Raw genomic sequence first — 115343 nt, 5'->3', positions numbered from 1 at the left:
GCGTATTCGAAATACCACTCCAAGGCCGACAGCCTGCTGAACGCGGAATTCGTCAAAGTGATGAAAGGCCAGAAGGACGTTAATACTGCGCTGCGGGATGCGGAGGAGCAAATTCAGCAGTACATCAAATCGGAGAAAGCGAAGTAGATCCGGTAAAACAGGACAGGTTACCCATATTCAAGCCGCTTTGGATGCGGAAGGGAGTGCGAACGATATCATGCCCGATCGAGACGAATCGAAGGAACGCGGTGCCGTCAGCCGAAGAACGGTCTTGTCGGCACTCGGCGCCGCCGGTACGGCGCTGCTCGCCGGAGGCTGGCTTGGTTCCGCCGTTAAACAGGCTCAAGCGGCGCAATCCGTTACCGACGTTGTATACGGGAACGACAATGCCTTGCTGAAAAAGCACAAAGACGACTCGGGAGTAAGCGTATTCAATGTCAAAGACTTCGGAGCGCACGGCAACGGAGCGGCTGACGATGCGCAGGCGATCCAAGCGGCTCTGGATTACGCTTACTCGGCTGGCGGGGGCACGGTTTACGTTCCCGACGGCGTTTACCCGATTCAATCCACGTTGAGCATATTTTCCCATACGCGACTCGTGCTTTCAAGCAAAGCGACGATTCGCCGGGATAGTACGGCCGTGAAGCCCATGCTCATGAACGGGCGACGAGGTCAGGATACGGGAGCCGGATTTACCGGCCACGGAGATATCGAAATTTGCGGGGGCACGTGGGACGGAAATTCGGCGGCCTACCCGACGCAGTTCCCGCATATGTCGTTCGCGCATGCCGAAAGATTGATTATTCGCGATACGCGGATTATCCGCAATGTAAACGATCATCATATCGAGATCAATTCCACGAACGGCTGCCAAATTCGCAACGTCTGGTTCGAAGGGTATTTGCGCACGTCGAGGGAAGCCGAAGCCGTGCAGATCGATTTGGCGACGAAGGAAAGCTTTCCGCATTTCGGCCCTTGGGACAATACGCCGTGCAATAATGTGCTGATCGACGGCTGCACGTTTATGGAATGTTGCCGCGGCGTCGGAAGCCATTCGTCTTTGGAAGGATACAACCACAGCCATATCCGGATTACGAACTGCCATTTCGAGAACATCTCCGACAATGCGATCTTCGCCCGAAACTATGATCAGCTGGTCGTCGCCGGCAATACGTTTTACGAGTGCGTGTCCGGGATCGACGTTTCCTCCAGATCCGGCAAAACGTACAACGTCACGATCGCCGACAATGTGCTGAAAAACATTCGTCCGAAAAGCGATTGGGGGGCCATTCGGGTGTATACCCCTACGGATATGGCAAAAGCCGGCGGCCGCATCTGCAACATCGTCATCAGCGGCAACGTGATCGAGAACGTGTTCGGCCCCGTGGGCATCCATGCGAATCAAATTTCGCGCCTCACGATCGGCGGCAATATAGTCCGCAACGTCGGCGAGGGCGGCACGGGCCGGGGGATTTATGTCGGGTATGGCCAGGAAGGTGTCGTCATACGGGGCAATCAAGTGTCGCTTTGTACGGAACGGGGCATCGCCGTAGCGAACTCGGGGGGGCCTGTCGGCATTGCCGGCAACGTCGTATCGGAAACCGCGTCGCACGGGATTCATATGGACAACTGCCGGAATGTGGCGTGCGACGGCAATACCGTGTCCAATGCCGGACGGGGTGGCATCGGCAATGGCATCTATGTCCTCAGCATCCGCGACTCGCAGGTTACGAACAATATCGTGACGAACTGCGCGGAGAACGGTATCAATGTCAAGAATGGCGCAGATTGCAGCATCAAGCATAACCTTCTGACCGGTGTGCCTCTAAAAATTTCGACGAACAACCAAAGGCACGCCGTCGAAGGCAATACCATCCGAAGAGGCGACCGTTCCATGGCGGAAGGCATCGTTGTGGCGGCTTCGGCGGAGGCGGTTCTGCTCGCCGGCAACGACTTGCGGTTGTCCGGCACTTCCGCCGCAATCGTCGATGACGGCACAGGGACGATCATCTCGGTTCAAGCCGAACGAACCGCCGACAGTACCGAACTATCATGTAACGGCACAGGCTTGATTGTTAATGGAAACGCAAACACTTCCTCCTCGGAGGAACGTGTTTGCGTTTCTCCTCTATTTGTGGGTTTGTATGATGAAACAATCGGATCGGCTGCGAAAACGAGCGCATCCGAATAAGACTGTTGAGCATACGCGGGCCGCGGGCAAATTTTTCGCCGGCCAAACCGGTTGGCGGCGACGTCCCGGTACAACGCGACCATCCGGGAGGAGTTTATCGGGCTACAGTGGCGAAACGTCTTAGTTAAACCGCTTGATCATCATTTTCCTGTAATGGCCGGGGCTAGCGCCGTACAGCGATTTGAAAAAGCGGATAAACGGAAACGGCTGTTCATAGCCGACCCGATTTGCGATTTCATGGATCGTCAAATCGGAAGTAGCCAGCAACGATTGCGCTTTCTTATACCGCTGCGATTGAATATATTGCAACGGAGAAACGCCGAACGCCTCTTGGAACTCTTTATGGAAATGCGAGGTAGAGATGAACATCAGGCCGGCTAACTGGGATATGATAATTTTCTCATTCAGATGGTTTTCGATATAATCGAGTACCGGCTGGAAACGCTGAAGCTTGCTGATTTTCTCAATGCCCCCGGATTTGTAGCGAGAAAATGACATGACTAGCTCCAGCACGACGTACATAAGCTGCTTCACAAGGCTGGCTGCGCGCAGAAGCTCGCCGGGATCAGACTGCTCAGTATGAACAAGCTCGCAAATTTGCGTTTGCAGCCTCCTTACCTCGTTTCCAATGGATACAGGGGATACATAAGGAACATCGAGCAGATCGAGCAGCGGAAAATGTTCAAATACAGTGAAATTGAAATTCAGCCAGTGCGAGACGATATCGCGGTCGACCAGCTGCAACGTGTAAGGCTGATTGGCCGGAATATACAGCGCTTGCCCCGGATTTACGATAAACGTTTCATGCTCCAACGTAATTCGTACAGGCCCGTCGGTAATTTGAGTCAGCAGCGCCCACGGCTGGACGCGAATGGACGTGTAGTAGCTTTTGCCGTGATGCGCGCCTAACGTGGAAGTCCCGCATTCGAATTCGGACAGCCTCAGTGTCGTGAGCAAATGAACGAGGCGGAAAGCATCTGGCGAACCTTGCATACGAGTCCCTTCCTTTACCGATGCTGTACGCGGTGTCATGCTACCATTATAGGGGGTATTGGGTCGCAGTCAATACGCATCTTGCAGACGTTTCGAAAGTGCAGAGGATATGTGTACTCGACTGCACAATCCGTGCTTTTTGTCCGAAGGTCCATGTGTGATAATGGCTTTGCAACGCGATGGGCGATTGAGTGGGCGATAAGGCGATGGGCAAGGAAGGGAGCATACGCATGACAAACATAGTGAAGGCCGGTCATTTTTGGAGGTGGAGAGATTTTGCGGGCGCGTGATTCGGCTTTTGTGCGTTCGAAAGACAACGTCGTACAGAGCCGAATTTGAGCACGCAAGCTGCTTGGCGAAGACGGCGCTATACAGCGAAAATAGTTCAAGGATTTGCTTCTTTTCTTGATGTAAGCGCTGCCAAATTCTGGCGGGAGGAATTGCAGCCCGATTTGACGCTTCTTCCGCTTGCCCCGTTGGATGGAGTCCAGGAAGGTAAGCGAAACGATACGACATTGTTACAAAATTGCAGGACCATGTTTCAAGCAATCCAATTTATTCAATGGGGTGGGTATAAATGAAAAAATGGAACCGTGCAGCGTTAGCTGCTGCGATGGCCATTGTTTTGCTGACGGCCGGATGCGGCGGCGGGAAGGAAAGCGGCGCGAAAACAGAAGGGACGGCCACACCTGGCAGCAATAAGCCTGCGGAACCGGCGAAGCCGGTCAAGCTGCTCGTCGTCACGCCCCAGGGCGGCAACATGGAATGGTTTATGACTCGATACGGCAGTCAGATTCAGAAAAAATATCCCCACTATGAGTTTGAAGTGGTGGAGAGCGTCGGAAACAATGTGCAAAATCTCGTTATCGAGCAGCGCAAAGTCGATCTGATCCTTTCCTCCGTTAACAATTACCGTGCCAGCCTGCTCGATCTGTACGGCGGCGATATCTCGGATCTGATCGCGAAGCAAAAGTACGATCTCGGCCGACTGGAGCCTTCTTATATAGAAGCGGCGAAGGTGGACGGGAAAAACCAGAACGGCTTGCCTTTGTACGATTTGCGGCTGACGCTGTATTACAATAAAGATATTTTCGATAAATTCGGCGTGCCTTATTTGAAAAATCATATGGCTTGGGAAGAAGTGGCGGAGGTCGCGACGAAGCTGACGCGCAACGACGGCGGCGTGCAGTACCGCGGATTTGTCGCTAGCCCTAACCCGTTGCTTGTTGTGAATCCGCTTTCTATACCGTATACCGACGAGAAGGGCGAGAAAGCCGTTTTGCAGACCGACCGGTGGAAATCGTGGATTAACACGCTGCTGCCGTTGTATAAAGCGCCGGGCTATGACGCCAAGCTTCTGAACGATGCGCGGAACGTCTTCGTCAAAGAGAAGACAAGCGCCATGTTCCTGGCGTTCAACTCTGACGCTCCGAAGCCTGAGGAGAATGTGAACTGGGACGCGGTCAGCCTGCCGGAGTTGAAAAGCTTGCCGGGCGTCGGCTCGCAGCCATACCCGGTCATTATTACGGTAGCCCCGACGAGCCAGCATCGGGATGAATCGTTCCAAAGCATCGCCCATCTGTTGACCGATGAAGTGCAAACGTCGATCACCTCCGACTTCGCAGCCATTACGCCGTTGAAGAACCAAGCGGTGAAAGAGGCGTTCGGCCGCAACGTGGCGCAATGGAAAGGGAAAAACGTTAGCGCGATCGCTACTTTGAAGCCCGCTGCGCCAGCCCGCGCCGGCGTGTATGATTCGAATGCGGCAGGCGCGCTGAACAGCGCCGTCATGTCCGTCATCGCCGGAGAAACCGATCTGAACTCGGCTCTGCGGACCGCCGAAGAGCAAGCGACCAAGAAGATCGCCGAAGCGATTCAGATGAAAAAGTAACGAATAGTCCTCGCGAAAGACGTCGCAGAGTCCTATGAAAGAAAGAAGCATGATTCTGCTAATACCGATTTCATCTGTGAAAGCAACTATGTTCCCCAAATCAAATGATTTTGATTTGGGGTTTTGACCTAGGCGTCGTTTTGCAGCTAAAGCCCCATCGCCTTCAGCATGCTCAGCGCTTCACGCATCGCGGAGCTCCCGAGTGGAGGGCAGCTTCTGGCCGGGCGTCAGCTTGCCGTTTACGATCTGCTCTTTGATTTGAGCGGATCGGAAAACGATAGGGGAACGAACGATTGCGGGGTTGTGGAATTTTGACCGATATTTTTCAGGAAGTGGCAAGAATTTTATCCTCTTCTCCTATAACATGGAACTTGCTAAAGTCATGCAAGAAAGTGAAGGGGGATCAACGGATGAGGCTCTGGAAACGGATCATGCCGATCGGAGCGGGAGTCACATTGGCTATCATAGCTGCTTGCGGGGAAGGAACCGGTGCCGGACAAACGCAACAGGAAAAAAGGGAAGCGGGACAGGCACAGACGAAAAAAGAACCGGTAGAAATCGTTTTTTATACCAACGTCGGCGACCCGCAGGAAAGCTTCGAGTACCGGTTCGGGGAACTGCTCCGGGCTAAGTTTCCTACCTATACGATTAAGTACATACAGTCCGGACAAGGGGCTACGTTAAACGATTTGCTCACAAATGGTACAAAATTCGATATTTTTTACGCCACAATCGGTAACTACGAATAGGCGATCATCCAGAACGATTTGCAGGTGGATATGACGGATCTGATCAAAAAGCACGGCATCGATCTGAATCGGATCGAGCCGACCGTCGTTCAGGCACTACAGCAGGTGCAAGGCGGTAAAATATTCGCTCTGCCCGTATCGACGGCCAATCTGATTTTATACTACAACAAAGACATCTTCGATAAATTCGGCGTACCGTACCCGGGTGACGACTTAACGTGGGAGCAAACGCTGGACTTATCCAAAAAAATGACCAGGAATGACGGGGGGGCGCAGTATTTCGGGATGGCCGCCTCTTTCATTCACCTGTTCCGAATGAATCCGCTTTCGATCTCGACGGTCGATATGACTTCGTTCAAGCCTACGATTAACAACGACGAGCGCTGGAAAACCTTTTTCAAAACATTTTTTATCGACTCCTCGCAGGAGCCGGGTTATCAGGACTATATTCAGAAGACGAAATCGTTCCCCGGCCTTAATCAGTTCGTTAAGGATCGCAATGTCGCCATGTTCCCTTACTTATCCAGCTTGATCTACGCTTGGCCGACGGAGATGCAAGCCTTCAATTGGGATTGGGCTGCGCTGCCTCATTTCAGCGGCAGTCCGGGAACCGGATCGCAGTCGTATCCCGCCTTCTTCGGTTTGACGAAGCGAAGCGCCCATCCGGACGAAGCGATGGAAGTGCTGAAATATATGATCACGGATGAATTCCAGCTTTCTCTTTCCCAAAAAGGAATTATGCCCGTTGTCAAATCGAAGAACGTAATTGACAGCTTCGGAAAGCAGTCGCCATTCAGCAACCGGAGGATGCAGGCGGTGTTCCAAAACAAGTTCGCGCCCATTTCACCCAAAGCGGTCTACGATGCAGATATTCTCAACATCTATACGAAGTACGCGAATACGGTCAATCAGAATACGATGGACATGAATACGGCGTTTAGCAAAGCGGAGGAGGAAGCGGTTAAGTTTATCGATAATTTCAGCAAGAAGTAATCGGCGAAGCAGTCGTTCTCGTAGCATGCTTTCGATGTTGACAGATGCTTGCTCGCCCTCTACGATGTGGGGGACATGCTGTCTATTTTGGAGGTTGGGGGCGGAATGACGATGACTTCTAGTCCGTACTATTATGAACATATTATGGGGAAGCCTTCTCGCAAAGACGAGTTCGAATTTTATATCGGCATTCATTCTTTCCCGAAAACCGAACTTCATTTTCATCCGTTCGCCGAGTTAACCTTTGTACTGGATGGATGCGGCTACGAGAAAATTAACGGCATTATGCACCGCATGGAACCGGGTACGGTCTCTTTAGTGCTTCCTAATCATATGCACGAATCGAAAAGCGATACCGATCAGACCATTCGCAAATATTGCTGCATGTTCGATATTAACCTGTTGTTCGGATCGTCTTACGATTCCGATTGGTACAGGTGGCTTTATCGGATCGGCTCGCAAATTCCGTCTTACGCCGCTTTTCAGGAGGAAACGGCCGCCAGAGTCGAAGGCATTTTCGCACAGCTCATGGCAGAATACGTCAAACCCGAGCTCATGGGGCATCATAACATGATTCGGAATCAATTATCCGAAGTGCTCATCCTGCTTTTAAGAGAGATCAATAAGGGACCCGGATCCAATTCAGATTGGAATCGGAAGGATCGCAGTCAGCCGTTTTGGCCCGCCCTGCACTATGTGCATGTTCATTTTGCGGACAAGCTGTCTCTGGAATCGGTGGCTGCGCGCTTTCATACAAACTCTACGTACTTAAGCCGCCTCTTCCGGGAAAATACGGGGCTAAGCTTCCTCGAATATTTGCACCGTCTGCGCATCAATAGTGCCGCGACCATGCTGATCCACACGGATAAATCGGTCGCAGACATTACGTTTGAAACCGGATTCGAATCGATACGCACTTTCTCTCGCGTCTTTCGGGAAATGAAGGGGAAGTCGCCGAGAGAGTTTCGCAAAGCCCACCCTTAACCCGCAAGTAAAAACGGGATCGGTTAGCCCAGGAATGCCCCCTCTTTTAAACAAAATATTTGAGGACTCGCTCCGACAATCCAACGAGAGCGGGGAGGGAAACTTTGACTGGGTTAGCGATCACGGTGTGCACCGGTTCGGGAATCGAGAGGTTCCACATACCCGATTTCTTTATTATCGGCTTTTTAGGAAACGTTTCGGTTTATTGATTTATCCACGTTTCAAATTCGTTGAACTGCGGCATGAAAGGTCGCACATAACCAACATGCAGGAGGGTCTGTGTATGAACAAACAAACACGTGCGCTTGTCATCGCGGTATCGGCGGCTCTGATGATGGGCGGTTGCGCCGCCAAAAATGAAGAAGAAGGGGGCAAGGCGGCACCCGCAGACGGTGGGGTGAAGCAGGAAGCGCCCCTCGAGCCGGTTACGCTGAAATTTCATCAGCTCGGCACATATTTTACGCCGGAGGATTTCAACATGCTGCTGGCCGATCCGGTTCATAAAAAATATCCACACATCACGCTCGAAATGATCAATTCCCAGAACGATATGGCCAAATTGCTCGCTATGGGGGAAACGGTCGACTTTCTGGTGACGTATAACGGGCGGCTCGCCCCGCATAAAGATTTGAACGTTCTCGAAGATATAACCCCGCTCGCCAAAAAACATAATTTCGATCTGACCCGCTTCGACCCGGGCGCGCTGGACGCGCTGAAGTCGGCTTCGGATAAAGGCGAGCTGTATGCCCTCCCCTACGCAGTCAATCTGAACGCGCTCTACTACAATAAGGACATCTTCGACAAGTTCGGCGTCGGGTATCCGTCCGACGGTTTAACCTGGGAAAACGCGATCGAGCTCGGCAAAAAAATCGGCCGCCAGGAAGGGGGCACGCAGTACAGAGGGCTGGAAGTGGACAATTTGGCCCGCCTGCTTTTCCCGCTGTCGCTGAACGTGATCGATCCGAAGACGGATAAGGCTATGGTGAACAGCGACCCGTACAAAACCGCGTTCGAGATCGGCAAATCAATCTATTCGATACCGGGCAACGACTACAAAACGGGGACGGGGGCGATCGACCGCTTCTCCAAAGACCGGAACGTTGCGATGCTAGGAACGGTCAATTTGTTCCTCACCCTGCGGCAAATGCCGGATCTGAACTGGGACCTCGCGCAGTTCCCAAGCTACAAGGAGAAGCCGAATACGTACGGCATGTACGATCTGCACCTGCTTATTCCGATGAAGATGAGCAAATATAAGGACGATCAGATGCGCGTTATGGAAGTGATGTTCTCCGACGAGGTGCAAACCGCGATGGTGCGCAAAACGGCCCGTATCTCTACGCTGAAAGATCCGAAATACAGCCAGCAGTTCGCCCAGGAAATCTCCGAGCTGAAAGGAAAACGGATCGAAGCCGTATTCAAGAGCAAGCCGGCGCCGGCTATGGCTTTCTCGGTGTACTATTCGAACGCGTATGCACTGCTGAACGCCGAATACGAAGCGATGCTGCAAGGGAAGCAGGATACGAACACCGCGCTGCGGACGGCTGAGGAAAAGATCAACCAGCTTATCAAGACGGAAAAAAGCAAATAAGCCAAATTGTAACCGAAAGCGATTTCATTTCGAGCGAGGAGGCTGGCCATGAGTTTAGGTCAAGGGATGAACGTGTTATGGTTTGGAGCGAAGGGTGACGGGGTGTCGGTCGATTCCGACGTCGTCAACGGCTCTTGCAGCAGTTCGCGAACTATCCCATACTTGCTGGGGTTCTTCGATTTTCAAAAATCGGCTTAGATGAGGAGGATAAATAATGACAGGCGCAATTTTAACCGCAATCGGCAAAGCGAAATTAGCCAGTGCAACCTCTGAAAATCAGCTTGAGATTACACATGTCGCCGTTGGTGATGGCAATGGATCATACCCTGTTTTGACTGAAAATAGGGTGGCATTGGCTAACGAAGTTTGGCGTGGTACTGCTTCTACTCCAATTCATGATACGCAGGCACCAAATACATTGATGTTTGAGGCAGCTATTCCACCAGATGTTGGCGGCTTTACTATTCGAGAGATTGCTGTTTTTGACAGATCGGGTGCAATGATTGCAATCGGGCATGTTGACCCTGCGAAGCCGAAACCACTGCCGACGCAGTCAATTGGCATCCATATGACCGTGCGTATCGTTATCGCACTGGCAAATGCTGCTGATACCAATCTTATTTTACAAACAGAAAAGATGGAGCAGCAAGCGGGGAAAGGGTTGGAACAGGAACAGTTGGAGGAGCCCGTCACCCATGTAAGCCGCAGAAAGCTGCTGACTGCCTTCGGCATGGCCGGTGCGGCCTTAGCCGCGGGCAGCATGCTCCCGGGATCGGTAACGGCTTACGGGAAAGAGGGTTTATCGGTTGCCGGTACCGTATACGAAGGGTCTAACGGCAAGGACAAAATTCCCCCGGGAATAGCGGCGAAGCTTGAGCTTGTAACCCATAACGAGCTGGCAGGTCGTGATATGGCTGGAGCACATCCGGCGAGCGCGATTTTGGATTCGAGCGGGTTATCGCAGCAGCAGGTTAACGATTACAATCGCTATGTTGATTCCATCTCCGACATGCTGGCAATCATTTCACCGCAAAATGGTATGCGTGTTGCTGTAAAAGGTTATCATTCACCCGACACTTTTACTGAACTTAATCCATATAAGGGTGGTGGTGACTTTATTTGGGATGCTGCAAGTACATCTACAGCAAATGGCGGTACCGTTTTTCAAGTTTCCGGAATTGCTACTGGTCGATGGATTCGCTTAGATTGCTCTGAAGTTACAGTAGAGATGTTCGGCTCAAAAGGTGATGGTGTCTACGATGATCGACCTTCATTCCAAGCTGCTATTAACTACCTGCACGGGCGTGGCGGCGGTGAGTTAGTTGTTCCAAAGCCTATAGTAGAGTACCGCTGGAAATCCTATGATGCCACAAACTCCGCATGTTTAGTTATTCCTGCGCCAACACGAAGCATTTACCTAGATCCTATCTCTATTCGCGGTACGGCTAACTTAACGTCTATTAAAGTGGATTTAGGCACAGGTGTTACCATTGAAGCCGCAATTCTATTGAAAGGCGGCGGTCTGTATAAGAAATTTGAAAACTTATCGGTATGGGGCGGGGCAACCGCAACAGCTCCAAACTGTAATTATGTTCTTAAAGGTTCAGACGCCTATTACCCGAATATGGCTATTCGCCAATGCCAATTCTATGTTGCAAAGAAAGACTGTGTTCGTCTAGCAACCTTTGTGACATTGCTTGAGCAGCTTCAAACGGCTTATTCTCCGCGTGGAATTGTTATCGCAGGACCCGGGGTTAATGATTCGGGTGTATGTACTTCTGTGACATTAAATAGTTGCTATGCTTTAAACCATACAGAGTTCGGTTACTGGTTCGGCGAGTCCACCTATATGACTTTCAACTCCTGTGCAGCAGATCACATCATTAATAACACCGGTAATGGTGTAGTAGCTTATCCGTACTATATTGATATTGCTCGAGGCGTAGCCCTTAATGGTTGCGGTGCTGAAAGTTCTACTCGCATTATGAAAGTCCGTGTTGCACAAGGGTTGAATATTAATGGATTTATGACATTATCAATCGGCAACGCCACAACTCCGCCAGACCACTTAATACGAATTGACGGCGGTTCTTCTACCACAATCTCGGGGTTATGGAATCATAATAAGAAGGGTGCGACTTATGTATTATCGCTGGGGAATACATTCTCTGCTGAAAGCGTCACCATTCTTGACCAGAGTATTTTTGCTACAGAAGTGACTTATTCATCTAATTGGCGATTTGAAAATCCTATCCGATTCCTATTGAATGACTTTTCCAAAAAGACGCAGGATAACACTTTAACAAACACAGGTAATGCCACAACAAACACGACGAATTTAGCAAATTTAACAAGATTAGCTTACGATACGGAGTTAGTTCATGATGTAATTATTCGATTGCCGTCAGGAGATTACGAAATAAACGGAACCGTTTATTTGTGTAATTCAAAAACCCGTGGCGTTGGTAGAGTTCGCTTAATTGGCCATGCAGATGGAACGAGCAGAATTGTGTTTTCCGGTAATGGGGGGATTTCATTTGGAGTTCCAAGCCAACTATCCAGTGTTGGCTTCACTGTGGAACATGTAGAGCTTTACTTAGGACCTGCGATTCATGTTAGTAATAAAGGCGTATTGTTCTATAAAGCAAATGTAGCATTTACAAATGCAAAAATTACATCAGACGATGGGGCTAAACAATATTATTCTGCCGGTCAAGCGACGTTAACTTTGGATAATAACTCAAGAATAACGACGCCGCTGTTTGGTGCAATCGAGGTTGCTTACAGTTATAAAGCTGCTGCCGCTCCAACGAACAGCACAAAATTGCCAGCAGGAACTATATTCAAAGCGTCTGACCCTAATGCAACTCGCATCGGTTGGATTAATACGGCAGACAATGGTGCAAACTGGCTTCCTATGGCGGTTACTTAAGATGAAGCCCTTCGGGGCTTTTTTATCGATAATAAAAGTTTACCTTCATGAAACAACTACGATTTCTACTACGTCTTTCTCCTTTTACCTTCCTCGGCAATCAGCCGAACCGTACGCATGCTTTCATCGTAAACCCGGCCTTCTCCTGCGTTCAACGGACTTCTCTCCAACGTAGTCCATTTCGGGCCATTCAGTACGCCTTTCCGGAGTGCCGGCAAAGTCCGGTGTATTAGGCGGGATAGACTTTATTGTTGATAGCGGCAAACGGCGAGTTATAATGGATACAAGAATAGCGGTCGTAAAAAGGATGTCTGAGGATGAATTCCAAATTATATAAAGAGCCTATACCGTATCAGGATAATATGCTCAACATTAAAATTATTCAGCAGGTTAAGCCTTTTTTCTCGGCGCCTCCGGGAAGCAAGCAGCACTACCACAAAGAGATTGAAATGTTGTATGTTCAAGAAGGCTGCTTGGAGATGGGCATACAAGACGAACATCACAGACTGGAGCCCGGGGATCTATTGCTGATCGGTTCGTCCCAACCGCATATTACCAAAAGTGCAGTTTCAGAAAGAACGGTTTACTTGATCCTGCATTTCGATCTCCAGCCTTACTACGATCCCAGCATGTTGGTACATTACAGGTATTTCGCCGAAATTGATAGCCCTTTGAGTCACGTTAATGAAATGTTTCGACAAAATGAAAAATTGCGCAACGATATCGGCCGGGCTGTTCTGGACATTCATCGGGAGATGGAGAGCCGCTCAAGAGGCTACAATATGGCCGTCAGCCTCCTTGTGAAACAGATACTTCTGAACATTTTGCGAAGCGATCCGGACGAAGCCGCTCGTAGCTACGAACGTCTCCCCGCTTATCCCCTTCATTTGGTGCTTGAATATGTGGAGAGCCACCTGAAGGATAAAATCGAAATGGAAACAATCAGCAAGATGATGAACTTGAGCTACTCCTATTTTTCCAAATACTTCAAAAGGATTATGGGACTTTCCTTTATCGAATATGTCAATATCCGAAGAATCAAACAGGCCGAGCGCCTCCTTCTGACCATGGACGGCAGTATTGCCGCCATAGCCGAACAAGTCGGAATCACGAATATCGCTCATTTCTATGAATTGTTCAAACGCTACAACCGTTGTTCCCCGAAAGAATACGCCCAGAAGCTGGCAGCGTCGTGCTCTCCGACGAACGATTGAACGGACGGGGAGTTTCCGCAAATTTCATTTACGAAACGAACCTTCATTCCTTCTTTGGCGGAGGAAACGGAGGTTCTTTTGCTTGTTAGAGGCGATCGAATAAAAAAGTTAGTCGATCAAGGCAGCTGCGATTAAAACAAAAATGGATAAAGAGTGGACAAAAGCTGCAATATCCAAAACTAGCAAAAAACTCTATTATGGCTTTAACCGGTATTCGTAAGTGCGAGGGCGCCCTAAAAGTGTAAGCGTTTCAACCATACCTATGGGGGAGAGAAAATGAGATGGTCCAATTACGCATCGTTTCTTTTATGGCTGCCGTTTTAGTAGTGCCAAGCATCCTGATCGCCTGCAGTCAAAACGGGGAAAACGGCAAGGAAAGCCGGAACGGGGACGGCCAACAGACTGTGCAAAAGACGGAATATAAAGGGGGCCCGGCTGAGCTTCTTGTACTCGATGTAAACACCGGTACGACAGACGAACAGTTTAAAAAATTTTTTGTCGATCCGGTTAAAGCCAAATATCCGCAAATCAATCCGGTTCAAACGCGCGACCCGCTAGACAAGCTGCTCGCAGCAGGTACGCCGCCCGATATGGTACTGGTCAGCAACCCGGCCTTGGCGACCATACTCGAGGCCGATATCCCGGAAGATTTAACGGCGATGGTCAAAACCTACGGCATCGATCTCGGCCGGATGGATCAGGCCGTTGTCCAAGAAATGATGAAGCTTGGCGATCAGAAGGCGTTTTACGGGATGCCGTTCGCCATGAACTACGGAGCGACGGTGTATAATAAAGATATTTTCGATAAGTTCGGGGTTTCTTATCCGAAAGACGTCATGACTTACGAAGAGATGCTGGAGATGGGAAAAAAACTGACCCGCACCGACGGGAGTACGAATTATATCGGCGTCATGCCGCCCGACCTGAGACAGATGTACTGGCAATACGGCTTGCCCGTGTTCGATAAAACGAAAGGGAAGGCGTCCTTCACCTCGGAAAAGCACGCTCAAGTGTTTGCGCTGCTCAAGCAGTTTTACTCCATTCCGGGCTATGTACAGGGCGGGAAATACAGACACTCGACCGATCTGTTCTTTAAGGAGGAGCGGATGGCCATGTTCCCGAACTTGATTGCCGCCTTTAACATTTTTTTCACCAACGCGGGAACGAAGGATGCGTTCAAATGGGATTTGGCCGCCTACCCGAGCTACAGCGATCGGCAAGGAGCCGGGCTGGTAGTCGATTTCCATATGGCGGTCGTCAACAAATCGGGCAAAAACAAGGAGGCGGCTTATCAAGTATTGCTCGGCCTGGTGAGCGAGAACGTGCAGACGATGCTCAGTAAAGCCGGACGGTTGTCTGTCCTGAACGACCCGGGCATCCGAAATGTATACGGGGCGGACAACGATTTGTTTAAAGGGAAAAATTTGCAGGCGATCTTTAAAGTAACCCCGTCGCCGCTGCCGGAAGCGTCCAAGTATGATCCAAAAATCAACGGCTTGCTGAACGAGGAGGTCACGAGGAGCGTCGTTATTGACGGAACCGATATCAATACGGCTTTGCGAAACGGCGAAGAGAAAGCAAACAAAGAAGTAGTGAATGTTCTAAAGTAGATCTACCCAATACCCCATACACAATAAATTCAACTGTCCGGCAATGATGTGAACACCATGCTGTGGGAAGCCGCCGAATCAATAATACGTAGACAATACGAGTCTGCGGAACTTGTTTTCCCTATTAAAAACAAGCAGCTGGACGCATATGTTTGTATTCTTTACAGAGAGATCGCGCCTTTCGACCCGCGTAACTTTAAGCTGAACGTTCTGGAGTACAACGGCACAAACAAACGTATAAGCTTGTCAACAAAGGTAATTTTATCATCACGTTACCGGTTGGCACTCGTATCGAAATCGAGCACATCGGGGCTTACGCAAGCGGGTTCCCGATTGCTCCGGTTTATATGCAGTATGACCCGAAGGTCGACAGCCGGAACGCATTCAGTCTGAACGCGAAATATAGCGGCGGCAAGATTGCAGTTGACGACTTCATGTATCCGGTCAATACGACAGACGCAAGTATAACGTGGTGGATGCGTTTTTTGAGGGCGATCTGAAAGGCATACGAATATATGCGAAAGTAACTGCGGCTGACACAATCACCGTTTATCATGAAAACCCGACAACGGCTGCTGTAGATGTGTCCGCAGCGACGTTCTGCGGGAAGCCGCTGAACGGGCAGACAAGCAAATTGCCGCCACGTTAGGCAAATAAACCGCAAGCCGGTCTATGCGAAGTTTTAATCTTTGACCTTCTAACCGATTTTGATCCAACTGCACGAACTATTGGATATTCCAGGAAATCATGAATGGGGAGGTTACTCTGATGTCAGAAAATATGGATGACAAACAGATGCCGAACGAAGAAAGCCCGCTAATCTCGAGAAGAACGATGCTGGCCTCAATCGGATTATCCGGGATGGCTCTGGCGATGGGCAGTACAATCGGAGGAGCCGTTGGGGCTGATTCTCAAACTGTAACCGCTGTTAGTTATGGCGCAGGTAAATATCTTGATTCAGCCATTATAACCGTAGATTCAATTGCCGCTTTGCGTCAATTTGCACCAAAAAGCGGCGATAAAGTAGTGCAAACTGCATCCTACTACGCTGGAATGGGTAAGGGTGGAAACGAGTTCATTTGGGTTGCAGGCTCAACAGAACCCGACAATGGCGGTTCTATTATCGCAGTAGATGGCATTGCAACAGGCCGCTGGAAATCAACGCAGTACAAATTAAATCCATTTCAGTTCGGCGCTTATGGCGATCTGCTCATAGACCAATCCGTAGAAGTGTTTACTAACGCTAATATAATTAGCGGGCATGACGATACGGATGCGTTTCAGCGAATGTTAAATACGGTTCAATATACAGCGTACCGAAACAACATCTCTAAAATGAAGTACGGTGCAACTGTAAATCATGTATTTGAAGTGCATGATGCTACTTATTATGTGCGCGACACCTTGTATGTCCGGTCCGGCACTGACATTGAATTTTTGGGTAATGCCGCGATTTTCTTCGACCCGACGACATCCAAGGATTTATTTAGTCCGAATTATCAAGAAATGGCGGACGCTTTTGCAGTAAAAACCGGATGGAATGCGCAAACCATAGTAGGCGTCCGGTTTAAAGGCGGAGTTTTCGTCGGAAACGTCACCAAAACATCAACGGTTCACGCTAACAGATGCTTCAATGGCGCGAATGCTTACAAATGGGTTATCGATAATGTGCTTGTCGAGCGATTTGCAATCGGCTGTCATCTGTACCCGCTGGATACTTCCCCGTGGACCGGCACCCGTAGGGGCAACTTCTATGAAAATGAATTGCGAAACTGTGCATTCCACGAGTGCTTGCTCGGGTTCTGGAACCAGGCAAACGTAACGCAATGCACCAATTTAACAGTTGGCGGCGGTTATATTGTCGGTCGTGCAGGTGCTACAAACATTGCAGACTACTACGTGCGCAACGAGGGCGGAGGTTTATCCGTAAACGGTTTTAATGTTGCGCCTGCAGGAGCTGCTGTAAAACCTGCCAAGGCGGTTGTTTATGATACGTGTGCCGGCTCGTTCTGGGGAGGAGGTTATACCGAGTATTTCAATTACTTCTTTGAATTAAACCCGGTGCATCGTTGGGGTGGTTTTTCTTTCAAGTCGAATTTGACATATAAAGAAACGAAAGATTGCTATATTAAATTCACGGAAGGTTACTTCGCCAAGTATGACTATGCTGCAAAAACTTGGACGGAGACGGATAACCCGACCGAAGGGCACAACCAATTGTTAATGTCATCCGCTTTCGACTTCGGACGAAACCCGCAGCTAATTGACGATTTTTTTGAGTTCTTGCCTCAGTACGATTTCAAATACGGCATGTATGGCGTTCGCATGAGTGGGAATACCGTCAATAAAAAGCTTGTCTATGATGTAAAGCGTTTTGAATCAACATGGACAGGTTTTACAAGCAGGAACGGTATTCGCTTATGGAATAAAGGAAGCGAGTCTGCAGAACTTGCTTTCCCTATTAAAAACAAGCAACTGGACGCATATGTATGTATTCTTTACAGAGAGATAGCCCCTTTCGACCCGCGTAACTTTAAGCTGAACGTTTTGGAGTACAACGGCACAAACAAACGTATAACCGTCGGCGACGACGTTGTCGATTATGGCAACGGGTGGAAATTAGCGACGGTTCGTAATGTCAACGAGCTTGTAAACAAAGGTAATTTTATCATCACTTTACCGGTTGGCACTCGTATCGAAATCGAGCACATCGGAGCTTACGCAAGCGGATTCCCGATTGCTCCGGTTTATATGCAGTATGAACCGAAGGTTGATAGCCGAAACGCATTCAGTCTGAACACGAATTACAGCGGCGGCAAGTTTGCGGTCGGCGACTTCATGTATCCGGTCAATACGACAAACTCAAGCAATGTCGCACTTAACGAGCAAAACATTAACTTCAGTCTTTGTGTCCAAGAAGGCACATTAAAGCCGTCAACCGATATGGCGCAATACAGCAGCTTGGCAACAGCTGCGACCGTCACAACAGAAGCCCCGAATCTTATCAATCTGGCAACCGGTTCGGTTGTGCTTGATACTTACTATGGTGTTGGAGATTGGATTGCCGTAACACAAAGCGGAACAACACAGCAATGCAAGATTGTCGGGCGTATCTTTGATGCGAACGGTCAACCGACAAGCCAAGTGATCATTGATAAAACCATTAACAACGGGACTGCTGCAGTAGCACTAGGTCAGGCGCCGATTTACAGAAACGTATTCCAAAAAATAGTTAGACGCTCACTGCCTTTCGCCCCGCCTTCCGTAGCTGCAAACACGACCAACACATCTAATGTTGCTCAGTCGTTTGCGTCGGTCGGTAACGTTGTAGATGCTTTTTTTGAAGGCGATCTAAAAGGCACGCGAATGTATGCGAAAGTAACCGCAGCTAACACCATCACGGTTTATCATGAAAACCCGACATCGGCTGCTGTAGATGTGGCCGCTGCGACGTTAACGTTGATCATTTATACAAGCGGCAATGAGATGGCTTAAAAACCGCCGCTCGCCGTCGAACAAGGAGAAGGGGCTGCCCTAAAAGCCATAAAAAATGGTTGGGGCACCCTTCTTCCATTTTGTTCAATACAAAGAAACCGTTCCTTTGTAAAATGGAAGTACCACCAACCATTTACGAAAGGAACGGCTTCTTTGTTCATCGAATATACCATGGGTCAATTGTTTCTGCCAATGGATTTGGAAGAAGATAGTCCCGCCAATCATCTCGTACAAAGTAAGTCCAGCGCGGACAAGATGATCGATGCTACCAACACGGCAAGGAAACTGTCTTCCGGGCCAAACATCGCTTTCGTTAGCGTGTTATGTTAGGAGACAGCTCGACGTCTGATTGCCAACTACATCACCTTTTACGACGAGGAACGGTTCCAGAAAAAACTTAGCGACCGCTCTCCGGTGGAATACCGGAAAACGATCGCCGCATGAGCGCTCTTTTTCTCCTGCTTAACGGGGATACGACCATCGAAACGTTTCCCGCCAGCCTCATTTATTTTTTCATTCCAAAATGACCCTCTCTTCCCCGACATGCAGCAAGTTGTGAAGCTCCGCTTCGTCTTCCGGTTCGAAATCGATGCGCCAAGTGAGGGTCTCTGTTCGAAACGCCAAAGGTTTGAGGACGATTAAGCTTTTATCCATTGGGACTTTTGCGGTTTGAAGCCCTTCATATTGAACGGGCTTCCACCCTTTCGGAAGCTTCAAGAACAAATTCCCCGCTTCCCCTTTTGGCCGGATGCATACGCCGCTCAAATAGCGCTTGTTCGGATTCCACTCGAGCCGTTCGATTTCGACCCCTCCTTGGGTTACGTGCATATCGGTCCCAATCAGCCAAGGATGCGGCCTCGACCTTGCTATTCGAAATACCCGAATATGACGGGGCGGCACCTCGACCTCGAGACGGTCTTTTATTTCGCCCAAATACATCTCGTTCCAAAAATCAAACACGGTGTAGGCAGGGCCGTGTTGCAACTCAAGTTTGTCCAGCGAGAGCTCCATGTTTACGGTCGCAGGTTCGGTGTTCAGGACGCCGACAACGTTCCATTCGTCCCAGTCCTTCTCGACCTTCAAATTGAATATTTTGGGCCAATCCGGATATACGGCGTCAAACAAGTCTGCCGGTTTTGCCATCTTGTTGTATGGCGGCAGCGACTTCTTGATAAGCGCAAGCCGTTCCTCGCCAATGGTCGAAATATCGTCCCCGAGCATCACGGGACCGCCTGACAAAGCAAACATGCTGACTGTGATAATCGCTTCGTTCAAAGGAACGGGCTTATCGATGGTCATCACATTGAAAGCGTCGTTATAATACAATTTCCGATCTGTAAAATAAGTGTTGGCCATTGTGGTCGATACGGTTCGAATCAAATTCCACGTATTGATCGTATACATGGCAGGGTATTCATTCATCCCTTTTATAAGCGGACGTCCTTCGCCGCAATCGGGAGCAACCCTTACAGCATCGACACAACCGATGTTTTGGAATGTTGTTCCGGTCGAAGACAAAATATACGCATCCTCGCCTGCAGCTTCCCGGATCGTTTTCAAAGCTTCTCTGTACACTTCGGGACCTTTCACCTTGGAGCGGTCGAAATATTCGTCATAGAGGAAGTGTCCCGGGGTCGAGCCCGATCCCGCATAAAGAAAATCGATCATATAGTACCTGATCCCCAGCTTCCGATAAAATTCGAAGGTTCGTTTCAAAAAGTCAACCGTATCGGGATGACTTCCATCCAGGCAATAGAAGCCAACCCGTTCGTCAGGCGGCAAATCCCCGGACTTCCCGAACCTCCACCTGGAATCGCATTTGACGAACTCTCCTTGCCTTTTTAACAGATGGTGCTTGTGTTCTTCAAACAGCGGACTCAGCTTGTCCGGTATCCAGAAAGGAGCGACCCAAAAACCAAGACGTTGTCCGTTTTTCGCCAATTTGGAAACAAGCCATTCGATATCGTGGGGGAACGCCGTTTTGTTAAATGCCGTCCAGTTTCCCGGCAGCATATGCTTTAAATTGCCGATGCTTACCCAGAAATTCGTGACATCAAACCCTTCGAGTCTCGTTTGGATGGCGGCGGAATTCTCCAGCACAAGTTCTTCGTACGTTTGCTCCGTAAAACCGTCCCTCCATGTCCATCCTCCGAGCCAGCCGACGGACGGTTTCGGGGCTATCCGGGGCTTGTAATAATGGCTCACCTTCGCCGCCCAATTTTCCAAAGACGCGTAAGGATCGCATGACCAAGCGCACCCGATCGTTTCGGACTCGATTTCCCGATCCGGCTGAAGCTCATAATCATCAAAGTCGCAGTAACCATCAACATGAATCTTGTTGTGGGACGCACTGTATGCAATCTCCGTATTGATTCTGTCAAAGGTCATAAAGCTGCAGTTGAATGCAAGTTTATGGGACCGATTATACAGCAAACCGACAGTTTTGCTCCGGTGACAGTTATTTTCGGAATAAAGCTTTTTCACAACATTATCGGTAACCCAGGCCGTTTGACAAAGCGCCACCGTTTCCTCGGCTCCCTCGCCAAGATCAATAGTGCCGCTCTCGTGCAATAAATGGCATTTCCCGAGCTTAATGGCTGTTTGCCCGACATTTTTGACCCGGGCTTTTAGGGTCAAGAAGCATTCTTCTTCATATAACCGGAACGAAAACGCAAACTTCTTCCCCGTACCCGAGGCGCCGCAATCGGCAACAAGTTCCGAGTATCGTCCATGCAAGTCTTTGCCTTGATTCATTTCGACCGAATTGGTTTGCTCCAGACAGCGGATCCGGGAGCCGTCTACTTCCCATACGAGCGAAAAGGATTCCATGACCAAGCGTTGATCAGCAGTCATTGACCATGTTCCTGCAGCGGAATCCAGTGAAATTGCTCCGAATTTGTTACTTAACGGGTATAACAAGCTATATCCACCCCTATTGAATTTTTATCGTTTTAGGCTGGAAAGGTATTCTCCTGAACCTTATTGCCATACCCCTCCATAAACCACTCCGGATTCGTCGATCCCGGAGTAAGAAGCTTTAATTTAACCGGTTACGGTTTATCCGTCTGCGATGACCGTAAGGCATTTCGGTCGACCTCCTTCTTGTTGGTGCAAGCCGGGCGCCCTCCCTATTTTTTTTATATTATCTCTTGCTGTACGGTGCGGAAACAGCACATATCGTCTGCTTTTATTGTCATATTGGCTTTGCTTCTCAGTGTGTGACTGCGTGCACGTTCTCCTTCATCGACTTTATCGAGCCCCGGTCACAACCCCAGTATCGCTCGGCAAAGCAATGGTAATCGAGATCGCCAGCCAAGTTGGCTTCGACTATAACGGCGAAAGTACTGGCAATTACCGCAAATCGATTTTAACGGTTTGGGCGAGGAGAGCGACGGCGGTGGGACTTCGATGGCGTTTTTGAGCGTTCAGACTGTGTCGGAAAGCATGCTTTTCGGCACGATCAGATAACGAGACGCTATTTGACTCCAGAAAAATTTAATACGATGGGTGACTTGGGGAAACAGCTCGAGGATCCGTTCTTAAGCATGTTGGCATATGTTGCCGAACAGGAGCGCAAAACGGCAATGGAATTGACAGATCAAAAGTTAGTTGGTACACTTCTTAAGTGTAATTATTACAATAAACTAACGTTTTAACCGAGCGATCGCTCGGGCTTTCTATTGTTTATTAATAGTAATTTTTACATTTAAATGCTGCCCCGGATCGAAGGCGATATGCGCGCTTTGCCGGACGATGGCTCGTTTGCGGAACGATTCGACGCGGTCGTCAATCTGTTCACCTCTTTCGGCTATTTTGAAGATGACGGCGAACAACTGAAAGTATTGCGGCAAATCCGCAAAGCGTTGAAGCCGGGAGGCCGGTTCGTTCTCGATGTGATGAACGCGACGTATACGGCCGAACCTTTAGTGCCGTATTCCAAGCGGGTAGAGCAGGGGGCGGCGATCTCGGAAACCCGCCGCATCGAAGGCGGATTCGTTATGAAGCGGATCGTCGTTCGGGAGGCGGGCAGGCCACCGCGCCGTTATGTCGAACGGGTCAAGCTTTATTCGGCCGAAACGTTGACGGCAATGTTGTACGAGGCGGGACTGGCGCTGGATACCGTGTATGGAAGCTATGAGGGAGAAGCGTATGATGCCCGGCGGTCCAGACGAATGATTATGGTTGGCCGCCGGAAGGAACACGAGCTGTAGGTCGGTTGCCCGGACGAGGTCCGGATTTTCATTGATTGTTTAATCGTAATTATTACGATAAAATGGAGGAGAGGAAAGTTGCTTACACGATCATGTGCTAAGTCGGGCGTTTAAGCTGATGATCTTCCGACTTAAACGCTTGCGTCGCAACGATTTCCGGCTCTCCTCCATACTTTTCATCCAGCCGTACAGCGTACTATCTTTGATCTTCAGCTCACGGGCGACTTCCGCTACCGCCTTTCCACTCTCCTTGACGTACTGGACCGTCTTTCGTTTGTACGTCTCATCATACAGGGGCTTTTTCATCTCGACACAGTCCTCCGATTCGGATTCATTTCATCAGTGTAATCTGTGTCTACTATTAAGTCTAGCATCAAGCAGGCAACTTTCCTGCGGAAGTCCGCTGGACGTCGGGGACGTTATCGTCAAGGTGATGACACAGAAACTGTATACGGCGACGATCAGCCGGGCGGAAATGGTAACCATGCTGATCCGGGGCTGGAACATGTCCGCCACCATCACGGCGACATCGTTCGCGGACGATGCGGACATTCCGGAATGGGCGAAAGGTTTCGTCGCGAAAGCAGAGAAGGAAGGGATTGTCGAGGGCCGTTCCAACAACCGTTTTGAGCCGTCCAATACGGCCACGAGGGCGGAAGCTACGGTGGTGCTGGACCGCATGCTGAAAGATAATATGGCTTCATATTGGTTGACATAATGTCCGAACACCTCCGTCCATACATTCGCTCGAATGCGGGACGGAGGCTTTGTCTGTTTAAATGTCCCTTCTGTTAGTTTATGGACCGCGTAGAACGCCTGACAAGCGAATGAAATCGTAAAATATTCATATTCATTTAATCAACTTTGGACATTCCGATAACAATTCTCCCCGATAATAGAGATGAACAACACGAACAACACGGGAGCGAAGCCGCATGCAGCTGCTGCACAAAATTGGGGGCCATCCGATCATCGCCGCTGTTCGCCGGATGGAGGATCTGGAAGACGCGCTTGCCAGCGCGGTGCACAACCTGTTTTTCATGGGCGGCACCGTCAAGGAACTCGTGGACTGCGTCCGGCTGACGAAACAGGCCGGCAAAGGGGCGTTCGTCCATGTCGACCTCATTCGCGGCTTGTCCAGCACCGCCCGGGAGAGTATCGAGTTTATCGCCGAATATGCGGGAGCCGACGGCATCGTCACGCCGAAAATTCATCTGGTCCAGGAAGCGAAGCGCTACGACCTCTACGGCATCCTGCATCTGTTCATCATTGACTCGGGTGCGCTTGAGAATGGCTTGAAGCTGTGCCGCCAGTTGGAACCCGACGGCGTCGAACTGATGCCCGGCGCCATCGACAAAATCATTCGGGCGTTCGCGTCGGAGCTGGAGAAGACGCCGGTTATCGCCAGCGGCTTGATCCAGACTCAGGCCGAAGCGTCTGCCGCCTTGGCGTCGGGAGCAACTTCGTTATCGGTTAGTAACAAAAAGCTGTGGAACCTGTCGTTCGAACAACTGCTCGGTTAAGCTCACCAAGATTCCTAACGACCGGCAGGCACCGAATTTTAACGTTCGGTTGATGTTCGGGTAATATTGCGTTGACAAATCAAAGCTATGATTAAAACAAGTTATTATCAGTAATGAGACAACTTAGTGAGAACCTTAGCGATTTTGTTTAGAGTGGGGTCCTGGAGGAAGCTCTGAACAACAATCATACGGGCGGGTATGCCTTTATGATTGTTGTGATGAGCTTTTTCTTATTTTTATCGGAAAGAGAGGAATTCTTGTGACCAAGCTGACGAACTCTTATCGCCGGAAGATGCTGTTTTTGCCGCTGCTGTTTTTGGCGCCCGCGTTGCTGCTCTATGCCGTCTTTTTTGTCTACCCCTTCCTGTTTACGTTCCTGCTCAGCTTCCAGCAATGGGATATGATTCATCCGGAGCGTTCATTCGTCGGGTGGTCCAACTACGCCTCGCTGCTGCGGGACGAGGTGTTCTGGAAGGCCTTGCGAAATACGTTCTTGTATTTACTCATGACAATACCTATTTCCATCACGCTCGGCCTCGGTTTGGCGTTGCTGATGGAGAGCCTGCTGCGGGGACGGACGATATACCGGTTCATTTTCTACTTGCCCGTCGTCTCCTCGATTGCCGTCATCGCGATCATCTGGAGCCTGATGTACGACGATCAACACGGCATCGTCAATCAGTTGCTCGCTCTCCTTGGCATTGATGGGCCGAACTGGCTGTCGCAAAGCTCCACTTCGCTGTGGGCGGTGGCGATCGTCGGCATCTGGAAAAGCTTCGGCTACGAGATGCTGCTTTTCATATCCGGGTTGAAGTCGATCGACAAGGGGTTGTACGAGGCTGCCGCGATCGACGGCGCGAGCCGGTGGCGTAGGCTGTTTCATCTGACGCTGCCGCTGTTGTCGCCGATCACGATGTTCATCGTCGTCATGAGCATCATCTCTTCGTTCCAAAACTTCGCCTTGATTCAAATCATGACGGACGGCGGTCCAAACAACTCTTCGAACGTGCTGGTGTACCAGCTATATCAGGAAGCGTTCCGGTTTTTCAGCGTCGGCAAGGCGGCGGCTATCTCCGTCATTCTGTTCGCCCTCGTCTTGTTCATAACGGTCGTACAACTGCGAATCTCCCGCAATACGGTTCATTACAACTGACTTAATTCGAAAGGGGCGGTGGAGATGCTTCAATTTCGGCGACTGGTGGAAGAGGCGGGAAAGCATGTGCTGCTAGCCGGGTTCGCGGTTCTCGCGATGATTCCTATCGTTTGGATGGTGTCGATTTCACTTCGATCGGAGGAATACGTCTTCTCGGGGCATCTTGTCTGGACGGGACCGATCAATTGGGACGGTTATGTTAAGGCGTTGACCGAAATACCGTTTTTCCGGTGGCTGGTCAACAGCTTGCGAATTGGCATCCTGCAGACGCTCGGGCAAATGTTCGTCGGCGTGTGCGCGGCGTTCGCCTTCGCTTATTACCGGTTTCCCGGCCGGGATCCGCTGTTTCTGTTCGTGCTGATGACGATGATGATTCCGATGCAGGTAACGCTCGTTCCGACGTACCTCATCGTGAACCAGATGAACGCACTGAACTCGCTGACCGGCGTCGTCGTTCCGCATCTGGCCAGCGGATTCGCGATTTTCCTGCTGCGGCAATCGTTTCTGACGGTACCGAAGGAGCTGGCAGAGGCGGCCACGATCGACGGCTGCGGACCTCTGCGGACGCTCTGGAACGTGTACGTCCGTCTGTCCGGCACGATGCTCTGGACGCTCGGCGTCATTGCGTTTCTTGCGAATTTCAACGAATTTAACTGGCCATTGCTCGTGCTGACCGATCCGGCCAAGATGCCGTTGCCGCTGGCGTTCCAATATTTTCGCAGCGAGACGCGGATGGATTGGGGAGCGACGATGGCGGTCGCCGCCCTGGCCATGGTTCCGGTGTTGCTGCTGTATCTGTTCGCGCAGCGCCATATCGTCGACGGCTTTGCTCAGAGCGGGCTAAAAGGTTAAGCACCCGCTCTGATTGATATAGATACTAATGGAACAGGAGAGGTTTACTGTGAAAAAAAGAAGAGTACGGTTGTTGACCTTGCTGCTGCTGTCCGTCGTGACGGCTGCTTGCGGGTCCGGTACGAACGAGTCGGCTTCCGGTTCCCCTTCCGGTGCGGGGGCGTCCGCTCCAATGCCCGATCCGGTAGAAATTGAATTTTGGAACATTTGGGGCGGCGAGCTGATCGACGCCCTGGTGAAGGAGTACAACAGCTCGCAGAGCAAGGTGAAGGTGAACGCGGTTTACGTTCAGAACGGCTACGAGGGCATCGTGGAAAAGCTTCAGGTGCAGGCGGCCGCCAAAAAACTGCCGGACGTCGTGTCGAACGGCCTTCTGTACACTAGGTTTGCGAACGACGTGATGCGCGCAGTTCCGCTCGATCCGTTCATTAAGCGCGACGGATATGACATCTCGGACTTTTTCCCGACCATGCTGAATCTGGGAAAAAACGAACAGGGACAGCAGATCGGGATGCCGTACGGCATCAGCACGCCGATCTTGTACTATAACGCCGATCAATTCAAGGCGGCCGGGCTCGACCCGGATAAGCCCCCGCAGACGTGGGAGGAGTTCACGCAAGTTGCCAAGCAGCTGACCCGGGACGGACGTTACGGCGCCAGCGTGCCGATCGACTTCGGCTGGCTGTATCAGGCGGTCATGCAGACATATGGAGGCAGTATGATGTCCGCTGACGGCAAAATGGTCGGCCTCGATTCCGAGGCGAGCGTGAACGCCGTCCAAACGATCGTCGATATGGTGAATAAGGACAAATCGATGCCGCTGCTTCAGCAAATCCAGACGTTCGATGCAATGGCGAAAGGCAACGTTTCCATGCTGGTCAATACGACAGCGGGGATCAGCATGATCAAGCCAACGGCGAAGTTCGAGCTGCGGACGGCTCCGTTCCCGACCTACGGCGGCAAGCGCGTCGTGCCGGCCGGCGGGGCGAATCTGATGCTGTTCTCCGCCGACAAGGCGAAGCAGGAGGCGGCATGGGATTTCATCAAGTTTATGATCGATCCCAAGCAGTCCGTTAAAATCTCCACATCCACCGGCTACATGGTATCGCGGAAAAAGGCACTGGACGACCCCGACATGCAGAAATTTTTGACGGACAACCCTGTTTATAAAGCAACTTACGAGCAAGTGGACGTGATGGTTCCCTGGTTCAATTTCCCGGGGACGGGGGGCACTCGCGTGCAGAAGATCATTTCGGACCAAATCCAAGCCGCACTGCAAGGGCAGAAAACGCCCAAGGACGCGATGAAGGAAGCAGCCAAGCAAGCGAATGCGCTTATCCAATCTTAAAATCAGGTTAGGGAGGTTTTCGACATGACGATGCGCAAGATATTCATCGACGAAACGAAGTTTAGCACGGAGAAAGGCCCGTGGTTCGGGGAGCTGCCGGCCCCGCGGGGCGACGATTACGACTTCGCCTTCATTAGCGACCGGACCGGCGGAGCGGTGTACGGGATGTTCGAGAAAGGGCTGGAAGCTGCGAGGAAGCTGAATCCCGACTTCGTCATCTCGATCGGCGACCTGGTGGAAGGGTACTGGACAGACGAGGCGGAAGCGCATGAAGAGTGGGACCGCATCGATCCGATGCTGGCGGGACTCGGTGTTCCCGTGTTCCAGACTGTCGGCAACCACGACTACGGCACGGAGACGATGATCCGGGTATGGCAGGAGCGCAAGGGCGTGGACTACTACGCGTTCCGCTACGGCCGGACGCTGTTCCTTGTTGCCAATACGGAAACGCTGCCGCTGCCGCTGCCCGAGGCGGCATTAGCGTTGATCCAACAGGCGAACCGGGAGCTGATCCGCCGCCCGCAGGAGCTGTATACCGACATTCTCCGAAAATTGGCGGACAACGCTTCGACGGCAGTCTTCGAGATGACCGAGGATAACTTGATTCACCCGCATCTGAGCGGGGAGCAAATCGATTTCTTCGAGCGGGTGCTGGCGGACAACACGGATGTCGACTGGACGTTCGTCTGCCTGCACCAGCCTGCATGGAAAAAGCCGGACCCGATCTTCGAGCGGCTGGAAGGGCTGCTGGCGGACCGGCCGTATACGGTCGTATCCGGTCATGTACACTATTTGGAGGTGACCGGGAAGAGGGGACGTCGGTATATCCAAATGGGCAAAACGGGCGGGCTCCACTGCTTCGACGGTAATGGCGACATTCATCACATCCTGTCGGTTAAAATGCGCGGCGGCGTTCCGCAATTTGAAGTCATCCTGCTCGAAGGTGAAGGCGGTATGGATACGCTGGACCCCTATACGAAAAAGACGGACGAAATCCGGTAGAGCGGAGCTGTTGGAAATGAATCGATGGATGGATGGGATCCGAACTTGTTTTTTCGATCTCGACGGATGTATCTACTTCGGCAGCAAGCTGGCCGATCGTGCCGACGACCTGATCGAGCTGCTCCGCATCCATGGCTACCGGATTGGCTTCATTACGAACAACTCGCGGGAGAACGCTGCGGAAATTCGCGCCAAGCTGACGGAGATGGGGCTTTGTCTCGCGGGCGAGCCAATCGTCACCGCCACGGAGGCGGTTGCCGCTTACTTGAAGGAAGTCTTCGGCTCGGTAGCCGTGAAGGTGGCGGGGAGCGCAAGCCTGCACGGGGCGTTAGCGGATGCCGGTCATCTTGTGCTGGATTGGGCGCAGCCCGAGCCCGCCGATGTCGTTGTTGTCGGTCGGGATATCGAGTTCGATTACCACAGACTGGAGCAGATCGTCAACGAGATCATCCGGGGCGCACGTATCGTCAGCACGAATCCGGATTATTCGCATCCAAGTGAAGACGGGCGGCTCGTTCCGGAGACCGGCTCCCTGATTACCGCCGTCGAATCGATCACGGGCCGTCCGGCTTTAAGCATCGGCAAGCCTCACGCTTGGCTTTACGAACTGGCGATGCGCAAGTACGACGTCGCCGCCGCCGAGTGTGTGATGATCGGCGACAATTTGGCGACCGATATCGCCGGCGCGGCGGAGGCTGGAATGAAGACGGTCTGGGTACGACACTCCTGTTCGCCGGTACGTGACGAACGCGCAGTCGTCCCGACGGTGACGGTAGACACGCTGTCCAAGCTGTACCAGTTGCTGCTGCATGAGCTGCCATCCGGAGCGCGAACTAGAACGAATGAATCGGCCGATGAGCCAAATCCATAATGACAGGCTAGGCCCGGCGCGAGTAGTCCCCGGGTCTGTTTTTTTGATTCTAAATTCGATGCCAAAATACTTTACAGAATGTCCCTTCTGTAAAGTGTTTTGGTTATCTTAGAAATCAGCGGAGGCGGCATCAGTAATGCGGGGGCGGAATGGATGTTCGCACAAGAAGTTATCTTTTTTTCCCGTTTGATGGTCCACTTTTGCCCGAAAGGGTCGATAAAACGAATGAAATGGGCGAATCCGACGTCTTCCGCTTCTTCGATGGAAGAGCCGGCCGCGGTTATCCGTTCGATGAATTTGTCCGTGCGTTACTTCGTTCTATAGACGAAAAGAGCTGCATTTCTGCTCCCCGTATCCTTCGCACCGGCGAGCAGATGCAAATTCGGCCCTTTATACAAGCTTAGCATGTAGCATTCGCGTTCATGCTCCAAAAGCAGCTCAAGCCTCCCGGTTGTTCGCCAACCAACTCCCCATCCAGGAACAGCTTGAATGACAAGTTAATCGAGCATTATCGATCTACTTTTGGTGCGAAGCCGACGATGAATAGGAGTAAAAGGTCGTCAAATTTTTCATCTCACCTTACGTCCCCCCATACTTCCCCGTCATGATTTAAGTGCAGCATTTGACGGCATCGTTCGAGAAAGACCAAGATGGCCGAATCCGGGGGTTCCAGAACTTTGTAGATGATGTTGGTTGTAAAACTGCGGGACCTTTTACCTTATATAACGAGAACGAGAAAACAACAATGATTTAGGGAATGGATCATTTGTTGTTTTTCCTTCCCCTCGTTCCTCCAAAGAATAATGTTAGGGAGGCCATCATTATGCCACATAAACTTTCGTCTACGCATTTGATCAACCAAGCGGATTCTACGATTAAATATCCGAACTCGACGACTTCCGCTTTTACGGACACAAACTTTTACGCAAATTGCGGTAAAACGGCCGCTAGCGGAACCATCAAGCAATATGGATGTGCAATTTGTGCTATGGCCATGTTTTCCTTGTACAAGGGCGGTTTGACCAACAGTAATGACAATACCTACTGGGCCGTTGTGGAAGCAACTGTAGGTGCTACAAATAACGCTGCAGATTTTTTAGGGGCTACTGCTAACTACACAGCAACCATCGACGATAATGATATTTCGGTCAATATCGAAACAACAGCTGACGTATCTACGGAAGCCGAAAACGGGAATATCTGCATGGTGCGGCTGAAGCAAGGTACCAATTCCCACTATGTATTCGTGGATGGATGGAACGCCCCGGCTTCGGGTTTTGACCGTTATCTGGTTGCCGATCCGGACGGGGGCACACTCAAAACGCTTAAAGACACAATGACCAAAAGAGGCTTCTCGGTAGATGCTTCCGTCATCACGGAAAAATATTTGCTTAGCTAATAAAAAAGCCGAGGACTTGATGTCCTCGGTTTATACAAGTTAATCGAGTCGTGATGCCAGCAGCCACTTCCCGTTTACATTTTCAATTTTTACAATCAACTTATCAGCCGGTTCGTCAAGTACTGTGGTATCAAGCTCAATTTCTGCTACTTGATATTTTTGTCCTTTCAGCTTTGCAGTATCAATTAAATATTTTGTGGCCCACCCTTTTCCACCATTATTCGTGTCTACATAAAGCTTCCCATCATAATCCTTATATAAAGGACGATCTTTTTCCGGTGTCAAGCAGCGTGAATAAAAAACCTTTTGAGCAATATCTTTTGTAAAAATGTCCTCGACCGCTTTTTTCAAATCCGCTACGGACTTGTAGTTTGGGTCCAACACTAAGGCGTACCCGGCTTCGTGAGGAATCGTTTTTGTCACATCGACTTTGAACGACCCTGATCCGTTAAATATTCCATACATATCCAATGCCTTCGGAATAAGCCGGTTGAGAATATCTTTTACTTCCTTGTCAGAGATATTTGCTGGAGTGCTTACCGGAGTATCTGTTTTTGTGACCTCAGGCTGACTTCCTCGACTTTCACAACCAACAAGTAAGGCAAAGATCGCCACAAACAAAAAGAATCCGAGTATCCTTTTCATGAAAACCACCTCTTCAGCCATATTTGTTTCGTCCTGCGCAGCCAGATCCAGGGTAGAGTCAAGACCACGTTTTCCTTCTGCAGACAATCAAATTCCCCGGCAGTGAATCGGTCCTTTCGACCCGCTTCGTTTTGCGTTGAAAACACCCTTATATTCCCGTTGAAAATGTATATATGGAAGTAATGATGAGTAATTCCATTTTATTACATTCCCTTATAACCAGCAACATCGAAAGACATCGTGAGAGGTCCAAAAATACAAGGAAATTCAGCGAACCAAGTTATGAATGGTAAAAAAGGTCAAAAATACAATCAAGATCACTTGATATTGAACACAAGAAAGGAGAACGCCAGTACGATACGTTACCTGGTTGTTCTCCTTTTGTAGAAAACCGACTACTTTTCTGCGTCACTTTCATTAAGTTTAAACCCCATTTGTCCAGCGAGATGATATAGAACCTTCGTGTTGCCATCAATTGATTTCCGTAGTTCGTTAAACGACCGGAGTAGCAGTATGCAAAGCGCACCCGGCACACCGATCACGCCAACAAGTTGTGCTAGGTCCATGAAATTTCCCTCCGTTTACTGATTAGTTCGATCAACTCCAATTTCATACTTTGCAGAGCATCTTCTTGTGGCATTCGAATATTACGACTTAGCTCAATCATGTCTTGCTCAAAATACTTTAAAAGCCAGAGGAGTGCTTCTGAATCCTTCTCTCTTGCAGCGTGAATAATCGTTCGCCCTTTGGATGGGGGAAGGGAGAGTATAAGTTCTTTCACAAAAAGACGACTTTCCATTTGACTTGCTGTACAATCATCTGTGCAGAAATCAAATAGAATCGGGACTTCCCGTTTAATCTGTGCTCTTACTTTGTACTGTTTACGCCAGGCAATGCGTCGAAGCTCTTTTCTGTACACCTCCATTATCGTCTCCATAGCCATCACCCCCTCATAGTATCTGTATAAATAAGGTCATGAAGGTATATATTTTACAACCAAAAAGTCAAACAAGTGTTCTTTAATTGTATCATGCAAAGATGAACTTCGAGAAAGACCCTAGAAGAGACGTCTATTCCGCGGCTGGGTCTTGATAAGCGGCCCCCCGCGCACTACTGGAAGTAAAATAGGCATGGTAGGGGAAGCACCGAACGTTTTATAGGCGTGTCAATGAATACGAAAACGATCGTTTTTGTTGAACAAACGGTCAGGTTAACGCAATAAAAAGAGAGTAACAATTTCCAGACTTTCTTACAAAAGGTATCGCCAAGGACGGAGAATAACAGGTATAATAGTCATATACAAATTATGGTAATGGGGTTGTTGATGACTTTAAATACTTCGGCTTTTGAGCTTTTTAACGTAATTGAAGCTGCTGACCGTGTACATATGTCTTTATCGGCCGATCTTAAATGGTTAGCATTTTGTCTAAATGGTGAAAGCAAGGGATATTCCGAGGGAGTTTCAGATACCGTACAGGGAAACAAACAGTGGGTATGTGAATTAGAAACAGGCAAGCTTATACAAGTTGCGCCACAAGCGATGAGCAGTTGGGCAGGCGTTTGGTCGCCCGATGGAAAAGACCTCGCTTTTTTTGCTGATATTGATGGAGTTGCGCGTTTGTGGATATGGTCATCCTCGGATCAAACATTAAAGCTCGCATCAAAGACTAAGGCACGCAATGCCCGACGAAGAAGAAGTCGACGGTCGTTTTTTTTATTCATTTTCCTCAGAGGAAACGGCCGAGGACAAAAAAATGCCTTTATTTTTTTCAACACAAAGTTCCCCTCAAACTACCGATTATACCAATATTCTTTCTTGGGAGAATCGTTACCGCGCCGACATTGTAATCGTTGATCTAATTACGGGCGATTCTAGCCAGCTTTGTAATCACTTTCACCTGATGGCAGGAAGCTGGTATTTGCAAGCTGTGAAGGCCAGGAGATTTTAAACTCCCAGCAAAACTCTCTTCAATTATGGGTTTGTGACGTCAGTGAAAATCCTTCTCCGCAATGTATAGCTCAAGATGTTCGATTTGATTATGGTTTAAGCTTTTCTTGGGCATTGGATAATGAGACTATTTATTACACTACAAGAGGGCCTCTATCCGATGGGGGACTATGGTCCGTCAAGCTATCGAATCCAAATTCTAAAGAGTTGATTGGCAAGCCTCAGGGCATTCATTTAGGCAGAGAATATGATTCTCCAATTCCAAGGGCTAACGGAGAAATCATTACAGTTGCGGAAGGGAAGTTATGGATCTACAACCCCTATAGTAATGATTTTAAAACCATACAGTTTGATCGAAATATTGTAGCAGCTTTCACGCCATCTCCATCAGATGATTTTTTTTTCGTTCGAACACGCGAATCCAACGACGGACTTGATGGGTTCTGGAAAATCGATCTTAATACCTATAAGCCGGAAAAGATCCTGGAAGAATCGCATTGGAATTATCGGACATTCTTTTGGGGGCTATTCAACACTTGCAGCCATGACCAAAATTCCTGAATTTAAAGCGGCAGTCATATCGGCTGGGAGAGAGCGTTATATTCGAAACTCTCCTTTATTTGATTTGGATAAAATTGAAGCTCCCGTCCTTATTATTCAAGGTATTCGCGACCATCTGTGCCGAAACGAAGCTGGCCCCCTATTGATCAAATCATTTCTCATGTTGCATTGTCAAAAGATGATGTGCTGCTACAAGTGACCCCGCCATTGGCGGGTTTTTTATTGATGTCTTTTCATGAGCCGGCGGCTAACGCGAAAGCGCAAGATTTCACCGGTGCAGCCAAATGGCAATAGGGGTACTGCAGTTAGCCAATCTGCCTGCCTTGAATCGGCGCAGTTAGGGGGAGAGCGGAAGCGCTCTCTACGCCTTGCTATCTATCCCCGGCTGCCGTCCTTTATTTCGTATGCGGTTGAACCAAGGATTAGCCAATAATCAGGATTTCCTTCGATATCCTGGTTAAAGCAGCAGATCAGCACGGTGCCGGTTCACTCAGATATTTAATGACCGGGGACCTTCAGCCGCCGCTTAGTGGCGTTTTTCGGCTGCCGGCGATGCGCTTCGGTGAACGGAGTCCGCCGCCGGCGCGCTCGATTCGCGTACGATCAGTTCCGGCTGCAAATAGGATATTTGATTCACTTCCTTGCCTTCCAGCACGCTGCCTAACATTTCCACCGCCATGTTTCCAAGCCGGTCCATGTTTTGCGTCACGCTGCTCAAGGCGGGCGACCAATAGTCGCACAGGTGAATGTTGTCATATCCGACGATGGCGACGTCCTGGGGAATGCCGTATCCCGCGGACATCAGTTTTTTCATGGCGCCGATCGCCATCATATCGTTAGCGGCAAAAATGGCGTTAAAGTCCGCCCCCCGCTCCAGCAGCGCCTCACAAGCCTTGTACCCTCCTTCCATCGTGTCCGCCGGCGCGTTGACGATTCGCTCCTCGTTCACGGACAGTCCGTTGCGGCTCAACGTTTTCAGATAGCTGTCCTTTTTGATGACGCTCGGATAAGAAAACTCGTATCCGTTAATGTAGGCGATTTTGTCATGGCCCGTTTCGATAAGATGCTGAACCGCCATCGTCGTGCCCGCAGCTTCGTCCGTCAGCACGCAGTAAATGTTTTTTCCGACGACCGCATAGTTCGTCAAGATGACCGGGACCCGCTCCGCCGTTTTCAAAATGTGCTGCGTATGGGCATCGTTGATATTGCGTCCGCCCGCGAGAATAATGCCGTCCACCTGTTTTTTCAAAAAGACGTCGACATATTTTTGTTCTTTTTCGATCCGGTTGGACGTATTTCCGAACAGGATCGTGTAATTGTCGTTGAACGCTCTTTGCTCGATGGCTTGAACCATCTCCGCGTAAAACGGATTCGTGACACTGGAGAGGAAAACGCCGATCGTTTTCGTCGAGCGGGATACGAGGCTTTGCGCCAAGGCGTTGGGAGCGTAATTCAGGCGTTCCATAATTTCATATATTTTCGTTTTCGTCCGCTTGCTCACCTTTTCCGGGTTATTGATTGTTCGGGAGACGGTAGCGACCGAAACGCCGGCTTCCTTTGCGATATCGTAGATGCTGGCGTGTTTTTGGATCATCCAGGCAAGCTCCTTTTGCGTTGGCTTCGTTCAAGAGATGCAATCCTTCACATTCATGGTACATAAGAACGGATGCGATTTCAAATCAGATCGCAAAAAACAAAGGCAAAGGTATTGAGACGTCGAACCAATTGATATATAATTTTCTATGTAACCCGTTACATTTAGTTATTTGTGGAATGGCGAAATATTAAGGCCTTGTAAAGGAATATTCAATTTCTTTTCACTCCTAAATGTAACGGGTTACATTTTTGCGGTTCGAGGGGGGATATTCGAAGCTGTGCAATCAGCAGTGCCGAGTTGCGACAAAAAAAGTCCGCCTCGGTTTGAGCGTCCTGGCTAATGCTACGATGCATGAAGTCAACAAGAACCAGTCTTAGGAGACGTCACATATGACCCGACAATCCGTCAGATTCGGCGTAATGGCCGATGTGCATTTGGATTTTATGTATCAAGCCGGGCCGCGGCTAAAACGGTTCGTGGAACGCATGAACTATGAACAGGTCGATTTCGTCATTCAGCTCGGCGATTTTTGTTATCCGCTTCCGGAGAACCGGTTTTTCATGGATATTTGGGAGGCATTCAAGGGACCGCGTTTCCATGTACTGGGCAATCACGACATGGACGTATGCGACAAGGCAGCCGTGATGGCGTACTGGGGGATGGAGCGAAATTACTATTCCTTTGACAGCGGTTCCTACCATTTCGTCGTGTTGGATGGAAATTATCTCCGCATCGACGGGGAGTTTGTGGATTACGAATATGGAAATTACCATCGGTTCCCCGAAGCGAACAACCATTTGACTCCCGAGCAGTTGAATTGGTTGCGGGCCGATCTGGCGGCAACCGATAAGCAAACCGTCATCTTCTGCCATCAAAGCCTGGAAACCCCGTATTTGTCGGGAATCCACAATCACGACGAGTTTCGGGCTATCCTCCGAGAAGCGAACGAAAACGCCAAGTTTCAAAAGGTCATCGCCTGTTTGAACGGCCACCTCCATCTCGACGGCGTGAGGGTGATCGACGATATTTATTATATTCAGATCAACAGTATGTCGTATTACTACATGGGCAAATCTTACGAAACCATCCGCTATTCGGAGGAAATCACCGCCTCGCACCGGCTCTTGTCGAGATGTGCTCCTTACGAAGAAGGGCTGTACGCCATTGTGACGTTAGAGCCGGGGCTTCTGGCGATTCAAGGAACAGAAACGTCGTATGTCGGTCCATCGCCATTGGAATGCGGACACCCGAACGTTGCGTGCGGACATGTGCTTACGCCTCGAATTTCAAGCAGGAGACTTCCGGTTTGGGCAAAATAGCAAATAGGCTATATCAGGCTAGCGTTTTAAAGAATATGAGGATGGATAAAGCCCGGAGGGATAACATGTTGGACAAATCCATTTGTTTGGCAACGATTTCATTGATCGCTTTATCGCTGGCAGGTTGCGGTTCATCCTCAAACGGCGGCAATTCGGACAAAGATTCGGTAGACCAGTCGCCCGCAACGGTGACCGTAGGTTTTCTTCCCGGATGGTTGACTGAAGAAGAAAGAAAACAGTACATCATTGATCCGGTTCAAAAAAAATATCCATGGATTACCGTTGAAATGAAGCCGTATGAAAAGGGTTCGTCGCTTGCCGAGCTTGTCGTCGCGGGCGATATTCCCGACATTGTGATCGATACGAACATTCACGGCTTTAACACATGGTCTGACCTGGGATTGATGTACCCTTTATCCGACTTGATCAAATCCAACAAAATGGACCTGAACCGGTTCGAGCCGGAAGCGCTTGATGCAATCAAAGCGGCAACTCAACGCGACGATCTGGTTGCCATCCCGTATACAAGGCATTTCTCCGCTCTTTATTACAATAAGAACGTTTTCGACAAATTCGCCGTTCCTTATCCGAAGGACGGAATGACTTGGGAGGAAGCATACGAGCTGGCCAAAAGGCTGACCAGACAGGACAACGGCGTCCAGTACCGCGGCCTGGAAGTGAATGTTATCGAACGGATGGCTTCCCAGCTCTCACTTCCTTATGTAGATCCGAAAACAAAGCAAGCGCTCATCAATACGGAGAAATGGCGGGCGGTTTTGGACTTTGCCGCCAAAGTTTACCAAATTCCGGGCAACAATCAAATCGCGACCTATGGAAAAGCGGCAGAGCAGATGCTGGGCGGAACCTTGGCCATGTACGCCTCGCTTAACGATATCATGGGGTATAAACTTTATTCCAATCCGGATGTTTGGGATATCGCGACTTACCCGTCGTGGCCGGAAGCGCCGGGTCTCGGAACGCGCGTGGATGCGCATGCGATGGGAATCACGTCGACCAGCAAACATAAACAAGCGGCTTTCAAAGTGATTGAAACGATCACGTCGGACGAGGTTCAAATGATGATGTCCAGGCGCGGCAAGTACCCCGTCCTGAAAGACCCGAAATTCGGCAGTTCCTTCGGTGCCGATATGGGTTTTATGAATAACAAGAATATCGAGGCCATTTACAAAACAAAGCCGGCCAAAACGTTTATTCCAACCGAATATGATAATATTGCCATGAAAGCGATGAACGGCGCCTTGAGTGATATTGTGAAAAAGGGCGTTGACGCGAACAGCGCTTTGCGCCAGGCGGAAGAAAGCATCAATAAGCAAATTGGCGAGTTGGAAGCGGGAAGCAAGTAAGTCGATTGTCCGGTACCGGTACTTGGGCAATTTTGCTCCCGGATGCATAGTTGGTCTACGACTTCTCAGGGCTAAGCTGCAGCTTGGCCCTAGTTGAGTTTGTTCTCGTGAGCACGGGGGAATACATGCTAATCGTGAATGGACTAGAACCGGGCAAGACCGACCGTTTTGAAATGAAGCGTTACTCAAATTCAGGGAGGAATTGTGGATGAATAGGAAGCCGGAGCTGGACAACACAACGGAAACAGGGCATTCGGAAGTTTGCGATCAAGGGCAAGCGAAGCCAAACGGCCGGATCAGTCGAAGGAAATTGATCGCCTCTCTCGCCGTAACAAGCGCAGCGATGGTGGCAGGAGGCTTGTCGAACGTCGTGAACGGCGAATCGTCCGTAACGGCGAACGTTTACGGGAAGCAGGACGATAAGAGGGAAGACAAGAAACCGAAGATAGACGCTGATGCCATATCTTACCGTTATGAGGCGGGACAGTCGGAGCGGACCGTCAGCGACAAATTGCGTGAGCGGATAAGCGTGAAAGATTTCGGAGCGAAGGGGGACGGGGTTGCGAATGACACGGTTGCAATCCAATCCGCTATCGATCGGGCTCTAAGCGAGGGCAGGAAGGAAATCGATTTTCCAGTCGGTTCCTACAATGTTCCGGGCTCGTTGCGGAATGCTTCATCGGTTGCGTTCGTCGGGGACAACGTCAGCTTTGTAGGCGGCTCCTATAAGGCGCACAGCCTGTCCGGCAGTATTGCTCTAATCAGCACCCTTTCGGATGCCGTAGGGGTTAACGTCCGCGACTATCGGCATCTTATTCCGAACTTAACCGCGGATCCCGCCGATTGGGATTGGAGTCCCGCTTTTCAAGCGGCTTTAAATACAGCAAAAACGGCACCTGTGCAGGTCATTGTTCCTCCCGGAACCTATAAAATGGGAGGGCCGCTGAAAATATACCGGAACACGCATTTCAGGCTCAATCAGGCTACGATTGTCCGTTCGCATGCAGGCGCTTTTATGTATAACGGCGATGCGGGCGAACTGTTTGACGGATACAATGGACACGGCAATATCATCATCGAGGGCGGCATCTTTGAAGGCAATATCGCTGCTTTTCCTAACGGTTATAACGCGATCATTCTGCTCCGAGGCAAAAATATTACGTTTAACAACGTGGAAATACGCGATGTCGTCGGCGGGCACGCCGTTGATATGAATGCTTGCGAAGACGTGCTGTTCTACAAGTGCCGTTTTCTCGGTTTCAAGGATCCCGAAGGCTCCGGCGCCTTTCGCGAAGCGATCCAAATTTCCAACCAGACCAGCGATTCGCTCGGATCGGATCCGAACGGTTTCGGCGTTAATGACGGTACGCCATGCCGCAACATCCGCGTAGCGGAATGTTATTTCGGCGCCAGCGGTTCGCCGGGCGCGCAAGCATGGCCGACAGGCATAGGACACCATAGCGCCATCCATGATAAGTGGAACAGCAATATCAAAGTATACGGCTGCACGTTTGAAGGCATGACTTATGCGGGTATCAGGTTCTTCAAATTTTCGGATGTGGAGATTTACGGGAACACGTTCCTCGATTGTGCCAGAGGCGTGAAGCTGGATAGCGCATGGGGCGGATCGGCGTTAGCAAACCGGGATGGGAATGGGGTAAACTCCAAATTGCCTCAGGCCGGGAGTAATATTCATATAGAAAATAACATTTTCAAAAATACGAAAAATGAAAACGTGGCTATTACAGGGGCCGTCTTCGGAACGGTTACCGCTTATTACGACACCATCAGCATTCTCGGCAATACCTTCGATAATCAAGGCATTACGTCGCCATCCGGCGCCGCGAACGTCATTTATCTTTCATGGGCCGGCAACGTGAAAATCGATCATAACAGCATCAAGAAAGGATATCGGGGCATCTATATGGCCTACGTTACGGATGCCGTTATCGGGGACAGCAATACGGTGACAGATATGGCAACCGAAGGGTTGCTCGTAACCGAGCATGATCTATCCTTCAACGTGCCGTTGATCGGGGAACCGGGCTACGATGCTTCGATTACGGCAACGACGGTGAAAACATGGTATAAAAGCAAAGGGTACACGTCTAATATTCAAATCGGGCGATCTTTGTTTAAACGCATTGGCAGGAGCGGCATTTATTTGAACTACGTTTGGGGCTTTAAAATCGCCGGTGTAACGGTGGACACTGCCGCCACGGCGACGGATCAGGACCGCGACGCGATCCGGATCGAGAACGGTGCGAGAAACGGCGAAATTTTGTTCCCTACCGTGATCAAGAACCTCGCTTATCAGTCCGGAACGGGCGGGGCCAACCGGTTCGCCGTACATGTGACGGGCAACTGCGAGAACATTCGGCTGCAGGCCGGAGAACTGGAGGGGAAGGGTTCGCCCAAAGTGCTTCTGACCGGCACGAACGTATGGAACGGCCATTACGTGTATGCGCCGAACGGAACCCGTTTTAAAGCAACGATCGGCAACGACGGGAAGCCGGTCTATACGGCGGAATAACAGAGACAACAAGATCGTTAAACCACGTCACAGCATGTTCCTTCTGTGGCGTGGTTTTAATACAATCAAAATATGGAAGAGCCTTTGTCGCTGACCTCCACGCCGAAAGCATTTGTGATTCAATGCCCCCAAAATCAAATGATTTTTATTTTTCTTTGAGGGGGTTGACATCAAAGGGTTGATCGGATACATTATTTACATACCAACCGTATGTATGAAAGGAGCGGGCGAATGGCAAGAAACAAATATCCGGAAGAAACGACCAACCAAATCCTAACCGTGGCGCTTGACCTGTTCATCCGGAAAGGATACGAGCAGACCTCCATTCAGGATATCATCAACGAGCTGGGCGGGCTGACAAAAGGGGCTATTTATCATCACTTCAAGTCGAAGGAAGAGATCATGCAGGCCGTTATCGACCATTTGTTCAAGGGCGTTGACGAGATGCTGTCCGGCGTCCGAGACGACAAGGGGCTAAACGGCCTGGAGAAGCTCCGCAAGATTTCCCTTGTTTCTCTCAACAATCCCGCTCAAAACGAAGTGGCATTGGCGGCACCGAACCTGTTGCGCAATCCGAAGCTGCTGGCGGCCCAGATCGAGCACATAATCCAAAAAGCCGTACCCGTCTATATCCAGCCTATCATCGAACAAGGTATGAAAGACGGCTCGATCCGAACCGACTATCCAAGGGAGCTTAGCGAAGTGTTGGTGATTCTCACCAATCTGTGGCTGAACCCGGCGGTCATCGAAGCTACGCCCGAGATCATGCTGCGCAAGTTAAGGTTTTTCGATGAATTGTTGAAAAGCATGGGGCTCGATGTGTTCGATGAGCAGATCTTTCAACGATACGAGGAACTGTATCGATTGTCAGCTAGAGAAGTCAGCAAAGATCACTAAACTGCCGAGAGGCAGCTTATTTTTAAACCTTTACATACCATCGGTTGGTATGAATATATGATCCGAGTCAAAGCGCTGGTTAGAAAACCTATTATAAGGAGATGTGCATGTTATGGAACGGCAAGCAGTGACAAACTTTAGCGCAAGCAGCCTGGCGAAAAGCGACTTTGCAGGCGTTACGGCTCATGAAGGACAGTTTACAGGCAGCGCGTTGCACGGTTCCGACTTTTCGGGCGCAGATTTGACCGGATCTGACGGGGCTGATTTTTGACGGCCAAACGTTCATCGGCGTCAAGTTCGACACAGCGGGGTTGAACGAAGTTTCGTTTAAGGGCGCGACACTCAAGAATGCGTCTTTCCAAGGGTCTTTGTTGTCCAAGAAGTATTACCGTGCCATCAAAACCATCTGCTTTGACGGCGCGGTCATGGATAAGCTGACCTATGCCGCGCTTAAAGGCTTGGAGGCTGATTTGTCCAAGGTTACGGTTTTAAAACAATAGCGCCGATATAAAATGAAAGAGAGGGAAAGCAAATGAATAAGATTGCAATGGGACAAAGCAACAGAGGATTCTCCGAAGCAGGGCTGCGCAGAATGCGCGACGTGCTGGCAAGGCATGTCGATTCCGGGAAGATTCCAGGGCTAGTCGCCCTAGTCAGCCGGAACGGTGAGACGCACGTCGAAGCGCTCGGCACGATGCGCCATGACGGTGGCGCGCCGATGCGCCGGGATACGATCTTCCGGATGGCGTCCACGTCCAAGATGGTCGGGGCCGCGCCGGTGATGATCCTACTCGACGAGTGCAAGCTGCATCTCGACGACCCGGTAGACAAATGGCTGCCCGAACTCGCCGACCGGCAGGTGCTGAAACGACCCGACGGCCCGCTGGACGAAACCGTGCCGGCGCGGCGGCCGATCACCGTGCGGGACCTGTTGTCCTCTACGTTCGGGCTCGGAATGGATTTGACGTTGATGGGCTCCCCGATCCAGAACGCGATCTTCGAGTTGGGGATTTACGACACGCCACAAGTGGAGCTGCCCGAGCCGGATGAGTGGATGCGCCGCCTCGGTACACTCCCGCTGAGCTACCAGCCCGGAGAGCGGTGGCAGTACCACCTCAGCAACGAAGTGCTCGGCGTGCTCGTTGCCAGGGTCACGGGTCGGACGTTCGAGACGTTCCTGCGCGAACGCATCCTTGATCCGCTGGGGATGAAGGATACCGGCTTCTACGTGCCCGCCGACAAGATTGACCGGCTGCCGCCCGCCTACATCCCCGATCCGCAGACCGGAGGGTTCATCGTGTGGGACGAGGCCGCAGGCGGACGCTACACTCAACCTCCGGCGTTCCAAGCAGGCGGCGGCGGTCTGCTCTCGACCGTCGACGACTATCACGCGTTTTTGCGGATGCTGCTGAACCAAGGGAGGCACGGGACCGAACGGATCCTGTCCCGGCCCGCCGTCCAGCTAATGACCACTAACCGCCTCACGCCCGAGCAGCAAGCGTTCCGGGACGACTTGGCAAAAAACAACGTCCATTTGTCGCATGGCCAAGGGCAGCACGGCGGCTGGGGCTTCGGGATGGCGGTGCGCACCTACCGCGGCGACTATGCTTCCATCGGTCAGTTCGGCTGGGACGGCGGAAGCGGCACCTCGGCATACGCCGACCCGGACAAACAGCTTACCGGAATCGTGCTCACCCAGGTCGGGATGTCCACCCCGGATTCGGCGCATCTTATCCACGACTTCTGGACCATGGTCTATCAGGCAATCGAAGACTAACATCGGATAGACCGTATGGGAACGGAACTCCTGATCCCTTTCCTTCCGATTCAACAATGCAAGCCGTGCCAGCTGCCGGATCGTGTCGGCAGCTTTTTTCTTGTCGTTGACGGTATTTGTTATGACGACTCCCTTTGCTTTTCCCATGTCATCCTGTATTCATCTTCTCCGGTCTCGTCGTCGCGGCCGGAACGTTCAATTGTAAAACCGTTATGCAAGTAAAATTGCACAGCTCTCGTATTTTTTTGATAGACGTTCAGATGGATTTGCTCGCATTCGGATTTGACATGATTCAATAACTGAGTCCCGCAGCCGCTTGATTGGCGGGCAGGATCGACGAATAGCGCCGCCAAATAAGTATCGACCATGGAAATAAAGCCTAACGGCTCTCCATCTTCTTCAAGAACGTACGTATTCGAGGCAGGGAGATAAGTCGTTGCCATCGCTTCCTTCTTCGAGTGCCAGTAGGATGCGTCTATAAACGAATGCGAACCGGAAGAGCCAGAAAGCCAAATATGAATCAGCGCGTCGATATCCGATTCGCGAAACTTCCGTATATTCATCGAAATTCCCCCTTGGTGCGATCTTTCCCGAGTATACCATGTTTTTCGCCGTCCCGTACGGCGCGCTTCGTTTATTATAGGCTGGCGCAATTATGGAGTAAGCTTCCAGTTGAATGAAAGCCGCGGGAATGCGGATGGCGTTGTCGACGTAATAATTCGGTTGTTCAAGATAGCAATCCGGAAGTAATCGAAGCATGGGTTATATGCTACGATTGAAAAAAAAAGGAGCTGATCCAGGATGACAGTTAAACTGACCCCTTATTTTAATATGGAAGGGAACGCGAGGGAAGCGATTGAGTTTTATAAACAAGCGCTTGGCGCCGAAGTTCTCTCCATCATTACTTACGGAGAGATGCCGGGAATGCCCAATACGTTCACCGACGACTTAAAGAATCTTGTGGCACACGCTAAGCTACGAGTTGGCGAATCGGAACTCATGTTTTCGGATGCTCCAACTGGTTCGACTATTCCAAAGGGCAAACAGGTCACCATTTGCATTTCAACCGACAACGTGGAAAAATCAAAACGGTTCTTTGAAGCTTTACGGCAAAACGGTCACGTGAATATGCCGTTTGGAGAAGAAGCTTTCAGCCCGGGTTTTGGCGACGTAACCGACAAATTCGGCGTGACCTTTCAAATTTATACTGAAAGCGAGAACGAAAGCTAAAGTTAACGTATGCATGGAACTTGCGGGTAGTCGCGGGCGGCGGATCGACGAAATGCCGCTCGCCTATTCCGAAAACGCTGTATGCCTTTAAGGGGGCTGCTGTCGTTAATCCTTGAAGGAGGGCTTGCTCAGCGGACAATTCGTTACGTCCAGCTCATTGGGCAAATAATGAGACAGTTTTCGCATGAAGTAGCAGCTCTCGGGCAAATGATGTTCCAAAAAACGCAATGTCGTTCGGGTAATTACACGGGAATGCTTATATAACGAGATGATTCGGATGACGAAATCATAAAATTGTTGCACCGCAACCAGTACTTCTTCGGCGAATTGATTTTGTGCCGGAAAGCCTGGCGGAGTGAAGCGCAAATACCCTTCCATGGCTCTATTTTTGACCATGAAGGCTTGAAAAACTTGTACGAAATGGCCGGCTTGCGACGAGAATGCAAGTTCGACCGGATCCAAAATATTGCGCAGCAGCACCGCATGCCCGAGCTGATCTTCCAGCCAAAGATCGAGTAGTTCGGCCAGGGGAAGCTCCGGCGGGTCCTCCCCCCGCAAATACCACCCGAGCAAGCGAAGATACTCCCCGTTTTCGTTGATGGTGCCGTTAAAATAGGTGGGTGTCAGGTTGACATTGATTTGGTTCCACAGACGCAAATGTTGAATATGTCCTTCGAGATTCCGGTAACCGAGTGCCAGATTGTAAACCGACCGGCTGAACGCCCTTATTTCAGGCGATGCGGCATCGGCATTTGTATCCAGGGCTTGCGCCTTTTTCACCGCTTCATGGAAACCGTGAATGTACCCGGATGCGCTCGCGATGAACTTGCTTTCCTGCGGTGCTAGATGATCGTGTAGAAAATGTGCGTGGTCCTCCAAAATTTCCAGCCAAAATACATGCTCCTCGTACGGTTTCAGCTTTCCATACCTTGTTTCCATAGGGGAAATCCCTCCAGGTAAACTTGATGGAGAAGTGTATGTTTTTTCTCAATCGATCATGTCAATGTCACCGTGCGATTCCCTGATCGTACGCTCATGCGGACGGAATCGGATTCGTTTTCGTCTTTCGAGCCCGGAACCAAGCTGCGGCGGGGTACACCAAGGGCAAACATTCCACGAGTAAAGCGAATGTCGCCCAAGAGCGGTCAAAATAATAGGCAAGCTCGACCGAATTTTTAGCCAAAATGAGCGACAGGCCGACGACGATGGCGGCCAAAGGCATGGTAAAGAGCCGAATCTCCTTTATGGAGCACGCATGGCTGAACGTAAGCACACCCGCATAAAAAATGAGCGACAGCTTGATAAAATAAGCCATGAACCATACCGAGACGATAAGCGGATCCAGATTTTGCAAAAAGTCTCCGAGCCGTATGAATCCGGCAAGTTCCAGCGCCGGATACGACAGCGCTCCCGATAACTCGGGACCGAATAAGGCGATCATCAGGATGTATTCCGACAGGAGAATATACGTGCCGGCAAGTGCCGCGAACCACAATATGCTTCGAGCCGATTGCGGTTTTTGAAGCTCCGGTACAAAAAAGATCAGCATGAACAGCTCCCCGTACCACGGAACGATATTGTACGTTTCACTCCATAGGGTTCGAATGTCTCCGACCCGCATGAGAGCGCTCACCAAAGCCCCGTCGTATTCTTCGAGAAAAAACAACGGTTTGACAAGGAACATCAAACCGATGAGAAGAAAGCACCCCTGGGCAAAGCGCGATATTCCCGAAGCTCCGAGCTGCACCAAGCAAGCCGCAACAAACAAAATAAAGACAGCAATCGCCCAGGGAGGGGTCTCCTGCAAATACACCTGGGAGAAAAAATCGACGAATTCCCTCAGGATATAGGCGGCAAGATGCAAGAAGTAGAAGGCGAAAATCAGCATTAGAATCTTGTGGGGCAACGTTCCGATGTATTTGTGACCGTACAACCCCAAATAGTCATTCGATCTTTTCAGGCAGAATGGCAAAGCGGCGGAAGACAGTCCGATGCCGACAACAGCCGCTGCGGCAATGCAGATCCAACCCGAATATCCCGCATGCCCCGCTAACGGCCCAATCAGAAACGCGATCGTCGTGGCGAAGACATAAGGAAAGAGCATGCTCCACAACTGCAGGTTCGTCATTCGTCCCATCAGGACTCCTCCTGTTTATGCTTAATCTGGATTTGATCCTGAATCGGACCGAACAATGCTTCAATGGCTTTATTCGGATTAACCGCTTGCGGGAAATACAAGGCAGTTAGATTAAAAAGAAGAGCAGCTATACAAACCGAAAAGACGAGGATACGGCGTTTCCGGCTCGCCTTCGTTTTGCGCAGCATCAGGTGCTCATAGCCCGCAATGACCGCAAAAACAAGGATGATTATGACGGCCATACGATCACTCCTTCCGCCGAGGCGGCTTCGAAAACCGGCTGGCCCCTATGCGCACGATTTCCGAATCGACCGATATGGATACCTTTGCCCGGTTCCAAAGCGTTTCCTTCGGATCGTTTTTCCAGCTATCCCATAGATCCGGGTATTTTTTTCTTACCATATCGCTCCACTGAAAGGTGTCTGCATGATGCTTCCTTGCGACATTCAAGGCATTTTGAACCTGACTTTTTATGGCCTTGGATAGCGCGGACTCCAGCTGAACGATGGCGGCGGGGGAAGCCAGGTTTAAGTCTGAATCGGAAGACAGCAGTTCTCCGCTGGACTCAATTTTCAAGTGGAACATCAAGTTTTGCCGCACTTTCGACACAGTTACCTTTGTTTTAGCTCTGAGCATCCGTACGTTGATCGGTTTATCGTCCGTTGGGGACAAAACAGTCTGGACGGAATTGGAATCCAGCTTGTTCATAATCCATAAGATGCCGACCGTATCCGTATCGGAAAACTTCCCAACGGCACGCCCGCGTTTCACGATCGAGGCGCCGTCAGTCACGATGCGGGGTTCTTGCTTTCCTCCCTCGGTGAGATTGACATTCGCTTTATACTTCAGCCCGGGGATAAAACCGTCGCCTATGCCGCTCCAATAGGTATACAGCATGTCTTTTAACGTCACTTCCGGCGCAAGGTTCAAATGCGCGAATTCGCGTAATATTTCCGAAGGAAATTGCTCGAATACAGGCTTTATGGCACTGATTTCCTTGGCCTTGCCATTATAAAAAAAGACAGGGGTACGAAGCCGGATGTCGGGGATTCGCATGAAAAAGTCGAGGAACGGTTCCAGTCCGGCTTTTGCATACCGTTCCCCAATGACGATGACGCGAATGGAGCCCCATGTAATGCGACGGGACAACCCCCTTTGGATCAATTGATAAGCTTCCGCCAAATTTCCCCCAGTCTGTGTAATGACCGTATAGGGCTGCTTCGTAGGCGAGGAGGAAGCTTGTCCGGGCTGCATCCGATTCGGGAGTACAAAACCGATGGACAGTTCCGTCTTCTTGTCTTCGGTTATATCAACCATGACGGCCGTAACGAAAGACCGGTCGTTCAGCTCCTCTTTGGACCAGCAGCCGGTCACAAGGATCAGAACGGAAGCCGTCCATATACCGAACAAGCATCGCGTTAAAGTCCGGGAAAGTCTGAACACCATCGTTTCCTCCACCGATATTCGACCACAGTTATGACCCGCGCTTCAATTTCGGCCACGGAAATCTCGCCAAGACGTCATCCAAGCCTCGGGGCTTCAGCGGGATCACGGGCGATAAATACGGCGTTCCGAACGAACGGATGGACAATAGATGGATATAGATCGCAATAATCCCCATCAAGACCCCCAAAAGCCCGAAAACGCCGGCAAGCAAAAGCAGCATAAACCGCATGAAGCGGACAGCCAGATTCAGCGAAAAATTCGGAATGATAAAGGAGGAGATGCCCGTCAGCGATACGATAATAACCATTGGAGCCGAGACGATACCGGCCTGGACGGCCGCTTCTCCGATGACGAGAGCTCCTACGATCGAAATCGTCTGGCCGATGTACGACGGAATGCGTTGACCTGCTTCTCGCAGTACCTCAAAGGTCAGTTCCATCATGAACGCTTCGAGAACAGCCGGAAACGGTACGATATCCCGGCTGGCCGCGATCGAGATGAGCAAGCTGGCCGGAATCATCTCCGGGTGAAACGTGGTGATGGCAACGTAAGTCGAAGGCAGCACCATGCTGACGAACAAAAATAAATACCGGATCCAGCGAATCCAGGTCGAAAAAAAATACCTTTGATAATAATCTTCGGCCGCTTGCAAAAATACGACCAAAGGCGCCGGAATCAGCAGGGAATTGGGCGTGCCGGCGACGATAACCGCCATGCGGCCCTCGAGCAAGGCGGCTGCGGCCACATCCGGCCGTTCCGTATTTTGGATATTCGGAAATGGAGAAAACCGATTTTCGTCCCAGGCTTCCTCCAAATCGTTTGAGCCGATGATACGATCCGTATTCATTTGATTCATCTTTTGGCGGATATCATCAATCAGCTGCGGTTTACAAAGGCCTTGCATGTACATGATGAGAACTTCCGTGCCGGTATGGCTGCCGACCGTATAGTGCTCCACTTTCAAATCGGGGGACTGTATGCGCTGACGAATCAAGGATAAATTAGTTTCTAAATCTTCGACAAATGCATCTTTTGGCCCTCGGATACTTTTTTCGTTTTGCGGGGGCTCAATGGCCCGCTTGGCTTGCTTGGCAAACGGAAAACAGATCGCCTGCCCGGATCCTTCCGCGGTTAAGACCACTTGGCCGGCTAATAAGGCGTGCATGGCTTTGGTTACATCCCCCGTAATCCGATAAGGGGTAGAGAAGAAGCTCCGCTCGATAAAAACTTTGTGAAGCCATTCGATACTGTTTCCAATATCGGGGGCGCTGCACATCGGGCCGAGCACATGTCTTTGAAGCATCTCTACATTGACGGCTCCGCTCAAATATTGAATATGGCAGCGCAAACCGTTCGATTCCACAATTTGCACGACAATATCCGAACGCCCTTGCAATAAGGCTTGCATTTCGTTAATCATCCAGCACGACACCAACCAAACCATCATTTAGTAAGGTTACTTTTACCAATCCCGTCTGCTTTTATACGCTGAGGACCGTATGGGCAGCTCTTCCGGAGACTATGCAACAAGGCACGATAGAGGAGAGCTTGATGCAAAATGCGGTCACGAAAATCGGAAATTGTAACATTTTTCATCCTGTTAGATTGTTTGTACTATTTACAGGTTTATTTCTAGTTCATTAGTTTCAAATAATTGGTTTTAATGGATTATTTCAATCCATTTATAAAGGGATTTCGCTTATTGCGCAGAAATTTGTCAAACGATGGCAAAAAAAGAGGTGATGGAAAAACGAGACTGGATACGGCGCCAATTTTTAGATTTGGAGATTGAGAAGGAGGAGGCGAGAAAAATAGTGCGGTGGCTTAAGAAACAAGTTGCGGCCTTAACCGCGGCAGGACTTGTGGTAACCGGCTTATTGCCGGCCCTCCCGTTTACGAACATGGGGATGCGGGCTGTGCAAGCGGCCGAGCAAGGCTCCAATGTATGTCAAGGACGGGTAACGCTCATAAACGGCAGTTTTGAAGAACCGCCGTATTCACCAAGTAATCCTAGAACTGTAAGATGGAATGAAAGTTACGCATGGTTTCAAGCTAACGAAGCATTTGTCCCGGGATGGCAAACAACTGATTCTACCGGTAATCTCGACATTATGAACAAAAGTTTAGCGGCTGAGGCTAGGGAAGAATTACCGCCTGGACATGGTCAATTGGCGTGGGCATTTGACCCTGCCCATGGCGAACAGTTTGCTGAATTAAATTCAACCGAATTTGCACAATTATACCAAGACGTTGAAACGACACCTGGACAAACGATTTATTGGCGTTTAGCCCACAGAGGTTTACGTGGTCCGGACACAATGGCTGTAAAAATTGGCTCGAACAACATTGCGCCACAAAGCTTACCAACTGTTCGGACTATCACAACGGATAAAGATGGATGGAAATCTTATTCAGGTACCTATACGGTTCCCGACGGTCAGACCGTTACGCGATTTGGGTTTGAGGCAGTTTCATCGTCTACTGGAGCTCCAGATGCGGGAAATGTCTTAGACGACATCTTCCTAGGAACGGAGCCTTGCGGCGTTGTCAGCAAGACCGTTTCCCCGACGAGCGGCGTTCAAGAGGGGAGTATCCTGACCTATTCGGTTACGTTTAAGAACGAAGGAGGCGACGTAGCGGATCAAGCGCTGTTGACGGACAACATCCCTGCCGGAACCGAATATGTTCCGGGATCGCTTCAAATCGTATCCGGACCGAACAGCGGAGCCTTGACCGATGCCGCCGGAGACGATTATGGGGAATTTGTGGCCGCGGATAATCGGGTTGTCGTTCGCCTGGGAGTAGGGGCCAATCAGACCCAGGGCGGAAGAATCCCGAATACCGACGAGCTGCCCGGGGGGACGACGGTCCAATTCCGGGTGAAAGTGGTTCCGGGAACCGGAACGACGAATGTAGCCAATAAAGCGGCCGTCCAGTACGATAATTTGCTCGCCGGACTAAAAGAAGTTCGGGAATCGGGCGTAGTGGAGTCCGGGGTGAACGTGCCGCCAATAGTACCGAACTTCGAAGAGTCGACGTGGAACACGGAGTCGGTAACCGGCAGCGTGTATGGAGCCGATCCGAATGGGGATCCGCTGACGTTTGCCAAAGGAAGCGATCCGCAGTACGGCATGGTGACGGTGAACCCGGACGGGACGTGGACGTATGTGCCGAATCCGGGGTATACCGGTACGGACAGCTTCACGGTAACGGTCAGCGACGGGAAGGGCGGAACGACGACGTCGACGGTGACGGTCCAGGTGACGGAGCCGCCGAACGAACCGCCGACGGCGCCGAACTATAGCGTGACGACGCAGCAGGACGCATCGGTAACCGGCAGCGTGTATGGAACCGACCCGAATACCGGCGACAAGCTGACGTATATGATCGAAAGCAATCCGGAATACGGGACGGTCACGTTGGGTTCGGACGGCAAGTGGACGTATGTGCCGAATCCGGGCTACGTCGGTCCGGATCTATTCACGGTAACGGTCAGCGACGGGAAGGGCGGCGTCACGACATCGACGATCAAGGTCCAAGTGACGGACAAGCCGAATGAAGCGCCGACGGTGCCGAACTATAGCGCCACGACGCCGAACCATATGCCGGTCACCGGCAGCGTGTACGGAACGGACCCGAACGGGGATCCGCTGACGTACACGAAAGGCAGCGATCCGCAGCACGGAAAAGTGACGGTGAACCCGGACGGCACGTGGAGCTATGTGCCGAATCCGGGCTATGTCGGCACGGACAGCTTTACGGTAACGGTAAGCGACGGCCGGGGCGGCACCGTGACCTCGACGGTGACGGTCCAGGTGACGGAGAAGCCGAACGAAGCTCCGACGGTGCCGTCGTCCTCCAACGCCACGACGCCGAAAAATACGTCGGTGACCGGCAGCGTATACGGAACGGATCCGGACGGCGACCCGCTGACGTATACGAAAGGCAGCGATCCGCAGCACGGTACGGTGACGGTAAACCCGGACGGGACGTGGACGTATGTGCCCGATCCGAATTATGTCGGGACGGACAGCTTCACGGTCATCGTCAGTGACGGGAAGGGCGGCACCGTAACGACGACGGTGACGGTCAATGTGACGGAAAAGCCGAACCAGCCGCCAACCGCTAGGGATGTGAGCGTAACGGCGCCGAAAGATACATCGGTGACCGGCAGTGTGTACGGAACGGATCCGGACGGCGATCCGTTGACGTACACGAAAGGCAGCGACCCGCAGCATGGAACGGTTACGGTGAACCCGGACGGGACGTGGACGTATGTGCCGAACCCGGGCTATGTCGGGACGGACAGCTTCACGGTAACGGTGAGCGACGGCCGGGGCGGTTCGATCACGACGAAAGTCACGATCAATGTGACGGATCCGGGCACGGAACCGGGAACCGACCCTGGAACCGATCCTGGAACGGATCCCGATCCGGGTACGAACCCTGACCCCGTAACGCCGAATGAACCGTCGACAGGCGGAGGAAGCGGAACGCCGTCGACGGGCGGCGGAAGTGAAACGCCTTCTACAGGAGGCGGAAGTGGGACGCCTTCGACGGGAGGCGGGAGCGGAACGCCTTCAACAGGCGGAGGAAACGGAACACCGTCGACGGGCGGAGGAAGCGGAACGCCTTCGACAGGCGGAGGAAGCGGAACGCCGTCTACAGATGCCGGAACCGGCACGACGCCGACAAATACGGAGACGGAAACGCCTTCCGCACAGCACGGCGTCGAAACGTCGACCAAGAAACCGGATCCGGAGAAGCCGCTGAACCGATTGCCGAATACGGCCGTCCATTTTTACAACTTGGGTATTGCAGGATTGGCCGCTTTGTTCGCGGGCTTGGTTCTTCTGGGAAGAAAACGCAAAGCTTGATGGCTGACGGAAAAGCAAGCACGTTCTCCTCGGAGCAATGTGTTTGCTTTTCCTCTAAACCGCGAGGATGCCGGATGTGGAAACGGAGGGGATACCATGCGAAAGATCCTCGGCGCCGTTCTGGCGATATCGGGTACGATCGTTCTGTCTTTAGCCGTTATGCAATATGTGGATCATCGAACGAGCATCAACAAGGCGATGGCGGAAGCGAACGCTTTGATTCATACGTCGCGCGAAGAGGAACTGTCCGAAGAGGAGCCACAAACTCCCCCGGCACACACGGCCGAAACCATGCCTGCCCCTGAGCCTCTTATCGATCGGGAAACGTTTAACCCGAAACCGAACGATGTGATCGGCGTGCTGCAAATCCCGAAGCTGAAAGCCGATCTTCCTATAATTGAAGGTACGGACGAGGAGATGCTGAAAAAAGGAGTCGGCCACTACAGCGCAAGCGTATTTCCTTCGGACGGCGAGCAAATCGTACTGTCCGGACATCGCGATACCGTTTTTCGAAACTTCGACAAGCTCGAGATAGGGGATCGATTTGTCGTCAAGCTGCCGTACGGCACGTTCGAATATGAAATCAAAAGCACGGATATCGTGGATAAAGACGATACGACGGTCATTCGTTCGATGGGGAAGGAGGCGTTGGTTGTGACGACCTGTTACCCGTTTCGTTATGTGGGGGATGCGCCCGAACGTTATATTTTGTACGCGTATCCGGTTGAGGACGATGAATCCATACAACCTGCATCGCATGATGACTAAAGCGGGCCAGCCAGCGCCGAAAACGACATTAACCTCCGCCTATTTACTTACGGACGGAGGTCTTTATGTTGTCGGACCATGCGATAAGGGAGACGAAAAACGTTCTACGACTGGTTCAGATCGCATTGTAGGGGAAATGCCGTACAATTGGTTCATCCCGCTGCTCAGGATACTGGTGATCATAAGTGCTATGGTTCGGGGAGTTTGCTGCATTCCGGTTTCGATCCAATTCAGAACAATGCTGAGATTGGAGGCAGCGAAGTAAGCAATCATATAGTCTTTCGGGACTATCGTATCGGCCAAATCCGGTCGGCTATCGAGGATTTTGGAGAGGTGATGGTCTTTCAAAAAATCCTTGATTCGAGCTGCAAAAGCAGGATCTCCGTTTGGGCCAAGGATCACCTTGAAGAAATCAGCGTGCTCGCCGTAATATTCGATCACCTTCACCAATGCGGGATCAGGCTCATTTCTGACAGCGTAGGACAGATAGTTGTAAGGATTAAGGTTCTTCATTCTCTCTGTCAAGCCCGTCCAGATGTCAGCTTTCACCCGTTCGAGTAAATCGATTGCATCTGTATAGTGCAAATAGAAGGTGCTGCGGTTTAACTCCGCTTTCTCCACAATGTCGCTGACGGTAATGCGGGTTGCCCCTTTTTCCTCCAGTACCTCTACAAGAGCTTTGTGCAGTAATGCTCTTGTTCTTGCCTTTCGACGGTCCATTTTCTCGGTCATACCGATTCACTCCTGATTAAATTGTTGAGAAAATCGACAGTTTTTATCGGAGATATCGATTATGCGACAGATCGGGATCATTTCAATGATTGAATAGGTCCGTAATTTTTTTTAGTATACAATCATACCTCGGGTTATTCAACAAAGGCTACCTTTGGATTGGAGGAGAGACGGACATGGGAGTATGGGAATACTTTACGCCGGAGCAACAGGAAAGACTGAGTAAGCGAATCGAACAAGTAAAGAAACAATTGGGCCTGGAGCCATTTAAAAGATTGAGAAGCGAGTCGAATGAAGTCGTCTCCAAACTGATCGAAGGATTTGAAAACGGAATCCCTCCCGAAAATGAAGAGATGGTAGCCTTGGCTAAACGATTAGATGAAAGTCAGGCTTTGTTTAATGAACGGGATCCTGAGATCGAAAGAACCGTTGAACGATTTCACGTTGAAAACCCCGATGAGAAAGAGCACGGAATGGATTTGAACATCTATAGATACATTGAGAAAGCTAAGTCTTACATTAGGTAATGGTCGGCGGGCCGCTTGTTTCCATCGGTAAGGACATTCCGTCTGGATTGAGGTTTGTCGCCGCGTAAATTTACAGGAGAAATGAATGAACAAGAGAAAATTTACAGTTGTATTTCTAGTGATTCTTATTCCGATTTCTATATGTTTAGTTGATTATAGCCGAGCCCTTCACGATTCGCCGCCCATTTTTGCTTTTCGTACGCATTTATACAAGGATGGCGGTACATCCGTTTATGTAGGATTTTGTTATAAAGTGATCGACTACAATAAAATCGATGGACGAAAGGATGTAGTTTTTAAATCCATATTCATTTCAAAAGGGAACGAATAAACGTTTACGTTTTATGCAAGGAGGAACGAAGGATAGTTCAATATTCGATTAGGAAGGCGGGGCTGCCCTACGGATCGGCAGCCTGCTGCGCTTTCGGACGGAATGGTTGAACGGCGTAATCGTTAATTTAGCCGGATCTTTTTTTGTTTTCCGAACATTCGATGTTTTTGTCGGAGGCTCTGTTAGTTAGAACTGCCCCGAGTAATGCCACGAGAAGAAGTACGAATAACATGCAAAACAAAATGCCTACAACCCCAACATATCCCGCTTTTTCAAGAAAAGCTTCGACCCATCTATCGGCTACATACATTCCGGACTCCTCCTATGATGAGAAAGAGATCTTTTCGGCTCCCCAATACTATAATACCATCCGGATGAGGCCTTCAAACGAAAAAGCAATCCAAAAGAAATCGGAACTCCATAGGTGTGCTAGTATGTTGACATTAGTTAAAAATGATGGGGATGTTGCACCCACAAAAGGAGACTTGGAGCATAACAAATGCATCGGGCAAGAAGAGAACCGATTCCGCTTCGAGAGTCATCAAGGCATCGCCGCAAAATATATATAACGCATTCGTGGATCCGGAGTCTCTGATTTCTTCGGATCATGCAACGAAAGGTAAAACCTCGGAACATACCGACATCGTCAATGGGAAATTTTTGGAGCTTGTCCCGGATGAGCGAATCGTACAGTCAGTAGAGTTCCAGTCCGACGACCCCGCTTTTGCGGGAGAGATGATCATGACATGGACCTTTGCGGCCGTTCCGGAGGGCACCGCGGTTACTATCGTTTGCGAGAACGTTCCCGAAGGTATACGGAAGGAAGACCACGATGTCGGTTTGAGGTCCAGTCTGGAGAACCTCGCCGAGTATATCGAATAATCAGCCAAAAAGCTTGCCCGATCCGACCTTCACCAATGAAGCGGGGCTTTTAAAGGGGCCGAACATGCGCGGAGGCAGCGCATCCGGGGGTCGTTTGTAGAAACATAACTTGCTAGGTTTCCTCCCCCGCCAGCTTAACCTCAGCAAAGGAGTTTATAGATGAGATATTTGAAATGGAGCATTTGTTCTTTATCTTTTTATACCTTACTAACAATTCTCGCTTGGTTCGTTGACGATTTAGGATGGAAAAAGGGAGTAACCGAGGGCAGTTACCAAATCTATGCGAACTTGCTTTCAAATATTCAGTTTCTTTTTAAAATGCTTCTTGGAATCGACGATGTGATTAATTATAGCTTTAGACTTGTACCGTTTATGATGGGGGCTGCCGTTTGGCTCCTGATCGCAATTTTGGTTTGTTACCGGAAAAATCGTGCTGCTCGATAAAAGCAAACTAAGCTCTTAACGATGGCTGCCAGGATTAGGCAGCCTATTGAGCTATTGGGCAGGATAATTAAAATGCAATAAATTTTTCCGCTCGATTCGACATGCCGACAAGGTAAAATTATACAGAAGCTGCGTTAAGCATTCATCAAAGTCGTTACCGTCCGAAAATTGATTTGAGAGATTGGGGGGAGAAAAATGAAAACATTACGCTTTCGGCATTATTCAGGCGAAGAGGATGATTTAGCGATTCGAGCGCTAATTGTCAAAAAATTTGCGGATCCGAACAAGCGATTTTATCCTAGTTTGGGAGATCTGGATTATATCCGTTCTTTTGATGATCGTTTTCATGAAAAAGTAACGATTTGTGAGAAAATCAATGACGGCACAGTCATAGGGGCTATCTGGCCAGGACATTATCGGATCCTCTACTGCGTTACAGGATCTGATTATGCCTATTACGAAGGGGAAATATTTGACTGGGCCGAGCAACAGTATTGCGCACCTTCTCTATTAGAGGACCGAACCGGGAATGAAGTATACGTTTGGGCCTATGAGGAAGATAGGGGACGGGTAGGTATATTGGAAGCAAAAGGATACACCAAACATACCTGGTATATGTACTCCGGCGTGATTCATCTTGACTCTTCGATCCCAATGCCGCAATTTCCGAATGGGTTAAGGTTCGACCGCTCGAAACCGGCGATTTGGAACAAAAGGTAACCGTCATGGGCGGCTCGGCCGGTCTTACTGCGCCTACTACGGATATATACATGCGTCTGATGAACAGCCCGACATACAAGAAGGAGCTGGACTTAGTCGTGGTGGATGAAGAAAATCGGGTCGTAAGTTTTGCGAATATTTGGCACGATATGGAAAATAACATTGCCATCATTGAACCGTTTGGAACCTCGGTAAGCCACCGAAGAATGGGACTGGCCACGAACTTACTGTATGAGGTCATGCACCGATTGAAGGAACGGGGTCTTTCTAAACTTTATATTAATCATGGCGGTTTATGGACCTTGGACCCTGAACCTGACGATGCGCTGCGTGTTTATTACAAAGCAGGATTTCAAAAGCTCGGCAGCATGTTCGTATGGTGTAAAGCATGCGAATGTTGATTGGATTTACCCAAACGGGAGGGGTCTTTATGTCTTCGGATAAGGTTATTTCTTTCGGAACAAAAGAAGAAAGCGAGTATATTAGAAAAAGATTGATCGAGTTTAATGCCATGCATGTTCCCGACTATTTGAAATCCCGCTATGAAGAAATAAATCTGGCCGTTAAGGATGAGGATGGGCTGGTAGTTGGCGGAGTATTGGCCGTCCTCTGCTGGAACTGGATCGAAATTGATATTTTATGGGTAGACGAATCGTTAAGAGGAATGGGGTATGGAACCCGCCTGCTGAATCAGATCGAAACCATCGCCAAACAACAAAACTGCACGTTTATAAAACTGAATACATTCAGTTTCCAAGCGCCGGATTTTTACCGCAAAAACGGTTATCAAGAAGTTGCAATACTTGAAGATGCTCCGATCGGGAGTAAGCATTATTATTTCATGAAAGAGATTCTCTAGGAAAATAGCCAAAGGACAGCAAAATCCCCGGGATCGCTCCCGGGGACCGGCAATTCGCTTCGAAGGGCCGTTACTTTCCTTCCTGCGCTTTGATATAAGCGTTGGTCAACTCGTCCGCCTCTCGAATGGCGGTGTTCAGGTCAATTTTGCCGTCCACGTAGTCGTTGAATTTGTTCCGCACGTTGGTGCCGCCGTTTCCATAGTGTTTCGAGAGACGCGGCGCCGGGGCGGGCTTGCTTTTGAAGATGCTTTGGATGTTTTTCCCTTTCAGAATCGGCATGTCCGCGCCGAAAGCCTGTTGGAATTTCGTATCGCTCAACAGGGAAATCCGGCCGGTCTGCTTCGTGGCGATTATTTGCACTTCGTCGGAGAAAAGGACCTCCAGCACTTTCATGGCGTCTTCTTTATGCTTGCTCGTATTGCTGATGCCGATTATATGCATATCGAACATGCCGTACACGTTCGGCTTATCCGGATAGCTCGGATATTGGACGATATCCCAATTTGTAAAATCGGGCGCTTCGGCCAAATACGGGAAAAAGTTGACGTTGGCGGCCATGGCGACCGTTCGGTCCTTGATGAAGGCGTCGTAAGCGCTGTAGCCCCATTTCGCCGGTTTGTTGCCGGGGATCGAATAAATTCGGTTGCCGGTCTCGAACAGCTTTTGGTACGTATTGAAATGGTTCATGATATCGCTTGTATTCGTTTTCGCGTCAACCTGCACGAGCGACAGCTGATAGCCCATCCGGGTAATATTTTCGGGATCGAGTCCGCGGTAATCGACTCCGCCCTCCTGACGCGTCACCCGCTTCGCCAGCTCGATCGTCTCGTCCCACGTCATGCCGTCCTTCGGGTACGGGACCCCGAATTTGTCGAAAATGTCCTTGTTGTAGTACAGCGCGTTAAACTGCCGGTTGTAAGGCAGACCGTACAGCTTGCCGTCGTCGGAAATCGCTCTGACGGTGTCCAAGGCTTGCGCGTCGAATCTGTCGAACGGGAAATTGAGAGGTTTCGCAAGCGGAGTCAAATCTTCGTATATTTTCAAATCCATATTTTGCGACATGCTGCCGTTCCAGGAGGTGATCAAATCCACTTCGTCGCCGCGGGCAACGTGTTCGGCCAGCGGGTTTTTGTCCCGGTTCAGCCGTTCGACCGTAATATGGGGATATTTTTTCTTCAAAGGCCCGTTGATCATTAGTTCCATATCGGCGTCGGTAATCCATTGGCCCGGATACAATTTAATGGTAACGGGTTCCGGAGGCTTGACCGCCGCTTTTTCGGCGGAAACTTCCGAGGCTTGAGGATCGGACGACGAGCACCCCGCAGCAATGCATGTAAGGGCGACGACCAGACCCGCTTTCGCTTTGTCGTTCATGCTTGGCATGTCTCCTTCTTCCTTTTATTCTGTATCAACCCTATCTACCATCATAGCTTTAGATTGTTTTTGGAATGTGCGCGGAATGTTGAGTCATTATTAAGATTGTAAGGAATTGGTTTTCCGGCAGAACATGAGCCGGAATCAAGCAAAAAGTAATAATTGGATTGAAGATTGCCCTAAATGAACTTCGTCCCTTGATTTCAGCTAAAAACTAGAACCGATGTCGGTTCCAATTTCGGCAATGATTTGCTCAGCGGTTCTACGAGCGATGCCCGGTGCCCGGCAAGGCATGGGGGGCTAACGGGCAGTAAATTTCAATTTAATCTATTGTTTATCTATCAACTACAGTTGACACTAAGTAAACTCATGTTAAGTAACAATGATGGAGGAGATCATGGCTAAAGTATTTGATCCGATATTTGAGTCTCACAAGAGATCGAGAGATGAATTGTTGCAGTCTATCCTTCAATCATTGGAACAGGATCAACGTGTTGTGGCTGCTTGGTTGTTTGGCTCTTTAGGAAGCGGTATAGCAGACTATTTAAGTGATATCGATATATTTGTAGTGATTGCTGACAATCATTTTGAAGAGGTAGCCTCTGCCCAAAAACAATTTGTAACAATCCCGGATACAGCGATGGTCACGATCAGCGCACCACAAAACGCTCCTCCGGAGGGAGCCTTTTTATCAGTTGTATATGATACCCCAACCGGAGCGCACATTGTGGACTGGTATTGGCAGAAACAGTCACGAGCTAAGATCCCGTCAGATACGAAGGTTCTATTTGACAGAGTCGGGATCCCTCCCTCCGGTCAACCGACGGGTTGGGAGTTCCCCCAACCGATTCCCGAGCGAACCGAACTGGAGATTGACGAATTGTATATCAATGCGTCCTGGTATTCCATTCCCCGCTTAGCAAAATACTTTGCTCGATCACCGTGGGAGAAAGAAACGCCAACCGAAATTATAAAATCGGTAAAAGATTTATGTGATCGTTTTGGTGCAGAAACCCCCGTCTTTCTCTGGGAATCATATGAAAGCCCTGAGGTAAAATTAAGATTTTTGAATCAATTAATCGACATTTCAGAGGGATTATTGCTTTCCGTTAAAGCGCGTGGCGTAGATGTTCCGCAGGAAATAGCCCCTTCCGTACGTCGATTTCTTGACATAGTTGGTACATACTTAAAAGCAAAGCTGTGATTGTGAACAGCTAAAATGTTTGCTCTATTGGCTTATTGCGCCACGGTGGTGCTGCCGGTTGTTAAAACAATTAACTTATTACCTGTTACGCTAAGGGTATTCGGCACCGTTACAGGAAAATCCCCGGGATTGAGCAAGGTGCACGAACCGAGCCGGCGCCGTCTACGCAAGCGTTTGCAAGAAGCGGAACGATATCGGCAAGCGGCATCGCTTCGACCTGCCAGCCGTATTCCGCTCCATCGAGCACGCGCGGATGATCGCCAGCAAAAGCCCCGCGGTCCGTACTCGTCCATAGGGGCGCCCTTCTAAAATCAAATTTGAAAACGCTTACCAATTAAGAATGGAAATCCCGCCTCGCCGTCTTGGAGGAGGGAGATCGTTCGAAGACATTCCCCAACGAGAAATCGCCGTCTTATGCGAAAGCTTTTACGGAGGACCGGACGTTGGCCATGGTCGGCACGATCAACTTGTTTCCGCTCCTGAAGCAGGCATCCAGTCAAGGCTTCCGGTGGAACCTCGCCGAATTCCCCAGCTACAAAGAAAAGCCGCATGTAGCTCCTCCGGTCGACCTGCATGAAATGATGGTTTCCCGGACAAGCGAGCATAAGGAGGAAGCCGTGCGCGTCATCGAGAGAAAAGCAAGTAAGGACGATGGCGACGGCAGGTTTTCGCTGGATGACGAAGGGAACAGTACTGAAGAAAAAGACGGCTTGCATACCCATACATGGGGGACGGCAGTCGTTTTCTTGTTTTTTGCAAAGTCATATCCCCGAGCCGTCCGGATCGGTGCCCCCTGAAATGCCATTCGATAAACGCAGAAAGATTGAACGGAACAAGCGGTGCATAAGTGATTTTAGTATGCTTGCGATAGTTGAGTAAGGGCTGATTTTATCAGCCCTTACTCTATTTTAGGAACGGGAATCATCGATGTCGTCGAAGCAGAGCAATGAATCATGGTGGCTAATATGGCGAATCCATACTTCCTCAATTTGCTTAAGATTCTGGCTAAACAGCGCTTCTATCAGCTGTTCATGGTCTTCCGGAACACGGCTCAGGTCAGGGAAATGTTTCGTGTTCTTAATAAAATGGATACGGAGTCGGTTTACGATGCCGTACCAGATTTGCTTGGGGAAGGAAGTTTCCTTGAATAAGATGATCGATTCGTGGAAGTGAATGTCTTCTTCGACAAGAGTGGAGATATCGCTATTGGCGGCAGCCTTTTTCATCAGCTCGATCGTACCCCGTAAATTATCGAAGAACGCCCCGTCCATTTCCGCAAGCTTCGTACGGATCGAGTAAAGTTCGAGCTGAAGTCGGATTGGGATAAGGAGCTCGGTTATTTCTGTTTTATTTACATCGGCTACAACCGTCTCGCGGTATGGATGGTTGCTGACAAGCCCCATCGCTTCCAAATCGCGCAGCGCTTCGCGGACTGGACCGCGACTAACGCCCATCTGCCCCGCGATATCGAGCTCTTTCAGTTTATCTCCGGCTTTCAATTCCCCGCTTACTATGGCGTCACGGATTTCTTTAGCCACTCGGTGTCGTAGAGAGGAGTTGGCTTGGCTTTTAAATTGAAAGGACATTTATATCGCTCCAATATGTATAAAAATGGGATTCGCTACCGGTATGTTTCGTAAACAGTATAGCCCAAAATGAAATCATTGAGCAAGATCAACTTTCATCAATTGATTGTCAACAATTGATTGATTTAATTTTCTTGAAATAATTGTTGACAATCGATTGTTTTTAAAATAAACTAATGGTGAAAAACGGAAAAATTGATGCCACCTTAAATGGAGAGGGAAGAGGCCATGAACGTACTCACGATTTGTGCCCACCCGGACGATGCGGAGATTTTATGCGGAGGGACGCTGGCGAGGTACGCGGAGAGCGGAGCCCATGTAACGATTGCAATCGCTACCAATGGGGAAGTTGGCTCTTCCACGTTACCGAAAACGGAAATTGCCGACATTCGGCGGGCCGAGGCGTTGGAGGCGGCGGCGGTCATCGGAGCGGAATTGATCTGGATGGGGTTTCGCGACGAATTTCTGTTCGATACCGAGGAAACGAGGCTCGCCTTCATTGATGCAATGCGGCGTTCCCAAGCCGATGTCGTGCTAACCCATTGGCCGGATGATCTGTACAATCCCGACCATACGGTGACTGGGCGTATCGCAAACGATGTAGCCATTATGACAACGGTACCAAACATCGTGACCCCTCATCCGCCGATCAATCGAATCCCAGTTGTTTATTTCATGGATAGCATGGCCGGCATCGGCTTTCAACCGGAAGAGTATGTCGATATTACCCATATGTTCGAAAAGAAGCGACGGATGCTTTCCGCCCACGCGAGCCAAACCGGGAGCTGGCTCAAGGACCAGTACGACTCGAGTGCGCTCGAAATGATCGAAATATGGTCCCGTTTCCGCGGTTTGCAATGCGGTGTACGTTATGCCGAAGGCTTCGTAAGGGCAAAGGCGTATCCGCGAAATGCGGCTGGGAGTCTGCTTCCCCATGGTATTGCAAGTCGCTAACGTTCACGTCCTAGGAAAGGAAGAGAAGCATCGATGCGATTTTCGGGTAGGACCATTGTCATAACCGGAGGAGCTTCAGGAATTGGTCTAGCTTGCGCAAAGCTTTTCGCTGCGGAGCAAGCAAATGTCGTCATTGCGGGAATCAACCTATCGGACGGTGAGGCCGCCATGAAAAGGCTGGGGGAGATGGGCCTAAACGCATTGTTTATACAGACCGACGTTTCCCGCGAAGCGGAAGTTCAGAGGATGATCGATACCGTTATGGACCGCTGCGGGAGACTGGATGTGCTCGTCAATAATGCAGCAATATTTTATGAGAGCGATCTGCTTACTGAAGCAACGGAACGTTGGCGGCATGTCTTTGAAGTGATCGCGGATGGTGCTTATTTTTGCACCAAATATGCAGCCCAAGCGATGATCGCCGGCGGGAGAGGGGGGACTTTCGTCAACATTTCCTCGATCAACGGCACTAGGGCTTTGAACCGATCGAGCCACTATAATGCGGCCAAAGGAGCGCTCGAGCAACTGACGCGATGCTCGGCTGTGGAGCTCGCCCCGCATGGCATTCGCGTCAATGCTGTCGCGCCGGGTTTTATCGATGCCGGTCTATCGATCGTTAATGATATTAATGAGCTGGAAACGGCGGCGTTCGCCGAATATTATGTCAACCAGCGCAAAATCCCGCTTGCCCGGGCAGGCCGAGCGGAGGAAGTGGCGGACGTCGTCGCTTTCCTGGCATCCGATGCGGCTTCTTATATTCAAGGTGCGATTGTACCGGTCGACGGGGGATTGTCAGTTACATTCTAAGCGATACATACAGGGAGTGGTCGGAGCGATGAAAATTATTGAAGTGGAAGCGATTTATATAAAAATTCCGGAGGTAGACGCCGCTCAATGCGACGGCACGCAAGATACGTTGGTCATCCGTGTTCATACGGACGAAGGGATAGTTGGCGTAGGCGAGGTCGATTCATCGCCGCCGGTTGCCAAGGCTGTCGTTGAAGCGCCTGCCTCGCATTTGATCGCCACCGGCTTGCGGAATATATTGATTGGCGAAAACCCGTTCGAAATCGAGCGGCTCTGGCATCGCATGTACGAGGGAACAATTTACTTCGGAAGAACCGGCCCGGCTCTGCATGCCATCAGTGGGGTAGACATAGCCTTATGGGATATTGTAAGTCAAGCGACGCGGCGGCCGGTATGCGAAATGCTAGGCGGCGTATTCCGCAGCCGGCTTAAAGCGTATGCCAGCACGCTGATGCCGGAAACGGTTCAAGAAGCGGCGCTGCTGGGAGAAAAGTTCGCCAAGCGCGGTTATAAGGCAATGAAGTTCGGATGGGGGCCGATCGGTCGCGACGCACGGTTCGACGAAGCGCAAATCCGGGCGATTCGATCGGCTGTCGGCGACGATATCGATATTATGATCGATGCCGGTTTGGCTTGGGATCTGAAGGGCGCCTTGCGGATGGCAGACATCTATGCCAAATATAACGTCTTTTGGCTGGAGGAACCGCTCCATCCGGACAATTTCGCCGGTTACCGCGAATTGGCCGCACGCACGTCCGTGTCGATCGCCGGAGGGGAGCAGGAAAGCGGCAGAAAAGCGTTCCAGCGCTTGATGGACGAAGCGAATCTGGATATCATTCAGCCGGATTTGGCCCGGGCCGGAGGATTAACGGAAGGGCGAAAAATCGCTACGCTAGCTTACGACCGGCACAAAACGATCGTTCCCCATGCGTTTAAAACCGGCATTCTCGTAGCGGCCAGCACGCATTTTGCGGCCGCGGTGCCGAATGCGCCGATGATCGAATATACGGTGTCCGACTCGCCGCTGGCCCGCGATCTAGTCGCCTCTCCAATCGAGTTCAAGGACGGGTACGTGACTGTGCCGGTCGACCGACCGGGGCTTGGCATCGAAATCGATGAGAAGGTACTGCATGCATACCGGGTCGGATAATCGTCCCCCTGTGCACTGGAGATAACCAATTCCCATCCAAAGGAGTATCGGCGTATGAGCGGTTATAATGTTCGGTTGTTCGGGGCATCAGGGGATGGCTCGAACAAAGATACGCAGGCGATCCAGCGGGCGATCGATACTTGTGGCGAAGCAGGGGGAGGTACCGTAGTCGTACCGAGTGGCGTATACATAGTCGGCACAATCGTCATGCGGGACCACGTCAACCTGCATCTTGACTCCGGGGCGGTATTACGGCTGTCAGACGATCGCGAGGACTATTTATTCCCAACTCAGTACGAAGGGAAATTTTCGGGCGTTTCTTATCCGGCGATGATTTACGGTAAACACTTACGTCATGTGACGATCTCCGGGAAAGGCAGGCTGGATGGGCAAGACGAAAAGTTTTGGACCCCGCTCGAGTATGCCGAAAACGATATCGGTAAATCCATGTTTGTCCACTTTAAGCCGAAAACTTGGCGGCCGATGATGCTCCTCTTCGAGCAGTGCTGGGATGTGACGGTCGAGACGATTACGTTCGAACGGTCACCCGTTTACGCGGGCTGGATGATCGAGTGCGAACGCCTCCGCATCCAGGGCGTTTCCGTGCAACATCATTTTCACGGACCGAACACGGACGGGTTTCATCTAAGCTCCTGTCGGCATGTGCGGATTTCCGACAGCGATTTTCATACTGGGGACGACTCCATAGCGATCGATGGTGACGGCCACGGTCCGGCGGAGCATATCACGATTACGAACTGCACGTTTACGAGCTTGAACAATATGTGTCGCTTATTTACCGGCATCGATCCTTGGCACGATGGTACGGCCGCTGCAGGAGGTGAAACCGTCCGCCATGTGGCGATATCCAACTGTACAGTACATAATGCCGCGGGAGCGCTTAATCTCGTTGCGAAAAACGGGACGATCGAACATGTAACCGTATCGAATATAACCTTGAGGATGAGACTGCCGGGCGTTCCGATCTTTTTGATGGCTGATCAGGGCACCATTCGGAACGTTACGATTAGCCACTTAATCGCAGAAGCGAACGGGGTTTGCACCGTTTCCGGGAAACCTGGCGATGTCATAGACGGTATTAGGATCACGGATTGCCAGTTCGATATTAAACCGGTACCGAAAATATATGGACACGGGCTCCCCGATCCGATTCCGAGCTATCCGGCCTATCATTTCGCCCCATACGGGATCTATTTACGACATGCGCGGGAAATTGAGCTGCGGGAAATCCGCATTAACTGGCTGGGCGAGCTTCAGGGTGAAAGTTGGAGCGCCCTGCAGGGACTCGATTTAGACCGGCTGGAAATCAACGGTTTTGTAGCCGACAAAGCGGGAAGCGACAACCGGGTACCCGCGATTCGGTTGACCGACGTGCGCCGGGTGTATATCGACGGATGCCGGACTATTGGGCATTCGGATATTTATTTGCAAGTGGAAGGAACGGACCTGAAGCGCATTAAACTCGGTCCCACTAACGATTTTACTCTTATTTCTGACGAGTCGGAGTCAACAATTCGGTATCAATCCTCAAGTCTTGAACGAAATCGATAAAACACTGGAACGCGAAAGAGGGATCGGATTGATTGCGATTTCGAATAAAACGGCGATTATTCCGCATGCTGTCAGGCCTCCCGTTATTGACGGGATTTTGGATGACGAGGTCTGGTCAAGAAGCAACCTGATGGATGATTTCCGTACCGCTTTCTTCCATAAAGTGGATCCGGCCGGGCCGGAATACCGGGTCGCCTATGATAAGACTGCTCTTTACATAGGAGGAAATATTAGCCGAGAAGATGCGGCCTTACTGACGCGTATCGAATTTATTATTTGTACGACTGCACCCGGGGATCGATACTATGTTGCCGACCTGCCGATTAATAAGAATGTCATGCTAACGAATTGGAGTCCGCACAATCATTTGGACGGAAAGGTTCAGCGGCAGAGAGTGGACGTTCCGGCGTTTCCCTATGAAACGGCAATCGATGAATCTGTAGGAAGGTTGTATGTCGAGGCGGCTATTCCGCTTACGGCATTCGGCGATTGTTCGGTCGCTCCCGGCGACGAATGGCGAATCAATATTGTGCATATATACCCGATCGGCACCAAGCCACTTGTATCCTGGGTTCCGATCCGCACATGCTGCTACGTCAAGGATGCGAGAGCCCCCGACTTGTATGCGGATATCGTTAACGAGGGAAGATGGGGCGGTATGTTTTTCGATCGCCTTCCGCAGGGACATCTCATTCGGCCCGAAAGATGGAACATGCAGTATGTCGGCTTCACAGAGAAGCGCGTAACGATGCAAATGAAGCCAGACTATGCCCATGCCCGGTATGAACTGGAGTGGACCGATCCGGCCGGGGCCAGACGGTTACTCGACCATTCCGCAACGTTGACACGTGACGAACGGCCGCTGTTGTCGTTTCACCATCCCGAACCGCGCCTTAACGGGCTATACGAGCTGCGAATCTTGACCTACGATCAAGATCCGGCAGGCGGATATTTGGCCGTATTCACATTCGACCGTACGGATCTCATCGAGGCAGGAGAAGCGATTTTCGTCCCGAAGGCTTGTAAACCGCTAGTGCAGGTGGAATGGGCGCGCGCTTCGGAGGAGGTGAACCGCCTGCTCGAACTGATCCCGCCGCAATCCGGAATGACGGAGGTTGGTCTGCCGGAGAAACCGGAACTACAGCCGGTGATGGGCTTATATGATTTATCGATGGACGGCCGGCAGTTGGTGGCCAAAGCGACCGGCACACTCTATCCGAACGAAAAATATCCGGAGACAAAAGTTGTGACGGTGTTAAGCCGCACAGGCAAGCCACTGAATTTCCCTTACTACGAAGACGCTGACGGAAACCGGTATTTCCTTTCAGCCCGACTATGGTTCGGACAAATACATCGTGTCATGGACGCGATCGGAGCTTTAGGTAAGACGGATCCGCTGGGCGCGGCTCGGCTGTTGTACCGGTTCGCCCAAGTCCAGGATGGGTATGTGCCGGAAACGAGCAGAGTGGAGTTTTCCTCCCCTTTCAGTTTTACGTCCGGACCGCCGTATTTCGTTATATCCGGAATTTGGTCCAATTGGTATTATGTTCATTTGATGCGAATCGAGCCATTGCTGCATGCGTTTCGGCAAGTTAAGAAGACGAATGCATTGAGCTTACTGAGCGGTGAAGCCGGGGAAGATGTGGGGAAGGCGATTATAGAGCAACTGTTTGTTCCATCGCTGGAATTCGCGCTTACCTTTCCCGTCGAATACGGCAATATGGACCCCGATAGCTGGAGAGTGCTGATTGCGGCCGGAATCGTGCTCGAGAAGCCGGATTATATACATTTGGCAGTGGAGCGGATAAGCCGATTTATGCGGACGCAGTTTATGGCGGATGGATTTTGGAGAGAGATTGCGCTTAGTTACCATATCCAGGTGTATACCAATATCCGGAAGGCGCTCGATATGCTGCACGGTTACAGCGATCCGCCTGGGTATGTGTCAGCCCGATCAGGGAAGCGTTTTGACCAATTGGATTTAAGCCTAGCGTTTCCGATTCTAGACCGAATATCGCGACTGAATGACGCCCTGACCTATCCGAATGGTAAACAGCTGCCGCTTCAAGATACATGGCCCAGTCAGACGGGGCGTCCGTACAAGGAACCCTGTTCGCTCCTTCTGCCGTCGGCCGGCATCGGTCGGCTTGCGATCGGAAATGGCAGTGAGCAGACCCAGCTTTATCTCATGTTTACTCCAAAACATGGCCATGATCATAGGGATCCTCTGAACATTACGTTTTACGCCAAAGGCCAGGAGCTGCTTCCCGATCTGGGGTACACGTATACGAATTACCAGCAGTTTTCCGTCTCGACGATAGGTCACAACACGGTCGTGGTTAACGGTCGTGATAGTGCTACGCCAACAGAGAACCGCGACGGTGGCCGCATCGAGCGATTCGTTGCGGAAGGTGGCGTCTTTCAGGCCATGCGGGCAAGCCAGCGGAGTGCTTATCCGGAAATCGACCGCTACGACCGGGAGCTGTGGCTTGTTCCGCTGGACGGGGGGGACGATGGTGATGGGTATGTACTCGATTTTTTTCGTGTGTCGGGAGGTTTTCGCCACGAATATACGCTTCAAGGTGACGCCAATCATGATGCTTCCTTCGAAACGTCGTCGCCGCTTTCGGAATATGGCCCGCATTTGCTCCCGAAGGGGGTGAAAGTACGGAAACCGTCGAACTATCATGATTTCGGCAACGCCGAGGGGCACTATCCCGGGTATATGTATATCCGGAATGTGAAACACACCGAATTGCGGGGGAATCGCTTTATGGTTAAGCTGGTCACCCGGGGGAGCTCGGGTGAACGGAAAGCGCAGTTGAAGATGACCGGTCTGCCGGAGGACGGAAACGGTCATCTTTACCTCGGCCGTTCACCATCGTTACGTTCGACGCGCCTCTATGGGGGAGGGGGAGGAGGCCCGCACGACAACAACCTGGAAGCGGAGAAGTACGAAATGCCGAAGCTTGTTTTTCGCAGGGAAGCCGAGGAGGGGCGAAATTTGCGAAGCACGTTCGTCACGCTGCTCGAACCTTATGGAGCGATGCAACATCCTCGTATCGAGGCTTTTGACAAACTGCTTCCGGACGCAGCACCGGAAGGAGCATTGGCGGTACGGATTGTATACGGAGAAACGATCGACATTGTCATGAGCAATCCGCTTTATCCGACCCAACCTCTCGTAATTGGCGATCTCATCTTGCAGGGGGAAATGGGGCTGATCCGGATGAGAAACGGGACGATATGCGAGATGATGTTGGTTGGTGGTACACGACTGCAAAAAGGAAAGCGACAGTTGAGCGGTTCCGGTCCGGCGACGGGACACATTCACGGGACGTTGTCCCGGACAAGAGGGGATGACTTAGATGCCCTGATCACGGATACGCCGGTTCCGACTACCGCTATCGGGAAATATGTGATCGTCACTCATCCGGATTGTTGTGCAAGCGGTTACAAAATTGGGGATGTTCGTTGGTTGCGTGGCCAAACCCTCCTGGTGCTGGCCGAACATGATCCGGGATTTCGTATCCTCGAAGACGGAACATCCGTGCAGACGCACTTTCCAGGAAAGAGATGGAGAGGTGCCCATTCATTCACCATCGCGAATATCGAAGTATCGAGGACGGATGAGAAGCTGTGAATTCCGAGGAACAAAGGAGCGAAGAACAATGATAAGGTTGCCCGGTATACTCGTTAAGAAGATCGTATTGCCGGTGATGGCAGGCGTGATGATCACCGCAGGCTGCGGAAAGTCGGTTACCGACAACCCGTCCGAGGTAACGCCTGAGGCGGTAAAGAAGGAGGCCGTCCCGAGTCCAGTGGAACTGAATGTTTTCGTCTCGACGGCGGAGGCGGACCCGCAAGCCTTCTTTATGGAATGGTACGGGAAATACATCCAGAAAAAATACCCGAATCTGTCGTTCAGAGTGTACAAAAGCGATAAAGGCACGACGCTCCCAGAGTTGATTGCCGCTGGAGTCAACATCGACTTGATGCACGGCTTGGCCGATCTGGGCGTCATGATGAAGGAGTTCGGCTTGCTGACAGATATTTCGAGCCTCCTCCAAACCCATGGTTTCGATTTGAATCGGATCGAACCTACCGCCCTTAGCGCATTGAAAAATGTGAACGATGGCAAGCTGCCCGGATTGCCGATCGAACTTAATTCCTATGCTTTCTACTATAACAAAGACTTGTTCGATAAATTCGGTGTCGTTTACCCGAAAGATAACTTAACGTGGGACGATGTTATCGAGCTGAACAAAAAACTGACGCGTTTCGAAGGAGGCCAGCAATATTACGGATTTGGTACTACCGGATCGCTGCTGTTCATGGACAACCAGCTCTCCCTCCCGCTAGACGATCCGAAAACGTACAAGGCGGCATTCAATACGGACGCATGGAACAAATATTTGCAAAAATTCATTCCGCTCCTGCAAGTTCCGGGCTATGAAAAAGGATTCAATGCGACGACAAACGCCTACTCGATGCTTTTTGCCGGTGTGCTGAACTTGATCAAAGACAAAAATGTGGCGATGTGGGCCGGTCTGTCGCAAGATTATCCAAGATCGGCTTGGGGAGGAACGACGAATTGGGCCGTGACAAAGTTTCCGACTATGCCGGAGAAGCCGGGAGTCGGACCGCAGCCGCGGACGACGAACATGTTCGTAACCTCGACAAGCAGGCATAAGGACGAGGCGTTCCTGGCCATCTCGGCTTTTCTGAGCGACGAAGTCCAAACGTCGGTTGTGGCGGAACGAGCAATCGGTACGCCTCTGAAAAATAGCAAAGTAAGGGAAGTGTTCGGGAGGGACAATCCAGATCTTGCGGGCAGGAATGCGAAGTTTTTGCAGCCGGATCAATACGCCGAACCGATCGTCCAAACTCCGAATACGATCAATGCCAAAAATGAGATCAACCGTGCATTCGTATTGGCAGCTGCCGGGGTCAAAGATTTGAATACGGCACTTAGGGAAGCTGAGGAAAACGTGAATAAACGGGCGGAAACGCTGAAAAATCAATAACCGGCGATTCCATTCCGAAACGTAAAGCTGCGAGACAAACGGCAGGAAGGAGAATTTCCAGGATGAAAGCTCTGGTATATGAGAGGCCCACGATGATGAAGATCAAGGACGTTCCTTTGCCTGTACCGGGTACGGGAGAAGTGTTGATACGGGTCGGTTGTGCGGGCATATGCGGCTCCGAATTAAGCGGTTATATGGGGCACAGCTCCATCAGACGCCCGCCGCTCATTATGGGCCATGAATTTGCGGGTACCGTTGACCAGATCGGAGTGGGTGTAACCGGGGTTCGGCCCGGAGATCGTGTTGTCGTCAATCCCCTCCTTACTTGCGGACGATGCTCAAACTGTGCCGGAGGGGAGGAGCAACGTTGCGCCTCGCGTCAATTGTTGGGTGCTCATCTTTCAGGTGCCTTTGCGGAATTTGTTACGGTTCCGGCGCAAAACTGTTATCCCATTCCGGATATATTATCGTTTGCGGAGGCGGCGCTTGCGGAGCCGCTTGCATGTGCCATCCATATTTGTCGGCTGCTGCGGGTTTCGGCCGAAGAACGTCTGCTCATTATCGGGGCTGGGCCAATCGGACTTTTTGCTCTTCAAGCTTCCCAGTATTTTGGCCTGCGTCATGTCGCGATCATGGATATTAACCGGGAGCGGCTTCAGATCGCAAAACAACTAGGAGCCTCTCCGGTCCATTCCGATCAGGAGCTTGCCGCTGTTAAGCCGGCTTCAGGGTTCGACGTCGCAATTGATGCAGTCGGCATGACCAGCACCCGAGCGGCATGTATGGAAGCGGTGCGGATCGGCGGACGGGTTGGCTTCACAGGGCTTCATGAAGCGGAGAGCACTTTGCCCGTAAATGGCGCCATTCGGGGTGAGTTAACCATGTTCGGGGCTTTTGCTTATTCTCGAGCCGATTTCGAGATGGCTATTCAGTGGACGAAGGAATACTCAGCCGTTATGATGCCGTGGACAGAGATGTTCTCTTTGGATCAAGGGAAAGTGTGTTTTGACAAGTTGCTTGCGGGAGCGGGAGCTATCGTAAAAATATTACTGGTGCCCGACGGGAATTAATTGCTCGAAATATCCATAACCAATCATGGAGGTAGGTTTATCTATGTCATCCAAACATAATATGACCCGGAGACAACTGCTGACGACACTCGGAGTGACGGGAGTAGCATTAACGGCCGGCGGACTGGTGTCCCATACAACCGGTGCGTTAGCGGGCGGGGAGACGGTAACGGATTCGGTCTACGGTAAGAATCCCGGTCATCCGAACCATCATCCTCAAGTAGGGCAAACAGACCCGGCGTGCTGCCGCACTGTGACTATTGCGGAGCTGCGTGCGATGACGACGGTACCCGGTTCGGACTGCATCTATTATGTCCGGGATCGCGGACAGGAAGGACATTTTTATTATGATTCCGGGGACTCGCAATCTGTAGATAATATGGGTACGGTTCTGGTATCTGCCGGAGGTGCGAGATTCAAACGGATTTACGAAGGACTTCTTAACGTGCAATGGTTTGGTACCGCCGGGGATGGCGTTACGGACGACTTGGCGGCTTTCCTCCGTTGTTTCAACGAATCGAAAGCTACAGGATGTGGCGTATTTATTCCAAATTCGATTTATCGTTTGGAGACTAAGGAGAATCAATCTATTGAGATTACAGCGGACGTTTATTGTGAAGGAGTCATTCGTACGGCATGCAGAACCGACCAAGACGTTTTTGCCGTAAGACGCAAGGCAACGCCAATATCGAAAAGCTTTTCGGAGCTCGGAACTATGCAAAAGTTTCAAAGTTCCGTCTCTGGTTTCGAGAATATGCAGGGATGCACGGTATATATCAAATCCGACGAGGATGAGATCATAAGGCTCCCAAGCGGAACATATAAAAAAATCGATTTCGTCAAAATTACGGACAAGTTCGGGTCGATCTCCCCGACTCTTCACCATAGTTTCAACAAATCGATCGCCGGAGAACAAGTACAAATTTTCGAATACGAAGCGCCGATTACGATAAAAGGCTTACGGCTGGAAGTGGTTACGGCTCATCTGGACCTTGGCCCCAACCCGGATGCCCAAGTCAAATACGCGTCGATTCTGGCCATATACCGGGATAATGTGGTAGTCGAGAACTTGACCATTCGCAATCAAACGGGCTATGCCGCCGATACCACTTTGAAAATCGAACAATGCAATAACGTGGTAATTCGGGACAGTAAAGTGAACATTACGAACACGTCTCACTATTGCGTCAATTTGCAGCATTGCTCGGATATTCAATTTACCAATTGCCATTTTAGCGGCGGCAGCCATACGGTGGCCGGGCGGCATACGAATCGGGCCTTCTTTAGGCATTGCGTCATTGCAGGAGAGTTGGATTCGCACTGGGGGAAAGATTTCGTGATCGAAGACTCTCATATCCGGCTTGTTTTGTACGCGGGATCGAATATCGCGATCCGAGGATGCACGATTACCCGGACATCAACCGTACTCGTAATTCGCAACGATACGCCCCAGTTGGACGGGAACGTTGTTATCGAAAATAACACGGTCGTCTGCGAATTTCCTACTTGCATTCTTTTCGCTTACAGCGCCTTTAATGCTTCCGCTTACACAGATACGACGCATGATGTAATCAATCCGAAGTCGGTGATCATTCGCCATAACACGATACTGAAGATGGATGCACCGAATCCGGTTTTAACGACGGTCATCGCGTGTCGGTTAAACGGTACAAGACCGTATAATCAGACGACCTTTGGCCAAATCGTGATAGAAAATATTCGCGTGCCGGACGGCGTTGAGCTAAGTACGGTTTGGATGAACAAGGATACGGCGAAATCGATCGGTCCTGACACAAAAATCATGTTGAGCGGGCTTTCGTTCAAACCGAGTCAAACCTATCAACCGCTCATCCTCTATTCCGTCAATCATAATGATGCGACAGTCGATCAATACGGCTTTATTCTGGATGTGACAGATTGCCATAATTTCGCTCTCCAGGCGGATAGCCCCACAATCAAAAAAGCTACGATTCGAAACAGCAGCATCGTAAACAAAATGCAAAAAAACGCTGCGGTAACGACTGCCATGAGCCAGGCGACCATTGCCATACAACATTCGGAATTGCGGGCTACAACGTTTAACATCCCGTCGATGTTATGGGAGTTCGTTTCATGCGACATAAGCGGGAATGTTAGCGGGTTTTCCACGACAGCCGGATTGGCTTACGCCAAAGACAACCGTGTGAAGCAGGGAGTCGCCGCCGGTGTGTTGAATACGGATTATAAGGATCCGGCCATTTATCAGTAAGGGGAACAGATTGTAAGACCGTTCATCATGCTCGGTCATATGGACAAGCCGGTACAATTTGTCGAGACCAAATGCCCCTGTTCCTAAAGTGAAGGGGCATTTTGTATAAGCGTTTTAAATTTAGTAAACCGATTAACTGAGACGAATTTTTTCATAAAACAGCGTACCGGCAACGATATAGGAAGGCAGTTGTCGACAATTGATATGCGACAAGTTTTTCAAAGCTCCGAGAGCATGTTTTCGTGTACAGTTGCCCGGAGGGTTCCTTTCTTGGCGGCTTTTGCAACCCCAAGGATCCACCCGATTCGTTACCGCTTGGCCAAAACCGGAAACATGCTCCCTTTCAGCAAATCGCCCTAGCGAAAAGCCAGGCCGGCCGTCACAATATGCTGGCGGCCCGAGAACGTCGTCCCGTCCGGCATGTAAATAACGGCAAGCACCCGTCTCGGCTTGTCGGTGCCGTTCGCGTGCGCGTAATGGAACGTCAACCCGTGATGGAAGGTCGCGCTGCCCGCCTTCATGCGCACGATAACCGGCATCGTCTGATCGATGCCCGTTCCTTTCGCGTAATCGAACAAATTTTGCGGCTCCACCAGGTTGATGCCGGCCAGCTTACCGACTTTGTGCGAGCCCGGCACGAACATCATGCAGCCGTTATTCTCGTCGACATCGTCAAGCGCCAGCCAAATCGACAGCGCCCCGGGCTCGTTCATCGGCCAGTACGGCATATCCTGATGCCACGGGGTCGGCTTGGAATCCCCCGGCATTTTCCATAACGCGTGGTCGTGGAACAGCCGGATGCCGTCCGCACCGCTCAACCGGCGGGCGATTTCCGCAAACCGCGGATGAAGCGTAAATTTCGCTACGGCGGCCGAATCCCGCCATGCGTTGACCTTTTGGTTCAGTACTTTATAATAGGCGCCGTTCGGCGATTGGCCTGTCGACCGTTCGCTGTCCGCCGCCATCACGTCGCCTACCGCTTCCCTCAGCTCCTCCAGCTCCTCGGACGTCACGACGTCGTCGAATTGCGCGAAGCCGTTCTCGCGGTAAAAGTCAATCTTGTCCTGGGGTACCTCGAACATGGTTTACTTCAGCTCCTTTTTCTGTTATGACATTGATTATAAAAGACGGGCCGCGGCGAATCGTGGCTGATTTTGCCAACGCATTGAACGATCTTGCAAAGCGCGGCGGAAGGCGGGGCGAAGCGGAATGACGGAGCAGGAAGTGAAAATAAGCCGGGGAGCGGGCTATTTCCGCGAAGAGTTTCCGTTTTTTACGAACAAGTACAATATCGTCGCCGGACAGACGATCGAGCGGCATGCGCACGATTTCGTCGAGCTCGTATACGTGCTGGAGGGCGGTGCGCTTCACGAAATGGGCGGCCACCTGTATACGCTGCGGCAGGGCGATTTGTTCGTCATCGAGCCCGGCGCGGCTCACAGCTACAAGGGGGCGCCCGACCGCAGGACGGTCGTGTACAACGTGCTGTTCGACCGGAATTTGCTGTACCGCGAGCTGGCCACGATGGAAGACGTCGTGCCGATGCTGGAGTTTTTATATTTATCGCCTTTTTTGCGCAAATCGTCCGTATTCCGGCCCCACCTGCACGTCGAGGGCAAGCAGCGGCTGCAATTGGAAAATCATTTGGAGACACTGCTGCAGGAGACGAAGCGGAAGGAGCCGGGCTACCAGCTTGTCGTAAAGGCGAGGATGATCGAATGCATGGTCGTCTTAAGCCGGCAATGCGCGCCGGACGCCGTCACTGTCGCGGAGCCGACCGACCGGCAGTGGATGGAAGCGGTTGTTCTGCTCATCAAGGAAAACTTCGACAAGCCGCTCTCGCTCGAGCAGATCAGCCGGCTGTGCGGCATGAGCGTCACCTCGTTCTCGCACAAGTTCAAAGCGCACACGGGCAAGACGTTTCTCGAGTTCAAGCACGAAGCGCAAATCGAAGCGGCCTGCGGCCTGCTGGCGCAAACCGATCATAAAACGATCGTCATCGCCCATGAGGTCGGCTTCGAGGACGTCAGCTTCTTTTATAGGGTGTTTCGCAAAAAGACGGGCACAACCCCGAGCGGCTATCGCGCCTCGCTGCGCGCAGGCTCCGGGGCGGGGCGTTGACGGAAAGCTGAGCGAAGAACGCATCCGCGGAATTATTTATAAATGGAGCTGCCATCCAAGCAGCTCCTTATTCATTCCGTGCTTTGCACTTGGCCCGATGTTCTCTCGGAGCGATCCCCCTGAACCGCTTGAACTGCTTATTGAAATAGCTTAAGGAGTGGAAGCCGCATTCATAGGCGATTTCGGTAATCGATTTGTCGGTATGATCCAAATAATAGAGGGCCGATTGCAGCCGAAGTCGACTGATAAACTCATTGGGAGAGAGACTTGTCAGCTCTTTAAATTGTTTGAAAAACATCGTTTTCCGCATATTCGACATGACGATCAATTGATCCATTTCGATCTCTTCCGTAAAATGAGACAGGACGAATTCTATGACCCGAATCATCGCCTCATTCGGCTTTCCCCCCAAAGAGGAAACTTCCCGAAAGCCTTCTAAATAATAACGGAATATCGAAACGAGAATATCGACAAAGTACAAATATTGCTTGGCCTGCCATCCGGGAAGCTTCCGTTCCTCCTCGGCGACCGCTTGCTTTGCAGCAGCATGAATCAAGCCGGCATATGGCGATTGCGCCGGTATTAACGGGGAGAAGCGGCCGGCGGCCGTATAAAACGGCTGGAGCAATCTGCTTCCTTCCGGAATGAACTTGACGATTGACGGGGAAAACAGCAGCATAATCCATTTCACCGGTTTTTCCGTACTTTGCGCAAGATTATAGTGCGGTTCAAAGGGACGAAACACAAAGACGTCTCCGGGCTTCCCGTAATAATCGCGGTCGACAAGACGGTATTTGGCGTCGTTCTCCAGCAATATGCTCACTTCCAAAGCGTCGTGCAGGTGCATGTCGTGCTCGGTTAAAGCTCCTATCTTTTGCACAAAGTTCAATTCGCGTTCCAGTCGGACATCGTCGTAATACATATAGTCCTCCGTGAAATCCCATCATCGTCACGAACTAATATCGTCAACTAATTGTATCCTAGCTTTTTATGAACAAAAATACAATTTATTGGTTGCTTTCGAGCAGTTTTTCCGTCGGCCTTGCAGTACATTGAAATCATCACGCATAAGGAGGAGAACCTGTTGACACAAGCCATCTCCAATTTTGTACTAACGGAGCAAATGATCGAAGAGTTTTATCGCGAGGGCTATTTCTATGCGCCGGGATTCATTACTCCTGAAACGGTAGAAAAAATCAACCTGGAGCAGGCGGATTTCGTGAGCAAATCCGAAAGCGGGGAATGGAAATCCAACGGCTTCATTCATTTTGACAAAAGCGCCGCGCAGTTCCCGGAAACGGCAAAGATGCTTTCATCCGCAGCCTTGATCGATATTTTTGAGAAAATACTTGGCGACGAAGTAAGGCTATGGATGGGGATGTATGCCGTAGTGCATCCGCGTGGGGAAGGATTGGCTTGGCACCAAGACAACATGTATACGCACATTTTAGGTCATATGCTCAACGGGTTTATAGCTCTCGATACGATTACGCAACAAAATGCAGGCTTGTGGCTTGCGCCGCGTTCCCATCGCTTGGGCCGTCAAGCGAATATGAACGAGGCCGGCGCTAAACATCGACGAGCCGCAGACCCTGAGAACGGAATGCCATGCAAGCCGATGGCGCCCGGAGATGCCGTTATTTTTCATAGAGAGACGCTGCATCACAGCAAGACGAACAATACCGACAAGCCGAGAAGAGCCTATGCTTTCCAGGTTGCCTCGGCTGCTTGCCGATATGCGGAAACGGGCAAACTGCTGACGGACCGCGAGCTGCTGTCCGCGCTGAAGAACTAAAAAGAAAAAGACGGTTGGTGCACGTACTAAGAGTATACCAACCGTCTTCATAAAGCGCTTTCAATTATTGAGTTGCGATGTAGGCATTGATGCTTTCTTCGGCTTCGCGCAATGCGGTGTTCACATCTTTTTGACCTTTTACCATCGCATTCATGCCTTCGATCATGATCGTTTTGGCTTTGGCGTCATGCTTCGTTACAACGAAAGGTTTGGCGGGCTGGGTCAAGAAAGCGTTTTTCAGGTTTTTCCCTTTCGCGTAATCCAGATTTTTCCCGAACTCTTCCTCCATGTCTTTGCCGGTCATGACCGGGACGCGGCCGATGCGGGCAAGATCTTTTTGTACTTCTTCGGACAGCATGGTGGCCAACACCTGGAACGCCTGATCTTTGTATTTGCTCTGCTTCGTAATGTGAATCACGTACTCGTCTACCTGCATGCCCGTATTCGGCAGTTCTTTGAACTGAGGATATTGTACGATATCCCAGTTCAATTGTTTTGCATCCTTCAAGTTGGACAGCAGGTTCAGCGAAGGATACATGGCCAATATGCCGTCATTGGCGAATTGGCCGGCCGCGTTCAGCTTCACTTCTCCGTTTCCGGGGATGTCGTATATTTTCTTTAGCAAATCGAACACTTTTTTCCAGCCGTCCGTATTCACTACAGCCTTATTCGTTTTCGGATCGACGTAAGGAAGCGACCATATCGATCCGATCCGGACCGGTCCATCCGGCTCAAGCCCGCGGTATTGAATGCCGCCTTCGTTGCGGGTAAGCTTTTTGCCAAGCTCGTATGTTTCTTCCCAGGTCATGCCGTTGCGGGGATATTCCACGCCGAACTTATCGAAGATCGTTTTGTTATAATAGTTCGCGTAAAAGTGCATCGTCCACGGGAGTCCGATCAAATAGTCCGTCTGACTGACGATTTTCACCCCGTCCACCGCGACCTTATTCAATTTGGTCAGATCGAAACGGAATTTTTTGATCAACGGCTCGATGTTTTCGTCCAACCCTCTGCCCATGTACCGTTCCATGAGGGGAGAAGCCGTCATCACCATGTCGGGAGCCGTGCCGGCGGCCAAGAGCTCATCCAGCGATTGCCCCTTGGCAGCCAGATTGTATACTTCAAACGAAATATTCGGATAACGTTTTTTGACCGGCTCCTCGATATATTGCTTGAACTCGGATTCCAGTACCCAATTGAAAGGGTACGCGAACCGCAGCGTTACCGGAGCGTCGCTAATCGCAAGAGCCTCCTTCTCTTTCTCCGTCCGCTCGGCCTCTCCGGCATTCCTGCCGCTGCAGCCGCTTGCCAGCAAGGACATTAACGCAGCGCTAACCATAATGGTTTGCGTCTTGTTTATTTTAGCCACATGTAACCCTCCTTGACAGTCAAAAGTTATACAGCATCAGGAAACGGGCGAATCGGCGTCAAAATCGGGCGTTCCTTCTTGATGACATAACTTTCAAGCGCTTTCGCCGTCTGCCAACGTTCAAGGATCAAATCGAGTTTGCCTTGCGGCGTTCGTTCCGGATCGCCGCAAGGCATGCTCCTATTTTCGTACGCTCTGCCGAAATTACGCGCCGCTGACGGCCAAGGAAGCACGGATGCTGCGAAATACCTCATACGAGCGCTTGGCGCATTCCGAGATGGAGATCGGGTGGAAACCGATCAATTCCGCGTACAGCGTATCGTTCAACGGCTGCGTCCAGTTTGCAGGCAGCTTGCTTGCGCCCAGCGAAGCGCCCATAATGGAGCCTACGGTTGCTCCGTTGCAGTCGGTATCCCAGCCGCCGAGCACGGAAGTGGCGATGGCGGTCTCGAAGTCGCCCTTGGAAAAAATGATGGATGAGGCTACAAGAGCGGCGTTGTTGTTCGTATGCACCGGGTGATAGTGCTTGAACGCTTCCCAAATGCGGTCGACAAGCTGGACTTGGTCCTTCGCTTCCTTCGCTATCGATATCGCTTGCTCGATATCGTGCGCAAGTCTGCAATTGCGCGGAATTTCGCTTAACCCGATGCGTACGATACGTTCCGGATCGCTTTCGACGAAAGCGGCTGCGATCATGGCCGCACAGAACATTTCGCCGTATATGCCGTTCTTGACGTGCGAGAAGGAAGCGTCGCGCCAAGCAAGCTCGGCGGCGAGCTCAGGGTTGCCGGCTGCGCCGTAAGCGAAGCCGTCGGCGCGAATTTGCGCTCCGATCCATTCGCGGTATGGATTCAAATACGTGCGCACCCAATCTTTGCGGGTATCCCAGTCTTCCGGCCTTTGTCCCTTTTGATGAGAAGTCGCATGCGTGAAATTCATATAAGCTTGCGTCTCGGCCGTACAAACTTGTCTGTAGGAGAGCCGCCTGTGCCATAATTTTCCGATGTCGAACGAATCGAAGTTAAGCCCTTTCTCTTCCAGCATAATCAAACCGAGTACGGTATAGCGTATATCGTCGTCCGTTTCCATGAAACGGATGCGCTCTCTTGTACTTTTCAAGCTGGCGGAGGCAAGCGCCAAGCCATGCTCCTTCTCCGCGCGGGATTCGATTGGGGTATAGCCGCGAATCGGCCAGGCGTCGGCCCCTTCGAACCAAAGCTGTACGTTGCGCCATCCCGGATTGCTCTCTGTCCCGCCCATGAAGTGCCAAACCTCCAGAGGCTTGCCCAGGGCGCAGCCGGCGCTGCGGCCGAGCCATGCGCCATAAAATTTGTCCCGCCACCCCGCTTCATCCGGCGAATCGCTCAGCCTGCGCGGACCGTCGGGCCGCAGAGCGCGAATATCGGCCAGCTCCGAAGGCTCCTCATAAGGAAAATCGCTTCGAATCGGAAGCGCTATCATTTCGTTGTAGAGCGACATCAACCGAGCTTCATCCGTTCCAGCCGCCGCGACCTTCTCTGCATAGCCGTCTACGTCGCAGCCTTCCTGACCTCTTTGCACGACTTCCTTTTTGACCAGTTCATCCAGCGATGTCCACCCCGCCATAGGAATGACCTCCATCGAATGATTTCGTTTCAGGTTCATTATAGACGGGGCGCAGGCGAGTCATCTACTCAGCTATTGTTTTGTATTCTCAATAATTGCGTGCACCGAAAATTTGCTGCGGTAATCGAGCGGAGAAAGCCCTACGATGGATTTGAAAAGACGGTAGAAGGAAGGGATGCTCTGAAAGCCGCTACCGAAACAAACGTCTGCAGCGCTAAGGCTCGTACTGATCAGCAGCCGTTTCGCTTCGTTGATTCGCAGATGCAGCAAATAATCTTTAAAGCTGCGCCCCAGCTCCTGCTGGAATAAATGGCTGGCCCGGGAAGGACTAAGGAGGAGAGCTTCCGCTATGTCCGCCAGCTCGAGCGGCTCCCGGAAGCGATCTTCAACCATCGTCAAAGCCGGACGCATCCGTCGGAACGTATCGGTCATCCGTTTCCACTCGAACTTCGACATACCGGTCGAATAATGACGCAGCAGCAGCACACACAGCTTAAGTAGGGCGCTTTTGGCCATACTGATGTAACCTTCCTGTTTGGCGTCGAGCTCGTACCATATTTCCTCAATCAATGCCCCGAGCGGTTCGGCCAGGGGCGAAGCCGAAGTGATGCGATTGTCGAAATGATCGGAATTGTAAGCGAATGGCAGCAGCAGCGATTCTTCCTCTTCGAGTAGCAGCCGCGGATCGAAATTGATAAATATATAGGTGCTGGGATTGCATTCATCCGATTTGGCAATATGGAGTTCCTTATTGTTGACTATAAAAATATCGCCGATTGCGACCCGGTACTGCTTCTCGCCGAAATAAAAATCGCCGCTACCGGAAATGCAGAGGCCGATTTCCAGACTTGAATGATAATGAAGCGGTTCCAGCTTTTTGTTGGGCGTCCAGCGGAAAGCGTTAATCGGAATGTTGTTCTCATAAGTAATCGTAAGCCTCATGGGAAACCTCGAATAACGATTTTTTTTCGAGCATCGAGAGGTCCGGCGCTTAGGGCTGATGCGGCCCTTGCCCCTTCGCGTTCCACCGTCCCTGCTGCTGGTACTGTCGGGGAGAACAGCCGTATTTGCTCCTGAACACCCGCTCGAAGTGGGTTAGGGTGCGGAAGCCGGAGGCGAAGCAAATTTCGGTTACCGGCCGCTCGGAGGCGAGCAGGAGCGCGGCCCCGAATTCGATCCGCAAGTTTTGCAGGTAATGCTGGAACGTGATGCCCGTCGTCTGCCGGAAGCATGTGCTAAAGTAGCCGGGAGCGAGATTGGCCTCGCGGGCGGCATCCTGCAAGCTAAGCGGCTCCCGGAAATGATGATGAATGAAAAGAAGGGCGCTTGCAACCGCGTCATGGCTCGATGCCGCAGCCTCATCCCCCGGCAAGCCCCTATCGACCGAACCGATCTCCCGCTGGCGCAGCAGCTCGATCAGAATGCGTTCCAACGCTCCTTTCACCATAAGCCGCTGGGCGGTTTTCGGTTCCCGCATTTCCCGGTCGATAACCAAATACTCCTGCTCCACCCGCAGAAGCGCTTCTTGATCCAGACGGATCATCCGACTTGCATTCCCGTAAAGCAGCAGTTCGCGCAGCTCGCCGACCAGCATTTCTTCCGAGAAGATCACGTTGTACACTTGCAGCACGGAATTCGGATCAGGGTATACTTCATGGAAATCCGCGGGGGTAAGCAGGAACAGACTCCCTCTCTCCAATGGATGGGCCACTCCGTTCACCACATTCGTTCCTGTCCCTTCCGTTATGACGCACATCTCATAAAATTCGTGCCAATGAAGCGGAGACGGCTTCTTGAGCCGCTGCACAAAGAAGTTGAAGGAACGGTTAAGCTGCATATACTGCTCGTTCAACAGACGCCTAGGCTGTGACCCGCTCTCTCGCTTCATCGGTTCATTCCTTTCCGCTTCCCGGCGTTTATACGTTCTCGAATCGGCTTCCCGCGATATCCCGACCTCGGGCAAGCCATACTTTGTGATTCTGATTGCGCTCCGGAATGACGCGCGCTTCCGTAGAGAAATAGCGCATCGTATAGCCGCATCTGCGGTGAGGGCTCGTATTGGCCTTCGCGCCGTGGATGATCCGGCTGTCGTGCAGCGAGCATTCGCCCCGCTCGAGTTCGAAATAGACGGCTTGCGAATCGTCGATATTTTTCACTTGCGACCGGAACAAGTTCTTGCTCTTGTCCACTTCCTCATACTCGGAAAACCCGTTATGATGAGTGCCGGGGATGACGCGCATGCAGCCGTTCTCCTGGGTGCTGCGGTCGATGGCCAGCCAGACCGTCACGATGCCGTCGTATCTGCTCAAGCGGCCTTTCCAGTAGGCCGAATCCTCGTGCCATGGCGTGGCGCGCCCCACCACCGGATCTTTGCAGATGAAGTGGCTCGACCACAACCCGATGTTCGGACCGAGGATTGGCTCCACCAGATCCAGCACCTCATCCGCGAGCAAAAACTCCAGCAGCCGTTCGTCGCGGAAATGCGGGGTGTCCAGCTCGTCCGAAAGCTTCTGGCCCTTCAACGCCAGCTGCTCCTCGAAAATGTCCGTCAACCGATTCAACTTTTGTTCGGAAAAAAGCGGCTTTTTGTACAATAAATATCCGTTGCGATTATAATAGGCCGTATCCTCCGGTGATAGCAAGCTGGTATGCTTCTGCATGAACATTCGCCTCCGGCAATCGATTATAGGTACAGCTTTACTGTAGCAAATCGAGCGGCGAGGGCGCTCATCTTTCCATCCGGGAAACTTAGCATATCTTCAGATGTTCATTGCCGATTTGACTCTGTCAAGAAAGCAGATACCGAATAAGACAAATAGGCGCCATGGTGTCCGTAAACGTCGGCTTAGCTTCCCTCGCATCGTATGATCCCGAAGGATAAAACTGCCTGCAAAAACATCCCTCTCTTCGATAAACGATTTTTTACTCCCCGAACCATTTTTTCACGCACAAATACGTTTGCATAGAGTGTGAAAATATTGCGCGGCTCGTCAATCCGCAGGTCGTACCGGGCCAACCGACGAATGCGGGGGAAGCGGCAGCGGGTCAGGCAAAACAAGCGTCGGTCGCCAATCAAGCGGCGGCACCGTCGGTAGTGGAGCAGACGTATTTCCGCAATCTCGCGGCAGGCCTCTCCTATGAATGGTCCGAATCGCCGGAAGCGTCGCACCCCGACGAAGGCCGCAAGCTTACGGATGGAAATACGGCGCATTGGATCGGAATGACCCGGCATGGGTAGGACATCTGCGCGGAAAAACGCGCGAAGTCGTGTTCGATCTGGGCGAGGAAAAGTCGATCGGAAAGATTACGGCCCGCTTTCTCCAAGATTATCCCGCCAACTCGATCCTTGTGCCGCTAACGGTATCGATGTATGTCTCCGACGATAAGAATCATTGGGGACTGCTTTCCCATAACGCCACGCAGCTGCTCTGGGGGGAAGGGCCGCCCAGACAGGAGACCTTTGCATGGGACGGCAGCCGGGACGGAATCAAGGGCGGGAATGCGGAGGGCAGGCTGGCTTATGCCCGTTATGTCAAAGTAACCTTTACGATGCATCATTCGCAATGGGAATACATTGACGAAATCGAAATTATGGGTATGGACGGCAAGGTCGACGGGGCCGTAAAGGTTCCTGCCGAGCAGCCTCATTTTTTGGAGCCGGGGGAAGCGACGGGCATCCGGAATCTGAATCTGCTGTATAACGGACAATATGCGGACGGTTTGGGCGATTGGAAGAAGGAACGGATTATCCCCAACATCAGTTATGTGAATAAAGACGGCGAGCCTACCGACTGGCTGTTTGACGGCGTATTATATCTCGGGCTGACTTCGCGGCCGGCCGGGATTTCGGCATTGGGCAAACGAATCTGGAGGATTGGAAATGGTACTTGGATAAAACATTTGCGGCCGCGGGAGATATGCAGCAGCTGAACGAGGCCGCCAAGGAAGTCGGAGCCAAGCTGAACCGGCCCGACCATAAAGTGAAGGTTGTGTTAATGATTCCGAATCCGGGGGAATTCTTAAACGATTTTGGCGACGTTGACGGGGACGGGGGATCCGAAAGCTTCAACGCCTCCGTCGTCGGCGAAGAGAAGGCGCTCGAAAACAGGATCAAAGCGGTGCACTGGTGGCTGGATCAGGTCCGGCAAAGATGGCAGGCGGCGAATTATTCCAATCTGGAGCTTGTCGGCATGTACTGGCTGGAAGAACAGATCGGCACAAGCGATACGGGACCGGATTTGATTAAAGCCGTAAGCGGCCAAGTCCATGACAGGAACCTGAAATTGTTCTGGATTCCCCATTCTTTGGCGTATAAAAGCTTTATGTGGAAAGACGTAGGGTTTGATGCCGCGGCGCTTCAGCCTAACTATTTTTTCGGCGGAATGGATTCCGACCGGTTGGAGGATGCCGCGAACCTGGCCAAACAGTACGGGATGTCGAACGAAGTCGAGTTTGATGACCGGATGCTGACCGACGGCGTATTCCGCGAACGTTATATCGAATATTTGAACAGCGGCGTTGAAACCGGTTTGATGCAAAAGGGCTTCAGAGCTTACTACCAAGGCAATAATGCCGTTTACAGCTTGGCGGTGAGCAAGGATCCGGGTTTGCGTCTCATTCCAATTCGCGATCAAGCTTACCGGCGACCTGAAGGGAACGTGCGACGCCTATCTCTCTATGGAGGGAATGTCGGCACCCGTCAAAATTTCGTTCGAATACAGCAAAAAGGATTGATGCTCATCTGATCGATATGGAAAGTGGAACTTCGCTGAAGGGTATCCGCGGCAACCGGGCGGATTCGGGATCGATGGCTAACGAACCCGACGATGCTTATAGGCGGAAAAGCGATTGTTTTTCAAGTCTAACGAATCGGTGCATCGTTATCGAGCCGAAAAGGGAAGAAAAAGAGCCGATTCGCAGGTAATAACGTTACTGGAGTTCGTTACAACTTTAAACCGCCGCATTTAGCTCCGATAACGATCGCTCGGTTCGTTAGCCGCTGCCGGACCGCAGGAGCGCTGATGGATCGGTTTGCATGCCAAAGCCGTCCGGACGTTTTTCCCGGACGGTTTTTCACTTCGCAGAACGGGTACAAGATCCCTTGCTTGGAGATTGTCGTCCCGTCAACCGCGCTTGTCCCGACAAACGGGCAGGATAATGTCAGGAAATCCGCGAATAGTATGGAAATAAATGCTGGGGACTACGAGGGGGGAACTTGGAGATGATCCGCTATCCTTTTTTGCAGGAAAGGACGACCGTCGGTGTTACGGCGCCTTCATCGGGCGTAGAGGAAACTTTGCACGGGTTAGTCAAACAGGCGATCGGCCGTTTGGAGGAGAAGGGCTACCGGGTGGTTTGCGGCGAGACGGTTTGGACCCAGAGCAAGGCGAGGTCGGCTCCTGCCGCCGTAAGGGCCGCGGAGCTGAACGCCTTTTTGCAGGACGAGGGGATCGGCCTGATCTTTCCCCCGTGGGGCGGCGAATTGTTGATCGAGATTATCGATCGGATCGAATACGCCCGCATTCCACCGAAATGGATTCTGGGCTACTCCGACACGAGCGCACTCCTGCTGGCCGTTACGCTTGCAACCGGAATCGCGACGGCGCATGGCACGAATTTGATCGACATAAGGGGAGCCTATTCGGACGAAACGACGGCGATGTGGGAGACCGTTTTGACGACTCGGGCAGGCATGTCCGTTCAGCAGCATTCGTCGAAGCTGTATCAGAAGGCATGGAATCACGATCAGCCTTCGCCTTGCGTTTTCCATCTGACGGAGCCGACCGCGTGGCTGACGACGTCGGGCTCCGAAGCAATCGTGCGAGGGCGTCTGCTCGGCGGATGCATCGATGTCATCCGCCATTTAATCGGGACGCCGTACGGCGACGTGCCGGCATTCCAACGCCGGTTCATTCATGGTGAGCCGATCCTCTGGTATTTGGAAAACTGCGAGCTGAGCGTAACCGACCTTCGACGTTCGCTTGTCCAAATGAAATTGGCGGGCTGGTTCAATCATTGCAGCGGCATTCTATTCGGCCGAAGCGATGCGAACAAGCCCGTCGGCGGCTACGAGGCGTGTGATATATATCGGGAGATGGAGGAGGAGCTGGGCGTACCGATCGTTTACGATATCGACTGCGGGCATGTGCCGCCGCAGATGACTTTCGTCAATGGAGCCGTGGCGGAAGCGAAAGTAACGAACGGCAAAGCCGTCGTGATGCAGGTTTTTGAGCCGTAAATCGAAATTCCATATTATGGACAAGTAGAGGTGGATTTTCATGATGTGCAAACCCCATTATCTCCCGGGCGAGCCTGTTGTGCTGCGGAGGGTATGGCAAAACCGAATCTATCGGGTCACGACTATGACCGTCGTGCAGGATACCCCCGACTTAATCGTCCTCTACTTAGGTCCGGGCTATCCGATCAAGTCCGCGAACAATCCGCTCAAAGCTTCGTCCGCCCAATCGTTCGAGCTGCAAGACAGTACGTGGGGAGGCGGGATCAAGCACTTGCTTATGCTTGTTTCGCCGGGAGCCGCTCATGCCGTTTACGCCATGAAAAATGAAGAGCATCACGTAACAGGCTGGTACATTAATTTGCAAGAACCGCTAAGTCGAACGGCCTTTGGCTTCGATACGACGGATTACTTGCTCGATATTACTTTTCCCCCGATCGCTCCGTATGGAAATGGAAGGATGAGGCGGTTTTCGACGAGGCCGTCGCGGCAGGTAAAATTTCTTATGAGCAGGCCCGCGACATTCGCCTGGAAGGAGAACGGGCGGCAAAGCAGGTGCAAGAAGGCCCGTCCTCATTTTACGATGTTTGGGCGAATTGGCAGCCTCCGAGAGAATGGCGGATTCCCGAGCTTCCGCCTTGGAGACAAAGAACATTCTACAGCTGACGGATTCGTTTGCGTATAAGAGATTTATTGTGAAAAGCAATAATGAAATAAAAAGATATATTTTCAATAACAATACTTGAATGGGAAAGCAAAGTACCGAACCTCGAAAGTTCGGTACTTCATGAGATAGGGATGCGGTTTTGTTTTATCGGGGACAGCCATAAGGAGGTTTAGGCAGGCCCAAACGGTCCAGGTTGCCGCATACCGTACGCTGCCAGTAGGCTACCTGGTCATCCAGCGCTTTCGCGGAATGCTGCTGAATGATTTCGATGTAGGCTGTAGCCGCCGCGACTTGCGGATCGAAGGACCAGGACCAGTAATCCGTCCGATCGTAACGGCCGATCCATTGTCCGTCCACGCCGAATTTTTGTTGATCGGTTACGCCGATGACGGCTCCGTCCGCCGTTCTCAGCAAAATAAAGACTCCGCCGGTAAATCCGGTTAATTTGACGTTGTTTTTCGTACGGGTAACGACGTCGAGCTGGCCGGCAAGCGCTCCCGAGCGCTGCAGCGTGGCCCGCGTGTACATGTAACGCCCGCCGTTGGAGCTTTGCCAGGTGGACTCTGCGGTTAAAGAAGGAATGGTTTGAATCGTCGACGAAGATGCTGTGCTCCCTCCCGTGCTTCCCCCGGATCCGCCTCCGTACCCTCCGCCGGGTTCATCCGACATCCGCGCAAAGACCGAAGTAGCGGGAAGAGAAGCGAGCAGGGTAAAAGCGGCAAGCATCAACGTAACCAAACGACCTTTCCATGTTTTCATCTTGTAATCCTCCGATTCATGAATTTGTTGTGGTTGCAACCCTCCATCATTATGTTGTAAAAACCGACTTCCAGAAAGTACTAATTTTTCATAGTACCGGTGCAGCGCCGAACCGCTTTTCGGATTACGCGTACGAGTAGATCGGAGCGTTCAACCGGGAAGACCCGCAAGTCGGCGGAGCGGACGGAATTCGTGCTTCCGAAGCTGAAATAAATCCAAAATGCTGTTGACAAACAAACCGCCCCGGTGTTACCATTCCAGATATATAAACCGATAAATCATATTGGAATTAGAGACATTGAATGTGCAGTTGACCGGACCGCCGGAGACGCGCTTCCTTTAGGGAGTCGCGTCTCTTTTTGCATTCACCGAAGCTGCGTCGGGTCGAAGAGGAATAAGCGGGGGGCGGCAATTATGAAAACGAACGACTGGAAAATCGCGATGGCCGGAACGTTCGTAGCGGCAATGCTGGCGACGGCGGGCTGCTCCGGTTCGACGGACGGGGAGGCCGAAACGGCGGGCGACGGAAAAGAAGCGGTCGTCACGGTGTGGGGGCTCAGCGACTTTCTGAAGGGCGACGAGAGCCCGGGACAGCGGATGGTCAAAGAATTCAACGAAAAATACAAAGGACAAATTCGCGTGGAAGCCCGGTACATGCCTGCGGCGGAATACAATGCCGCGATACAGGCGGCGGTTACCTCCGGCGACTTGCCGGATATATACCAGACGCCGTCGAACACGGATATTCGCACCTTCGTTGCGAACGGACTCGCGCTTCCGTTCGACGGTCTCGTCTCGGACGGTTGGAAAAACCGTTTCTTTCCGGGAAGCTTCGTAGAGGGCGTCAATACGATCGACGGCAAGACGTATAGCTGGCCGCTTACGGGCCCGCAGCTCGGTTCGATTTTGTATTACAACAAAGACGTATTGAAAAAAGCCGGTATCGATCCGGAGAAGCCGCCGAAAACATGGGATGAGCTGAGAGACATGGCCAAAACGGTAACGGCCCAAGGAAAAGGCGACGTATACGGCATCGTCTTCGGCGGCGGAGAGACCGGCGGCAGCTCCGGCGTCGTCGCCTTCGTCAACGCGTTGGCGGCCGGCGTTTCGCCGGAAGCGGCCGGCGGCTTCAATTACAAAACGGGCCAATACGCTTACGATTCCAAGGCAATCGCGGACTCGTTCGATTTGTTGCTCAAGCTGAAACAGGACGGCAGCATCTTACCCTCGTCCTTTACGATGAAGGGGGCGGAGGCAGGCATCATGTTCGGACAGGGGAAGGCGGCGTTTCTTATAGACGGCAGAGCCCGGATGTGGCTCGTCAAGCGGGATACGCCGCAGGCAAGCTTCGGGCTGGCCCAAGTGCCGACCCCCGACGGAAGCAAGCCGACCTATTACTACGTTCCGGTCAATCCGACCGGGTATATGATCTCGGCGAAGACGAAGCACCCGAAGGAAGTCGGCATTTTTCTGGAGAACGGTTTTACGGCTCCGATGTTTTACGAGCGTTATTTGAAAAGCGGAGTGGCGCTTACGCCGATCGACAGCATCAACAACGACGAATCGCTGTATCCGTATCCCGAGTTCGATACGTTCGTGCGACTTCATAACGATTTATTGAGGGTGAGACCGGATTATGCGGTGAAAAACGCGCAAACCGCCAAAGTCATCGTCGAGCTGGGAGCGCTCGACCAGCCGAAGATCAAGCCGGCTTTCGGCGACATTTTGCAATCGGTGTTGTCGGGAGCGCAAAAGGAGGCGGCCGGTCCGTTAAAAGCATACAACGACAAGCTGAACAAAGGCTTGGAGGATGCCGTAGCGAAAGTGAAGGCTTCCGGAGGGAACGTCAGCTTGGACGATTTTAAATTCCCGAACTGGGATCCGAAGAAAAACTACGCGGCCGAAGACTATAAAGCATTGAAGTAAGGATGGGCCGGGCCGACCCGATAGCATAAGGGAGGAGCGCCGAATGAGCAACAGCATCGTATTCATGTCCGACGAGCACAATCCGTTTTACTCCGCCGTATACGGCCACGTCTTCCTTCGCACGCCGAACATGGAGCGATTGGCGGCGGAAGGCACTGTGTACGAAAATGCGTATTGTCCGTCGCCGCTCTGCTCGCCGAGCCGTTCCGCGTTCATGTCCGGCCGGCGCGTTCACGAGCTGCAAACCTACAACAACTGCAATGTCGGGCTGCGAACCGATTTCCCGACCTACGGAAAGGTGCTGCGGGACCAAGGCGTATACACGGTCCATTTCGGCAAAACGCATGTATACGATGCGGGCAAGCGGCTCGGATTTTCGGAAATCCATCACGGCAAAGACTCTAAACCGCCCGGCGATACGAATTTCCGTCGCAGGCCGCTTGCGATCCGCAAAGATGCGGCGCAGCGGGCGGACGGCTACGGCGTCAAAGAGACCGCCTTCGACGGCGACTTGAACGTGATGAACGATGCGCTCAAGTGGCTGCGGGAGGCCGCGCCGACATTGCGTCAGCCGTGGTGCTTGACGATCAATCTTCTGAACCCGCATTTCCCGCAGTGGAATACGCGGAAGTATTGGGACCTGTACCCGGAGGGAGGCGACCTTCCCCGGTTCGGGAAAGAGACGGGAAGCGCCGATCATCCGTATGCGCGCGATTTGCGGGCTCATTTCGAAACGGATCTGTTTACCGAGGAGCAGGTGCGCGGTTTGCGCAGAGGCTACTTGGGCAATGTAGCGTTTATCGACGATCAGCTCGGCAGACTGCTCGACGTATTGCAGGATATCGGACTGAAGGACGAAACGAACGTCATTTACACGTCCGATCACGGGGAAATGCTCGGTAAATTCGGCATGTGGTGGAAATGCTCGCTCTATGAGGACTCCGTCCGAATTCCGTGCATTGCGGCCGGGCCCGATTTTGCGAAAGGAAAACGGGTGGAAACGCCGGTCGATCTTCACGACGTGCAGGCATCGCTCTTTCATGCCGCAGGGGCGGCCAGACCCGAGCATTGGGCGGGCGATCCGTTGCAGACCATCGGCGATCGGGACTCCGAGCGGGTCGTGTTTTCGGAATATCACGGTCACGGGACAAGATCCGGCGCTTATTTGATCCGCAAAGGGGATTGGAAGCTGATCTACTGTACCGAAGCGCCGCATCAGCTGTTCCATTTGCGGGAAGACCCGGATGAGCTGCGCAATGCGTATGCGGATTATCCGGAAAAAGCCGCCGAGCTCGAGGCCGAGCTGCGCCGCATTTGTTCGCCGGAGCTCGAGGACGAGAGAGCGCACAGGTTTCAGCAGGGGCAGCTGCGCATGCTGCAGGAAAACGATTTCGGCGGCGCGTTATGACCGGAAGGTCCGAAACGGCTTGCCGTATCTCACCAAAACATGCCACAGCAGCTTCAATTCCTGAAGCGCTTCCTTGTACGTTCCGCGGTCGCTCCAGCGGTCCGGGTCGCGTTTCAGATCGATTGCCGCGGCTCCGATCGCGCTCGCGTCGATAACGCCGTTTCGCGCTATCCGCTTGGCCAAGGAAGGCATCGACGGCCCCCGAAAGTCGGTCGGAACGTCGTCGGCCGCAAGGGCGAAGCCCATGTGCCAGTACAACCGGATCGAATATTTCAGGCATAGCTGCTCCAACGTTCGTCCGACGGGAGTATCTTGAAACGACGGATCGGCGACCAGCGCCTCCACGTCTTGTTCCAGGGAAATATCGCCGTGCACCTGGGCTTCGATATAATGGTTCAGGTTGCGAACGGCGTCCCGGTTCGCCGGATCCGGGAACGGCTTGTCGAGCCGGTCGAGCAGATGGCCGATCAGTTTCCGCGGCGCGGCGTTTTTTTCGCCGATGGCGAAGTCGCTGAAAAACGCATCCTTCAGAAGGGCGGCCAACACGAGATCGAACGCCTCGTACGTCCCTTTCTCCTTCGGGTCCTGATGCGAATCCAAATACGTATACGTGCACCGGCGCGATACGGCCGGAGCGAGCAGGAAATAGCACGATCCGAAGCGCGGGGCCGGCCCGTCCGGGTGCAGCATCACATTCAGCGCGCCGTACTTGGGGCGCTGGCTGTTGGTCGCGCCCTCCTGCTGATAGGCTCCTCCGAACAGTTTCGCCTCCCAAAGGTCGCGCTCGCCTCCGGGGTAAGCCGATACGCTGCCGTTCGACAGCAAAGTCTCGAATTGGCTCTTGTACATGCCTTGCTCCAGCAGCGATTCGGCGACGAGCTTCATCGTCGCGTCCGGCCGGTCCGGATGAAAGTGAAGGGCGACCCGCGCGTGCGCCTTTAGCTTGGCGACAGCGGCTTCGAAGGCAGGCCGCGAAATATCGGACATGGCCAAAATTTCCCCGATCGTCCGCTTCGCTTCGCGTTCATGGCTTCTTGCGTACTCGGTCATGTGCTTCAATGCCGACAATTGCGATTTCGATAAAGTCATGGGCGGCCGGCTCACTCCTTTCTTGCGTCCGGAAGGGGGAATCGTAACGTGATGTGATTTGACACCCATCATACCATATCGGTTTCCGCCGTTGAAGATCGCGGTTGCCGATTACGAAGACAACAAAAACAGTCGCAGAGTACCGGCGTCATGCCGGTGCCCTGCGACTTTGCGGTGCGAGTTGTTAGTTCATTGGCTTTGCTCGTCGGCCGAAGGGCCATAGAGCCCCGGAACCGGAATGTCGAGAAGCCGCAAATAAACCCCGAGCTGCGCCCGGTGGTGAACCATATGGCTCAACCCGAACGTGCGAAGCGCGATCGCCCGCGGCTCGCGGAGGATGATATGGTCGCCGTGGCGCAGCGTCCATTCTTCGCCGAGCGTTTTCTCGTCGCATTCGGCGAGCAGCTTTTCCAGCTTAACGAGGTTCGCGTCGAACTCCTCCAGAATGTCGGCGCGTTTTTCCAAAGCTTCCCGCCGAAGCGGCACGGTCGACAGATCGAACTCCGGGTGCTGAAAAATCGCGACCTGCCAGTTCAGCAGATTGATCAGGTGCGTGGCCAGCCCGCCGAGCGTCATCGATTTCTCGTGCGGCTTCCACGACATCTGTTCCTCGGGCAACCGTTCCAGGATGCGGCGCGTAGTGGAGAGCTCATGCGTCGCGTCGCCGACGATCAGTTGTTTGACCATAATTTCCTCTCCTCTCTCAATAGCTAGCATACTATAAACCTCGTTGAGCGGGAAAGGTTTGTATTTCGGCTGCAGGCAGACGGTTGGGAGGGCGGCATGCTTCAACCCGGGTTCAGCCGCTCCCGTAAACGGCCGCCGGCTCCGGCAGCGGCCGGCCGATCGCGTCCACGGCATACCCGAAGCCGGATCCGCCGATCAAGCTGCCGAGCTCGACGACCCCGTTCGTTCGCGTATACAGGCCGGGATGAACGGCGGCTTCGTAACGGGACGCTTCCGGGTAAAACTGCATGCTGTTCGTTTCCACGCCCATAATCGTTCCGGCATGCCGGGCGAGCAGCAGATGCGGCATTTGCGCCAGCATCGGATTCGTCAAATCCTGCACCATCAGCGTCATCCCGTGCGCTTTCGCCCAGCACAGGCTGAGCAGCGCGCCGGTCTGCGTCTTGCACGTCTTCAGGGCGACGGAGCTCCAGCCGAGCTCGCGGCCCAGCTTGACGAGCTCCCAATCGTGGGCGCTCTCGTCCATGAACAGCGGCTTGCGGGCGCTGACGCTGCGCACGTCGATCGGATTCGCCTCCAGATCGTACGGAAACGGCTGCTCGATGTACAGGATCGATTTGTAAATGTCCGGGTGCTCGATCAGCAAACGGTCCAGCATGTCGTTTACGTAAGCGCAGTCGGTCACCTGGCAGTTGTAGTCGGCGGACAGCCACCGCACGCCGCCCTCGAGCGCGAGCCGTCCCGCCAGCCGCATGCGGTCGTAATCCCAGTCCGCGTCGACGCCCGTCAGCTTGATTTTCACGCAGGCGAGCCGGTCCCGCTTGATCCAGTCTTCGAGCGCGTACGGATACCCGTCGTCTCCGAGATCCGCTGGAAGCTCGCGGCGGTACAAATAGTCTTTGCCGCCGAGCAGGTGCCAGGCGACGAGCTGCGACGATTTCGGCACGACCAAGTAATGCTCCGGATATTTCCCGGAAAAACGCCCCGCCGTACCGTCCGCCGCCGTCAAATAGGCGGACAGATCGGCGTTCATATAGTCGGCGTTGTACGCGGCGTAGATCGGCACCCGGTTCGCCTGTCCGTAGGCGTCGTGCAGCGCGAGATCGAACGGCGAGAAGCAGACGAGCGCCGCCAGGTAGGGCAGGTCCAGCCCGGACGACTGCCGGAAGCGCTCCGTCAGCTCCTGCAGCGCGTCCTTCTGAAACCGGTAGCCGAGCTCGAAGGCGTGCCCGGCGTCGTCCCGTCCGGCCCAAGCGTCCGCGACGAGCAGACAGAAGTCGCGCAGCGCACGCTCCCGGACGTCGTAGGACAAGTCGCCGGGCCATACCCACTGCACGCTGAGCGGCGTTTCGCCCCAGCCGGTCGCCCGCGCGCCGCCGCGCGTTTCGACTTCTACGCACACGCGGGCGCACGTGACGTGCGTCAGCACCTCCGCGCCGAATTTGAGCGGGATGCGGGTCTGTACCGGCAAAAAATACAGCTTCAGCCCTTTGACGCGAATATCATGCATGTTCATGCGAGCCTTCAGCCTCCCCGAACGCTTGGCGGATATAGGCGAATTCCCGCTTGAGCGCTTCGATATGCCGCTTCTTGTCCTGCGGATGATAAAACGGCTGCACGTTGACGACGACCGGCCGATCCAGCTTCCGCAGGCTCGCGCCGATCTCGTGCCAGTTCAGGACGCCTTCGTCGCACGGCCCCCATGCGGCCGACCAGCCTTTGTTCGGCGCGTGCCGTCCGTCCGGATCGCGCTTCCAGACGACGTCCTTGACGCCGACGGCCGCTACATGGTCCCCCAGCGTGTCCAGCGCCTTGCCGAAATGCTCCCGGCCTTCGTGGAACTGATTCCCCGGGTCGAGCATAACGCCGACATGCTCCGGCGGAAGGCCGCGCACGGCGGCAAGCGCGGAAACCGAATGCTGGATCAGCTGCGAGTAGCCGTGATGCACCTGATACACCGCCTTCAACCGGTGCGCTTCGCACAGCCCGGCCAGCTTCTCCATTTGCCGCCGCGCGTCGTTCAGTTGGTCGGCAAGCGGGAGCGACGGCTCGTACGGGAAGTAGCCCATGCGAAACGCCTCGATGCCGAGGTCGGCCATGACCGCGAGCGGCTCGGCGTTTTCCGCCAGCATGCCCGGCGTATACGGCGTCGTGGCGAACCGCACCCGAACCCCCCGCGATTGCATGCCGCGGACGAAGGCCGGCGCTTCCCGGGCCAGCCCGTCCGGCGTTACCCAATACCCGTCGCGTACGACGAGATCGACGCAATCGAATCCCGTTTCATGCAAAAGGGCGGCGAGCTCACCCGGCGACACGCCGGCGAGCATTTTCGGAAATAAACTGTATAGGGGTCGCATAACGGTTCGCCTCCTAAGCCATCGTCGCCAGCATGCTCCGATCGACGACCATAAGCGGCCGTCCCCCGCTTGCGAACGCCGCGATATCGTCGACCGCCTGATCGCCGATATGGGTGCTCGCTCCGCCCGCCAAATGCGACGTGTAGATGACGTTCGGGAGCGTGCGGATCGGATTGTCCGGCAGCGCGGGCTCCGGGTCGGACACGTCGAGAAAGGCGAACAGCCTCCCGCGCTGCAGCTCGCGGATAAGCGCTTGCTCGTCGATGCAGTCTCCCCTCGACGTATTGATGAAGACGGCGTCGTCCTTCATCGCCCGAAACTGCTCCTCCTTCAGCAAATGGTACGTCTCGCTCGTCTTGGGCGTATGCAGCGTAATCGCGTCGCAGGCGGCGCACAGCTCCGTCAGCGAGTCGACATTCGTCACGCCGAGCTTCGCCGCCCCGTCCGCCGTCAAATACGGATCGTAGAGCAGCACGCGGGTTTGGAACGGGCGCAGCAGCTCCACGACCTGCCGGCCGACCGAGGAAGCGCCGATGATTCCGACGGTCGCTTTCGCCAAATACAGCTTGTTCGCAGGCTTTTTGCCCTGCTCCGTCCGGTTTTGCAGCGCGTTCGGCACGATTCGCCGCAAGCCGATAATGAGCTCGCCGAGCACCATTTCGGCGACCGTCTTGGCGATCGCCGGCGCGCACGAGGCGACCAGCAGCGAACGGCCGCGCAAATCGTGGGTGAAAAAATGTTTGACGCTGCCGGCCGCATGCTCCCACAGCTTCAAGTTACCGCACCGATCCAAAATCCGCCTGGTCGGAATCGCCGTTCTCCACGAGCCGACGGCTACGTCGCAATCGTGCAGCAATTCGCAGGCTTTCTCTTCGTCCAGCTGCTTGTCCGTGTCGTTCCAGACGACGCTCGCGAAAGATTCCAGCCGGGCCCGGCTTTCCGGGGAGAACAGCTCGCCGCTTGCGTTTGCCGGGATGAGCACGCCGACTTTGACCATATTCAGCCACATCCTTTTCCTGTACAATTACTTTTAACCTATCATGCGCGGCGGCGAAAACGAATGGCGGAAACGGCGATCTACTTGTCATTTTGTGTGATCGGCCGACGGCCGGTGCGCGCTGACGAAGGAGGAGGAGCGGGGATGGACCGGTTCGAAGTGCTTTCCGTCTTTTTCGGCCATAAAACGGCGGCGTCCGTCGTCGCGGCGCATTCGCACCCGTATTGGCAATTGGAGATCGTCACCCACGGCGGCCTGCGGTGCGCGTTTGCCGGCGACGGCTTCGCGCTGGAGGCCGGCGATATGCTGCTCGTGCCGCCGGAATGCGAGCACGGGTTCGTTTACGACAAGCCGGGCGTTTCGTGGATCACGATCCGGTTCGAGCGCGCGGAAGACGGCGAATCGCGGTGGGGAGGCGTCATCCGCGGTAGACCGTTCACCGACCGTCTCGTCTCCTCGTTCAAAATCGCCATACCCGGCTCGGCCGATAAACCGTACGAGAAAGCGTTCGTCGGCGGCTTTCTCGATGCGCTGCTGCACTATATCCGCTCCGACGAGTTCCGGCAGCCCGCCGATTCGCCCGGCGCCTTGCTCGGGCAAATTACGGACATGGTGCTGGCGCGCGGAGGGAGAGCGGTGACGGTGAGCGAGCTGGCCGAGGAGCTGTCCTATACGCGCAGCCATTTGTCCAAAAAGTTCAGGGCGATCGCCGGCGAAAGCTTGAAGGCGTACATCGACAGGCTGCGCGTCCAAAAAGCGGAGGAGCTGCTCAAGTACCGGGAGGACAGCATTTCGGAAATCGCCGCGGACCTCGGGTTCGGCGACCTTTTCTCGTTTTCGCGGTTCGTCAAAAAGCATACCGGGGCAAGCCCGCGGGAGCTGAAAGGGAAATGACGGCGGGCAACGACGGACCGGCAAACGTAAGGGGAGGACCCGTTAAATCGGCTGGTTGCCGTATTCAGGCGGTCGGGCGATTCATGAACCTGAGTATGGAAATAACGAACTTGAATGCGCTGTAGGTCGGGTTTTGGTTTCTTATGCTCCTTTTCCGGCGATTTTGGCTCGAATGAACGAATTGACGTTCGGTATTGGCGAAATATGGTTCGCTATGCTCGGGGCCGCTTTAAAAGGACGGTGGGCCCGACGCCCCCTCCCGCTCGCTTGCCGCTGCGGGCGGACGGCGGGTCAACGCCCAAAACAGCAAGGCGGCGGCGCTGACGGCGGCGCCCAGCAGGCAGACTCCGCCCCAGCCGGCGTAGGCGTACATGCCGGTCGAGGCGATGGAGCCGGCGGCGCTGCCGATCGAGTAAAAGATCATGTAGGCGGCGGTGAGCCGGCTGCGCGCCTCGGGCCGCGACGCCAAAATCAGGCTCTGATTCGCGACATGCACGGCCTGCACCGCCAAGTCGAGCATCACGACGCCGATGATCAGGGCGGCCAGCGAATGCCGGGCGTAGCCGATGGGCAGCCAGGACATCAGCAGCAAAGCCAGCGCGATACCGGTCGTTCGCTGTCCCAGCCCCCGATCGGCGAGCCTCCCGGCCCGGGCGGCCGCCAGCGCTCCGGCGGCCCCGGCGAGCCCGAACGCTCCGATCGCGGTATGGGAAAGCGACAGCGGCGGGGCGCTGAGCGGCAGCACGAGCGACGTCCACAAGATGCTGAACGCGGCGAACAGGAGCAGCGCGAGCACGGCGCGGACGCGCAGGATCCGCTCCCGGACGAACAGGTCCGCGACCGAGCGGAGCAGCTGCGGATACGAAAGCGCCGCTCTCCCGGAATCGTGCCGGGGCAGTACCCGGAACAGCGCGCCCGCCATGAGCAGCGTCGCTCCGGCGGAAGCGGCGTAAACCGCGCGCCAGCCGGCGAGGTCGGTCAGCATCCCCGCGACGAACCGCGCCAGCAAAATGCCGGTGACGACTCCGCTCGTCACCAGACCGACGACGCGTCCGCGCTCGGCCGGGGGAGCCAAAGCCGCCGCGTAAGCGACAAGCGTCTGCGTCACGACGGCCAGAAGGCCGACGGCGGCCATGCCGGCCAGCAGCACGGCGGCGGTCGGGGCGGCGCCGACCGTCAGCAGCGCCGCCGCGGACAACAGCATTTGACCGGCGATCAGCCGGCGCCGGTTCAGCAGATCGCCGAGCGGGACCAACAGAAGCAGGCCGAGGGCGTAGCACATTTGCGTCACCGTGACCACGATGCCGACGGTCGAATGGCCGATGCCGAATTCGCTCGCCAAAGCGTCGAGCAGCGGCTGGGCGTAATAGATGCCCGCGACGGCGGTGCCGCAAGCCGCCGCGAACAGCGCCGGCATGTAACGCGGCATGGAGCGGGCCGGCGTCGATGCGGCCGCTGACGCTCCTTCGGCTGCTGCGCGTGCCGCTGCCCCGCACGCCGCCTTTGGCGCCGATTCCGCTCTCGCGGCACAAGCTGCGGATAGAGACTCGTTTGTTCGTTCAAGCTTCTCCATGTATACACCTCGGATCATTTTAATGTACCGAACGGTACAATATAACTTGCACCAAATGTACATGGAGAAACGAATGATGTCAAGATTCGATCTGTCCCATTGACGCCGGTATCGATTATATTTTACAATCATAACATACTTATCGGTATGAAAAGAGGGGCTGTCATGGTACGTCGGAGGGAGTTCGACGAAGAGAATGCGTTGGAGGCGGCGATGGTCCGGTTTTGGGAGAAAGGGTACGAAGCCGTCTCGTTGACCGATTTGACGGCCGCGATGGGAATTCAGCGGCCAAGCCTGTATGCCGCCTTCGGCGACAAGAAGGAGCTGTTCGAAGCGGCGCTGCGCCGCTATACGACGCTTCACGCTTCGCGGATCAGGACCGGGCTTCAAAACGCATCGTCCGCGAAGGAAGCGTTCCGCGCCTTGTTCGAGGGAATCGTGCGGGACGAATACGAAGGGAACGCGAACCGCGGGTGCTTTTGCATCAACACGATGGTGGAGCTGGCGCCGCATGACGAGAAGTTCGAGGTGCTGACCCGGGAGCATCAGATGTACCTGGCCGCGTTATTCCAGGAAACGATCGAACGCGGGCAGCGATCCGGCGAGCTCGATCCCGCGAGCGACGCCAGAGCTTTGGCGAGGGCGCTGGTCGTATCGCTGATCGGCCTTACCGTGCTGCTCAAGTCCCGTCCGGAGCGCGCGTTTGCCGAGCAGTCGGCGGCGGTTACGCTGTCTTTGCTCAAGTAACCCGGGCCGCGGCTCGACCGCACGGCGACGCAGGCGTGCGCCGGCGAAAGACGCGCGCCGGATCGGACCGTGTTCAACGGCGGCTTACATCGGCAGCCGCTTGCGAATCCAGCGGATTTGTCCGCGGTGATTGATTTCGTCCTCGAAGACGTGGACCCATTTGAAATAGTTGTTGGCCGGATAGCCTTCCCAAAACGGCGTTTGCTCGAACAGCCAGTCGTCGCCGCGTTGTTTGAAGCCGTCCAGCGTTTTTTGCCGAACCTCGCTCAAAATCGTCAAATAGTCGGACAGCGGACGGCCTTTGATTTCGTTGCGCCCCTGCTCCCCAAGGTCCAGCGCGGCTCCCCACCCCTCCCGCATCATCTCGTCTTCGCGAATGTCCCCTTCCAAATGTAGCCATTCGGCATAAAGACGCAGGTTCCTGTTCCGTTCGTTCGTCCATACGTTCGCAAGCGACAAGCTTCGCCCTTTTCCGGAGATTAACTCCTCCATCCTGCAAAATTTGCAAAAAAATATTCTTTGCGCGCGCCCGGGCTCATACACTACAGTACGGCCGATAACGAAGGCCGACCATTCACGGCGGAACGGAGAGGGGTATGAGCTTGCGTACTCGGAACAAACGGTTGTTATCCGCGGCGGCGGCGACGGTTGCGCTGTCCGGCTTGCTGGCCGGCTGCGGCGGGAAAGGCGGCTCGGACGGCGGTTCGGGCTCCAAGGTCGTCGTCTGGTATTTGTGGGGAGGGCCGGAAGGGCAGGCGCTCGACGCCGTCATTCAAGATTTCAACGCCAGCCAGAAGCAGTATGTCGTCGAAGGGCTTTCGGTTCCCGACGAGCAGAAAATCAAGGTGGCGATCGCCGGGGGGAACGGGCCGGACTTGACCGACTCGTTCAGCTCGAACGTCGCCCCGTACGCGGAGCAGGGCATCGCGCTGCCGCTGGACGACTTGATCGCCAGAGACAAGTACAACATGGACGATTTTCTCCCGGCCGCCGCCGAAGCCGGCAAGTATAAGGGGAAGGTGTACGCGCTGCCGCTGAACGTATCGTTCTCGATGATGTACTACAACAAAAAGCTGCTCGCCGAGGCGGGCTTCAAGGAGCCGCCGAAGACGAGCAAGGAGCTGATGGACGTCGCGATCAAAACGACGAAGACGCGTCCCGACGGCACGATCGAGGTGCTCGGCTCCCCTCAATATCCGAGCGACAAGTTTTTGTTCGGTCCGCTCGCGTACGGGTTCGGGACGAATTGGGTGAGCAAGGACGCGACCCGGTTTACGTTCGACGCGCCGAGCACGCTCGAGGCGTTCCGGTTCATTTACGAATACAACAAAAGGTTCGGCGCGGACAACGTCAAGCGGGTGCAAGCATCGGGCAAATGGCTCGATCCGAACGATCCGTTCTTCATGGGCAAGCAGGCGATCCGCTTCGACGGACCGTGGATGTCCGCCCAGATGAAGAGCAAAAACATCAACGTCGATTACGGCATCGCGCCGCTCCCGTATTTGGACGGCAAGCCGGAGACGGCCGGCGGCGGCGAAAACAGCTCGTCGGTGTTCTACATCGCCAAAACGGCGAAAAACAAAGAAGGCGCCTGGGCGTTCATGAAGTTTTTGTACGAGCCGAAAAATTTGGCCAAATTCCTGTCCGTGCTGGGCAACGTCCCGGCCCAAAAGGCGGCGCTCGACGAACCGGCGATGAAGAGCATGCCCGACTACGACAAAATCATGGAGCTGAGCAAAAGCGCCAATTTGCGCTCGACGCCGAACTACGCGAAGCAGATCGATTTCGGCAAAATCGTGGAGGACGAATTGGATCAGGTGACGTTTCTGAAGAAAACGCCGGAGGAGGCGGTCAAGTCGCTGTCCGACCGATCCAAAGACCTGCTCAAATAAAGGGGCGGATCGCCCGACCGCGGCATCTCCGGCAAGAGTCTCCGGTCCCGTTGCCGGGGGCTCCATCCCGACTAAAGGCGGCGATACATCGATGCGAAGCAAGGCGAATTTGACGGGGCTGCTGTTTTCCGGCCCTTTTCTGCTCGGCTTCCTGGCGTTTACGCTGTATCCGATCTGCGCCTCCTTCGTATACAGCTTCACCGAGTTCAATTTGTTCAAGGAAGCGAAATGGGTCGGCCTCGCCAACTACCGGTGGGCGTTTCAGGAAAAAGAAGTCGGCATCAGCATTTTGAACACGCTGTACATGGTCGCGCTCGCTACGCCGGTTACGCTCGTCGTCGGACTGCTGCTCGCCCAGCTGCTCAATTTGAAGGTGCGGGGGCAATCCGTCTACCGGACGCTGTTCTACATCCCGTCCATCGTGCCGGCGATCGCGACGTCGCTCGTCTGGATGTGGGTGCTCAATCCGCAAAGCGGCATGATCAACACCGCGCTCGGCTGGATCGGCGTCAAAGGGCCGAACTGGCTGCTCGACCCGCTCTGGACGAAGCCGTCGCTCATCCTGATGAGCGCTTGGGGAGCGGGCGGGGTGATGATCATCTTTCTCGCGTCGCTGCAGGATGTGCCGAAAAGCTTGTACGAATCGGCCGAAATCGATGGCGCCGGGCCGGTCCGCAAGTTTTGGAGCATTACCGTGCCGTTCATTTCGCCGATCATTTTGTTTCAGCTCATCATGAGCCTGATCGCGTATTTTCAATATTTCGCCCAAGCGTTCATGCTGGCGTCGCTGTCCAATTCGGGAGCGGATCAGACGATGGCGGGTCCGGGCAAGTCGCTGCTGTTTTACGCCATTTTGCTGTACCGCGAGGCGTTCGTCGACTTCCGCATGGGGCATGCCAGCGCGATGGCGTGGATTTTGTTCCTGCTGTCGTCCGTCGTGACGATGGTCGTATTCCGCACGTCGAACCGCTGGGTTACGTATGGAGGCGATTAACCGCGTGGATACCCGAAAGCCGCTCTATTACAAGCTGATCGCCCACGGGCTGCTCGTCGCGTTCGGTCTCGTTTTCGTCGCGCCGCTCATCTGGCTGCTGCTCACCTCGATCAAGTCGGACCGGGAGCTGTACGCGAACCCGCCGGTGCTGTTTCCGAAGACGCCGCATTTCCGCAACTATATCGACGTATTCGGCGCCATCGACTTCGTGGGCATGACGTGGAACACGTTTTTCGTCTCGGTCCTGTGCGTCGTCGGCATTTTGCTGTCGGCCCCGCTCGTCGCCTACGCCTGCTCGCATATCGACTGGCTCGGCCGCAAGCCGCTGTTCGTCGTCATTATCGCGACGCTGCTGCTGCCGTATCAGGTGACGATGATCCCGACCTACATCATCTGGAACAAGCTGCATCTGATCGGGACGTACGTGCCGCTGATCGCGCCGGCCTTCGTCAGCGCGGGGGCGGGCTACTACATATTCATGCTGCGCCAGTTTTTCATGACGCTGCCGTCGTCGCTGTTCCAGGCGGCCCGCATCGACGGGGCGTCCGACTTCCGCATTTATTTGCAAATTTTGCTGCCCTTGTGCAAGCCGGTCATCGCAACCGTGGCCGTTTTCGTTTTTCTCGGCACATGGTCGGATTTTCTCGGGCCGCTGCTGTACTTGAACGATCAGGAGCAGTATACGCTGTCGCTCGGCTTGTATGCGTTCATGCAGACGCACTATGTGATGTGGGAAAAGCTGATGGCGGCTTCGGCGATGTTCACGCTGCCGATCGTCGTCCTGTTCTTCTTCGCGCAGAAGCAGTTTATCGAAGGGATTACGCTGACCGGGATCAAGGGGTGAGGCGGATAAATTCCCCCCGAATCGGCATGCTAACGTCTGTGGGGGTGAAAATATTGGAAAAGCGCCAGAACGACCGCGAGCACGAGCCTACGATCGCGCCCGGAATGAATACGAGCGACCCGCTGGAGGAACGGGCGACCGAGAAAGACATCGAGCGGGGCGACTATACGGAAGTCACCCGGCTGTTTTTGGACCGGACGCCGGAGAAATGAGTCCGTGCCCGCGAGTTGCGAACGACAACGGAAAGTCTGCGCCGCCCGCCATGGCGCAGACTTTTTTGCGTTCGGCCCCCATGGAATATTTTGCCCCTCCTTCACGGAAACTAAGGGACGCGAAACGGTGTTCCGGTTTGCTAACTTTATCCGGGAGGGCGAATGATGGGCATGGGCGGCAAGCGCGAATCGAATCCGTTGCCGGGACAATCGTCCGGCACGAGCGAACGGTTTTCCTCGAAAGGGTTCATCCTGGCGGCGATCGGCAGCTCGGTCGGACTCGGCAACATGTGGAAGTTTCCTTACATTACGGGCAAGTACGGCGGGGCCGCTTTTTTTCTGCTGTTCATCGTCTGCTTGATCGTCGTCGGGCTGCCGATTTTGCTGGCGGAAATGACGATCGGCCGGGGCGGGCGCGGCAATGCGGCCACTTCGTTTTACAGGCTGAGCGGAAACAAATATTGGAGCGCCTTCGGGCTGCTGTCGGTGCTGACCGCGTTCCTTATCATGTCGTATTATGCGGTCGTGGCGGGCTGGACGCTGCATTACACGGTCGAATCGTTTTCCGGCAGTCTGTTCCGCGCCGGCCTCGATTATAAAAGCAAATTCGCCGGCTTCGCCGGCAGCTATTTGCCGCTGTTCTGGCAAGCCGTCGTCATGGCGATTTGCGGCTGGGTGCTGGCGCGAGGCGTTTCCGGCGGCATCGAGGCGTTCAACAAAATACTCATTCCCGGGTTTTTTCTCATTTTGGTCGTTTTGATGATTCGTTCGCTCACCTTGCCGGGAGCGGGGGAAGGGGTAACGTTTTTCCTGCGGCCGGACTTCGGGAAGCTGAACGCCGAATCGGCGCTGGTCGCGCTCGGCCACGCGTTTTTCTCGATGTCGCTCGGGATGGGCTGCATGCTGACGTACGGCTCGTACGTAGACCCGAGGCAGTCGCTCGGCGGCGCGTCTCTGGCGATCGGAGCCGGCGATTTGCTGTATGCGTTTATCGCGGGGCTGGTCATTTTCCCGACCGTCTTTTCGTTCGGGCTCGAGCCCGGCGAAGGCGTCGGCCTGGCGTTCATGGCGCTGCCCGCGGCGTTTGCGAAAATGCCGTTCGGCTTTTTGTTCGGCGGCTTGTTTTTCCTGCTGCTGGCGATCGCCGCGCTCACTTCGGCGATCTCGATCCTGGAGGTGCCGATCGCCTACGCCATGACCCGCTGGAGCTGGAGCCGCAAGCGAGCGGCGCTCATCGTCTCCGTCTTCTGCTTCCTCGTCGGCGTGCCGTCCGCGCTGTCCGTCGGCGGCGTCCTCGACTTTTTCCGGCCCGGCGGCAAGACGTATTTCGATTGGACCGACTTTATGACGGCGTACGTGCTGATGCCGCTCGGCGGTCTCGTCGTGACGCTGTTTACCGGCTATGCGTGGAAACGGGCCGGCGAAGAGGCTGGCTTGTCCGGCTTTTGGTATGCGGCGTGGATGACGCTGCTGCGCTTCGTTTCGCCGGTGCTGATCGTGCTCGTCTTTTTGTACTCGGTCGGGTTGATCCGGTTTTAGGCGCCTGGCGAAAGCTCTTACGGACATGGCGGCCCCGGGTCCGCGTTTTCGAACATATGCGCAGCCGAAACGAAAAAAAGGCGCCTGTCCGATCGACAGGCGCCTTTTCCGCGGCCATCCGAAGCGCGGTATCCGCTGCGCCGCTCGCCCGCTTTCCCGCTCTTAAACCGGCCGCCCGGATTTCTCGGCATCGGCGTCGGAGTCGGACTGAAGCGATTCCAGCAGCTTGGCCACTTCCGGAGCGACCGGCTTGCGGCTGTTCAGCCAGCCGAGGACGACGTACAATATGCCCGAGACCAAGACGGGAGAAGCTACGAGCGTTGCGGTGCTTACGGCGATCATGTATTTGACGATCGCAAACGTGACGAGGCCCGCCGCCCACGATACAATCGCCGCCTTCGCGTCGCTGTGCTTGAAGGCGGGCAGCAGCCCGAGCAGCATCGGTATCGAGATCGGGCCGACGAGCGCGCCGAACCAAACGATCAGAAGGTTCAAAATGCCGCCGAACGATTCCTGATAAATCGCGATGACCAGCGTGATGACGATAAACGTCACCATGGCGGTCCGGGCGACGACCAAAGCCGCTTTCTCGCTCAAATTGCGGTATTGCTTCGACACGACCGGCAAAATGTCGCGCGTAATGACCGCCGTTATCGCGTTGGCGTCCGACGTCGTCATGGCCATCGTATGCGCGAACATCGAGGCGAGCACGAGTCCGATCAGCCCCGGCGGCAGCAGCTCCATCGTCATCAGCGAGTACGACTGGGTCGGATCCTTCAAGTCCGGGTAAAACAAAGGCGCCGCCCACATCGGGAAAAACAGGATGAGCGGCCATACGAGATACAGCGCTCCGGATAAAAGCGCCGCCTTGCGGGCGCTGCCGCCGCTCGGAGAAGCGATGTACCGTTGGGCGAGGTTCCAGGTCCCTCCGTTATAGCTCAAAAAATCGATCAGCAGGTACGCCAGCACGAAGCCGACGGTGTATGGCCCGACGAACGGCTGGCTGTGGCTCGGGGGAAGCCGGTCCCAGATGCCCGTCAGCGCCCCGACGCCGCCGAGCTTCGCCAGAACGATAACGAACATGGAAACGCCGGCGATCAGCTGGACGACGAATTGGGCGAAATCGGTCCAGGCGTCGGCCCACAGTCCGCCGATTGCCGAATAGACGAGGGAAATGGCGCCGGACAGTATAATGCCGACAGCCATCGGCACGCCGGCAAAAACGTTCAGCACGACCGCGATGGCCGCCCATTTCGCCCCGACATCGAACAGCTTCAGCAGGACGCCGCTCCAAGCCATCAGCTGCTGGGTCGGTACGTTGTACCGGGTCGCCAAATATTCCATCGGCGATTCGATGCGGAGCCGCTGCCGCAGCCGGGCCCATTTCGGCGCGATCAGGAAGGCGCCGACGAATATGGCGATCGAAACGGGGACCGCCCACCAGACGTAGAGCGTAAACCCGTACGTATACGCCACTCCGGCGTAAGCGACGAAAACGGCCGCGCTGTAACCGGACATATGGTGCGAAATGCCGGAAAGCCACCAGGGCATTTTTCCGCCGGCGGCGAAGAAGTCCTGCGTATCGCTGATTTGGCGAAAAGACCAGAGGCCGATGCCGACCATCAAGAGGAAAAACAAGCCCAACACGATCCAATCCGCTGCATGCATGCGATCTCCGCCTTTCGTTTTTTTCTTTAGTATGAGCCTTCCTTTATATCCCTAAACCGATTGGAACGCGAGTAAACAATTTCTGCGAGTATCGGCGCGTGCAACGGCTTATCCGGAGGACGCGGAGCGGCTTCGTTTACTTTTATTGCACACGTGTAATATAATGATGGGGAGAAGCATTCGCGGCAGCAAGCGCGTACCGAAGGAGCTGGGCCACAACGTGACCGTAACGATCAAAGACATCGCCAGACTGGCCGGCGTCAGTCATCCGACCGTATCCCGGGCGCTCAACGACGACCCCGGCGTCAACGAGGAGACGCGTCGGAAAATTTTGCAAATCGCCGAGCAGCTCGATTACGTGCCGAATTTGGCCGCCAAGCGGCTGGCCGAGCGGAAATCGAACTGCATCGGGATGATATGGCCGGCGTTCGATTCGATGTTTTTTTATAATCTGTGCAAACAAATTCGGAAGGAAGCCGCGAAAAAAGGGATGAGCGTGCTCCTGTCGCTGGACGATCCGGTCGAGGCGATGCGGACGCTGAACCAGCAGTTCGTCGATCACGTCATCTATTGGGCGGCTCCCGATTGGGTGCCGCCGGCCGAATTTTTGAAGCAAAAGCAGCTGTTCAAAGGCGACATGCTGCTGATCGGCGGTGGCGCGGTCGAAGACGCCCACTGCCTGAAAATCGACCGAAAGCACGGCATTTTCGAGGCGGTCAAACATTTGGCCGGGCTCGGCCATACGCGAATCGGCTTCATCGGGGAGACGACCGACAAATTGGTCGGGTTTACGCAAGGAATCGTCGACTGCAAGCTCGAATTCCGGAGGGATTTCCTCGTCCCCGTGACCGGCGCCCGTTCGCCCGACGAAATGTTCGACGAGAAGGCCGTATCCGAGCTTCTGATCGGCGACGACCGACCGACGGCGCTCGTACTGGACAGCCAGGCGGCGTTTCTACAGCTGGTCAGGCTGCTCAGGCTTTGCAAAATCCGCGTTCCCGACGATTTGTCCCTCATCGTCTACGACGACGTACCGGAGCTGCAAATGTTCGAGGTGCCGCTGACGACGATCGGGCCTCCGCTTCAAGCGTTGGCGGAACGGACCATCGCGATGCTGACGGAGAAAACGGACGAAACAACGCGCGAATGGCGCGAGGAAGAAATCAAAACGCAGCTGGTCGTACGGCAATCGGCTGCGCCGCCCGCCCTGTAAAATATTTCTTGGGGCGGGTTTACTTTTTGTGAACACGTGTGCTATTATGATCTCGTAATTATCACATTTTTACAGTACACGTGTGCAATTCGATATTCGATGAAAGGGGGAGCGAATCGTCCGCCGCAGCCGTGCAGATGCGTCGTCATGGGAAGCGGCGGCTGAGAGAGCGGCGAATGTTACCGTCATTTTTGACAAACAGCAAAGGGCATGCCGTCGGCGCCAAAATGAAAGCGCTTTTTCGGCGAGCCGAGTTTATCCAAAGGAGCGGGTCGAATGGTACTGACGAAACGAGCGATCATTTCCGTCGGCATGGTGGCGCTGCTGCTCGCGGCATGCGGCGGGACGAAAACCGGCGGCGGGGCGGACGTCCCGAACGATGCGGATTCGCAGCCGAAGAAGCCGATTACGCTGTACATGCTGCAGGACGGAGCGACAATCTCCGACGAAGAGTTCGCCAATCTGATCGCGGCGCCCGTAAAAGCGAAGTATCCGCACATCACCGTGGAGATGGTGCGCAACAAAAACGGCAGCAACGGGCTGAGCGAGCTGATCTCATCCGGAAATTTCCCCGATTTTATGTTCATCACGATGCTCCAGATTAAAGCTCACCGAGACCTTGGCACGACGGAAGACCTTACCCCCTACATTCAAAAATTCGGCATGAATCTCAATCGGTTCGACCCTGCGGCGATCCAAACGTCCCGGGTTTTCGGGGAGAGCGACAACTTGTACGCCGTTCCGTTCTCGCTCAACTTCCTCGCGCTGTTTTACAACAAAGATTTGTTCGACCGGTTCGGCGTATCGTATCCGAAGGAAGGGATGACGTGGCAGGACGCCATTCAGCTGGCGTCGAAGTTCGCCCGAACCGAGAACGGCGTCGAGTACAAAGGGTTGATGACGAACGCGATCGCCGACATGTCGACGCAGCTTTCGCTTCCGCGCGTCGATCCCGCGACGAAAAAGGCGCTGATTAATACCGACGGCTGGAAAAAGGTCGCGGAGATCATTCAAAGCATCAATGCGATTCCCGGCAACAAAGGAGCGAACCTGGATCATTTCCTCAAAACGCAGACGCTCGCCATGGTCGCCAGCTACGACGCGAGATTCGCCGCTCTCGAGAAACTGCACGGGACGCCGGAACAATTCAACTGGGACGTGACGCAATTTCCGAGTCACCCCGAGCGTCCGAATACGAGCTTCCAATCGACGGGCCACTTCCTGGCCGTATCGGCCTTGAGCAAATACAAAAACGAGGCGTTTCAGGTCATTCAGCTGCTGACGGGCGAACCGATCCAGACGACGATAACCGAGAACGGCCGTTTTACGGCGCTGAGCAACGAAACGATCAAAAACAAATACGGCGCAAACATGAAGTCGATGCAGGGCAAAAACATCAAAGCCGTCTTCCGAAGCTCGTTCGCGCCTCCGTATCGGCCGACCTCGTACGATCCGCTGACGAATGCGCCGCTGAACGACGCGGTCAAAAACATCGTCGACGGCGGCATGGACGTCAACACCGCGCTGCGACAAGCGGAAGAGGCGGCCAATCGGGCGATCGAAGCCGAAATGCAAGCGAAAAAATAAGACAAAGCACGCCTATCGACCGACACATTCAACGACCTGCAACGATTTGCCTATATGCGGCATGATACGGGAGGGATTTCGGATGAACGTGCGAAGCAAAAAGGGCTGGTTTGCACTCCTGCTGTCTTTATGCATGACGTTTCCGCTGCTGCCGGGGGCGGCGAAGCCGGCGGACGCCTCGGCCGCCGTCGATTTGCTGGCAAACGGCGGCTTCGAGACGGTGACAAACGGCGCCGCGGCTCCATGGGCGCCGATCGGCAATACGTGGACCGGCGCCGTACGGGTCGTCGCGGAAGCGGCGAAGAGCGGAAGCTACGGCGTTTCGATCCAGACGAGCGCCTCGAACAATCCGTGGGTGATGCAAAAGGTTCCCGTGGAGGAGGAGGCGACGTACGCTATCTCGTCCTCGTACAAGGCGATCGGCGTCTCCGGCGCGCCCGGCTACAAGGTCGAGTTTTACACGGCGCCGGACGCTTCGCCTCAAACCGCCTTGACCGGCTTTTCGTACCGCGCCCCCGCCTCCGGGCTCGACGGACAGTGGCACGAGCTGAACTACGAGGTGAAGGCTCCGGCCCGGGCCAAATACATGTTCGTCTATTTGCGGCTGTACGGCACCGGCCAAGTCTACTTCGACGACGCGTCGGCGATCAAAACGAAAGACGCGCCGCAGGTCGTGCTGACGCCGAACCAAGTCTACTACTATCCGGACCTGACGTCCGGCAGCGTCCATGTCGCGCTGAAGCCCGGAGACGGCATATTCGCGGGCAAAAAAGCGGACGTCCGGCTCGTCCGGAACGCCGACGGCGCCGTCGTATTCGCGAAAACCGATCTGGCCGCCGCCGCGGAGCTGAACGTTCCGTTTCAGCCGAACGTCCTGGAGATCGGGCAGCCGTACGTGCTGTCGGCGGAGCTGAAAGACTCCGCGGGGCAGACGGTCGAGCGCGAGGAGAGGACGATTTACCGGTGGAACCGTCCGACGACGCTGCCGGAAAACGGTCCCGTTCTGGTCGACGGCCAGCCGTTTTTCCCGGTGATCGCCTATCATGCGTATTTGGACGATCTTCCGTATTTGTCGCAGATCGGGGTGAACACGATTCAAGGCGTGAACACGTCCAGCGAAGCGACGGTGCAGACGCTGCTCGACACGGCGCAGGCGAACGGCTTGAAGGTGCTGCAGACGCTGTACCTCAACATGCAGGTGAAGGAAAATTTCGCCCTGACGGAGCGGATGGTCGCCCGGTTCAAAAGCCATCCCGCCCTGCTCGGCTGGATGATCATGGACGAACCGGTCCTTAACGGAATTCCCCAGGGAGATTTGCTCGAAGCGTACAAACGGATCCGCTCGATCGATCCCGATCATCCGACCTACATGGTCGAGTCCGAAACGTACGCTTACCGCTCGACGGGCCAGGCGACGGACATCCTCGTAACGGACGTTTATCCGTACAACGCGACGAACATGCAGCCGATTTCGGCCGTCGGGGACGGCGCGCGCAAGGCGGTGCTCGATACGGACGGCGTGAAGCCGGTATGGACCGTATTGCAGACGTTCCGGTTTCCCGGCTCATCGCCGTGGAACTATTTGCCGACGATCGGCCAAGTGCGCAACATGGCGTACCAGTCGATATTGGCCGGGAGCAAAGGTCTCGCCTACTATTCGATCAACGATCCGGGCTGGAAGCTGAAGGATTCGGAGCTGTGGAGCGGGCTGGCCGCCTTCAAAGACGAGCTGCCGCTGATCGGGGAGCTGGCGGCGCAAGGAACCAAGACGGCCGAACAAATCGGTACGGCGGTTCAATGGGGTGTCTGGAGCAAAGGGCAGGAGCAGTACGCCGTCGCGGTCAACGTAACGAAAACCGCCCAATCGGCGGAAATACCGCTCGCAAACGGAGGCAACCGGGTGCAGCTGCTGTTCGGCGACGAGCCGTCGTCGTGGGAAAGCTGGGACGGGCGGCTGAGCGTAAATCTCGGGCCGGAGCAGGCGCTCGTTTACCGCATTACGCCGTTTCAGGCGGACGTCGCGGCGGCGATCGATTCGATGCGGGATGCGGAGCCGCTTTTGCAGAATACCCATTGGCGGCAAAAGGCGGGCGATCTGTCCGCGAAGCTGGACGACGTGCGGCAGGCGCTGGCCGCAGCGGCCCCGGACGCCAAAGCCGTCATGAACAAGGCGGACAAAGCGCTGGACGACGCGGTCAAGCTGAAAGCGTGGGTCGACGGGCAGAACGATGCCGTCCTCGAAGGCAAACGGGCGTCGCTGCTCGCGCTGCTGGACGGCGTGTACGACCGGCTGCTGCCGATCGCAAGGTCGACGGTCCGCGTCGAGCTGCAGCCGTTCCCGGAGGCGAAGACGTCCGGGGAGCAGGCGATCGTAAGCGTGCAAATCCGCAACGCCGGGGATAATACGCTCCGCCCGTGGCTGCGCGTCGATTTGCCGGACGCATTCGGGCTGGCGCCGATCGAGCGGGAGTTCGGGCCCGTCCAAAGCGGCGAGACCGTATCCGCTTCGACCGACTTTACGGTGCCGTTCGCGGTTCCGGCGGGCACGTACACCGTTTCGGCATCGGTTTACTACGAATACAAAGGATCGGTGTTCCAGGTCGCATCCGCCCGCGATTTGAAAGTAACGCAGCTGCTGCAGGCGAAGCTGACGCCGGAGTCGATCGAGGCGGCGGCAGGCGGAACGTTCCCGTTCGCCGTCGAGCTGACGAACGGCTCGGCCGGACCGATCGCGGTCGAGCTGGACCGGACCGTCCCGAACGGCTTGACGGCCGAGCTCGCGGCGGCGGTGACGCTCGCCGGGCGGGAGACGAAGACGGTGCAGGGGAGCGTGACGATTCCCGCGACGGTGACGGGGGGCGTTTACGCGATGACGATCGTGCCGAAGGTGAGCGGCGCGAGCTACGCCTCGCTGCCGCTGACGGTACGGATCGACGCGAATATGGTTTATAACGGCGGCTTCGAGAAAGCTTCCGCAACGAACGCTCCGGACGGCTGGCTCATGCGGACGGGCGTATGGGACAAAACGACGGCCCATGGCGGGACGGCGTCCGCCAAGCTGAACCCGGACGCGGGCAACGGCTGGAACGTGATCAATACGGCCGAAACCAAAGAAATGCCCGTTGCGGCGGGTCGACGCTATACGTTGTCCGGCTGGGTGAAAAACGGCTCGACGGCCGGCTCGGTCGCGCTGGGCATCCGTCAAATCGACGCGAGCAACGTGTCCGTCCAGTACAATTGGGCGGAAGCGGCGAGGAGCGGCGATTGGTCAAAGGTGCAGACGACGTTCACCGCGCTGCCGCAGACGAAGCGGGTCGCCGTCTATTTCAAGCTGGATCAGCAGACGAACGGCCCGGCTTGGGTCGACGACATCGAACTGCGCGAGCTGCCGTAAGAAAGTCAGTTTGCGGCCGCCTTAACGCTTTACGGAACGAAGACCCGGCAGCGTTAATCGAGTAGGAGGGGGCGGCTAACCCCCGTCCTCTCACAACACCTAGCATGCGGGTCCGCACTAGGCGTTTCCAAAAGGTTAACAAAGTTCCAGATAACGAGAAAGCAAACTTTTCAGCCCTTTCA

98 protein-coding genes and 3 pseudogenes (1 of these 101 running past the window's edge) are annotated in these 115343 nt (G+C 53.1%); 69 read left to right on the top strand and 32 right to left on the bottom strand.

Going from position 1 to position 115343, the window contains the following annotated elements; all coding sequences use genetic code 11:
• Both PV407_RS21175 and PV407_RS21170 read left to right on the top strand, forming a co-directional pair.
• A protein-coding gene (locus PV407_RS21175) for a hypothetical protein (RefSeq protein ID WP_332091984.1) crosses the window boundary here: on the top strand, positions 1–147 show its end. Its footprint begins 339 nt before the window's first position; only the last 147 of its 486 coding nucleotides appear in the window; the start codon falls outside the window, past its left edge; the stop codon is at positions 145–147.
• A gap of 70 nt (positions 148–217) precedes the next feature.
• Entirely contained in the window at positions 218–2191 is a 1974-nt protein-coding gene (locus tag PV407_RS21170) for a right-handed parallel beta-helix repeat-containing protein (RefSeq protein WP_332091983.1), read from the top strand.
• Between the two features lie 120 nt (positions 2192–2311).
• Here the strand turns inward: PV407_RS21170 and PV407_RS21165 are convergent, their stop codons facing one another.
• A complete protein-coding gene (locus PV407_RS21165) occupies positions 2312–3184 on the bottom strand; it encodes a helix-turn-helix transcriptional regulator (RefSeq protein ID WP_332091982.1) in 873 nt (290 codons plus the stop codon).
• 577 nt (positions 3185–3761) lie between these two features.
• Here PV407_RS21165 and PV407_RS21160 point away from each other — a divergent pair.
• Positions 3762–5075: an ABC transporter substrate-binding protein gene (locus PV407_RS21160; RefSeq protein ID WP_332091981.1), complete on the top strand. Its 1314-nt coding sequence runs from the start codon at positions 3762–3764 to the stop codon at positions 5073–5075.
• Positions 5076–5255: 180 nt separating this feature from the next.
• Here PV407_RS21160 and PV407_RS29625 read toward each other — a convergent pair whose 3' ends face one another.
• On the bottom strand, positions 5256–5414 hold the full coding sequence (locus PV407_RS29625; protein WP_442951689.1) for a GntR family transcriptional regulator: 159 nt from the start codon (positions 5412–5414) through the stop codon (positions 5256–5258).
• A 71-nt stretch (positions 5415–5485) separates the two neighbouring features.
• Between PV407_RS29625 and PV407_RS21155 the strand changes: the two genes are divergently transcribed.
• The 9 genes from PV407_RS21155 (at position 5486) to PV407_RS29620 (ending at position 19087) form a co-directional block, all read left to right on the top strand.
• Complete coding sequence (locus tag PV407_RS21155; RefSeq protein WP_332091980.1) at positions 5486–5824, top strand: hypothetical protein; 339 nt, start codon at positions 5486–5488, stop codon at positions 5822–5824.
• Positions 5825–5854: 30 nt separating this feature from the next.
• Positions 5855–6817 carry an ABC transporter substrate-binding protein gene (locus tag PV407_RS21150; protein WP_332092060.1) on the top strand — a complete coding sequence of 321 codons (963 nt, stop codon included), beginning with the start codon at positions 5855–5857 and terminating at the stop codon, positions 6815–6817.
• A gap of 75 nt (positions 6818–6892) precedes the next feature.
• Entirely contained in the window at positions 6893–7801 is a 909-nt protein-coding gene (locus PV407_RS21145; protein WP_332091979.1) for an AraC family transcriptional regulator, read from the top strand.
• A 283-nt stretch (positions 7802–8084) separates the two neighbouring features.
• Positions 8085–9392, top strand: a complete 1308-nt coding sequence (locus PV407_RS21140) for an ABC transporter substrate-binding protein (protein ID WP_332091978.1) — start codon at positions 8085–8087, stop codon at positions 9390–9392.
• Between the two features lie 214 nt (positions 9393–9606).
• The gene (locus tag PV407_RS21135; protein WP_332091977.1) at positions 9607–12324 is read left to right on the top strand and encodes a phage tail-collar fiber domain-containing protein; all 2718 of its coding nucleotides are present in this window, start codon (positions 9607–9609) and stop codon (positions 12322–12324) included.
• Between the two features lie 317 nt (positions 12325–12641).
• Positions 12642–13538 (top strand): helix-turn-helix domain-containing protein, encoded by an 897-nt coding sequence (locus PV407_RS21130; protein ID WP_332091976.1) that lies wholly within the window; start codon positions 12642–12644, stop codon positions 13536–13538.
• A gap of 281 nt (positions 13539–13819) precedes the next feature.
• Positions 13820–15148 carry an ABC transporter substrate-binding protein gene (locus PV407_RS21125; RefSeq protein ID WP_332091975.1) on the top strand — a complete coding sequence of 443 codons (1329 nt, stop codon included), beginning with the start codon at positions 13820–13822 and terminating at the stop codon, positions 15146–15148.
• A 768-nt stretch (positions 15149–15916) separates the two neighbouring features.
• Positions 15917–18643, top strand: a complete 2727-nt coding sequence (locus tag PV407_RS21120) for a hypothetical protein (RefSeq protein WP_332091974.1) — start codon at positions 15917–15919, stop codon at positions 18641–18643.
• Between the two features lie 345 nt (positions 18644–18988).
• Complete coding sequence (locus PV407_RS29620) at positions 18989–19087, top strand: IS3 family transposase (protein WP_442951694.1); 99 nt, start codon at positions 18989–18991, stop codon at positions 19085–19087.
• A gap of 69 nt (positions 19088–19156) precedes the next feature.
• Here the strand turns inward: PV407_RS29620 and PV407_RS21115 are convergent, their stop codons facing one another.
• Positions 19157–21496, bottom strand: a complete 2340-nt coding sequence (locus PV407_RS21115; RefSeq protein ID WP_332091973.1) for a hypothetical protein — start codon at positions 21494–21496, stop codon at positions 19157–19159.
• 610 nt (positions 21497–22106) lie between these two features.
• Between PV407_RS21115 and PV407_RS21110 the strand changes: the two are divergent.
• Positions 22107–22221, top strand: a pseudogene (locus tag PV407_RS21110) (recombinase family protein); the annotation flags it as partial.
• Positions 22222–22377: 156 nt separating this feature from the next.
• Positions 22378–22854 (top strand): class I SAM-dependent methyltransferase, encoded by a 477-nt coding sequence (locus PV407_RS21105; protein WP_332091972.1) that lies wholly within the window; start codon positions 22378–22380, stop codon positions 22852–22854.
• Between the two features lie 90 nt (positions 22855–22944).
• Here the strand turns inward: PV407_RS21105 and PV407_RS21100 are convergent, their stop codons facing one another.
• Complete coding sequence (locus tag PV407_RS21100; protein WP_332091971.1) at positions 22945–23160, bottom strand: transposase; 216 nt, start codon at positions 23158–23160, stop codon at positions 22945–22947.
• A 127-nt stretch (positions 23161–23287) separates the two neighbouring features.
• Between PV407_RS21100 and PV407_RS21095 the strand changes: the two genes are divergently transcribed.
• From PV407_RS21095 to PV407_RS21055, 9 genes are all read left to right on the top strand, one after another.
• Positions 23288–23572 (top strand): S-layer homology domain-containing protein, encoded by a 285-nt coding sequence (locus PV407_RS21095; RefSeq protein ID WP_332092059.1) that lies wholly within the window; start codon positions 23288–23290, stop codon positions 23570–23572.
• 217 nt (positions 23573–23789) lie between these two features.
• A complete protein-coding gene (locus tag PV407_RS21090; RefSeq protein ID WP_332091970.1) occupies positions 23790–24377 on the top strand; it encodes a glycerol-3-phosphate responsive antiterminator in 588 nt (195 codons plus the stop codon).
• 259 nt (positions 24378–24636) lie between these two features.
• Complete coding sequence (locus PV407_RS21085; protein WP_332091969.1) at positions 24637–25530, top strand: carbohydrate ABC transporter permease; 894 nt, start codon at positions 24637–24639, stop codon at positions 25528–25530.
• A gap of 24 nt (positions 25531–25554) precedes the next feature.
• Positions 25555–26382: a carbohydrate ABC transporter permease gene (locus PV407_RS21080; protein WP_332091968.1), complete on the top strand. Its 828-nt coding sequence runs from the start codon at positions 25555–25557 to the stop codon at positions 26380–26382.
• A gap of 49 nt (positions 26383–26431) precedes the next feature.
• On the top strand, positions 26432–27730 hold the full coding sequence (locus PV407_RS21075) for an ABC transporter substrate-binding protein (protein WP_332091967.1): 1299 nt from the start codon (positions 26432–26434) through the stop codon (positions 27728–27730).
• Positions 27731–27754: 24 nt separating this feature from the next.
• The gene (locus PV407_RS21070; RefSeq protein WP_332091966.1) at positions 27755–28732 is read left to right on the top strand and encodes a metallophosphoesterase family protein; all 978 of its coding nucleotides are present in this window, start codon (positions 27755–27757) and stop codon (positions 28730–28732) included.
• 16 nt (positions 28733–28748) lie between these two features.
• On the top strand, positions 28749–29603 hold the full coding sequence (locus PV407_RS21065) for an HAD-IIA family hydrolase (RefSeq protein WP_332091965.1): 855 nt from the start codon (positions 28749–28751) through the stop codon (positions 29601–29603).
• A gap of 149 nt (positions 29604–29752) precedes the next feature.
• The gene (locus PV407_RS21060) at positions 29753–30007 is read left to right on the top strand and encodes a hypothetical protein (protein ID WP_332091964.1); all 255 of its coding nucleotides are present in this window, start codon (positions 29753–29755) and stop codon (positions 30005–30007) included.
• 419 nt (positions 30008–30426) lie between these two features.
• Positions 30427–31002 (top strand): hypothetical protein, encoded by a 576-nt coding sequence (locus PV407_RS21055; RefSeq protein ID WP_332091963.1) that lies wholly within the window; start codon positions 30427–30429, stop codon positions 31000–31002.
• A gap of 39 nt (positions 31003–31041) precedes the next feature.
• Here the strand turns inward: PV407_RS21055 and PV407_RS21050 are convergent, their stop codons facing one another.
• Positions 31042–31734: a hypothetical protein gene (locus PV407_RS21050; RefSeq protein ID WP_332091962.1), complete on the bottom strand. Its 693-nt coding sequence runs from the start codon at positions 31732–31734 to the stop codon at positions 31042–31044.
• Between the two features lie 469 nt (positions 31735–32203).
• The gene (locus tag PV407_RS21045) at positions 32204–32584 is read right to left on the bottom strand and encodes a hypothetical protein (RefSeq protein WP_332091961.1); all 381 of its coding nucleotides are present in this window, start codon (positions 32582–32584) and stop codon (positions 32204–32206) included.
• Between the two features lie 387 nt (positions 32585–32971).
• On the opposite strand from PV407_RS21045, the gene PV407_RS21040 reads away from it, so the two are divergent.
• Both PV407_RS21040 and PV407_RS29615 read left to right on the top strand, forming a co-directional pair.
• The gene (locus tag PV407_RS21040; RefSeq protein WP_332091960.1) at positions 32972–33502 is read left to right on the top strand and encodes a TolB family protein; all 531 of its coding nucleotides are present in this window, start codon (positions 32972–32974) and stop codon (positions 33500–33502) included.
• A gap of 484 nt (positions 33503–33986) precedes the next feature.
• Complete coding sequence (locus PV407_RS29615) at positions 33987–34355, top strand: alpha/beta hydrolase family protein (protein WP_442951688.1); 369 nt, start codon at positions 33987–33989, stop codon at positions 34353–34355.
• 327 nt (positions 34356–34682) lie between these two features.
• On the opposite strand, the gene PV407_RS21035 is transcribed toward PV407_RS29615, so the two are convergent.
• Positions 34683–35750, bottom strand: coding sequence for a LacI family DNA-binding transcriptional regulator (locus PV407_RS21035; RefSeq protein WP_332091959.1), 1068 nt, complete (start codon positions 35748–35750; stop codon positions 34683–34685).
• A 392-nt stretch (positions 35751–36142) separates the two neighbouring features.
• Here PV407_RS21035 and PV407_RS21030 point away from each other — a divergent pair, with 392 nt between their 5' ends.
• From PV407_RS21030 to PV407_RS21005, 6 genes and pseudogenes are all read left to right on the top strand, one after another.
• Positions 36143–37072, top strand: a complete 930-nt coding sequence (locus PV407_RS21030; protein ID WP_332091958.1) for a metallophosphoesterase family protein — start codon at positions 36143–36145, stop codon at positions 37070–37072.
• Between the two features lie 65 nt (positions 37073–37137).
• The gene (locus PV407_RS21025) at positions 37138–38436 is read left to right on the top strand and encodes an ABC transporter substrate-binding protein (protein WP_332091957.1); all 1299 of its coding nucleotides are present in this window, start codon (positions 37138–37140) and stop codon (positions 38434–38436) included.
• A 208-nt stretch (positions 38437–38644) separates the two neighbouring features.
• The gene (locus PV407_RS21020) at positions 38645–40969 is read left to right on the top strand and encodes a glycosyl hydrolase family 28-related protein (protein WP_332091956.1); all 2325 of its coding nucleotides are present in this window, start codon (positions 38645–38647) and stop codon (positions 40967–40969) included.
• Positions 40970–41200: 231 nt separating this feature from the next.
• The gene (locus PV407_RS21015; protein ID WP_332091955.1) at positions 41201–41866 is read left to right on the top strand and encodes a TetR/AcrR family transcriptional regulator; all 666 of its coding nucleotides are present in this window, start codon (positions 41201–41203) and stop codon (positions 41864–41866) included.
• Positions 41867–41978: 112 nt separating this feature from the next.
• Positions 41979–42366 (top strand): annotated as a pseudogene (locus PV407_RS21010) (pentapeptide repeat-containing protein); the annotation flags it as partial.
• 47 nt (positions 42367–42413) lie between these two features.
• Entirely contained in the window at positions 42414–43643 is a 1230-nt protein-coding gene (locus tag PV407_RS21005) for a serine hydrolase domain-containing protein (protein WP_332092058.1), read from the top strand.
• Between the two features lie 119 nt (positions 43644–43762).
• On the opposite strand, the gene PV407_RS21000 is transcribed toward PV407_RS21005, so the two are convergent.
• A complete protein-coding gene (locus PV407_RS21000; RefSeq protein WP_332091954.1) occupies positions 43763–44206 on the bottom strand; it encodes an N-acetyltransferase in 444 nt (147 codons plus the stop codon).
• 238 nt (positions 44207–44444) lie between these two features.
• Between PV407_RS21000 and PV407_RS20995 the strand changes: the two genes are divergently transcribed.
• Positions 44445–44873, top strand: a complete 429-nt coding sequence (locus tag PV407_RS20995) for a VOC family protein (protein ID WP_332091953.1) — start codon at positions 44445–44447, stop codon at positions 44871–44873.
• A 105-nt stretch (positions 44874–44978) separates the two neighbouring features.
• Here PV407_RS20995 and PV407_RS20990 read toward each other — a convergent pair whose 3' ends face one another.
• The 5 genes from PV407_RS20990 to PV407_RS20970 form a co-directional block, all read right to left on the bottom strand.
• Positions 44979–45812: a DUF2935 domain-containing protein gene (locus PV407_RS20990; RefSeq protein WP_332091952.1), complete on the bottom strand. Its 834-nt coding sequence runs from the start codon at positions 45810–45812 to the stop codon at positions 44979–44981.
• A gap of 94 nt (positions 45813–45906) precedes the next feature.
• Entirely contained in the window at positions 45907–47010 is a 1104-nt protein-coding gene (locus PV407_RS20985; protein ID WP_332091951.1) for a GerAB/ArcD/ProY family transporter, read from the bottom strand.
• A complete protein-coding gene (locus PV407_RS20980) occupies positions 47010–47252 on the bottom strand; it encodes a hypothetical protein (RefSeq protein WP_332091950.1) in 243 nt (80 codons plus the stop codon). Before PV407_RS20980 ends, PV407_RS20985 begins: the two co-directional genes overlap by 1 nt.
• 4 nt (positions 47253–47256) lie before the next feature.
• Complete coding sequence (locus tag PV407_RS20975) at positions 47257–48456, bottom strand: Ger(x)C family spore germination protein (RefSeq protein WP_332091949.1); 1200 nt, start codon at positions 48454–48456, stop codon at positions 47257–47259.
• A gap of 28 nt (positions 48457–48484) precedes the next feature.
• Positions 48485–49876, bottom strand: a complete 1392-nt coding sequence (locus tag PV407_RS20970; protein WP_332091948.1) for a spore germination protein — start codon at positions 49874–49876, stop codon at positions 48485–48487.
• Positions 49877–50567: 691 nt separating this feature from the next.
• Here PV407_RS20970 and PV407_RS20965 point away from each other — a divergent pair.
• Complete coding sequence (locus PV407_RS20965; protein WP_442951687.1) at positions 50568–53333, top strand: Ig-like domain-containing protein; 2766 nt, start codon at positions 50568–50570, stop codon at positions 53331–53333.
• Positions 53334–53372: 39 nt separating this feature from the next.
• Complete coding sequence (locus PV407_RS20960) at positions 53373–54101, top strand: class D sortase (protein WP_332091946.1); 729 nt, start codon at positions 53373–53375, stop codon at positions 54099–54101.
• A gap of 63 nt (positions 54102–54164) precedes the next feature.
• On the opposite strand, the gene PV407_RS20955 is transcribed toward PV407_RS20960, so the two are convergent.
• Positions 54165–54833, bottom strand: a complete 669-nt coding sequence (locus PV407_RS20955) for a TetR/AcrR family transcriptional regulator (RefSeq protein ID WP_332091945.1) — start codon at positions 54831–54833, stop codon at positions 54165–54167.
• 176 nt (positions 54834–55009) lie between these two features.
• Between PV407_RS20955 and PV407_RS20950 the strand changes: the two genes are divergently transcribed.
• The 6 genes from PV407_RS20950 to PV407_RS20925 all read left to right on the top strand — a co-directional run bounded on the left by PV407_RS20950 (position 55010) and on the right by PV407_RS20925 (position 58596).
• Positions 55010–55360, top strand: a complete 351-nt coding sequence (locus tag PV407_RS20950; protein WP_332091944.1) for a TipAS antibiotic-recognition domain-containing protein — start codon at positions 55010–55012, stop codon at positions 55358–55360.
• Between the two features lie 784 nt (positions 55361–56144).
• A complete protein-coding gene (locus PV407_RS20945; RefSeq protein ID WP_332091943.1) occupies positions 56145–56573 on the top strand; it encodes an SRPBCC domain-containing protein in 429 nt (142 codons plus the stop codon).
• A gap of 159 nt (positions 56574–56732) precedes the next feature.
• Positions 56733–57017 (top strand): hypothetical protein, encoded by a 285-nt coding sequence (locus tag PV407_RS20940; protein WP_332091942.1) that lies wholly within the window; start codon positions 56733–56735, stop codon positions 57015–57017.
• A 195-nt stretch (positions 57018–57212) separates the two neighbouring features.
• Positions 57213–57737 (top strand): hypothetical protein, encoded by a 525-nt coding sequence (locus tag PV407_RS20935; RefSeq protein WP_332091941.1) that lies wholly within the window; start codon positions 57213–57215, stop codon positions 57735–57737.
• Positions 57722–58138 (top strand): GNAT family N-acetyltransferase, encoded by a 417-nt coding sequence (locus PV407_RS20930; protein ID WP_332091940.1) that lies wholly within the window; start codon positions 57722–57724, stop codon positions 58136–58138. Before PV407_RS20935 ends, PV407_RS20930 begins: the two co-directional genes overlap by 16 nt.
• 29 nt (positions 58139–58167) lie before the next feature.
• Positions 58168–58596: a GNAT family N-acetyltransferase gene (locus tag PV407_RS20925; RefSeq protein WP_332091939.1), complete on the top strand. Its 429-nt coding sequence runs from the start codon at positions 58168–58170 to the stop codon at positions 58594–58596.
• Between the two features lie 70 nt (positions 58597–58666).
• On the opposite strand, the gene PV407_RS20920 is transcribed toward PV407_RS20925, so the two are convergent.
• The gene (locus tag PV407_RS20920; protein ID WP_332091938.1) at positions 58667–59971 is read right to left on the bottom strand and encodes an ABC transporter substrate-binding protein; all 1305 of its coding nucleotides are present in this window, start codon (positions 59969–59971) and stop codon (positions 58667–58669) included.
• A 397-nt stretch (positions 59972–60368) separates the two neighbouring features.
• Between PV407_RS20920 and PV407_RS20915 the strand changes: the two genes are divergently transcribed.
• Positions 60369–61175 carry a nucleotidyltransferase domain-containing protein gene (locus tag PV407_RS20915; RefSeq protein WP_332091937.1) on the top strand — a complete coding sequence of 269 codons (807 nt, stop codon included), beginning with the start codon at positions 60369–60371 and terminating at the stop codon, positions 61173–61175.
• A 443-nt stretch (positions 61176–61618) separates the two neighbouring features.
• The gene (locus PV407_RS20910) at positions 61619–61972 is read left to right on the top strand and encodes a hypothetical protein (RefSeq protein ID WP_332091936.1); all 354 of its coding nucleotides are present in this window, start codon (positions 61619–61621) and stop codon (positions 61970–61972) included.
• Between the two features lie 111 nt (positions 61973–62083).
• Here PV407_RS20910 and PV407_RS20905 read toward each other — a convergent pair whose 3' ends face one another.
• Positions 62084–62761, bottom strand: a complete 678-nt coding sequence (locus PV407_RS20905; protein WP_332091935.1) for a GntR family transcriptional regulator — start codon at positions 62759–62761, stop codon at positions 62084–62086.
• A gap of 228 nt (positions 62762–62989) precedes the next feature.
• Here PV407_RS20905 and PV407_RS20900 point away from each other — a divergent pair, with 228 nt between their 5' ends.
• The 9 genes and pseudogenes from PV407_RS20900 to PV407_RS20865 all read left to right on the top strand — a co-directional run bounded on the left by PV407_RS20900 (position 62990) and on the right by PV407_RS20865 (position 75589).
• Positions 62990–63715, top strand: coding sequence for a PIG-L deacetylase family protein (locus PV407_RS20900; protein WP_332091934.1), 726 nt, complete (start codon positions 62990–62992; stop codon positions 63713–63715).
• A gap of 33 nt (positions 63716–63748) precedes the next feature.
• The gene (locus PV407_RS20895) at positions 63749–64522 is read left to right on the top strand and encodes an SDR family NAD(P)-dependent oxidoreductase (protein ID WP_332091933.1); all 774 of its coding nucleotides are present in this window, start codon (positions 63749–63751) and stop codon (positions 64520–64522) included.
• Positions 64458–64919 (top strand): annotated as a pseudogene (locus PV407_RS29610) (hypothetical protein); the annotation flags it as partial. The gene PV407_RS20895 and the pseudogene PV407_RS29610, both read left to right, overlap by 65 nt.
• 3 nt (positions 64920–64922) lie before the next feature.
• Complete coding sequence (locus PV407_RS20890; protein WP_332091932.1) at positions 64923–65672, top strand: mandelate racemase/muconate lactonizing enzyme family protein; 750 nt, start codon at positions 64923–64925, stop codon at positions 65670–65672.
• Positions 65673–65726: 54 nt separating this feature from the next.
• Positions 65727–67244, top strand: a complete 1518-nt coding sequence (locus tag PV407_RS20885) for a glycoside hydrolase family 28 protein (protein ID WP_332091931.1) — start codon at positions 65727–65729, stop codon at positions 67242–67244.
• Complete coding sequence (locus tag PV407_RS20880; RefSeq protein ID WP_332091930.1) at positions 67228–70887, top strand: heparinase II/III domain-containing protein; 3660 nt, start codon at positions 67228–67230, stop codon at positions 70885–70887. The genes PV407_RS20885 and PV407_RS20880 overlap by 17 nt, the downstream gene beginning before the upstream one ends.
• Before the next feature lie 28 nt (positions 70888–70915).
• Positions 70916–72271: an ABC transporter substrate-binding protein gene (locus tag PV407_RS20875; protein ID WP_332091929.1), complete on the top strand. Its 1356-nt coding sequence runs from the start codon at positions 70916–70918 to the stop codon at positions 72269–72271.
• A 62-nt stretch (positions 72272–72333) separates the two neighbouring features.
• Positions 72334–73341 (top strand): zinc-dependent alcohol dehydrogenase, encoded by a 1008-nt coding sequence (locus tag PV407_RS20870; protein WP_332091928.1) that lies wholly within the window; start codon positions 72334–72336, stop codon positions 73339–73341.
• Between the two features lie 43 nt (positions 73342–73384).
• Complete coding sequence (locus PV407_RS20865; RefSeq protein WP_332091927.1) at positions 73385–75589, top strand: right-handed parallel beta-helix repeat-containing protein; 2205 nt, start codon at positions 73385–73387, stop codon at positions 75587–75589.
• 356 nt (positions 75590–75945) lie between these two features.
• On the opposite strand, the gene PV407_RS20860 is transcribed toward PV407_RS20865, so the two are convergent.
• On the bottom strand, positions 75946–76671 hold the full coding sequence (locus PV407_RS20860; protein ID WP_332091926.1) for a phytanoyl-CoA dioxygenase family protein: 726 nt from the start codon (positions 76669–76671) through the stop codon (positions 75946–75948).
• Between the two features lie 127 nt (positions 76672–76798).
• Between PV407_RS20860 and PV407_RS20855 the strand changes: the two genes are divergently transcribed.
• Positions 76799–77710: an AraC family transcriptional regulator gene (locus PV407_RS20855; RefSeq protein WP_332091925.1), complete on the top strand. Its 912-nt coding sequence runs from the start codon at positions 76799–76801 to the stop codon at positions 77708–77710.
• A 67-nt stretch (positions 77711–77777) separates the two neighbouring features.
• On the opposite strand, the gene PV407_RS20850 is transcribed toward PV407_RS20855, so the two are convergent.
• On the bottom strand, positions 77778–78632 hold the full coding sequence (locus PV407_RS20850) for an AraC family transcriptional regulator (RefSeq protein ID WP_332091924.1): 855 nt from the start codon (positions 78630–78632) through the stop codon (positions 77778–77780).
• Between the two features lie 162 nt (positions 78633–78794).
• Here PV407_RS20850 and PV407_RS20845 point away from each other — a divergent pair, with 162 nt between their 5' ends.
• Positions 78795–79505, top strand: coding sequence for a phytanoyl-CoA dioxygenase family protein (locus tag PV407_RS20845; protein WP_332091923.1), 711 nt, complete (start codon positions 78795–78797; stop codon positions 79503–79505).
• 64 nt (positions 79506–79569) lie between these two features.
• Here the strand turns inward: PV407_RS20845 and PV407_RS20840 are convergent, their stop codons facing one another.
• The 5 genes from PV407_RS20840 to PV407_RS20820 form a co-directional block, all read right to left on the bottom strand.
• Positions 79570–80874: an ABC transporter substrate-binding protein gene (locus tag PV407_RS20840; RefSeq protein WP_332091922.1), complete on the bottom strand. Its 1305-nt coding sequence runs from the start codon at positions 80872–80874 to the stop codon at positions 79570–79572.
• A gap of 204 nt (positions 80875–81078) precedes the next feature.
• Complete coding sequence (locus PV407_RS20835; protein WP_332091921.1) at positions 81079–82479, bottom strand: ADP-ribosylglycohydrolase family protein; 1401 nt, start codon at positions 82477–82479, stop codon at positions 81079–81081.
• A 72-nt stretch (positions 82480–82551) separates the two neighbouring features.
• Positions 82552–83421 carry an AraC family transcriptional regulator gene (locus PV407_RS20830; RefSeq protein WP_332091920.1) on the bottom strand — a complete coding sequence of 290 codons (870 nt, stop codon included), beginning with the start codon at positions 83419–83421 and terminating at the stop codon, positions 82552–82554.
• A 49-nt stretch (positions 83422–83470) separates the two neighbouring features.
• Positions 83471–84316, bottom strand: coding sequence for an AraC family transcriptional regulator (locus tag PV407_RS20825; RefSeq protein WP_332091919.1), 846 nt, complete (start codon positions 84314–84316; stop codon positions 83471–83473).
• A 79-nt stretch (positions 84317–84395) separates the two neighbouring features.
• Complete coding sequence (locus PV407_RS20820) at positions 84396–85139, bottom strand: phytanoyl-CoA dioxygenase family protein (protein WP_332091918.1); 744 nt, start codon at positions 85137–85139, stop codon at positions 84396–84398.
• A gap of 550 nt (positions 85140–85689) precedes the next feature.
• Between PV407_RS20820 and PV407_RS20815 the strand changes: the two genes are divergently transcribed.
• The 4 genes from PV407_RS20815 (at position 85690) to PV407_RS29605 (ending at position 89399) form a co-directional block, all read left to right on the top strand.
• The gene (locus PV407_RS20815; protein ID WP_332091917.1) at positions 85690–86409 is read left to right on the top strand and encodes a DUF4855 domain-containing protein; all 720 of its coding nucleotides are present in this window, start codon (positions 85690–85692) and stop codon (positions 86407–86409) included.
• A complete protein-coding gene (locus PV407_RS20810; RefSeq protein WP_332091916.1) occupies positions 86367–87224 on the top strand; it encodes a DUF4855 domain-containing protein in 858 nt (285 codons plus the stop codon). Before PV407_RS20815 ends, PV407_RS20810 begins: the two co-directional genes overlap by 43 nt.
• Before the next feature lie 476 nt (positions 87225–87700).
• Complete coding sequence (locus PV407_RS20805; RefSeq protein WP_332091915.1) at positions 87701–88717, top strand: S66 family peptidase; 1017 nt, start codon at positions 87701–87703, stop codon at positions 88715–88717.
• Positions 88718–88757: 40 nt separating this feature from the next.
• Positions 88758–89399 carry a DUF402 domain-containing protein gene (locus PV407_RS29605; protein ID WP_442951686.1) on the top strand — a complete coding sequence of 214 codons (642 nt, stop codon included), beginning with the start codon at positions 88758–88760 and terminating at the stop codon, positions 89397–89399.
• Positions 89400–89525: 126 nt separating this feature from the next.
• Here PV407_RS29605 and PV407_RS20800 read toward each other — a convergent pair whose 3' ends face one another.
• Positions 89526–89909 (bottom strand): hypothetical protein, encoded by a 384-nt coding sequence (locus PV407_RS20800; protein WP_332091914.1) that lies wholly within the window; start codon positions 89907–89909, stop codon positions 89526–89528.
• Between the two features lie 645 nt (positions 89910–90554).
• Between PV407_RS20800 and PV407_RS20795 the strand changes: the two genes are divergently transcribed.
• Positions 90555–92066, top strand: a complete 1512-nt coding sequence (locus PV407_RS20795) for an ABC transporter substrate-binding protein (protein ID WP_332091913.1) — start codon at positions 90555–90557, stop codon at positions 92064–92066.
• Positions 92067–92109: 43 nt separating this feature from the next.
• Positions 92110–93474, top strand: coding sequence for a sulfatase-like hydrolase/transferase (locus PV407_RS20790; RefSeq protein ID WP_332091912.1), 1365 nt, complete (start codon positions 92110–92112; stop codon positions 93472–93474).
• Here the strand turns inward: PV407_RS20790 and PV407_RS20785 are convergent.
• The 5 genes from PV407_RS20785 to PV407_RS20765 form a co-directional block, all read right to left on the bottom strand.
• Entirely contained in the window at positions 93469–94563 is a 1095-nt protein-coding gene (locus PV407_RS20785) for a DUF3626 domain-containing protein (RefSeq protein WP_332091911.1), read from the bottom strand. The two genes, PV407_RS20790 and PV407_RS20785, sit on opposite strands and share 6 nt — an antisense overlap.
• 189 nt (positions 94564–94752) lie before the next feature.
• Positions 94753–95250, bottom strand: a complete 498-nt coding sequence (locus PV407_RS20780) for a DinB family protein (RefSeq protein ID WP_332091910.1) — start codon at positions 95248–95250, stop codon at positions 94753–94755.
• Between the two features lie 112 nt (positions 95251–95362).
• Entirely contained in the window at positions 95363–96766 is a 1404-nt protein-coding gene (locus tag PV407_RS20775) for a hypothetical protein (RefSeq protein ID WP_332091909.1), read from the bottom strand.
• A complete protein-coding gene (locus tag PV407_RS20770) occupies positions 96753–97607 on the bottom strand; it encodes a sugar phosphate isomerase/epimerase family protein (RefSeq protein ID WP_332091907.1) in 855 nt (284 codons plus the stop codon). The genes PV407_RS20775 and PV407_RS20770 overlap by 14 nt, the downstream gene beginning before the upstream one ends.
• 13 nt (positions 97608–97620) lie before the next feature.
• Positions 97621–98604 carry a hydroxyacid dehydrogenase gene (locus PV407_RS20765; RefSeq protein ID WP_332091906.1) on the bottom strand — a complete coding sequence of 328 codons (984 nt, stop codon included), beginning with the start codon at positions 98602–98604 and terminating at the stop codon, positions 97621–97623.
• Positions 98605–98748: 144 nt separating this feature from the next.
• On the opposite strand from PV407_RS20765, the gene PV407_RS20760 reads away from it, so the two are divergent.
• Positions 98749–99498, top strand: a complete 750-nt coding sequence (locus tag PV407_RS20760) for an AraC family transcriptional regulator (RefSeq protein WP_332091905.1) — start codon at positions 98749–98751, stop codon at positions 99496–99498.
• Between the two features lie 229 nt (positions 99499–99727).
• Here the strand turns inward: PV407_RS20760 and PV407_RS20755 are convergent, their stop codons facing one another.
• The gene (locus tag PV407_RS20755) at positions 99728–100927 is read right to left on the bottom strand and encodes an MFS transporter (RefSeq protein WP_332091904.1); all 1200 of its coding nucleotides are present in this window, start codon (positions 100925–100927) and stop codon (positions 99728–99730) included.
• Positions 100928–101236: 309 nt separating this feature from the next.
• Here PV407_RS20755 and PV407_RS20750 point away from each other — a divergent pair, with 309 nt between their 5' ends.
• Positions 101237–101818, top strand: coding sequence for a TetR/AcrR family transcriptional regulator (locus tag PV407_RS20750; protein ID WP_332091903.1), 582 nt, complete (start codon positions 101237–101239; stop codon positions 101816–101818).
• An 84-nt stretch (positions 101819–101902) separates the two neighbouring features.
• Here the strand turns inward: PV407_RS20750 and PV407_RS20745 are convergent, their stop codons facing one another.
• A complete protein-coding gene (locus PV407_RS20745) occupies positions 101903–102277 on the bottom strand; it encodes a hypothetical protein (RefSeq protein ID WP_332091902.1) in 375 nt (124 codons plus the stop codon).
• A 137-nt stretch (positions 102278–102414) separates the two neighbouring features.
• Here PV407_RS20745 and PV407_RS20740 point away from each other — a divergent pair, with 137 nt between their 5' ends.
• The 5 genes from PV407_RS20740 to PV407_RS20720 all read left to right on the top strand — a co-directional run bounded on the left by PV407_RS20740 (position 102415) and on the right by PV407_RS20720 (position 107299).
• Positions 102415–103710 carry an ABC transporter substrate-binding protein gene (locus PV407_RS20740; RefSeq protein WP_332091901.1) on the top strand — a complete coding sequence of 432 codons (1296 nt, stop codon included), beginning with the start codon at positions 102415–102417 and terminating at the stop codon, positions 103708–103710.
• A 91-nt stretch (positions 103711–103801) separates the two neighbouring features.
• Positions 103802–104704, top strand: a complete 903-nt coding sequence (locus tag PV407_RS20735) for a carbohydrate ABC transporter permease (RefSeq protein WP_332091900.1) — start codon at positions 103802–103804, stop codon at positions 104702–104704.
• A 4-nt stretch (positions 104705–104708) separates the two neighbouring features.
• Entirely contained in the window at positions 104709–105548 is an 840-nt protein-coding gene (locus PV407_RS20730) for a carbohydrate ABC transporter permease (RefSeq protein WP_332091899.1), read from the top strand.
• 53 nt (positions 105549–105601) lie between these two features.
• Positions 105602–105760: a hypothetical protein gene (locus PV407_RS20725; protein ID WP_332091898.1), complete on the top strand. Its 159-nt coding sequence runs from the start codon at positions 105602–105604 to the stop codon at positions 105758–105760.
• A gap of 171 nt (positions 105761–105931) precedes the next feature.
• A complete protein-coding gene (locus PV407_RS20720) occupies positions 105932–107299 on the top strand; it encodes a sodium-dependent transporter (RefSeq protein ID WP_442951693.1) in 1368 nt (455 codons plus the stop codon).
• Positions 107300–107461: 162 nt separating this feature from the next.
• Here the strand turns inward: PV407_RS20720 and PV407_RS20715 are convergent, their stop codons facing one another.
• Complete coding sequence (locus tag PV407_RS20715; protein ID WP_332091897.1) at positions 107462–108967, bottom strand: sodium:solute symporter family protein; 1506 nt, start codon at positions 108965–108967, stop codon at positions 107462–107464.
• Between the two features lie 163 nt (positions 108968–109130).
• On the opposite strand from PV407_RS20715, the gene PV407_RS20710 reads away from it, so the two are divergent.
• From PV407_RS20710 to PV407_RS20700, 3 genes are all read left to right on the top strand, one after another.
• Positions 109131–110180 carry a LacI family DNA-binding transcriptional regulator gene (locus tag PV407_RS20710; protein ID WP_332091896.1) on the top strand — a complete coding sequence of 350 codons (1050 nt, stop codon included), beginning with the start codon at positions 109131–109133 and terminating at the stop codon, positions 110178–110180.
• A gap of 276 nt (positions 110181–110456) precedes the next feature.
• Positions 110457–111767, top strand: coding sequence for an ABC transporter substrate-binding protein (locus PV407_RS20705; RefSeq protein ID WP_332091895.1), 1311 nt, complete (start codon positions 110457–110459; stop codon positions 111765–111767).
• 82 nt (positions 111768–111849) lie between these two features.
• Positions 111850–115161, top strand: coding sequence for a carbohydrate binding domain-containing protein (locus PV407_RS20700; protein ID WP_332091894.1), 3312 nt, complete (start codon positions 111850–111852; stop codon positions 115159–115161).
• Positions 115162–115343: the final 182 nt, after the last annotated feature.

This window comes from Paenibacillus sp. GYB003 (assembly GCF_036577625.1).
In the GTDB taxonomy this organism is placed as follows: Bacteria; Bacillota; Bacilli; order Paenibacillales; family NBRC-103111; genus Paenibacillus_AB.
Note: the sequence above shows the minus strand (reverse complement) of the source record. Positions and strands in the feature narration are given on the sequence as shown.

Bases quoted from the DNA above. Each gene is read 5' to 3' on its own strand.
- PV407_RS20755 (WP_332091904.1), bottom strand. From the start codon at position 100,927: ATGCCGCGTTACATGCCGGCGCTGTTCGCGGCGGCTTGCGGCACCGCC.
- PV407_RS20975 (WP_332091949.1), bottom strand. From the start codon at position 48,456: ATGGTGTTCAGACTTTCCCGGACTTTAACGCGATGCTTGTTCGGTATA.
- PV407_RS20935 (WP_332091941.1), top strand. From the start codon at position 57,213: ATGAAAACATTACGCTTTCGGCATTATTCAGGCGAAGAGGATGATTTA.
- PV407_RS21155 (WP_332091980.1), top strand. From the start codon at position 5,486: ATGAGGCTCTGGAAACGGATCATGCCGATCGGAGCGGGAGTCACATTG.
- PV407_RS20900 (WP_332091934.1), top strand. From the start codon at position 62,990: ATGAACGTACTCACGATTTGTGCCCACCCGGACGATGCGGAGATTTTA.
- PV407_RS20890 (WP_332091932.1), top strand. From the start codon at position 64,923: ATGCTAGGCGGCGTATTCCGCAGCCGGCTTAAAGCGTATGCCAGCACG.
- PV407_RS20785 (WP_332091911.1), bottom strand. From the start codon at position 94,563: ATGACTTTATCGAAATCGCAATTGTCGGCATTGAAGCACATGACCGAG.
- PV407_RS20770 (WP_332091907.1), bottom strand. From the start codon at position 97,607: ATGCGACCCCTATACAGTTTATTTCCGAAAATGCTCGCCGGCGTGTCG.
- PV407_RS20965 (WP_442951687.1), top strand. From the start codon at position 50,568: ATGAACAAAAGTTTAGCGGCTGAGGCTAGGGAAGAATTACCGCCTGGA.
- PV407_RS20825 (WP_332091919.1), bottom strand. From the start codon at position 84,316: ATGCAGCTTAACCGTTCCTTCAACTTCTTTGTGCAGCGGCTCAAGAAG.
- PV407_RS21035 (WP_332091959.1), bottom strand. From the start codon at position 35,750: ATGATCCAAAAACACGCCAGCATCTACGATATCGCAAAGGAAGCCGGC.
- PV407_RS21090 (WP_332091970.1), top strand. From the start codon at position 23,790: ATGCAGCTGCTGCACAAAATTGGGGGCCATCCGATCATCGCCGCTGTT.
- PV407_RS21140 (WP_332091978.1), top strand. From the start codon at position 8,085: ATGAACAAACAAACACGTGCGCTTGTCATCGCGGTATCGGCGGCTCTG.
- PV407_RS21055 (WP_332091963.1), top strand. From the start codon at position 30,427: ATGCCACATAAACTTTCGTCTACGCATTTGATCAACCAAGCGGATTCT.
- PV407_RS21150 (WP_332092060.1), top strand. From the start codon at position 5,855: ATGACGGATCTGATCAAAAAGCACGGCATCGATCTGAATCGGATCGAG.
- PV407_RS20995 (WP_332091953.1), top strand. From the start codon at position 44,445: ATGACAGTTAAACTGACCCCTTATTTTAATATGGAAGGGAACGCGAGG.
- PV407_RS20955 (WP_332091945.1), bottom strand. From the start codon at position 54,833: ATGACCGAGAAAATGGACCGTCGAAAGGCAAGAACAAGAGCATTACTG.
- PV407_RS21145 (WP_332091979.1), top strand. From the start codon at position 6,893: ATGCTGTCTATTTTGGAGGTTGGGGGCGGAATGACGATGACTTCTAGT.
- PV407_RS21135 (WP_332091977.1), top strand. From the start codon at position 9,607: ATGACAGGCGCAATTTTAACCGCAATCGGCAAAGCGAAATTAGCCAGT.
- PV407_RS20970 (WP_332091948.1), bottom strand. From the start codon at position 49,876: ATGATTAACGAAATGCAAGCCTTATTGCAAGGGCGTTCGGATATTGTC.
- PV407_RS20980 (WP_332091950.1), bottom strand. From the start codon at position 47,252: ATGGCCGTCATAATCATCCTTGTTTTTGCGGTCATTGCGGGCTATGAG.
- PV407_RS21015 (WP_332091955.1), top strand. From the start codon at position 41,201: ATGGCAAGAAACAAATATCCGGAAGAAACGACCAACCAAATCCTAACC.
- PV407_RS20940 (WP_332091942.1), top strand. From the start codon at position 56,733: ATGAGATATTTGAAATGGAGCATTTGTTCTTTATCTTTTTATACCTTA.
- PV407_RS20790 (WP_332091912.1), top strand. From the start codon at position 92,110: ATGAGCAACAGCATCGTATTCATGTCCGACGAGCACAATCCGTTTTAC.
- PV407_RS20875 (WP_332091929.1), top strand. From the start codon at position 70,916: ATGATAAGGTTGCCCGGTATACTCGTTAAGAAGATCGTATTGCCGGTG.
- PV407_RS20945 (WP_332091943.1), top strand. From the start codon at position 56,145: ATGATGGGGATGTTGCACCCACAAAAGGAGACTTGGAGCATAACAAAT.
- PV407_RS21165 (WP_332091982.1), bottom strand. From the start codon at position 3,184: ATGCAAGGTTCGCCAGATGCTTTCCGCCTCGTTCATTTGCTCACGACA.
- PV407_RS20760 (WP_332091905.1), top strand. From the start codon at position 98,749: ATGGACCGGTTCGAAGTGCTTTCCGTCTTTTTCGGCCATAAAACGGCG.
- PV407_RS20925 (WP_332091939.1), top strand. From the start codon at position 58,168: ATGTCTTCGGATAAGGTTATTTCTTTCGGAACAAAAGAAGAAAGCGAG.
- PV407_RS21025 (WP_332091957.1), top strand. From the start codon at position 37,138: ATGTTGGACAAATCCATTTGTTTGGCAACGATTTCATTGATCGCTTTA.
- PV407_RS21060 (WP_332091964.1), top strand. From the start codon at position 29,753: ATGGATGTTCGCACAAGAAGTTATCTTTTTTTCCCGTTTGATGGTCCA.
- PV407_RS29615 (WP_442951688.1), top strand. From the start codon at position 33,987: ATGATTTTTTTTTCGTTCGAACACGCGAATCCAACGACGGACTTGATG.
- PV407_RS20780 (WP_332091910.1), bottom strand. From the start codon at position 95,250: ATGGTCAAACAACTGATCGTCGGCGACGCGACGCATGAGCTCTCCACT.
- PV407_RS20775 (WP_332091909.1), bottom strand. From the start codon at position 96,766: ATGAACATGCATGATATTCGCGTCAAAGGGCTGAAGCTGTATTTTTTG.
- PV407_RS21125 (WP_332091975.1), top strand. From the start codon at position 13,820: ATGGTCCAATTACGCATCGTTTCTTTTATGGCTGCCGTTTTAGTAGTG.
- PV407_RS21100 (WP_332091971.1), bottom strand. From the start codon at position 23,160: ATGAAAAAGCCCCTGTATGATGAGACGTACAAACGAAAGACGGTCCAG.
- PV407_RS21065 (WP_332091965.1), top strand. From the start codon at position 28,749: ATGAATCGATGGATGGATGGGATCCGAACTTGTTTTTTCGATCTCGAC.
- PV407_RS20715 (WP_332091897.1), bottom strand. From the start codon at position 108,967: ATGCATGCAGCGGATTGGATCGTGTTGGGCTTGTTTTTCCTCTTGATG.
- PV407_RS20700 (WP_332091894.1), top strand. From the start codon at position 111,850: ATGAACGTGCGAAGCAAAAAGGGCTGGTTTGCACTCCTGCTGTCTTTA.
- PV407_RS21005 (WP_332092058.1), top strand. From the start codon at position 42,414: ATGGGACAAAGCAACAGAGGATTCTCCGAAGCAGGGCTGCGCAGAATG.
- PV407_RS20740 (WP_332091901.1), top strand. From the start codon at position 102,415: ATGAGCTTGCGTACTCGGAACAAACGGTTGTTATCCGCGGCGGCGGCG.
- PV407_RS20800 (WP_332091914.1), bottom strand. From the start codon at position 89,909: ATGTACACGCGGGCCACGCTGCAGCGCTCGGGAGCGCTTGCCGGCCAG.
- PV407_RS20795 (WP_332091913.1), top strand. From the start codon at position 90,555: ATGAAAACGAACGACTGGAAAATCGCGATGGCCGGAACGTTCGTAGCG.
- PV407_RS20895 (WP_332091933.1), top strand. From the start codon at position 63,749: ATGCGATTTTCGGGTAGGACCATTGTCATAACCGGAGGAGCTTCAGGA.
- PV407_RS21000 (WP_332091954.1), bottom strand. From the start codon at position 44,206: ATGAATATACGGAAGTTTCGCGAATCGGATATCGACGCGCTGATTCAT.
- PV407_RS21105 (WP_332091972.1), top strand. From the start codon at position 22,378: ATGCGCGCTTTGCCGGACGATGGCTCGTTTGCGGAACGATTCGACGCG.
- PV407_RS20860 (WP_332091926.1), bottom strand. From the start codon at position 76,671: ATGTTCGAGGTACCCCAGGACAAGATTGACTTTTACCGCGAGAACGGC.
- PV407_RS21030 (WP_332091958.1), top strand. From the start codon at position 36,143: ATGACCCGACAATCCGTCAGATTCGGCGTAATGGCCGATGTGCATTTG.
- PV407_RS21120 (WP_332091974.1), top strand. From the start codon at position 15,917: ATGTCAGAAAATATGGATGACAAACAGATGCCGAACGAAGAAAGCCCG.
- PV407_RS20990 (WP_332091952.1), bottom strand. From the start codon at position 45,812: ATGGAAACAAGGTATGGAAAGCTGAAACCGTACGAGGAGCATGTATTT.
- PV407_RS21045 (WP_332091961.1), bottom strand. From the start codon at position 32,584: ATGGAGACGATAATGGAGGTGTACAGAAAAGAGCTTCGACGCATTGCC.
- PV407_RS20920 (WP_332091938.1), bottom strand. From the start codon at position 59,971: ATGAACGACAAAGCGAAAGCGGGTCTGGTCGTCGCCCTTACATGCATT.
- PV407_RS21095 (WP_332092059.1), top strand. From the start codon at position 23,288: ATGACACAGAAACTGTATACGGCGACGATCAGCCGGGCGGAAATGGTA.
- PV407_RS20950 (WP_332091944.1), top strand. From the start codon at position 55,010: ATGGGAGTATGGGAATACTTTACGCCGGAGCAACAGGAAAGACTGAGT.
- PV407_RS21130 (WP_332091976.1), top strand. From the start codon at position 12,642: ATGAATTCCAAATTATATAAAGAGCCTATACCGTATCAGGATAATATG.
- PV407_RS20820 (WP_332091918.1), bottom strand. From the start codon at position 85,139: ATGCAGAAGCATACCAGCTTGCTATCACCGGAGGATACGGCCTATTAT.
- PV407_RS20830 (WP_332091920.1), bottom strand. From the start codon at position 83,421: ATGAGGCTTACGATTACTTATGAGAACAACATTCCGATTAACGCTTTC.
- PV407_RS20885 (WP_332091931.1), top strand. From the start codon at position 65,727: ATGAGCGGTTATAATGTTCGGTTGTTCGGGGCATCAGGGGATGGCTCG.
- PV407_RS20865 (WP_332091927.1), top strand. From the start codon at position 73,385: ATGTCATCCAAACATAATATGACCCGGAGACAACTGCTGACGACACTC.
- PV407_RS21170 (WP_332091983.1), top strand. From the start codon at position 218: ATGCCCGATCGAGACGAATCGAAGGAACGCGGTGCCGTCAGCCGAAGA.
- PV407_RS20750 (WP_332091903.1), top strand. From the start codon at position 101,237: ATGGTACGTCGGAGGGAGTTCGACGAAGAGAATGCGTTGGAGGCGGCG.
- PV407_RS21040 (WP_332091960.1), top strand. From the start codon at position 32,972: ATGACTTTAAATACTTCGGCTTTTGAGCTTTTTAACGTAATTGAAGCT.
- PV407_RS29605 (WP_442951686.1), top strand. From the start codon at position 88,758: ATGATGTGCAAACCCCATTATCTCCCGGGCGAGCCTGTTGTGCTGCGG.
- PV407_RS21115 (WP_332091973.1), bottom strand. From the start codon at position 21,496: ATGACTGCTGATCAACGCTTGGTCATGGAATCCTTTTCGCTCGTATGG.
- PV407_RS21080 (WP_332091968.1), top strand. From the start codon at position 25,555: ATGCTTCAATTTCGGCGACTGGTGGAAGAGGCGGGAAAGCATGTGCTG.
- PV407_RS20710 (WP_332091896.1), top strand. From the start codon at position 109,131: ATGATGGGGAGAAGCATTCGCGGCAGCAAGCGCGTACCGAAGGAGCTG.
- PV407_RS20735 (WP_332091900.1), top strand. From the start codon at position 103,802: ATGCGAAGCAAGGCGAATTTGACGGGGCTGCTGTTTTCCGGCCCTTTT.
- PV407_RS20765 (WP_332091906.1), bottom strand. From the start codon at position 98,604: ATGGTCAAAGTCGGCGTGCTCATCCCGGCAAACGCAAGCGGCGAGCTG.
- PV407_RS20720 (WP_442951693.1), top strand. From the start codon at position 105,932: ATGGGCGGCAAGCGCGAATCGAATCCGTTGCCGGGACAATCGTCCGGC.
- PV407_RS21160 (WP_332091981.1), top strand. From the start codon at position 3,762: ATGAAAAAATGGAACCGTGCAGCGTTAGCTGCTGCGATGGCCATTGTT.
- PV407_RS20850 (WP_332091924.1), bottom strand. From the start codon at position 78,632: ATGTATTACGACGATGTCCGACTGGAACGCGAATTGAACTTTGTGCAA.
- PV407_RS20905 (WP_332091935.1), bottom strand. From the start codon at position 62,761: ATGTCCTTTCAATTTAAAAGCCAAGCCAACTCCTCTCTACGACACCGA.
- PV407_RS20855 (WP_332091925.1), top strand. From the start codon at position 76,799: ATGACGGAGCAGGAAGTGAAAATAAGCCGGGGAGCGGGCTATTTCCGC.
- PV407_RS20705 (WP_332091895.1), top strand. From the start codon at position 110,457: ATGGTACTGACGAAACGAGCGATCATTTCCGTCGGCATGGTGGCGCTG.
- PV407_RS20870 (WP_332091928.1), top strand. From the start codon at position 72,334: ATGAAAGCTCTGGTATATGAGAGGCCCACGATGATGAAGATCAAGGAC.
- PV407_RS20835 (WP_332091921.1), bottom strand. From the start codon at position 82,479: ATGGCGGGGTGGACATCGCTGGATGAACTGGTCAAAAAGGAAGTCGTG.
- PV407_RS20985 (WP_332091951.1), bottom strand. From the start codon at position 47,010: ATGGGACGAATGACGAACCTGCAGTTGTGGAGCATGCTCTTTCCTTAT.
- PV407_RS21020 (WP_332091956.1), top strand. From the start codon at position 38,645: ATGAATAGGAAGCCGGAGCTGGACAACACAACGGAAACAGGGCATTCG.
- PV407_RS20805 (WP_332091915.1), top strand. From the start codon at position 87,701: ATGATCCGCTATCCTTTTTTGCAGGAAAGGACGACCGTCGGTGTTACG.
- PV407_RS21070 (WP_332091966.1), top strand. From the start codon at position 27,755: ATGACGATGCGCAAGATATTCATCGACGAAACGAAGTTTAGCACGGAG.
- PV407_RS20915 (WP_332091937.1), top strand. From the start codon at position 60,369: ATGGCTAAAGTATTTGATCCGATATTTGAGTCTCACAAGAGATCGAGA.